The sequence below is a fragment of the Streptomyces shenzhenensis genome, from assembly GCF_003688995.1.
Taxonomy (GTDB): Bacteria; Actinomycetota; Actinomycetes; order Streptomycetales; family Streptomycetaceae; genus Streptomyces; species Streptomyces shenzhenensis_A.
The window spans coordinates 1-98,722 of sequence record NZ_PENI01000038.1 but is presented as its reverse complement, the minus strand read 5'-3'; the positions used below and the strand labels follow the sequence as shown (position 1 = coordinate 98,722).

Sequence of the window (98,722 nt, the reverse complement as noted above, 5' to 3'; positions counted from 1 at the left end):
CCTGGGAGGCCAACCGGCTCGTCGCCAAGGGAAAGATCCACCCGACACTCTCCAGGGTCTACGCCCTCCACGACACCGGGCAGGCCGCCCACGACGTGCACCGCAACACCCACCAGGGCAAGGTCGGCGTCCTCTGCCTGGCCCCCGAAGAAGGCCTCGGCATACACGACGAGGAACTACGCGCCCAGCACATCGACGCCATCAACCGTTATCGGCCGACACCCCGTCCCTGAACCCGCGCTCGCGGAGGTAAGCCTCCAGCTCAGCGGCCCCGGTCAGCATCGCCCGCCCCCGGGCGGACAGCCGGCCGTGCCAGTCGCCCAGTGCGGCCTCCAGCGGTTCCAGCCCGCCGGCCGTCCGTACCTGGGCGATCAGCGGGGCGATCTGCTCCAGCAGGTAGCCGCCACGCCTGAGCTGGTGGGCCAGTCGGGCGTCCCGTACGTCGGCCTCGTCGTAGACGCGGTACCCGGTCCGCGGGTCGCGGCGCGGGCGCACCAGCCCGGCGCGCTCCCATGTGCGCAGCGTCGCGGGCCGGATGCCGAGCTTCTTCGCCAGCGGCCCGATGAACGTGCCGTCGGGCCCGGCCGCGGTATCGGGGTGGGACGCCGCGGTGGGCCCCAGGCCCCGAAGGCCACGCTCCACGGCCTGGAGAGTCCGGCGGTCGTCGCTGAGCTGGGCGTGGCTCTCGTCGATGAGACGGAACGCCTCATCGACGGCGCCCTGGTTCACAGCCCGCATGATCGACGTCGCCACCGGGTGCCCGTGGCCGGGCACCAGAGCAAGAAACGCACGCAGGGCTGCGGCGTGCAGCGGCGTATAGGTGCGGTAGCCCCATGCCGTCGAGGCTGATGCCGTGATGAAGTTGCTGCCGGGCAGGCCGCAGCTGTTCGCTCTCGGCGAGCCCGCCCACGGTGAGGAAACGCTGCTCGAACTGCGTAACGAACTGTTCCGGCAACTTGTCGAGCAGGAGGGCTACCGGACGATCGCGATCGAGAGCGACTGCATGAGGGGCCTGGTCGTGGACGACCACGTCACCACGGGCCTGGGTACTCTCGACGAGGTCATGGAGCACGGACTCAGCCACGGCTGGGGCACCTCCGCGGCCAACCGCGAGCTCGTGCGCTGGATGCGCGCGTACAACGACGGCCGGCCCGCGTCCGACCAGCTCCGCTTCGCCGGTTTCGACGGCCCGCTGGAGATCACCGGTGCCGCGAGCCCCCGGCAGGCCCTCACCGCACTCCACGGCTACCTCGCGGCCCGGGTGGACGCGGCCCTGCTCCCCTGCACCGGGGAGACGCTCGACCGTCTGCTCGGCACCGACGGCGGGTGGACCGACCCCGCCGCGATGACGGACCCGGCCCAGTCCGTGGGGCAGTCGACCGAGGCCGGGGAGTTGCGGCTGCTCGCCGACGATCTGGTGGCGCTGCTCGACGCGCAGACGCCGCACCTGCTCGCGGCGACTTCGCGGGACGACTGGGACCGGGCGCGCCTGTACGGCCGCACCGCGACCGGCCTGCTGCGCTACCACCACTGGATGGCCGACACCTCACCGGCCCGTATGACGCGGCTGTGCGCGCTGCGGGATTTGATGATGGCCCACAACCTCCTTGCCGTCGCCGCTCGGGGCCCGGCACTCGTCCACGCCCACAACTCCCATCTCCAGCGGGAGAAGAGCACGATGCAGATGTGGGAGGGGCCGGTGGAGTGGTGGAGCGCCGGTGCGCTGGCGAGCGCCCAGCTCGGCGAGGGATACGCGTTCGTGGCCACGGCCCTCGGCACGATCCGGCACCACGGAGTGGGCACCCCGCCCCCGGACACCGTCGAAGGACTCCTGTACACATTCCCGGAGGACCGCTGCGTCATCGACGCCCGCAGGCTGGCCGCCACCCTCGGCGACACACGGCCCGCCCTCCGCGTATCGCCCTGGTTCGGCTACTCCTCGCTGGACCCGGCGCACCTGGCGGACACCGACGGGATCGTGTTCGTCAAGGACGTCCCTCAGATGTAGAGGGAGAACGCCGTCCACGCTAGGAAGCTCGTGCGTCGTGGCTCTCGCGATTGGCGAGGACTTGTTCCATGTGGGACTGGGCCCACTGTCTGAGCCCGCGTGTCAGGTGGTGGAGTGAGAGGCCGAGGTCAGTCAGCTCGTACGTGACGGTGACAGGGACTGTGGGCGTCACGGTGCGGATGAGCAAGCCGTCGCGTTCGAGAGCCCGTAGGGTCTGGGTCAACATCTTCTGGCTGACGCCAGCCAGTAGCCGGGCCAGCTCGGAGTAGCGCATCGCCTTCGGGGCGTGCGATGCGCCGGGCTGTTCGGGTGTGTCACCGCCCAGTGCGCACAGGATCAGGACGACCCACTTGTCTGAGATCCGGTCGAGGAGCTGACGGCTGGGGCACACCGCCAGAAACGCGTTGTACTCCGCCTTGGCCTGTGCTTTCTTGTCGGCCTTCGTCGTCGTCACTGATCTCGCCTCTCACCTTCTGGGTTGTTACGCACTTCAGAGTGCCTACTTCCCGGCAGGAAGTTCCTCTCCAACACTGGTGCAAGGGGGCTGGAGACACCACCCCTGGTACGAAGTGAAAGGCACCACGATGAACACGCCCTCCGCACCTCTTCCCGGCGGAACCTGGACGCTGGGTGACTCGTCCGTCACCCGGTTCGGCTACGGCGCGATGCAGCTCGCCGGCCCGTGGGTCATGGGGCCGCCCGCCGACCGCGACGGCGCCCTGGCCGTGCTGCGCGAGGCAGTCAGCCTCGGAATCACCCACATCGACACCAGCTACGCCTACGGACCGCGCATCACGAATGAGCTGATCCGTGAAGCGCTGCACCCCTACCCGGAGCCGCTGTTCATCGCCACCAAGGTGGGTGCGACCCGCGACGCGCAGGGCGGCTGGCCCACGGCCCGGCGCCCCGAAGACCTGCGCAAGCAGGTCCACGAGAACCTCGCATCCCTCGGCGTCGAGACCCTCGACCTGGTCAACATGCGCATGGGCGACGCTCAGGGTCCCCAGCCCGGCTCGATCACCGAAGCATTCGAGACGCTCGTCGACCTCCAGCAAGAGGGCCTGATCCGCCACCTCGGCGTCAGCAATGTCACCGGGGAGCAGGTCGCCGAGGCGCGCAGCATCGCCCCGATCGTGTGCGTGCAGAACATGTACAACCTCGCCCACCGCCACGACGACGACCTCGTAGACCACCTCGCCGCCGACGGCATCGCCTACGTGCCGTTCTTCCCCCTGGGAGGCTTCACGCCGCTACAGTCCGAGGCCCTCTCGCAGGTCGCGCACCGACTAGAGGCGACGCCCATGTCGGTCGCGCTGGCCTGGCTGATGCAGCGCTCGCCGAACATCCTGCTCATCCCGGGTACTTCGTCCACCGCCCACCTGCGCGAGAACATCGCAGGCGCCAGCCTCTCCCTCTCGGACGAGGATGTGGCCGAACTGGACAGCATCGCCCACTGAACAACACACAGGTCACAGACGGGCGCGTCACCGGCCTGGCCTGCGGTGAGAACGAACGTGAGGGGCCGGTTGGGCATCCGGTCCGGGAGCAAGGGCTCGATCCGCGCCCACTGCGTGTCAGACAACGGCGCACTCGGACCAACGACCGACTGATCCAAACGAAACTGCCTAGCGCTACTGGCTTCGGCTCGTCAGGAAGCTGCTTCTCGAAGTCCCTGATGAGGCTTGGGTGTTGGCCGGACTGAGGGAGGCGGTGCAGGGAAAGGTCACAGGCCGGGGGCCCGGAAGTCGTTGAGGTACCAGAAGGCGGCGGCGTACCAGAGCAGAGCGATCGCGGTGACGAGGGTGCCGCCGGCGAGCGGAAGCGCCCAGCTGGGCCAGCGGCGGTGGCGGACCACGACGACTTTGGCGACGAAGGCCCCGTAGAGGAAGCAGCCGGTGAGCGAGTGGAGTGCCACGCGGGTGTCGGTCAGCTGGACGCCGTAGGCGGAGATGCAGTGCCAGGCGATCGGGAGGGAGAGGAGGAAGGCGGTGAGACCGATGAGGCGGTGCGTGGTGTGGACCCGGTGCGAGGCGGCGCGCAGTGCGGGCAGGAGGCCGTACATCCAGAGGGCGAGAATCAGCTGAATCAGCGCCAGGCACAGGAGCGCTGAGCCGAGTTGGGCCTTGAGCCTTCTGGCGTCGTCGCCGCGCTGCCCGAAGAGGCTGCTCGTGTAGTCGGGGGTGTGTGTCCGGCCGAACCAGTAGAGGCCGGCCGTCACCGCCAACGGCAGGAGCAACCACAGGACGTCGTAGAGCCGTCGGTGGTTGGCAGGGTGAGCGAGGCGGTCCACGTGATCAGCTGCCCCCGCTCTCGACGTTGTCGGCGGATGGACGGGAGTCAAGGCGAGGAACGGTGCGAGCGGATGCGGCCACCGTCGGCATCGACCGGGGCGGTCGCGGGGCGAGGGTTTCCAACGGGCGCTCCAGTCGTTGCGGGCAGACATCGCCACTACGTCCGAAGAGTCCCTGCGGGGCCAGTCGACGCGCCAGCAGGTACACGAACGGGGAGCGCGGTTGGGCCTGGGTGGCTCATGGGTGCGTAAGCGGGATGCTGCAGACCGCTGATCTCGATCCTCACGCCCGGACTACCCGGCTCGGCGACCGACCACATCCGGTCCCCTTGGATCCGGTGTAGGGCACGGGTGTTAGCTTCTTCCCCGTGGCGGGACACCAGGACGAGACCAGGGCGGCCTACGACGGGGTCGTCGAGCTCTATGCGTCGATGTTCGCTGATCGATTGGAGACGCACCCGTTCTCGCGGAACATGATCGGCACCTTCGCCGAGCTGGTGCGCGGGACGGGGAACCTGCGGGCAGCCGATGTCGGGTGCGGGCCCGGGCATCTGACGGCCATGCTGCATGACCTGGGTCTGGACGCCTTCGGGCTCGACCTCTCCCCGGGCATGGTCGACCACGCCCGGCGGGCCCATCCGGCGCTGCAGTTCGACGAGGCACGGATGGAGGCCCTGCCGGTCGAGGACGGCGCGCTCGGCGGCGTACTGGCCCACTACTCGATGATCCACACCCCTCCCGGGGAATTGCTCCCGCTGCTCGCCGAGCAGGTACGTGTTCTGGCGCCAGGGGGCCTGCTCCTGGTCTCGTTCTTCGCGACCGACGGGCCCGAGCCGGTCCGCTTTGACCACAAGGTGACGCCCGCCTACAGCTGGCCGGCGGACCGGTTCGCCGAGTTGCTGGCCGGGGCCGGGCTCGTCACGTTCGCCCGGCTGCTCCACGACCCGGCCTCCGAGCGGGGCTTCCTCGACGCCCACTTGCTGGCCCGCCGCCCCTAAGAATTTCCCATCGACATCGCGCACGTGGACCGCAGGCTGTGCGTCCTGTCGGTACGCACGATGCCCTGGGCCGCTGACCGCGGTCGACGAGGTTACGACCCCTCCGAACCCTCCGTGAACGCGGTGGCGTGGTCGGCGGCCCACTGGCGAAACGTTCGCGGCGCCGTCCCGAGGATGTCGGCCACCGCAGTGGTGATGTACGCGGGCTGTCCGACCGCCGCGCTCCACGCGGCAAGCAGCATGTCGACGACCGAGCTGGGCGCCGTGCCCTCGCACAGGCTTCGGAACTCGTCCGGCGTCATCTCCTCGAATGCGATCCGGCGCCCCAGGGCGTCACCGATGACGTCCACCTGCGCGGCTTGGGTCAGTGATGCGGGGCCCGTGAGGACGTAGTCGCCTCCGACGTATCCGCCCTGATAGAGCGTCCGCGCCGCGACGGCTGCGACGTCGCGGTCGTCGACCGGTGCCGACTCGGCAGTGCCGTAGGGCCACCGGACGACCTCGCCGGCCCGGATCGCGGGCGCCCACCAGGCCAGCGAGTTCGACGCGAACATCCCCGGCCGGATGATCGTCGACTCGAGTCCGGTGGCCGCGATGAGCCGCTCGATGTCGGCGTGCAGCACCGCCATGGGATTGGGCTGCTGGAAGAGGGGGTGCGGCGTCTGATGCGGGGAGGAGAGGAAGACGACCCGCCGCACGTGGGCTGCCAGCCGCTCGACGACTGCCTCGGCGGTCCGAGGCGGGGCGGTCCAGACGAGGAAGACCGCATCGGCGCCAGTCAATGCCCGGTCGAGCGTTTCGGGCACGGTGAGGTCGCCGGTGAAGACCTCGGCCTTCGCCGGCAGCGTCGCCGCGGCCTCGGAGCGATGGGTGAGGGCGCGGACCGGCACGCCCGCGTCGAGGAGTTGGTCGATGACGACGCGGCCGACCCGGCCCGTCGCCCTGGTTACGAGCACGGGAGGAATGTCCATCTGATTCACGCCGCTCATGAAAACGTTACTCGGTTAAAAAAGCAACCCGGTAATGACTGTTACAGTGGTCAGGTGAGCGAGCCGACGGGGCTGCGGGCCCGCAAGAAGGAGCGGACGCGTGACGCCATCGGCGACGCGGCCGTCTCGCTGTTCCTGGAGCGAGGCTTCGACCGCGTCTCGGTCAACGACATCGCCGCGGCGGCCGAGATCTCCAAGCCGACCCTCTTCCGGTACTTCCCCACCAAGGAAGACCTGGTGCTGCACCGGTTTGCGGACCACCTAGGAGAGGCGGCACGCGTCGTACGTGACCGCAGGTCCGGCGTCAAGCCGGTGACGGCGCTGCACCGGCACTTCCGGGCCGGCCTCGATCGGTACGACCCCGTCACCGGCCTCAACGATCATCCCGAGGTGGTGGCGTTCCATCGGCTGGTGTTCACCACACCGAGCCTGGCGGCACGGCTCACGCAGTACCAGCTCGAGGACGAGGAAGCACTGGCGGACGCCCTCGGCGAAGGCATCCAGGCACGCCTGCGAGCCGCCCAGGTACTCGCGGTCCAACGGGTGCTCGCCAGAACCAACTGGCAGAAGATCGCCGACGGCCGAACCGCCCACGACGTCCACCCCGAGGCCGTAGCCGACGCCGACCAGGCGTTCAGCCAACTGCGCTGACAGGTGACACTCCCGGTCGAAGAAGGCTCCGCAGCCTGGTGCCCCGGAGACGACGACGGTCGTGGCGCGCGACCGCCCAGGCCGACAGCCTCCTGCTTCCGGGCGATCTGCACGTCGAGTTGGGCAATCTTCTGTGAGGCTCAGCCGGCCCTGCAGTACAACGCAGTGCCCGCTGGTCCGGAGACGCCTGGCACAGGTTCGCCGGAGGTAGGTGACGAGTTTGCTGGTCACACTTCGTGCGACGGCGGTTGTCGAGGCTGGTGAAGTAGAGCGAAGAGTCGGCCCGGCACAGTCCGTTCGCGCCCGAGCCGCACCCACACGTCCTTGACGCGATCGGTCTCCGGCGTCGTGTTCAGCTGCCGCGACACGGTCGGGGTTCCGCCTACTGCAGGGAAACCGAGGGTTTGGGGGCCTGGCGTGCTGCCAGGGCGAGGACGATCCTTCTGGGCAGCGTGCGCATCAGGGCGGCGGCCAGGGTGTTGAGGCGTCCCGACACGGCGGTGGGGCGATCGTTGTCCAGGGCGCGGAAGGCGGTGTCGACGACCTGTTCGGGGGTCTGGAAGCGGACACCTCGGGTGGAGGTGCCCGAGGTCTCGTAGAACTCGCTGCTGGTGGGCCCCGGTGACAGGCACAGGACGCGCAGCCGGCTGCCGCGGGCCTCGGCCCACAGGGCTTCGGTGAAGGAGAGCACGAAGGCTTTCGCCGCCGCGTAGACAGCCATACCGGGCATGGGTGCGTAGCCGGTCAGGCTGGCCACGTTGATCAGGAGACCCGTTTCGGCACCCAGGAGGTCGGGCCAGAAGGCCTTCGTCAGGTCGGTCAGAGCGGTGACGTCCAGGGCGATCTGCCGTGCGACGCTGTCCGCGTCGGCTTCCTCGAACCTCTCGGTACGGCCGTAGCCCGCACAGTTCACCAGCGCGCCGGCGACCAGGCCGTGTTCCGCAAGTCGGGCGCGCAGCGCCGCGCCGGGCCGGGGCCCGGTGAGGTCCAGGGCTATGGGCGTCACCGTCGCCGAGTACTGCCCGCGCAAGTCCGCAGCAAGGCTCTCGAGCCGGTCCAGACGCCGGGCGACCAGGACGAGGTCGTCGCCCTGCTGCGCGAAACGGCGGGCGAACTCGGCGCCGATGCCCGAACTTGCTCCGGTGATGACCGTGGTCCTCCGCATGACGCTCCCCAGAGGTTGACAGGTGTTAAGTGCGGTGAGTGACACGGTACATTGACACCTGTTAACCAGCAAGTTCGGGAGAGTACGGAGGGCGGCGGATGATCGTCGGCACAGCAGACAAAGGAAGCCGCGACCTACGCCAGGCTCTGATCGAGGCTGCCTCGGCACTGCTCCAGGAACCGCGCCCGGCCCCGGCCCCGTCACTGCGGGCCGTGGCCCGGGCGTGCGGTGTCTCAGCGACCGCGGTCTACCTGCACTTCGACTCAGGCGCGGCGCTCATCGACGCGGTGCTCGACATGCACTTCACCGACGCCCGGACCCGGGCCGAGGCGGCCGTGGCCGCCGCCGCAGGGCCGCGCGAACGCCTGGACGCGTTCGCCCTGACGTACGTCGACTGGGCGCTGGCCCACCCGGGCCCGTACCAACTGGTCTTCGAAAGCGTCGACTGGCTCAAGGAGACCGACACCGTCCGCACCTGGATGGAAAACCGCACCGCTGCCATGGCCGAGGACCTGAAGGCGACCGCCCCCGCCGTCGACGAGGCGGAGGCGCTGGACCGGGCTGAACAGTTGTGGACCGCTCTCCACGGCATCATCTCCGGCCGCTGTCGCCAGGGACGGCACGAATGGCGCCGCGATGTCACCGACGAGGTCACCAGCATGGTGGCCATCTTCGCCGATGCCCACCACCACAGGAGGTAGAGATCCTTTTGCGGGGCTGTTGATGCGCTGCCACCGGGATACCTCATCTGCTGGTACAGCGCGCGGCCCACGACAGCCCTCCCGAACCGGCCGTGCAGATCCGTAAGTTCATCGGGAGCGATGCCCGGTTCCCCCGGGGTCCTGGGTCGGGCTTCCTGCAGATAGGGCTTCACTCGCTGGTAATTTCCGGTGAATCCGTGCTCTCCGGCGGGGCGGGAAGTGTCCGGCCCAGGCGGGCGAGTGGGGACAGGGCCATCAGCGCCGGCGACAGCAGCATGCCTGCGGCTGTTACCAGGAGACTGGTGCGGGTTCCCCACGCTTCCGCGAGAAGGCCGCCGAGCAGCGAGCCGAGCGGGGTCAGTCCCATGCCGACGAAGTTGATCGTCGCGGCCGCGCGGCCTTGCATCCTGTCCGGAGTGACGGTCTGCCGGATAGTCATGACCGTGACATTCACCAGCTGGCTGAAGGTCCCGAAGGCGAAGTTGACCGTAAGGAGCGCGGGAATCGTCACCATAGGCGAGCCGTGCAGTGCAGGCACGAACAGAAACACGCCGTCGCCGAGTACTGCCGCGGACACGAGCACAGCGCCATATCCGAAGCGGCTCGGCAGGCGGGCGGCCAGCAGTGAGCCCAGCAGTGCGCCCGGCCCCGTCGCCGCGAGTGCCAGCCCGACGGCGGTGCCCGAGAGGTGCAGGTCCCGGGGCAGGAACAGCAGATAGACGGTCATCACAGCCGCGAAGAAGAACTGGAAGGTGGCTGATGCGAGGCACACGGTGCGCAGCGAGGTGTCGCCGGTGACAAAGCGGAGGCCTTCATGGATCCGCCGCCAGACCCGAGGAGGACGTTCCGAGTGTTCCGGGACGGATTCGCGGCGACCGATCCGTCGGATCGACACGGTCGACAGCGCGAAGAACACCGCGCTGGAGGCGGCGGCGATCGGCGCCGACAGCACAGACACCAACGCACCGCCGAGGGCGGGGCCGCCGATCTGCGCCGCGGACCGACTGCCCTCCAGCGCGCTGTTGGCCCGCACCAACTGATCGCGTTTCACCAGCCGTACCAAGGAGGCCTGGTATGCCACGTCGAAGAACACGGACAGAGCCCCGACGGCGAAGGCAACCACGAGCAGCGCGGGCAGACCGAGCCCACCGAGGAAGCCGGCCACGGCGGCGGCGCCCAGTGCCAGGGCCCGACCGGCGTCCGTCAGCGCCATCAGCGTACGGGTCCGCCATCTGTCCACCCACACGCCCGCGAAGAGCGACAGCAGCAGGATCGGTGCCTGTCCCACCGCGCGCAGGGCGCCCAACTGGCCGGCACCGGCGTTGAGCGTCAGGACGGCGACGAGCGGCAGAACCACCAGACTTGCATGTTCGCCCAGTTGCGAGGCCGTCTGGCCCACCCAGAGCCGACGGAAGTCGCCGTCCCGCCACAGGCTTGACGGAACGGGTCGACCGGAATCGGATGCAGCGGAGGAAGAAGACGGCACAGGGACCCCTCGGATGACCGAAGACGAGACCCGCCGACCGGGGCACGACAGGTGCACCGACCGTTTCAGGCAGCGGGAAAGAAAGGCTCGCTGTGCCGCGCATCAGGGGCAGCACGCGATGACAGGCCGCTCACGGCCTCAAACGTCAACGCGTGCCGGGACGACCGACCATGTCTTCGCTCCTCGTGAGTCACTCGCTGCGCGAACACTAACTCCCGCTCGGCAGGACATGAAAGGCGATTAAGGACCGGACAGCCGACGGGAGGAGCCCGGCAGGGAAGGGCGGCTGAAGTGGCCGCTCGGGCCCCGGAGACCGCATGTTGACAGCCGAGCCCTGGACCGACACCGCCTGGACCGCAGGACCGCTTCAACCTGACGTCGCATTGGTCTGCTCCGGCCTCGATGAGTGGGAGCTGCGAGGAGGCGTGGAGGACGATGGCTGACCTTGTCGTCTAACCTTGTTTCGGCTGGGGTGGGTATGGAGCAGGTGGTCATTGAATCCGTCAGGTACTCCGCTGTGTGCCAGGAATGCGACGCGGAGCTGGAGTGCTGGGGAGTACAGACGGAACACCTGGCCCGCGCGCTTCGGAAGTCCGGCATTCGTGCTGCAGCCACTCGTCCTTAGGCGTCTGATCTGGTCGTGAATGACGTGGTCGACCGTCGGACGGCAGGTTCTCGTGGGGAACCGGCCATGGAGCAGGACCGTCAGCCCGGCGACGCGGTCCCTGGTCGGCACGGCATTGGCCATCGGGCCGCGCCGGCAGCGTCCGCAGCTGGCGTTCGCCTGCGCATCGGCGGCAGAGCCCGAATGGATCAGTCGCTAGACCGTCCTGATACTTCATCCCGAAGACGCGCAGCCTGCCGCGGTGCGGCTCTCTGGAGGTCCGCCGGGCGCAGTCAGTTGAAGTTCAGTGCCCTTTACCGGCGGTACGGGCACACCGGTGTCGCCCGTTCGAAGCTACGGGCCCGGGCATGCCTCCGTTGTTTTTACGACTCGTACGGTGATCAGGGTGGTGGTGGCGTAGCGCGCGGGTCGGGGCTGCTGGGAGCAGACTTTCCAGTTGTCGCCCCACAGGGGGACACGGTGGCGGTCGAGTGCGTCCGCCCCGGCCAGGTGACCGAACCCCGCGTCCCGGGTCGCCAGTTGTGCTGCGCGCAGAGTCATTCCGTGCAGGTCCGGAAGCTCGGCCCGCTGCTGTCTGGCGTGCTCGGACAGGGCGAACAGGGCCACGACGACCGCGATGGTGAGGAGGGCAGGACCTTTGCGCATGGCTTCTCTCCCGGGGCGGGCGCGGGGCGGGGGCGGTTGGTCGGGGCGTGGCCCTCGTACGGCGCTGCGCCCGCACACGGCGTGCGGGCGCAGCAGGCCGGTCAGCGGGTGGAGGTGAAGTCCGCTTCCGCCGTTGCGGGTTCGTGGGCTCCGGGGGCCGTACCGGCGAGCTTCTCGCCTTCGATGTCCACGTGCGGCAGCCTGCGGTCGAGCCAGCCGGGGAGCGACCAGGCGCGGTGGCCGAGCAGGGCCAGGACGGCGGGGACGAGGGTCATGCGGACCACGAACGCGTCGAAGAGAACGGCGGCGGCGAGGCCCAGGCCGAGTGACTTGATCATGGTGTCTTCGCCGCCGACGAAGCCGCCGAAGACGCCCGTCATGATGAGCGCGGCTGCGGTGACGACCTTGCCGCTGTGCCGGAAACCCTCGGTGATCGCGTTGCTCGGGCTGGCGCCGTGGACGTGGGCCTCGCGGATCCGGGTGACGAGGAAGACCTGGTAGTCCATGGCGAGGCCGAAGACGATGCCGACGGTGAGGATCGGCACGAGGCTGTTGAGCGGGCCGGTGGTCTCCACACCGAACAGGTCCTTGAACCAGCCCCATTGGAAGATCGCCACCATGACCCCGAAAGCGGCCAGCACCGACAGCAGGAAGCCGAGCGCCGCCTTGAGCGGGACCAGGAGGGACCGGAAGACGAGGATCAGGACGAGGAAGGCCAGACCGACGACGAGCGCCAGATAGGGGACGATGGCGTCCGTGAACTTCGCGGCGATGTCGATGTTCATCGCGGTGGTGCCGGTCACCAGACCCTCGGCGCCGGTGCCGGCGCGGGTGTCCTCGGCCTGGTCGCGGATGGCGTGGACCAGGTCCTTGGTCGCCTCGCTCGCGGGTGCGCTCTTCGGGACGACAGCGAGCATCGCCGTGTCGCCCGCCGGGTTGTACACCGCCGGGGCGACGGCGGCGACGTCCTTCATGTCCTCGATGGCGCTGGTGAGTTCGCCGACGGCCTGCTTCGCCGTCGCCGGTTCGCTGTCGCTGACGACGACGGTGAGGGGACCGTTGAAGCCGGGGCCGAAGGACTCGGCGAGCATGTCGTAGGCCTTGCGCTCGGTGCTGGCGGGAGGCTTGGAGCCGTCGTCGGGCAGGCCCAGCGCGAGCTTGGCCGTGGGCAGGGCGACCACGATCAGGCTCACGGCCGAGACGAGCAGGACCTGCCACGGCCGGCGCAGGACGAAGGCAGCCCAGCGGTCTGCCAGGGCCGGCTTGGTGCGCGGTCGCCGGGTGCCGGTGGTCCGCCGGCGGCCGAGGGCGCGTTCGGGTGCGAAGGCGAGCAGGGCCGGGACCAGGGTGACGGCGACCAGGACGGCGACGATGACAGCGCCGGCGGCGGCCATGCCCATGGCCGTCAGCACGGGCAGGTTGACCACGGCCAGGCCGACGAGGGCGATGACGACGGTCAGGCCGGCGAAGACCACGGCGGAGCCGGCCGTGCCGTTCGCGCGTGCGGCCGCTTCCCGGGCGTCGTGACCCGCCTGCCGCTCGGAGCGGTAGCGGGACACGATGAACAGGGCGTAGTCGATGCCCACCGCGATACCGAGCATGGACGCCAGCGCCGAGGTGCTGCTGTTGAGGTCGAGGGTGGCGGCCAGCGCGGTCACGGAGCTGAGCGTGATCCCGACGCCGATCACGGCGGTCAGCAGGGGCATCCCGGCCGCGGCGAAGGAGCCGAAGGTGACCACCAGGATCAGCGCGGCCAGGAGGAACCCGATCGCCTCGGAGGAGGTGCTGGATTCGGCGGGCGCCAGTGCGTTGCCGGACGCCTCGACGGTCAGTCCCTTGTCACGTGCCGTGTCGAGGGCGTCGTCGAAGTGCCGGTGGTCGGCGTCGGTCAGGTCGGTCGGCTTGGCCTTGTAGGTGACCTGGGCGTAGCCGGTGGTGCCGTCGGCGCTGACGGTCCGGGCGGCGTAGGGGTCGACGACCGAGGCGACGCGCGGCGAGGAGTCCCTGAGGTCCTTCAACAGCGCGGTGACCTCGGCGCGGGGGCCGCTGCCGGTCAGTTTCTCCCCGTGGGATGCTCGTACGACGACGCGGGCGCTCGCCCCGTCGGCGTTGGCGGCGGGGAGTTTCTCGGCGAGCAGATCGTTCGCCTTCTGCGCTTCGATGCCGGGCAGGGTGATGTTCGTGTTACCGCTGCCGCTGCTGCCCGCCGCCGCGGCGCCTGCGACGCCCAGTACGACCGCCCAGAGCAGCAGAATCAGCCAGCGGTGCGCGAAGGCGCCCCGGCCGATGCGGTGCAGGAATGTAGCCATGAGAAAGACAGACTCCGTACGTCACAGGATGCGAAGAAGGCGCAGAGCGCGAGCCCGTCAAGGCAGGCGTCGGCCGACGGCCGGCTCGGGAGCCCGATGAGGGCGGCCCGGGTTCGCCGTTCTTCACGGTCGGACAGGGGGTGGGGCGGGGCCGCAGGCCGCTCACCTGTAGCCCCGCCGGCGTGCCGGGGACCGTCCCCACCGGCCTCGGCACGCCTGGACACCGCTGTCCCGGATCGCGTCAGGGTCCGGGCGCGGCGCCCGATCGTGCGGGGCCCGTCACCGTCGTCGGGCCCGAGGACACCGGCGCCGGGGGAGCGCCGGTGTCCCGCAGTCAGGCTGCCCCGATCTGCCCGTCCCCGGTGTCAGCCGTTCGGCCGGGCTGTGCCACGGCGTGTCGGCCGTTCGGCCGACAGCAGCGGACGGGCCGGTTTCCTAGGCTGATGCCCGTGGACTGGAAGCTTCCGTTTTCCCCGGGGGTGCGGCGTCTCATCTCCGCCGCCGTAGTGGTGAGCCTGACCCTGACGTGGGTGGGTGACATCACCGTGCTGACGGCACAGCGCAACTCGCCCACCAGCTGGGTCGCGGTGTTCGTCACCGGTCCGCTGGCCGTTCTGGCCCTGCCCGACACCCGCTGGCTGCCCTCGCTCACGGTGCGAGCGACGGGTGTGGCCATCATGTCCATGACGCTGAGCTGCCTGTGTCTGTTCGTGTCGCACTCCGCGGGGGACTGGGGTCTCCTGGAGACTCTCGCGCTGCTGTTCCTGACCGCCAGGGTGCTCGGCGTGACGCAGCACACCCGCACCGCGGCGTGGACCGTCACCCTCCTGGTTGTCAGTGTGATGATGCTGCCGCTGCGCATCGGGACGCTGGACGCCTTCGTGACGGGCGGCTATCTGCTGACGGTCGCGCTCGCGCTGTGCGTCATCATCGGCTACTCCACCCGCGCGCTCGAGGCCCGCAGGCAGCGCGCCGTCCAGGACGTGCGGCAGGCCGAGCGGCTGGCTCTGGCCCGGGACCTGCACGACCTCATCGCCCACCACATGACGGGCATCATCGTGCAGGCCAACGCGGCCCGGACCGTCTGCGCGACGGCGCCCGAGAAGGTCGAGCCGGTCCTGGAAGCGATCGCCCGGTCCGGCACCGAGACGCTGGAGTCGATGCGGCGCCTGGTGCGCGTCCTGCGCGAGGACAACCACACGGCTCTGCGCCCCGCGGACCTGATCTCCGAACTCGGGGACCTCGTCGCCGACTTCTCACGCCGACAGCCCGACGCCCCCGCGGCACGTCTCGAGGCCACCGCGGCAGTACGGACGAACAGATTCAGCCCCGAGGTGGAGACGTCCGTGTACCGGGTGGTTCAGGAGGCACTCACCAACGTGCACCGTCACGCCCCGGGCGAGGGTGTGGTCGTACGGCTGGACGCCGACCCGGGCTGGCTCCACGTCACGGTCAGCAACAGCTGGGCGCAGCGCCGTACCGGGGGTCCGGCGGGCGGGCGGAGCGGGCTCGGGCTGATAGGGCTGCGGGAACGCGTCGAGGCGCTCGACGGGACCTTCTCGGCGGGCCCCGAGCACCCCGGCCGCTGGGAGGTCCGTGCCGGCCTGCCCCGTTCCCCCGCCGATTCCCCTCTGAACCCGCCCCGACCGGCCAAGAAGTAGGGGAAAGCCGCTACGAGTTCCTACGCGCCTCGTCCGAACCGCGAGGTGATCACACCGTGTTCCCATGCCCAGGCCGCGACCTCTACACGGTTGCGGGCCTCGATCTTGGACTGGATCCGGGCCAGGTAGGTCTTCACCGACGACAGCGACAGAAACAGTTCGTCGCCGATCTCCTGATTGGTACGGCCCACCGCGACCAGCCGCGTGATCTCCGTCTCCCTGACGCTGAGCCCGACCGCCTCCCGGGGTGCTTCTCCGAGCGGGCCTTTCTGTAACTGCCGCAGCAGCCGGACGGTGACCGCAGGCGAAACGAGCGCGTCGCCGCGCGAGGCCGCCCGCACCGCCTCGACCAGCAGCGCGGGCGGCGCGTCCTTGAGCAGGAACCCGCACGCGCCGTACCGCAGCGCGTCCCTCACGTAGTCGTCCTGGTCGAACGTGGTGATGACGACGACGTTCGTCGCGGACGTGTCGGCCCGCTCTCCCACCAGGGTGCGGGTCACCTCCAGACCGTCCAGACGGGGCATGCGGATGTCGACCAACACCACCTGTGGTTTGAGCCGACGGGCAAGTTCGACACATGCGACGCCGTCTCCGGCCACACCCACGACACGAATGTCGGGCTGGGCATCGAGGATCATCTCGAAACCGGCACGCACCAGTTCCTGGTCGTCCGCGATCACCACATCGATCAGCTCGCCACTCACCTGCGGTTCCTTTCTGCGCCCGGTGCGGCAGGTGACCGGCCGAGCGTCATCGGCGTGCCGGAAGGGGGGCTCCGGTGCCGTGCAGCATCGTCATGATCCGGTCCGCGTGGTCGGCCGGCGGTGTCGCGTCGAGGCTGTCGCGGTCGTGGTCGTACGCCATCGCGATGATCATGAGGGTGAGGTGTGCGGCTGCGGCGTTCCACAGCTGGTCCCGGCCGCTGCGCTCGGCGATCGCGTCCTCCAGCAGCACTCGCTCCCGCTGGACGACGTCCCACAGCCGGGCCCTCGGACCCGGCGCGCGATCCAGCTGCGCGCGCAGCCTGCGGGTACGGGTCATGTGCTCCGGGCCGACGTCCAGCGCGGCGTGCACGGTGCGGCCGAGCGAGACCACCACGTCCTCGTCCTCGGGCCTGGCCCGGAACTGGGCCGCGAGCGCACCGACGCCGCGCTCGATCGGGTCGAGCAGGATCGCGTCCTTGTTCGCGAAGTACCGGTAGACCGTGGAGATCGCCACCTCGGCGCGCTCGGCCACCTGCTCCAGGGTGGCCGCTTCATAACCGTCGCGTTCGGCGAGCGTGAGCATCGCCTCGTAGATCGCCTCCCGGACCTTCCGCGCCTTCTTCTCCCTCAAACCCACCCAAGAACCCTATCAAAAAGAGAAGACTTCTCAATTGGCATATCTTGTTGCTCCAGCCAGGGGCCGACATCGACAGTCGCGGTGACCTGTTCGTCCGGAACGCTGTACGCCGCCTTGCGCGCACCGATCACGTCTCGCAGCGCCGGCACGGCCGAATGCGGGTGCGTGGCCAGGTACAGCGCCTGCGGCTGCCAGGGGGCCCCGGCATCCGGGTAGAGCTGCCCGAGCCCGGCCGCCTGGGCGGCGAGCACGGTCACCCGATGGGTGTGCACATGATCCGGGTGACCGGGCAGCCCGCCGTAGGCGTCATGGGTGACGACGATGTCCGGGCGGAATTCCCGGATGTGCGTCACCAGCCGTCGTACCGCCTCGTCGAGCGGCGCATCGCAGAACCGCGGGCAGCCCGGCGCCGACCGGGGTACCCGCGCGTCGGCGTACCCGAGCAACCGCGGCTTGCCGGCGCCCAGGATCCGTAGCGCCTCGGCCAGCTCCGCGGCGAAGTTTGTCCCGCTTCTACTTCTGAGCGGCGTAGCAGACGCCCAGTTGGTGATCACGCTCTTGGCCGCGGACGACGGTTTCGACATGGCCCCGCGACACTGCCTATGGACCACCGCGAACAGGTTCCTGCGCCGAGCCCCTGAACGAGCCGGCAGCCGGCCGCTGTTCACAGCGGCCGGCTGCACCTGACAGAAATGTCCCGGGAGTTCGACGCTAATTCCGTAGCACCGTTGTGGCCTTGTTTCCTGCGTAGTCCTCGAGCACGGCGATCACCTCGCTGTCGGGGCTGTCCATCGTCACCGTCATCGCCGCCCGGGTCGTGCGGCCGCGGACGATGTACGGTTTCGTGCCGGAACCGTAGGTCGTCGAGAACTGCTTCGGCTGTCCGTCCTCGAGAACGGTCAGTGTGTGCCAGTCGGCGAGGGTGGGGCGGGTGAAGGTGAAGGTGTTCCCGGAGATCTGCACCGCCGAGGCGGGGTAGGGGCTGATCTCGGCGTCGGCGAACGTGCCCCGCACGCTCGTCCTGGTGCCGTCCTCGGTCGCCACGGTGAGGAGGTACGTGCCTCCGTCGACGGGTACGCCGGTCAGCGTCGTGCCCGTGCTCTTGCCGGGAACGGTGACCTTCTTCGTGTAGGGCCGGGCCGTGTCGAGGCCGCGGACCTCGACCGTGAGGGGCTGGCCGGTCCGTCCCGGCGTCCAGGCCGCCTTGAGCGTACCGTCCCGCTCTGCCGTGGCGGTCACGCCGGTGGGGGCCTTCGCGAGGTCGAACTGCACGGTCGCGGGCTTGCTCCGGGAACCGTCAGGGCCGACCGCCACGAGCTTGAGGGTGCCCGAGGCGGCGGTGAAGTGCTTGACGTAGTAGACGTCGTCGTAGATGCCGCCGAGGTAGGTGTCGTCGAGATAGACGTCGTAGCGACGCACCTCGTCGTAGCTGCTTCGCTTCCAGGACAGGAACAGCTCATCGGTCTCGGGCAGCAGCTGGCTGATGCGCAGGCTACTGGGCTTGTCCGGGGTGCGGTCGACACCGTCGTGCAGCGCCAGGGCGCCCAGGTTGACCTGGTAGTCCTCGATCGGCTGCGCACCGGAGGCGACGACCAGGCCGAGAGAGGCGATCTTCTGACCGGCGTACGCCGACAGATCGGCCGTGGCGGTGGTCCAGCCCTGGGTGCGCCGGCCGGAACCGTGCAGCGGCAGCTGGACCACCTTGTCCGGGTCGGAGGCCAGCACCACGGCGAGCCGCAGCTCGGAGTCGTCGTCCGCCGAGGGCTTGTTGTAGGTCAGCGAGAGGGTCGAGCCCGACGTGACGCCCAGGGCGGTCTTGTACAGGCGGACGGTGTTGTCGTCGGCGAGCGTGCCGCTCAGCACCAGGGAACTACCGCCGTTGTAGGCCCCGATCCGCTGGTAGGAGAAGCGGCTCGCGGGCGTGTACCCGGGGCCGTAGTCGTAGTCGGCGACGAGCGGTGAGGTCTTGGCGTCGATCCACCACTGCCAGGTCACCGGGATGTCCTGGAGGTTGATGTTGCCCCACTCGGCGTCGTTGGAGAGCGTGCCGTCGCTCCAGGTCGACAGGCCGTGGCCGGTGTTGAAGGACGTCGAGAAGGTGCTGCCCTTGATGACGGACCGTTCGGCGATGTACTTCGCTATGCCCTTCCAGCTGCCGTCCGGTGTCGTTCCCCCCTGGGAGGAGCCGGTCCACCAGCGGCGTTCCCGGTCGAAGACGGTCGACTGGGCCTTGTCGTCGGTCTTGTCGGCGTAGTCCGAGGAGACGAAGTCGGCGCCGAGCGTGGCGATGGCGTTCATGGGGTTGCCGTCGGCGCCGAGGTTGTTCTCGAGGTCGTACGGCTGGTTGAACTGGTACTGCCCCGCCTCGACCCCGGCGAAGACGCTTTCGCGGGGCTTCAGTCCCAGCTGTTCGGCGTACGTCTTCGAGTTGGTGAGCTTGTTCCTGCTCCACCAGTAGTTGAGGAAGACGGAGTCGGACACGTCACCCACCGCGCTGTCGCGGACGAACGGGGCGTTGACCGAGTTGAACTCGTTCTGGTAGGAGACCCTTCCGCTGGAGTTGTCGATGGAGTCGTACCACTGCACATACATACCGCCGTCGCGCAGTTGCTTGAGGAACTGCTTGTAGACGGGGATGTCGGCCGGGGCGACCGAGTCCTCCTGGTTGACGAAGTAGCCGTCGAAACCGTAGTACTCGGCGATCTCCACGAGTTTCGCCGCGGCGGGGAAGTTTCCGTCCGCGTCACGGACGAGGAGTTCGGAGTAGGCCTGGTCACCGCGGTCGTTGGGGGAGAAGAAGACACAGCCGAGCGAGCGCACACCGTTCGCGTGCGCGGCGTTGGTGTAGCCGGGGTTGGGCAGGTTGAGCATGCCGAACTCGAACCACTTCTGCTTCCAGTCGAGGTTCGGGTCGTAGTAGCCCGTCGGGACGCTTTCGGTGGGCATACCGTGCCAGGACGCGTAGACGTCGGCGTACTGCCAGTAGTTGAAGAGATACTGGCTGAACTCGTTCGTGTAAGGGTGGCTCTCGAAGAACGCGTTGCCGTAGTCACCCGCGAGCGTGAGCAGTTGGGTCTCGGCGGACAGGGACGGATTGCGCTGGGTCGCGGCGTCGGGGGCGATCCGGGACTGGAGCGGGACCTTGGCGCGCAGCAGTTCGGCGTCGGTGTCGTCGGCGGGATTCCAGCGCAGCAGTTCGGTGGGGGAGTAGCCGTGCTGGTAGGGCTGATTGGCTCCGACGGCGCTCTCCCCCGGCCAGGGGAGGGTGTCGCCTGCCACGGCGCTGCCGGGGCCCAGTGCGACGGCCAGCAGTGCGGCCAGGGCGGCTGTGCACGTACGGACCGCGGTGTGGCTTCTGATGCCGCGTTGCCGTCTCATGGCATCTCCTCACTTTCCCTCAGTGATGCGGCCGGCCGGGAGGACCGGACCGCTCGGTCGGTGTCGTACGGTCGGATCGTGGTGTGCAGGTCCGCGACGTACAGGTCTGTCCGCGCCCGGCCGGTGGCGCCTTCGGCGAAGCAGCGGGCGGCGGGCAGATCCCAGGTGACGGTGGTGTGGGACCGTGGCGGGAGCGTGACCCGGCGGAAGGCCAGCAGCTCCCGTCGGCGGGGCAGCACGGTTCCGCCGGTGCGGTGGCCGAACAGGGGCACGATGGCCTCGGTCTCGGTGTCGGCGGGGTGGGAAAGGTCCACTCGGACGCGCACCGAGGACGCCATGACGTCGGCGGTGAGGCCGCGGAAGCCGACTGGCCCGTACCGCAGGCCGAATCCGAAGGGGAAGAGCACGGGATCCGGGGCGTCCCGGTAGACGTCGGCAGCCGGGTGCCGGTCGTTGTACCGCACCGGTACGGCGCCCGGGTGGCGGGGAGCCGTGAAGGGCAGCCGGCCGACCGGTTCACAGGCGCCGAGCAGCACGTCGGTGATGGCGCCCGCGCCGTGCGGGCCGGGGTAGCCGGCCCACAGCACGGCGTCCGTACGGTCCACCACGGTGGTCAGCACATGCGGCCTGCCCGCGATGACCACGGCGACGACGGGGCAGCGGGACCGCGCCCGTACGGCGGTGACCAGCTCGTCCTGGCCGCCGGGCAGCGACACGTCAGCGAGGTCGACCCCCTCTCCGGCCGTGGCCATGACCGTGGGACCGGCGACGGCGCCGTTGGCCGCGAACTGGTCGTCGTAGCTGCGGTGGCTCGTGCCGCCGAGAGCGAGGATCACGACATCGGCGTCACTCAGCTCGGCTGCCGAGGGCGTACCCGGCAGACACACGACCTCGGCGCCGGGCAGCGCCTGGCACAGGGCGGTGTGCAGGGAAGCGGCCGACCCCTCGGGCAGCGGCGGCACATAGTCGCCCAGCATCGAGGTGACGTCACGGGCGTTGGGGCCGGCGACCACGACCTTGCGCAGCGACGACGCGGCCAGCGGCAGGACGGGGCCCTCGTTGCGCAGCAGAACCAGGGACTCGCGGGCCAGCCGCCGGGAGATCCGGTCCGTCGTGCGGATGGCGGCGGTGAGCCGTTCCCGCCCGGCCGCCGGGCGCTCCTGGTCCCCGGCCGCGGCGGGCTCGGTCGCCGGAGGCGCGGCCCCGTCCGGCCGCGCCGGTGTGGCGGCGGTGGTGGACGGCAGCAGTCCCAGGCGGTACTTGAGCGAGAGGACCCGGCGGCAGGCGGCGTCGACCAGCTCGGCCACCCGCGGATCCTGTGCCGCGGCCGTCTCCAGCAGGCCGAAGGACTCGTCCCACAGCGAGAGATCCACGCCCGCCTCCAGGGCGGCCACGGCCGCGGTCAGCGGGCTTCCCGTCATCGCGGCCAGGCGATCCACGGCCAGGCCGTCCGCCATGACGATGCCGTCGAACCGGCACTCGGTACGCAGAAAGCCGGTGAGCAGCTCGCGGTTCGCGCAGCACGGCACACCGTCGATGTCGTTGTAGGCGGCCATGAAGCCCAGCGCCCCGGCCTCCACGGCCGCTCGGACACTCGGCAGGTGCAGTTCGCGCAGATCGCGCGAGCCGATGACGGCGGACTGGCCGTTGCGTCCGCCGACGGTCTCGCCCTGGGCCGCCAGGTGCTTGAGCACGACGGCCACCTTGTCCGTGCCGAGCGCGCCGCCCTGCTCGCCCTGCATGCCGGTCACCACGGCCCGGGTGAGTTCCGCGGCCAGCAGCGGGTCCTCGCCGAAGCACTCCTCGGACCGTCCCCACCGCGGGTCGCGCAGCAGATCGAGCGTCGAGACCAGTGCCAAGTGCACGCCGCTCGCGGCCAGTTCGGCGGCGACGGCGGCCGCAGCCGCGGCCAGGAGCGCCGGGTCCCAGCCCGCGGCGACGGCCAGGTTCGTGGGCAGCAGCGTGCCGCCGAGGGCCTGATGGCCGTGCGGCGCCTCCTCGGAGAGCAGCACCCCGATGCGATGGCGGCCGGCCCGGGTCACCTCGTCCTGGACGAGGGCCGCGACCTCGGCGCGCTCCTCGGGCCGGATGCCGTCCTGCCATGAGCGGCCCGACCAGGCGTCGGCGCGGAACAGCCCGTACAGGGCGCCGAGACCGCCCCACCGGTCGATCTCGGCGCGGGCCGGGTCGGTCAGCCGGAACCCGCCCCCGGGCGCGTGCTCGACGGCCTGCCAGCCGTAAAGACGCTGGTTGAGCTGGCCGACCTTTTCCGTCAAGGACAGTTCGGCGAGGACGCGTTCGACGGCGGCGGGCGCCGTGGGCGCGGTGTGGTCAGTGTTCGGCATGGTCACGTATCCGGTGGAGTGTCTCCGCGTCGCTGACCGAGCTGTAGAAGGTACGGCCGGTCGGTTCGGCGTGGAAAAGGCGAGCGATACCCCGGGCTGTCAGGGCACTCGGATCGGCGGCCGTCGCGGACGTGACGAGCGTGGGGCGGGTTCCGGCGCGCGCGTGGCGCATCCACGTCTCGAAGACGCCGCCGCCGGGCGACAGTTCGGCGCGGGAGACGGGCACGTCAGCGGCGTCGACCGGGACCACGACGGCTTCGCGCCGGGGCGAGGGGCGGGGCCGGGAGCGAAGCTCCGCGCACACTTCGCCGAACCGCCGGCCGAGGGGCTTGACCCTGCCGTCGGCGTCGATGAGGCCGAGGCTGTACTCCAGATCGGGGAAGTCACCGAGTCGGCGTTCCACGTCGTGCGAGCACCACCAGGTGACCCCCCACAGCGCCTCGCTGTCGGCCGCCGCCCGGACCGTCCGCTCGCAGAAGTCGGGGGCCTGCTCCTCGGTGAGGTGGTTGAGCGGGGCCCCTACCTCCTGCAACCACACCGGGCGGGCCGGGTCGACGGCGAAGGCGCGCGACAACTCGACCAGATAAGCGGCGTGATGGACGCTCTCGTGGGACATGGCGCCGTAGCCCTGCGCCGTGCCGTTGAAGATCCACGAGTGGACCACGCCCATCCGGCCGTACCGGCTGGAGTGCGTCGGTACGAAGGGGTGGTCGTCGGCGTACCACACCGCGTCGTACTCGGCATTGAGCCGGAAGTGGCGGGGATCGCGCGGCCCGGCACCATGCAGGGTGTCGAGCCAGGACGTCACCTGGGCCGTCGTGGCCGGCATCCGGTTCGGGTGCAGCGCCGACGTGAACTGGTTGACCTCGTTGCCCAGGGTCAGCCCGAGGAAGTTCGGCAGATCGTGCAGGTGCTCGTCGAAGGCCTCGACCAGGGCCGCCTGGGCGGCGACGGCATCGGGATCGACGAACATACTGCGCTGGTGCCAGTCGGTCAGCCAGCTCGGCACGAAATCGAAGCCCGACAGATGGCCTTGCAGAACGTCGACACTGGCGTCGAGCCCCGCCTCGCCGGCGATCTCGACGACCTGGCGTATGTCCTGGAGCGCGCGGCGGCGGATCAGGGTCCGGTTGGGCTGCACCACGGGCCACAGCGGCATGATGCGGACATGGTCGAGCCCCAGGTCGGCCAGTGCCTTCATATCGCGCCGGGTGACCGCCCAGTCCGGGCTCAGCCAGGAGTAGAACCAGTCCCGGGAAGGCGTGTAGTTGACTCCGAACCTCAGCATTTCAACCTTTCAGTCCGCCGGATTCCAACCCGCGGAAGAAGTAGCGCTGCAACAGCGCGAAGAAGATGACGATGGGGACCAGGGCGATGATCGTGCCGGCCGCGATGAGGCGCGGATCGTCGTAGAAGGTGCCCCGCAAGCGGTTCAGCCCGACCGTCAGGGTGTACTTGTCCTCGTCGGACAGGGTGATCAGCGGCCAGAGGAAGTCATTCCACGAGCCGACGAAGGCGAAGATCGCCACAACGGTGATCACGCCCTTGACCTGGGGGACGGAGACCCGGATGAACCGCTGCCAGGCGTTGGCCCCGTCGACGATGGCGGCTTCCTCGAACTCCTGGGGAAGGTTGCTGAACGCGTTGCGCATGAGCAGCACGTTCAACGCCGCCACCAGGGTCGGCACGACGACTCCGAACAACGTGTTCACCAGTCCGGCCGACCTGATCAGGAGGAACTGCGAGATCAGTACGGTCTCGGACGGGACCAGCAGCGCCGCGACGCAGATCATGGCCGCCGCTCCCCGGCCCCGAAAGCGCAGCTTGCCCAGCGCGTAGCCCGCGCAGGTCGCACCGACAACGTTGCCGACCACGGCCATCGCGGCCACCGTAAGGGAGTTGAGCAGGTAGTGTCCCACCGGGATGCGGTGCAGCACCTCGGAGAAGTGCTCCAGGGTGGGGTGTTCGGGGATCAGCTTGGGCGGCTGTGTGTACAGCGGCTCACCGGCGCCCTTGAGGGACAGCGAGAGCTGCCACACCAGGGGTCCCGCCAGCAGGACGGCCATGCCGGTGAGGATGATGTAGCGCAGCACGGAGCCCGGATGTGCCCCACGGCGGCGGACGGCTGGGGCCACGGTGCGCGGGTCGGGACGGGGATGTGCCATCAGGGGGTCCTCTGCTTGCGTTGCATCGCGAGCTGGGCGAGCAGGAGCCCGCCGAGGATCACGAACATGAAGAGACTGATCGCGCCCGCGTACCCGGTGCGCGCCTGGAGCCCGGTGCCCTCGCGCTGGATCAGCATGGTCATGGTGAGATCCCCGCCGCCGATCCCCCCGGTACCCCCGGTGAGGACGTAGACCTCGCCGAAGACCCGGAAGGCCGCCACGGAGGACAGCACGGAGATCAGCGCCATGGTCGAACGCACCCCGGGAACCGTGACGTTGAGGAAGGTCCGCACGACGCCGGCGCCGTCCACCGCCGCGGCGTCGTACAGGCTCCGGTCGATGTTCGCCAGGGCCGCCAGATAGATGACCATGTAGTAGCCCAGGCCCGTCCACACAGTGACGAACATCGCGCTGAACAGCAGCAGCCATCGGTCGCTGAGGAAGGGGACGGGCTCGGCGACCATGTGCAGGGTGCCGAACAGCTCGTTCACCAGGCCTCGTTTGTCGAGCATGTTCGTCCAGATCAGCCCGACCACGACGGAAGACATCACGACCGGCAGATACATGGTGGTGCGGAAGAAACCCGCCAGCCGTCCCGCCCCGCTCACCAGCGCGGCGAGGATCAGCGGAAGGATCATCATGCACGGCACGACGCACACCGTGTAGAGCGTGGAGTTCAGCAGAGCGGTGGTGAACCGCTCGTCGTCGAACATGCGCCGGAAGTTGTCCAGGCCGACGAATTCGCCTTCCCGCAGGAGGGTCGAGTCCGTGAACGCCAGTCCCAGGGTGTTCACGAACGGCACGATGACCATGAGCACGATCACGGTCAGTGCCGGCAGCAGGAACAGCCACGGGGTCACGAACCAGCGATGTGTGGCAAGGCCGGCCTCGCTGCGGCGAGGCGGCCGGGCGCCGCCTCGCCGCAGGGACACTCCCCGATCGGCGGAGAGTGTCATCCGTTCGCGTCCAGACGCTCGTTGGAGTACGTGACCGAGTCGTCCAGGGCCTGTTGCGCGGACTTCTTGCCCAGCAGCGCCTGCGCGATCTGCTCACGCAGCGTCTCGCTGTCGGCCGATCCGGAGAACGCGGGCGGCCACCACACGACCGCCTTCTTCACCTGGGCGGCGCCTTCCACCCGCACCACGGTTGCGGGGTCGCCGTCGTCCTCGGTGAAGTACGCGTCGTCCAGCGACCCGGCCGACGACGGGAAGACCGACGCCTTCTTGGCGAAGACGAGCTGGTTGGCGGAGCCGGTCACATACTTGGCGAAGGCGGTGGCCAGCGCCTGCCTCTTGCTGGTGGCGTTGACGACGAGGGACTCGATGTACATGTTCGGGGCGCTGTTGTTGATGCGCGGCCCGATGGCCAGGTTCTTGTAGACGTCGGGCGCCGTTTCCTTCAGGTCGTTCAGCGTGTAGGAGCTGCCGGGCAGGTAGGCCAGGCGTCCGGCCTTGAACTCCTCGACCTCCTTGGTCTGGAGGTTGTTGAGCTGTTCCTCGCTGAATCCCTTCTTCGCGTACAGCTCGCGGAACCGCTCGACGAACTCGACGCCCTTGGCGCCGTTGTAGGTGAACTTCTTGCCGCCGGCGTCCATGAGCGGCACGCCGTACTCGCCGAAGGTCTCGATGGCGGGCATCCGGGCGATCATCGTCGTGTCCGAACAGCTCTTGGCCATGGTCTCTGCCTGGTCGAACAGCTGGTCGTAGGTGGTGGGCAGCTTCTCGGGGTCGAGCCCGCACTTGGTCAGCAGGGCCTTGTTGAAGAACGACGGTCCCGTGTTCAGGTACCACGGGTAGCCGTACGTGCCGCCGCCGAGGCCGTCGAACGTCATGGCCTGCCACGCCTTGTCCAGGTACTGGCTCTCGGCCTTCGGGTCGGCCTTGCCGATGTCGAGCAGGACACCTGCCTGCGCCAGGGTGTAGGCGGCCTCGGGACCCATGTCGACGACGTCGGGGAGGGAGCCGGCCGCGGCGTCGGCCGACAGCTTGTCCTGATAGCCCTCGGCGGGCTGGTCCACCCACTTGATCTTCGTGCCCGGGTGGTCCTTCTCGAAGGCCGCGATGAGGTCCTTGAAGTACGGAGTGAACTTCTCGTTCTTGAGGTTCCAGGTCTGGAAGGTGATGCTGCCGGACAGCTTTCCGTCCGAAGAATCCGACGCCGCGTCGCCGCCGGTGCCGCACGCGGTCATCAGCACCGATCCGAGGGCGAGTCCCGCGACGAGCGTGGACGGTCTTCTCACTGACGTCATTTCTCTTCTCCTCATACGGGATGGGATGTGGTGTGTCCGTCTCAGCGGGCGATGCGCAGGGTCGCCACCTGGAAGGGGCCCAGCTCCAGGGGCGCCGCGTCGGCGGGGCGGCGCGTGCCGGCCGACGAACTGGGCAGCGCCGTGGGCAGGTCGTCCTGGGGCACGAGTTGGCGTTCCAGCAGATCGGTCTCGTACACGACGGCCGATTCGACTTCCGCACCTGGGCGGAGCAGGGCCTTCGCCCGGCCGCCCTGCGTCTCGTAGAGCCGCACGACCAGGTCTGACGAGCCGTCGTCGGCGAGTTTGACCCAGTCGATGACCGCGTGACCGGTCAACAGGTCGAGTTCCACCAGGGGTTCGAGGTGGGGAAGGGCTCCGATGTCGGGAGCGTTGAACAGGGCGGCGGCCTCCACCGTGGCCGGCAGACCGGCCCCCGGCAGGAGCGCCCAGCGGAAGAGGTGGCGGCCCTTGTCGGCGTCCGGGTCGGGGAAGCGGCTCCCGCGCAGCAGTGACAGCCGTACGACGGTGGAGTCACGGTCGGCGCGCGCGTCGGCCCCGTACATGGTGTCGTTGAGGATCGCCAGACCGTAGTCGCCGTCGGCCACCTGGATGTACCGGTGCATGGCGGCCTCGAACATCGCGTCCTCCGCCTCGGTGTTCACCAGAAGCGGCCGCTCGACGTATCCGTACTGCGTCTCGAACCGTGCGGTCCGCGCCATGAGACGGACCGGCAGGGCGACCTTGAGCAGGTGTTCGCGTTCCTGCCAGTCGACCGCGCACTCGGTCTCCAGCCGGCCGGTGCCCGCCCTCAGCCACATCGTCAGCGTGACCGTCGACGCGCCGAACCGCCGGACGACCTCGACACCGGCGTCGAGCCCGGCACGCACCACGTTCCGGCTGGTCACGTCGTCCACCACCTGGAAGTGCCGCAGGGTGTGGCGGTCCACGTCCCAGGCGTCCCAGCGCACCGGCTCGTCACGGAACAGCTGCAACTCGCCCGCGCGCCTGCCGGGCGGCACCACCTCCCGGCCGCTGCGCAGGTCGACGAGTGAGGAGACATGACCGTCGGCGTCGATGACGACGCGCAGCAGGCCGTCGTCCAGCACCGTGGCACCGGCCTGCCCGTCGGTGACCTGGACGGGGCCTGTTTCCTGCGCCGGTCGCAGGGCGCGCTCGGACCGGAACGGCGGTATCGCCCCGGCGGTGTCGCCGTCGCTCGGCTCGCCCAGTGCGCCGGCCGCCTGTGCGATGAGTTCGCGCAGGCGCTGCTCCGTCGCGTGATAGAAGGCGCGGGCCTCGCGGTGCACCCAGCTGATCGAGGTTCCCGGCAGGATGTCGTGGAACTGGTGCAGCAGCACGCCCTGCCAGATGTCGTCCAGAGTCTCGCGCGGATAGGGCGTGCCGTGCCGGAGGGTGGCCGCCGCGCTGAGGTACTCGGCGGCCCGAAGCAGGGATTCGCAGCGGCGGTTGTACTGCTTCATGGCGACCTGGGACGTGAGCGTGCCCCTGTGCAGTTCGAGGTACAGCTCGCCGCGGTGGACGGGCGCCAGATTCCGTGCCACCGCGTCGACCTCGCGCAGTTCGGCCTCCGCGTCCTGGAAGAACTCGGCCGGAGTCCGTGGGGTCACCCGTGGGGCGCCTTCCAGGTCGGCGAAGCGGCGCAGCCGCTCGGCCATCTCCCGGGTGGGGCCGCCGCCACCGTCGCCGTAGCCGTAGGGCAGCAAGGAGTGCGAGGCGATCGCCTTGTCCTTGAACGTGGCGACCGCGTGCCGGAGTTCACGGGCGGTGACCTCGGCGGCGTAGGTCTCCGCGGGCGGGAAGTGGGTGAAGATCCGGGTGCCGTCGATGCCCTCCCACCAGAAGGAATGGTGCGGGAAGGTGGTGGCGTCGTTCCAGGAGATCTTCTGCGTCAGGAACCAGCGGGCGCCGGCCCGGCGTGCCAGCTGCGGCAGCGCCCCCGAGTAGCCGAACGAGTCGGGGAGCCACACCTCCTGCGCCTCGATGCCGAAGCGGCTGTGGAAGTACCGCTTCCCGTAGGTCAGTTGGCGCACCAAGGACTCACCGGTGGGTATGACTCCGTCCGGTTCCACCCACATGCCGCCGACCGGTACGAACCGGCCCTGCTCGACATGGTGCCGCAGCCGGGCGAAGAGTTCGGGGTAGTGCTCTTCGAGCCAGGCGAAGTGCTGGGCCGCCGACATCGTGTAGACGAGATCCGGATCGGAGTCCAGCAGGGCGAGCACGTTGGAGACGGTCCGGGCCAGCTTGCGTACCGTCTCGCGCAGCGGCCACAGCCATGCCGAGTCCATGTGCGCATGCCCCACGGCAGTGATCCGGTGGGCAGTGGAGTGCGCGGGAGCGGCGAGGAGGGGCGCCAGGACCTCGCGTGCCCGCAGGGCGGTGGCCGCGGCGTCCCGCTCGTCGTAGATGTCGAGGGCGCGCTCGATGCCGTGCAGCAGCCGCCAGTGCCGCGGCTCGTCCTCGGTCAGCTCGGCGGCCAGGCCACCGAGCACGTCCAGGTCGCACAGCAGGGCGTGGACCTCCGGCGAGAAGGAGGCGACCTCGGCACGCCGCAGCCGGAACTGCTCGAACGGTTCCCGCGCGCCCTTCTCGCCGTGCTCGGTGACGACGAAGGGGGGCAGGCCGAGCAGGAGAGGGTTCGCGGCGGCCTCCACGTACAGCACGAACCGGCCGTCCGCGTCGAGCAGTTTCCGCTCGGCACCCTCGTCGCAGAGCCGGATCGCGGTCTGCCGCGGGTGCAGGCCCTTGACGATGGTGCCGTCCGGGCCGAAGACCAGCCCTTCGCAGTGGCCGCCGACGGAGTGGTCGAACCAGCCAAGGTCCAGGACGAGGTCGACCGGTCCGGTTGCCCCGGCGGCGACCTTGCCGCTGACCCGGAACCATGTGGTGGACCACGGCGGACCCCATGCGTCACCCAACGCGAAGGGGCGGTAGTCGGGGCAGGTGCGAAGCGGGTCCGGCGTCAGCCCGAGAGCGTGCCGGGGACTCACCGGCTCGCCGTCGTCCCCGACTGCCCAGGCGGCTGTCTCGACGTCCGACAGATGGGTGTGGACGCGGGGGAGGATCCGGTCCCGGCGCACGCGATCGAGCCGCTCGAGCGTCCTGCTGAAGTGGTTGTGCATGGTTGATTCCTCTCCCAAAGGAGAAGCGACAGGGTGACTAATACGTTTTAGTGCTATCGGCAAGTAGCGGCAGGCTAGTACGTTTTAGTGCGTCAGTCAGCGCCGCGTATTGCAACGTTTGGGTAACGCTCACGCGTCCTGAGAGCAGGAGGGCTCATGTCACCGGAGAAGCCGGCCCCGCCGGGACCTGGCTCGGGCGAACCGGGCCCTGCGCACGCCGGGGAACCACCGGCGCGCCTGCGGAGCACCGACATCGCGAGGCTGGCGGGCGTCTCGGTCTCGGCCGTCTCCATCGCGATCAACGGGCGCCCCGGTCTGAGCGACGCGACCCGCAAACGCATCCTCGACGTCGCGGAAGAACTCAACTGGCGCCCGCACCTGGCGGCACGGGCGCTCAAGGGTGCGACCAGCGACGTCGTCGGCATCGTCGTCGCCCGCCCCGCCCGTACGCTCGGCGTCGAGCCGTTCTTCGTGCACTTCCTCTCCGGCCTGCAGTCCTGCCTGTCCAACAAGGGGATCGCCACGCAACTGCTCATCGTCGAGGACACCGAGAGCCAGACAGCGGTCTATCGGCGCTGGGCGGCGGAGCGCCGGGTCGGCGGACTCGTCCTGCTCGACCTCACCGTCGACGACGTCCGGCCCCAGCTCGTCGCCGGCCTGCGCATCCCCGCGGTCGTCCTGGGCAGCCACGGCAATCCCATGCCGCTGACCAGTGTCTGGGTGGACGACCACACGGCGATGATCAGCGTCCTGCGCCACCTGGCCGGGCTCGGGCACCGGTGGATCGGCCACGTCAGCGGCATCACGGCCTACCAGCACACGCAGCGCCGGCTGCAAGCCGTCGCGGACGTACGTGACTCACTCGGTATCGAGGTGACGTCGATCGCCACGGACTACTCCGACGCCCAGGGCGCGTCGGCGACCCGCAACCTGCTGGAGGCGGCGGACCCCCGGCACACCGCGATCATCTACGACAGCGATGTCATGGCGGTCGCCGGACTCGGCGTGGCCACCGAGATGGGCATCCCGGTGCCCGGCAAGGTGTCCATGGTGTCGTTCGACGACTCCGTGCTCGCCACCATGGCGCATCCTCCGCTCACCGCGCTGACGCGGGACACCTTCGCCCTCGGCACGCTCACGGCCGGCGAACTGATCCGGGAGATGACCGAACGCGCCGCACCCCGCTTCGTGCAGGCCCCCACCCCGGAGCTGGTCGTCCGGCAGAGCACGGCCGCTCCGGAAGCGGGAGGGTAGGGCGGGATCACCGGCGCCACGTCGGAGGACCCGGCCGGACGTGCCGGTGAACAGCGGTACCGGCCCCCGTCCGTCGTGTTGGGGGCCGGTGCGGTCGCCGGTCCGGCCGTGGTCAGTGGCGGATGCCTGCCTCGATCATCAGCGGCAGGACCTGGTCCCTGAACACGGGCAGTTCCTCGTTCGGGTCGATGAGCCCCATGATCATGCCGCCCATGCCGGCCTCGTTGAGCTCCTTCATGCCCTGGACGACCTGCTCCGGGGTGCCGACGAGCGGGTAGCCGCCCCAGCCGGCGATGAAGCGCTCCGACAGCTCCCTGGCGTGGTCGAACGACTGGCTGGCCCCGGAGAGCGCGATCTTGATGACGTTGCCCGCCGCACCCCAGTCGCCCTCGTCGACGACCTGCTGGAAGGCGGCCCTGGCCTCCTTCTCGGTGTCCCGGACGACCACCAGGCCGTAGGTCATCACGTCGATGTCGCGGTGGTACTCGCTGCGGGCTCTGCCGCGGACCTTCTCGGTGTAGGCCTTGATGTTCTCCAGCGTGTCGAGGCTGGCGAAGTTGATGTCGACGTTGCGGGCCGAGTAGTCGATGCCCGCGGGTGAGTTGCCCGCGTTGAGCAGCACCGGGTGCGGACCCTGGTGGGGCTTCGGGTAGGCCTCCACGTCCCGGCCCTCGAAGTACGCGCCGGCGACGTCGAAGCTGCCCGGCTCGGTCCACAGACGCATCGCGTAGTCGATCCACTCCTGGCCGAACGCGTACCGCTCGTCGTGCTGACGCTGCTCGCCGCCGAACATCTCCATCTCCGGCGGCACCCAGCCCATGACCAGGTTCAGCGTGAACCGGCCGGCGGAGATCCGGTCGATCGTGGTCGCGGCCTTGGCCGCCACGATGGGGTGCACCGTCGGCAGGTGCGAGGTCGCCGCCACCGCGATGTTCTCGGTGGCCTCGGCGATGCCGGCCGCCCAGGTATAGGTCTCGAAGCAGTTGCCGTTGAAGTTCGTCGAACCGCCGAAGCCCTTCCAGCGAGCTACCGGAACCATGACCTCCAGGCCCATCCGGTCGGCCTGCTGCGCTATGGACTTCGTGTGCTCCCACGTGATCTCGTACGACGACGGCGCGTGGGACATGATGAGGCCGTACGAACAGTTCGTGCCGAACAGACCGAGCTTCATCGGCTGGTCGTTGAGCAGGGGGTTCGTCTCCCCGCGGTCCTGAGCCGGCGTGGTCTCGGCGTCGGGACGCGGGTCCGTGCCGGCGAGCCCGAGCCTTTCGTTCGCGGTGAGCGTGGTCATGTCTGTCTCCTTGGTTCTCTGGAACTCGCCTCGCACGGAAGAGCCGTGCTCGGCTCGCAGGGGGTGGCACGGCTGAACGGGACGGGCCGTGCCGGGGACACCACGGGCTCGGTCAGCCCATCGTGAACGGGTCGCGGGTTCCGCCGGTGAGTTCCACCAGGACGGACTTGTTCTCCAGGTACTCGTCGACGGCCCCGGTGCCGTTCTCACGGCCGATGCCGGACAACCCGAAGCCCCCGAAGGGCATGTTGGGGGTGACGACCCGGTAGGCGTTGATCCAGACCGTGCCGGCGCGCACGGCGGCGGCGACCCGGTGTGCCCGGTGCACGTCCTTGGTCCATACGGCACCGGCCAGGCCGTACGGCGTGTCGTTGGCCAGCGCGATGGCCTCGGCCTCGTCGGTGAACGGGTAGGCGGCGAGCACCGGACCGAACACCTCCTCGCGCACGATCGTCTTGTCGGGGCCGGCCAGCACCACGGTCGGACGGACGAACAAGCCGCCGAGTTCGGCGTTGGGTTCGCCACCGCAGGCGATGACCGCGCCCTCGGCCTTCGCCCCTTCGAGATAGCCGAGGACCTTCTCGAACTGGGGGCGGTTGGCGACCGGGCCCATCTCGGTGCCGGGCCGCGTGGGATCGCCCTGCTTGATGGCGTTGGCACGGTCGACGATCTTGGCCACCAACTCGTCCTGCACCGACTCGTGCACGATGAGCCGGGACCCGGCCATGCAGGTCTGCCCGGTGGCTGCGAAGACCCCGGCGACGAGTCCGTTCGCGGCGGCGTCCAGGTCGGCGTCGGGGAACACGATCTGCGGCGACTTTCCGCCGAGTTCGAGCGTCACCTTGTTGATGTTCGCGACCGCGGCCTGCGCGACCTTCGCCCCCGTCGCGGTCGAGCCGGTGAACGCGACCTTGTCGACCCCCCTGTGCGCGGCGAGCGCCTCACCGGTCGAGCGGTCCCAGCCGGTGACGACGTTCAGCACACCGGCAGGCAGGCCGGCCTCGGTGAGGATCTCGGCGAACGCCACGGTGGAGGCCGGTGAGTGTTCGGACGGCTTCACCACGCAGGTGCACCCTGCCGCCAGGAGCGGCGCGAGCTTGAAGGTGAGCAGCAGCAGGGGGCTGTTCCACGGTGTGATGGCGCCGACCACCCCGACGGGGTGCCGCACCGTGTAGCCGAAGTAGCTCTGGGGGCTGAGCGCCGGCACGGTCTTGCCTTCGAGTTTGTCGGCGAGCCCCGCGTAGTAGGTGTACCAGGTGCCCAGGCCGTTGAGCTGGCCGAGCATCTCGCGCATGAGCTTGCCGGAGTCGCGCACCTCCAGCAGTGCGAGCCGCTCGGCGTTGGCGGTGATGGCGGTGGCGAGGTCGCGCATGATGGCGGCGCGTTCGAAACCGCTCTTGGCGCCCCACTCGCCCTCGAAGGCGGTGCGTGCCGCCGCGACGGCGAGGTCGATGTCCTCAGGCCCGCCGTCGGCGATCGTCGCCCACGGCTGCCCGGTATAGGGATTGAGCGATTCGAAGGTCTTTCCGGAGATCGCGTCGATGGACGTGCCGTTGATGAACAGCCTGAACGTCTCAAGAGCGGAGGAGGGATGAGCCATGATGCCGTCTCCCGGGGTCGGGTCAGAGGGTCGTGGACGTCACGCGCCACGCTAGGAACGGGCGGTGGCTCGCTCCTATCCGCAGGCGGCCGGGTAAGGGCCGTTCAGTGCGGAGTTGGCCGGCCGTGGGCACACCTGGAGAGGCAGATGTGCGCGGGCACGGCGGAAGCGGGGTCAGCGCTGGAGCGTGGCCGAGGGAAGCTCGTTGAACCGGTCTCGGTACTGCTGGGCGAAGCGTGACTGGTGAATGAATCCCCACCGCATGGCGACGTCCGCGACCCGAGTCGTCTCGGGGTCACTGCGCAGCAGTTCGGCTCGGGCCTTGCTCAACCGGATGCGGCGTACGTACGCCATCGGAGACTCACCGAGCCGGTCCTGGAACGCGGTGTGCAGGGTACGGACGCTGACGCAGCCCACCCGCGCGAGAATCTCCGGTGTCAACTCGCGGTCCGCGTGCGCTTCTATGTAGGCGACCACCGAGGAGAGGCGGCCGAGACGGCGCGTTCCCTCGCTTCCGGCCAGTGCGTCGCTGAACTGATGGCGGCCGGCATGCAGCAGTGAGGTAAGGACATATGCCTCCAACTGCTCACGGGCGAGGGGCATGTCCGCCAGCCCGGCGGGCTTGTCCAGCTCGGACGCGAGGAACTGCACCGACCGCAGCAGGGCACGTCCGGCACCGGTGGTGAGGTCGAGACCGAAGTCGAAATCGATGACCTCGGTGACCGGCTGTCCGAGCAGGGCCGAGAGATGCGATTCGAAGCTGGTTCTCGGAATCTTCAGAATGAGCTGTTCGGCCTCGGGGGTCCACCGGACCCGGTTCATCAGCACGGGGGACAGCACCACCCCCCGCTCATGGGCCGCGGTGTATTCGCGGCCGCCGTCGCTGCGGGAGGCCCGTGTCTCACCGACGACGGTCAGATTGACGTGGTAGCAGTCCTCGGTCGCCGGCATGGTCAGCTCGGCCTCGGCCTGGTAGGTGAGATAGCCCAAGGTCATGTGCCGGTCCGAGACGGCGTTCAGGCGCATGTCCATCGCGTCCTGGGGGCCGACAAGATCGTGCGGCAGATAGATCTGGGTGACCGCTTCACGTGCCTCGTCCAGGCTCTGTGTCGCGATCACCGGGGCAGACACCAGAAATTCCATGGGGACCTCCCATCGCGCACATCGACCGCGTGGCGAGTGCTGGCCAGTGTAGGTGTGCGGCCGTGCCGTAAATAGCCGGAAACAGCGGGCGAATATCCCCGCAGAGCCGCTGACGCGGTGGGGCTCGGCGCGGCGTCGCGGCGGACTCCTCCCGCAACGTGTGGCGCTCCGGGTCCGGCGGTCGGTCACCGGCCGAGCAGTGTCAGCGCGGCATCGAGGATGCCGTCGGTACCGATGCCATGCAGCCGGTAGGCATCGGTGAGATCCGAGGACTGCCCGAAGTCGCTCACACCCAGGCACCGAATCCGGTCCCCACGGGCCCCCGCGAGGAAGGACAAGGTGTGGGGATGGCCGTCCAGGACGGTGACCAGGGGTGCCGCGGAGTGCGGCGGAAACAGCTCGTCGACGATGTCCGAGCCACCGCCGACCGTGCGTGCCCCACGCTGCTGGAACGACCGGAACACCAGATCGGGGCTGGTGAGACAGACGATCCCGGCCGTGACACCCATGCCGTCCAGCGCGTCGGCGGCGGCGATGACCTCCGGCATGATCGCACCGACGCCGACCAGGGTGACCTGCTCCTCTCCCGGGGGCACCGTCCTGAGCCGGTAGCCGCCGGCCACCGCTTGCCGGTGCCGTCGTTCCCGCAGCGCCGGGTCCTGCGGGACCCGGGCGAGCGCGGGGTCGATGGGCCGTGTCGAGAGCCGGAAGTAGGCGGACGTGCCGCCCGGGACACCGACCTCGCTCATCGCGTGCAGGAAGCACCATTCGAGGTCATGGGCGAATGCCGGTTCCCAGGCGACGCACGACGGCTGTTCCAGACCGATGGACGGTGTGGTGACGGACTGGTGGGCACCGCCCTCGGGAGCGAGCGTGACGCCGGACGGAGTGCCGACCAGGATGGACTGCCCGCCGGCGTAGATGCCGTAGCTCCACGGTTCCAGCGCACGTGACACGAACGGGTCGTACAGCGTCGCGACGGGGATGAGCCGCCGGCCCCACCGGGACCAGGTCGCGCCCAGCTCACCGGCGAGCGAGACGAGGTTCACCTCGGCGATGCCGAGTTCGATGTGCTGTCCGCTGCGGACCTCCGACCACCGCAGGACACGTTCGGCGTCGTCGGCGAACCAGTCGAACCGTTCCGAGGCCGACCACACGCCGGTCTTGTTGATCCAGCCGCCGAGGTTCGTCGAGGACGCGACATCTGGGCTGCACGTCACGACCCGGGCAGCCACCTCCGGGGCGTCCCGGACCAGGTCGGCCAGCAGCCGGCCGAGCGCGGCCTGGGTCGAGGACGCCTTGCGGTACGGGTGTCCCAGCGACGTCGGCACCGCGACGGGCGGGTCCGCGGCGCAGGGGGAGCGCCGCAGCAGTTGTCCCCGCCGGGCGCACAGCTCCGCCGCCGCCGTGCCGGTCCCGAACGTGCTCCAGGGGTCTTCGAGGCTGGTGCCGCACGACGCCGCCAGCGCCCGCATCTGGGCCTCGGTCAGCAGTGCGGAGTGATTGTTCGGGTGGCCCTCGGTCGGCAGCCCACGCCCCTTCACGGTGTACGCGAACACGACGGTGGGCCGATGCGCGTCCACGGTGTCGAACGTGTCGACCAGGAGCCCGAGATCGTGTCCGCCGAGGTCACGCACCGCGGCCGCCAGCTCGTCCGGGGTCAGGGAGGCCAGCAGCCCCTTGAGGTCCGCGGAGCCCGTCGCGCCGCAGATGCGGTCGGCGATCCCGCAGGAGTCGACCCGGAGCATCCGCTGGTACTCCTCGTTCGGCATCTCCTCGAGACGGCGCCTCAGCTCCTCCCCTCCGGGGCGCGCGAACAGCTCGCTGATGACGCGGCCCCACTTCAGTACGACGACCTGCCAGCCGGCAGCGGCGAACATACCCCGCAGCCGCTCGATCTGGATGTCGGGCACGATCCGGTCCAGCGACTGCCGGTTCAGGTCGACCACCCACAGCAACTCGCCCAGGCCCGACACCTGCGGGTCGGCGACGGCCTCCCAGACGGCGCCCTCGTCCAGCTCGGCGTCACCGAGCAGGCTCACGAACCGCCCCGCGGGCGGGGTGTCAGGGAACCGGGAGGCGAGGTAGCGGTGCGAGACGGCCGCCCACAGGGCCGCGGTCGCGCCGATGCCGACGGAACCGGTGGAGAAGTCGACCGTGTCGGGGTCCTTGATACGAGACGGATAGGACTGCAGGCCGCCCTTGGCGCGCAGCATCGTCAGATACTTCGGGTCGAGGTCACCGAGCAGATAGTTGATGGCATGCAGGACCGGCGAGGCATGTGGTTTCACCGACACCCGGTCCAGGTCGGTCAGGGTGTGGAACCACAGGGCGACCATGATGTCGACCATCGACGCGGACGACGCCTGGTGCCCGCCCACCTTGATGCCGGTCGTGTTCGGGCGGCCCCGGTTGGCGGAGTCCACGATGGCGGCCGAGAGCCACAGCACCCTCCGGGAGATGTCACGCAGTGCGGCGAGTTCCGTACTGTCCGCGAGGTGTGCGGGAGTGGTCGCGTCCGTGGTGGCGGCCGGTGAGGTGTCATTCATGACGGTGCGCTGTCTTTTCGTGGGTGTCGTATCAGGTCAGGGGCGCACTGCTCGGCCGTCGTGTCCGGGCAGGCCCGGCAGCCGCACGGCCGTTCCAGGAGTGTGGCGATCACTTCATGGGTGTGTGCACCGAGGTCCGGACCCGGGTGGGCGACCGGGACCGACCGCCGGCCGAGCACCGGCACGATGCCGGGGAACGCGACGTGGCGTGTCTCGCCGGCGACGTCGACCGGCAGGGTCTGCACCATGTCGCGGGCGGCGAACTGCGCGTCGTCGATGATGTCCTTCGCGGTGTGGATCGGACCGGCCGGCACATCGGCTGCCGTCAGGGCGGCAAGCACGTCGGCACGGGGATGCCGGCGCGTCCATGCCTCGATGGCCCGGTCGAGTTCGTCGCGTCGGGCCCAACGGCCGGCGTTGGTCGCCAGATCCGGGTCGGCACGCAGGTCGGGGCGGCCGATCGCCGCCATGAAGCGGTCGAAGATGGAATCGCCGTTCCCGGCGATGACGACCGCTTCACCGCCGGCGCACACGTAGGCGTTGGAGGGGGCGATGCCGTGCACCCGGCCCCCCGAGCGTTCCCTGAGGACGCCATGGGCGGAGTAGTCGGGGACGAGGGACTCCATCATCGAGAAGACCGCCTCGTGGAGCGCGACGTCGATGTGCCGGTCGACGGGCGTCCACGGCCGAAGGCCGCGGCTCGTGCGGACGGTGCGGTCCAGCAGCGACATGACGATCCCGAAGGCCGCATAGAGGCCGGCGACCGAGTCACCGATGGACACCCCGACGCGAGACGGCGGCCGGTCGCTCTCGCCGACGAGTTCCCGCATCCCACCGTACGCCTCCGCGACCGCGGCGAATCCGGGCCGCTGGGCCAGGGGACCGGTCTGACCGAAGGCGGACACACGTGCGACGACGAGCTCGGGGTTGGCGGCGGTCAGGGCCGCTGCGGTCAGACCCCACTTGTCGAGGGTGCCGGGGCGGAAGTTCTCGATGAGCACATCGGAGCGGGACACCAGCTCCAGGACTGTGGCGCGCCCGTCCTCGGTGCGCAGGTCGAGTTCGACCGACTTCTTGTTCCGGTTGATCGTGCGGTACAGCATCGAGGTGTCACCCGCGAACAGGCGCCAGTTGCGCAGTTCGTCACCGGTGCGGGGCCGTTCGATCTTGATGACCTCGGCGCCGAAGTCGGCCAGCAGGCGGCCGGCGGTCGGAGCGGCGATGTAGTTGCCGAGTTCGATCACACGTGTGCCTGCCAGCGGCAGCTCGCCCGCCGGGTCACGGGGACGGTCCGGGTCGTGCGCTGCGGAGTTCACTTCTCGGCGCCTTCCTCGTCGACCGCGCGGACACGCGGACCGAAGTCGCCGGCCCGAGCGAGCATTCCCTGCGGCACGCTCTTGAGCTGCTCGCCGAGCCAGGAACCGACCCGGGCGAGGCCGTCGATGTCGGGGAGCCCGGGGTCTGCCACGGGGACTTTCTCGCCACGAAGGACATAGGCGAGATCCTCGGTCGCGATGTTGCCGGTGGCCGAGGGCGCGAAGGGACAGCCGCCGAACCCGCCGACCGAGGCGTCCAGCGCGATCACTCCACCGGGTACGGCCCCGGCAGCCGGGTCCAGATGCGCGGCGGCGACGGCGTTCGCGTAGCCGGTGTTGCGTGTGTTGTGGAAGTGGAAACGGAGCTTTCGGACGCGGTCGTCCCCGGCCGCCAGGGCGGCCAGGGCACGAACCTGGCGGGGAACTCCGACACCTATGGTGTCGGCGAACGCGATCTCGTCCGGTTCGATCTCGACCGCGCGCTGCACCACCCGCGCGACCTCGTCCGTGGCGACGGGACCGGAGAACGGGCAGCCGAACGCGACCGCGAGGGTCACACTCACCCGCAGCCCGGCGCCGCGGGCGACCTGCGAGGCCGCCGCCGCGTGATCGAGCATCTCCGCGACGGACAGGTTCTGGTTCCTCCTGGAGAACTCATCGGTGACAGGCACGACGATGTTCACCTCGGTGCACGCGGTCCGCACGGCTCGTTCGGCGCCACGGCGGTTGAGGACGAGGCCGATGTAGGAGACGCCGGGCATCTGCGGCACGCCCGCCATGACCTCTTCCGCGCCGCCCATCTGCGGAACGCGGTCCGGCCGGACGAAGCTGACCGCCTCGATGCGGCGGGCTCCTTGGCCGATCAACCGCTTGATGAGCTGCACCCGGGTGTCGACATCGAGAGGCCTGCGTTCGTTCTGGAGGCCGTCACGAGGGCCGACCTCGACGATTTCGACGGTCGTGGACATCTACGCTTTCTCCGTGCTCGTTCGAGATCAGTGGGACGTGGACCGCACAGCCCGGGGGTACTGATGAGCCGCTCGCCGACCGCGCGGTCCGGTGACGCCGGCCTGGCCGTGGATCAGACGAGCGGCCTGAGCCGGGGGATGGTCGCGCTCGCCCGGCACGCGGCAGCGAGATCCGTGAGCGCACGCCCGTGCAGGGCTGCCAGTTCGAAGGTTTCCGGGGTCGGTGACCTGTCCGGACCGAATGCCGCGCGGGTCAGGAAGAGCGAGGGAGAGAGCACCTGGACGCCGTAGAACGAGGCGAGTGTGGCGCGCAGTTTCTCCGTCGCGAGGAAGTGTTCGGCGGCCGCACCGGTCATCACCACGGCCGCCGCCTTTCCTCGCAGCGGAGCCCGGGTCTCGTGCGGTCCGCCGCGCTCGACGTGTTCCAGGAACGCGGCGAGCAGCGAGGTGTGCGTGGCCCGGTAGGTCGGTGAACCGAACACGATCGCGTCCGCCGACTCGACCGCGTCCACCGCGGCGGCGAATCCCTCGGCCTGTCCGCCGCGAAGGTCGGTGACGGAGGTGAGAGCACCCGCGGCACGGCAACCGTGGAGAACCGCGTCGACGGCGGCCGCTGTCGTCCCGCTTCCGTGTGGGCCGGCGAGTACCGCGGCGACCTTGAGGGGATCTCCGGCGATGTCGGGGGCGCTCATCAGGAGGCCCGCCAGTCCGCGCGCGGGTAGGAGCCGCGGTAGTACAGCAGGGGGCTGCGTTCCGCGTCGTGGTCGAGGGCGGTGACCTCGCCGATCACGATCGTGTGGTCACCGCCGTCGTATTCGCGCCACAGGCTGCACTCGGCCCAGGCGATGACTCCGTCCAGGACGGGTGAGCCGTTCGGCGAGCGCTGCCAGCCGACGCCGGCGAACTTGTCCGTCCCGGACCGGGCGAACTGCCCCGAGAGTTCGGCGTGGTCGTCGGCGAGGACGTTGACGGCGAACCGGCCCACCTCGCGGATGCGGGGCCAGGTCGTGGAGGTTCGGGCCGGGCTGATGGACACCAGCGGCGGGGTGAGCGAGAGCGACATGAAGGACTGACAGGTGAAGCCGACGGGTTCGGCGCCCCGCCGGCCGCCCAGCGCGGTGACGACGACAACGCCTGAGCAGAAGGAGCCCATGGTGGCCCGCATGGCTTCGGGGGTGATCCCGGCGGGGGGCACGGCGGCCGGTTTGGCGGTGAGGCTGGTCATGCCCATCAGGGTCAGCCACGCCCCACCGGGGGCCTATCCGGCCGCGGCAGTCTCCCATCCGGTCCGTGCGACATCGCACGGCGGTCGGGACGGGGTGACTCCGTCGGCCGGGGGTACGGGCCGGACGCGCCGTGCGGAGCAGCCGACGCGGCTCGGGCCGGCCCTCCGCGACTGTTCCCCTTGCCCCTTGGGGCCGTCGGCCGCACGCAGGTTCATGCGGCCGCTGTTACCCGGGGCCGCCCCGGCAGAAACCGTGGGTGACCGATCACTCGGGGCCGTCGGCCTGCCCGTGACCTGTGGCCCGTGGACGTGGATCACGTTGCGTCCGAACACCACGTCCTTCTCTGAGGCCCGCGCGAGTCCGTGAGCGCCTCGGCGATCCCGACGACCGTCGCGTGGTCGGCCTCCAGGGTGCACACCGGTCGGCCGGAGTCGAACAGCAGCGCCGCAGACCGAATGCGTCCAGTGCGCGGTCGGCGCGGGGCCCGAGGCCCTCGGCCCGCCAGGCGCCGCAGGCCGACTGCCCAAGTATCGATCGCGCCGGCCGCGGACGGCGGGGGCGAAGGTGAGTGCGTGTCAGTCCGCCTCCGGAGGGGTGGGCACGTCGGCGGGGAGCAGCCCGCGCTCCTTGAGTTCCGTCCACAGCGCGGCCGGAACGCGATGGTGGAGCAGCGCGGCGGCGTCCTCGACCTCGGCGGCGCTGCGGGCGCCGACCAGGACGCTGGTGACGGCCGGGTGCCCGAAGGGGAAGCGCAGCGCCGCGGCACGCAGCGGCACGCCGTGCCGCTCGCAGACGCTCTTGAGGTCGAGGGCCCGTGCCACCAGGTCGCTGGGCGCGGTGGCGTAGTCGAAGGTGGCGCCGGGACGCGGGTCGGCGAGCAGACCGGAGTTGAACACGCCGCCGATGACGACTCCCACGCCCCGCTCGGCGGCCAGCGGCAGCAGTTCGCGCTGTCCGCGCTGGTCGAGCAGGCTGTAGCGGCCGGCCAGCAGGACGGCGTCGATGTCGGTGTCACGGATGAAACGGGTGAGCAGCCCGGTCTGGTTCATGCCGACGCCGATGGCACCGAGGACCCCTTCGGCGCGCAGCCGTTCCAGCTCCGGGTAGGCCTGGTCGAGCGCCTGTTCGGCGTGATCGTCGGGATCGTGGAGATAGGCGATGTCGATCCGGTCGAGGTCGAGTCGTTCGAGGCTGTCATCGAGGGAGCGGCGCACGCCCTCGGCGCTGAAGTCCCAGACCCGGCGGTGGTCCGCGGGCACGGCGAAGCCGTCGGCGAGGTCGTCACCGGGGCCCTGACCGCCGGCCGTGGCGGGCTCCAGCAGCCTTCCGACCTTGGTGGACAGGGTGTACTCGGCCCTCGGCAGGTCGCGCAGTGCCCTGCCGAGCCGCCGCTCGGACAGGCCAAGGCCGTAGTGCGGCGCGGTGTCGAAGTACCGGACACCGGACTCCCGGGCGGCGGCCACGGCCTGGGCGGCCTGGTCGTCGCTCACCGCGGTGAACAGGTTGCCGATCCCCGCCGCGCCGAAGGCGAGTTCACTTACGCGCACGGCGCTGCGCCCGAGCGTGCGCTCACGCGGGGTCATGCCTGCGGCTCCGGTCGTAGGCGCAGGCCCGCCATGCCGCCGTCGACGGCGAGCGCCGTACCGGTGGTGCTGCCGGCGGCCGGAGAGGCGAGGTAGGCGATGGCGGCGGCCACCTCCTGGGCGGTGACCAGGCGGCCGGTGGGCTGACGGCCGTTGAGTGCGGCGCGCTCGGCGACCGGGTCCGCGGCGGCGTCCAGCAGCCGCCCGACCCACGGTGTGTCCACGGTGCCGGGGTTGACGCAGTTGACGCGGATGCCCTCGCGGACGTGGTCGGCGGCCATGGCGAGGGTGAGGGAGAGGACCGCGCCCTTGCTGGCCGAGTACAGCGCGCGCTGCGGCAGGCCCGCGGTCGCCGCGATGGAGCAGGTGTTGACGACCGCGGCGTGTGCGGAGCGGCGCAGGTACGGGAGGGCGGCGCGGGTGACGCGGACGATGCCCAGTACGTTGACGTCCAGGACGCGGGCCCACTCCTCGTCCGGGTTGTCCGCCACGGTCCCGGCGGCCCCCGTGCCGGCGTTGTTGACCAGGATGTCGATCCCGCCGAGCTGCCGGGCCGTCTCCTCGACGGCCGAGCGTACGGAGTCGTCGTCGGTGACGTCGGCGGTGAAACCCCGCAAGGGGGCCCGTACGGCGGCGGGATCGAGATCCAGGACGGCGACGTCCGCTCCGTACTCACTGAGCAGTTCGGCCGTGGCGAGTCCGATGCCGGAGGCGCCACCGGTCACCAGGGCGGTGAGTCCTGCGAGGGTGCTGGTCATCCGTGGTCCTCCGCGTCGTTGCGGGGCTGGTCCCGGGCCGCGTCGGCGGCCCAGAACGTGCCGTGCGGGTAGCTGAAGGTGTCGATGGTGCTCTGGTGCATGGCGGCGGAGAAGCCGGGCGCGGTGGGTGCCCGGTAGGCGCCGTCGGCGATCACCACCGGGTCGAGGAAGTGCTGATGGAGGTGGTCGACGAACTCGATGACCCGGTCCTGTGTGGTGCCGGTGAGGGCCACGTAGTCGAACATCGACAGATGCTGGACGAGCTCGCAGAGGCCCACGCCGCCCGCGTGCGGGCAGACCGGGATGCCGAACTTGGCGGCCAGCAGCAGGATGGCGAGGTTCTCGTTGACCCCGGCCACCCGGGCCGAGTCGAGCTGGAGCACGTCGATGGCTCCGGCCTGGAGGAGCTGCTTGAAGACGATCCGGTTCTGCACGTGCTCACCGGTGGCGACCTTGACGGGGTGGACCCCGCGGCGGATGGCGGCGTGGCCGAGGATGTCGTCGGGGCTGGTGGGCTCCTCGATCCAGTAGGGGTCGAACTCCGCGAGCGCCTTCGTCCATTCGATCGCCTGGCCGACGTCCCAGCGCTGGTTGGCGTCGATCGCCATCCGGATGTCCGGTCCCACCGCCTCGCGGGCGGCGCGGCAGCGGCGGATGTCGTCCGCCAGGTCGGCGCCGACCTTGAGCTTGATCTGGGTGAAGCCGTCGGTGACGGCCTGCTGGGCGAGGCGGGTGAGCTTCTCGTCGGAGTAGCCGAGCCAGCCCGGGGAGGTGGTGTAGCCGGGGTAGCCGCGCCGCCGCAGTTCGGCAGCCCGGCCGGGGGCGCCCTGCTTGCCCTTGCGCAGGAGTTCCACGGCTTCGTCCGGGGTCAGGGCGTCGCTGAGGTAGCGGAAGTCCACCTGGCCGGCCAGCCATACGGGATCGGCGTCGGCGAGGAACTGCCAGACCGGCTTGCCCTCGTGTTTCGCGGCGAGGTCCCAGACGGCGTTGACCACGGCGCCTATGGCCATGTGCATCACGCCCTTCTCGGGGCCGAGCCAGCGCAGCTGGCTGTCGCCGATGAGGTCGCGGTACAAGGTGCCGGGGTCGGCGCACAGCTCGGCGACGGAACGCCCGACGATGTGCTCGCGCAGCGCGTCGATGGCGGCGACCTGGACGTCGTTGCCCCGGCCGATGGTGAAGGCGAAGCCGTGCCCCTCGTGGCCGCCCGCCGAGGTGCGCAGGACGACGTAGGCGGCGGAGTAGTCGGGGTCGGGGTTCATGGCGTCGGACCCGTCCAGCTCCCGCGAGGTGGGGAAGCGGATGTCATAGGTGTCGACGGCGGTGATCCGTGCGGGGGTCGGGGGCAACTCCGTGCCTTTCACGCGTTGACGAAGGTCTGGCGCTGGGTCCCGAGGCCGTCGATGGACAGCTCGACGGTGTCTCCTTCGCGCAGGTACGGGGTGCCGGGCAGGCCGAGGGCCACACCGGCGGGGGTGCCCGTGTTGATGACGTCGCCGGGGCCCATCGGGTTGAAGGTCTCGCAGGACTTGCCGAGGTCCCACTGGGGGGAGTGTTCGAGCTGGAACTCGCGCTCGGAGACGTCGTTGCTGATCGCACAGCCGGCGATGCACTCGGCTGCTGCGGCCGGATCGGCCAGGTAGCGGGCCTCGCGTCCGATGACGACGGCGAGTTCGACCTCCCAGTCGGTCTTCACCGAACCGCGCGGGATCAGTACCCGGTCGTCCGGGCCCACCACGGTGGACGGGTCCTTCATGAAGATCACCGGCCGCTTCGGTACGGGGGCACCGGTCTCCTCGGCGTGATCGCGGTAGTTGAGACCGACGCACACCACCTTGCCGGGGCGTGCGACGGGGGCGCCGGTCCGCTGACCGGTTTCCTCGACCGGTGGCAGGAGGCCCTCGGCCAGTGCCTGCCTGACCCGGTCGATGCCCCCGGAGGCGAGGAAGGCCCCGTCGATGTCTTCGGTCAGGCCGGTGAGGGCGAACATGCGGCCGTCCCCGTCGAGCACCGCCGGGGTCTCCGCTCCGGGTGCTCCGATGCGCAGTAGTTTCACGCCTGGTCTCCTGTCGTTGTTCGGGAGGTCGAGAGCTCCTTCGGCCCACACATCGGATGAATCCGGTGGTCTCAACCATAGGAGTGACAGCCTGTCCGCCGCAAGGAATCGCCTGAGGTCAGCGGTCAACCGCCGTGCTGACGGTGCGGTTCAGGGGTGGCGGGGACGGGGGCCGGTGTGCCCGCCCGCCTGTCGAATCCAGCATCAGCGGTCCGCAAGTCATCCGATGTGTTGCGGCCGAAGTCGTGGGGCCCGTGCGGCGCCCGCACGACCGGGATGCCCTGCCGCCCTGGGGAGGTCTCAGAACTCCTCCACGTACTCCTCCGGCGGCCCCAGCTCGGGGCGGTCCCGGAGCTCCAGGGTCTCGCCGAGACGTTCCAGTTCGAGGACGGTGACGGTGTTGCGGCCGGCGTGCAGCAGGGGAGCGGGGCAGTACAGGGTGACCTGGGGGCCGATCTCCCAGTGGCGTCCGAGCAGGAACCCGTTGACCCAGACGAGGCCGTGGGCCGATCCGGGCAGTGCGAGAAAGGTGTCCGCCGGTGTGCCGACCTCGATGTCGGCGGTGGCGAATCCGGCGGACGTGGTCGCGGGGCCCGCACCGAGCGCCTGCGACAGTTCGGCCGGTGACCACTCCTGGAGCGCGACCGGTGTGCTCTGCCATCCCTGCACCATGCGCCGGTCGACGAGGACCGGACCGAGCAGGCCCTTGTGCCGGCCGACGCGGGGACCGTAGTTGACCCGGCCGAGGTTCTCGACCACGACCTCCAGCCGTACGATCTCGCCCGTCCCGGACACGGTCAGCTCGGGGGAGCCGGGGTCCGTGACGCCGAGGAAGGCGCCGTCGACGAAGACCAGGGCCCGGTCGCGCACATCGGTGAAGATCAGCCGGTGCTCGCCCGCCGGTATGCGCGGGTGGGCGACATACCGGACCATGCCCGCGTCGAGGCCGAGCTGTTCGAACGTGGCAGGGCTCGGGGAGGCCGTGGACCGGGCGGGCACGGCCGCCAGCGCGGGGAGCAGGTCCGTGCGGTGGACGAGGGGAAGGCGTGCGGGAGGAAGGACCGGCAACCGCTCGGGAGAGCGCAGCGGTCGGTCCGTGCCGAGTGCCTCGCGCATGGCGAAGAACTTGGGGGTGAGACGGCCGTCCTCGGCGATGGGCGCGTCGGAGTCGTAGCTGGTGACGATGGGTTCCAGCCGGCCCTCGGTCTCATTGGCCCCCGCCCACAGGCCGAAGCTGGTGCCGCCGTGCGCCATGTAGATGCTGACACTGCCGTGGTCGGCGATGATGCCGCGCAGGGTGCGGACGGCGCTGTCGACTCCGCGGACATGGTGGTGGTCGCCCCAGTGGTCGAACCAGCCGTTCCAGAACTCGGCGACCAGAAAGGGTTCGTCGGGGCGGCGGCCGGCCAGGAGGCGCCGGGCGACCTCAGGCCTGGAGCCCAGGGTGGCGGCGGCCAGGGTGCCGGGCAGGGTGCCGCTGTCCAGCATGAGGTCCGTGGGCCCGTCGGCGGTGAACAGCAGCTCCCGGATGCCTCGTTCGGCCAAGGCCGCACGGCTCCAGCGCAGATAGGCGTGGTCGTCGCCGTAACTGCCGAACTCGTTCTCCACCTGGACCGCGACGACCGGTCCGCCCTCGCACGCCTGGAGTGCGGCCAGGCGCGGGATCAGCTCGTCGAACCAGTGGCCGACGGCCGAGGTGAACGCCGGGTCGGAGCTGCGGATCGTGAGGTCCTTCGCGGTGAGCCAGCTCGGCAGACCGCCGTTGGACCACTCGGCGCAGATGTAGGGGCCGGGCCGGACGACGACGTCGAGGCCCTCCTCGCCCGCCATGCGGACGAACCGTTCGAGATCCCGCCAGCCGTCGAAGGACGGGGGCTCGCCTTCGCGGGGCTGGTGGAAGTTCCAGGCCACGTAGGTGTCGACCGTGTTGAGCCCGAGGTCGGCTATCCGTCGGATGCGGTCTCGCCAGAGGCCGGGGTGCACCCGGAAGTAGTGCATCGCACCGGACAGGATGCGGTGGGGGACGGCGTTGCGGTACAGGCGGCCGTCGCGCCAGGAGAGTGTGGCCGTGGGGGTGGTGACCGGCGCATCGGCTGGGGGCCGTGGCTCGGTGATGTGCTCTGTCACGGATGGAGGGTATGTTATCGGTGACATGGGTGACAAGATTGGTAGGCTCCCTTGGATGGCGTCGGGGGAGGGAAGGCGATGAACGAGGACACTGTGCGGCAGAGGCAGCCGAGCATGGCCGACGTGGCTCGCATCGCGGGTGTGTCGGCCCAGACGGTCTCGCGCGCGCTGCGCGGCTCACCGAACGTCAACCCCGAGACCCGCAGGCGGGTGCTGGCCGCCGTGGAGCAGGCCGGCTACCGGTTCAACAGCGCGGCCAGAGCCCTGTCCTCGGGGCGCAGCCACACCATCGGGCTCGTCCTGCTGGCGTCCGGCGGCTACTACTCGCGCTCGGCGGTGACGGCGGGTGTCGAGTCGGCAGCGGGCGCGGCCGGGTACGCGGTGAGCATCGCTACCATCTCCGCGCTCGACGTCGGCCTGATGGAGGGCGCGCTGGCCAGGCTCGCCGACCAGGGTGTCGACGGACTGGTGATCGCGGTTCCGCTCATCTCCGTGACGAAGAAGATGGAAGACATCACCGGCGACATCCCGACGGTCACGCTCGACGGTTCGCGGACCGCGGGCGCCCGGGTCCTCGGCATCGACCAGATGGAGGCCGGGCGGATCGCCACCCAGCACCTGCTCGACCTGGGGCATCGTCAGGTCTGGCACGTCTCAGGGCCGGACGAGTGGATCGAGGCTCGGCAGCGGCGCCAGGGCTGGCGGGACTGCCTGGAGGCGGCGGGGATCGAGGCCCCGCCGCCGCTGGAGGGCGACTGGTCGCCCGGCTCCGGGTACCGGCAGGGCCAGATCATCGCGATGATCCCGGAGGTCACCGCGGTCTTCGTGGCGAGCGACGAGATGGCGTTCGGGGTGATCCGCGCCCTGCGCGAGCGCGGCCGCTCGGTGCCCGAGGACGTGTCGATCGTCAGTGTCGACGACATCGCGCTTGCCGCGTTCTGCGCGCCGCCGCTGACGGCCGTCAGGCAGGACTTCTTCGCCTACGGCGCGGCCGCGGTCACCCTGCTGCTGCAAGGTGACACCGAGGGCGAGGAGCCCGTCAGCACCCCCACGTTGTCCGTGCGTTCCTCGACGGCCCCGCCGCGCCCGCAGTGAGTAACGTTTCGGCCATCGGCTGAATCAGCCTGCGGCTGACCCTTGCGCACCCATGAGATCGATGCCATCGTTGCGCATCATGTTATCGGTGCCACCGTAACAGTCCCGGACCACGGCATGGCCGGACCGGGATGCGGTGGCGCGGTGTGCCGGCGCTTCGGCCTGCGACGCGTCCCTGCGCCGGCCCCGCACTACCGCTCGCAGTCAGGTGGGCAACTGCTGTCCACGGGAAGGACCCCAAATGAGGAGATCGCTCGCCCTTGCGGGCACCGCGGTGACGGCACTCTGTCTGCTCGTCGGTTGCTCGTCCGGCGGCGACGACGCGGGCTCGGGCAGGACGACCCTCAAGGTCGCCGCCCTCGAAGGCGGTTACGGCCGGGCCATGTACTCGGAGGTCATCAAGGCCTACGAGGCATCGCACCCCGACGTCGATGTCCAGTTGCAGATCTCGAAGAGCATCGAGGACGAGATCACCCCGAACATGAAGGCGGGCAAGTACCCGGACGTCGTGGTGCTCGGCCAGGGCCGCAAGGCCGCCCTCCCCGAGACCCTGATCAAGGACAAGGCCCTCGAAGACCTCACCCCGGTGTTGAAGACCCAGGTCCCGGGCGAGGACAGGACGGTGGGGGACAAGCTCACCGACGGCATCGTCGGCAACCTCAACACCAATCCGTACGGCACGGACCAGACGTATCTGATGCCGCTGTACTACGCGCCGACCGGACTGTTCTACAACCAGGGCCTGTTCATGGAGCAGGGCTGGCAGGTCCCGGCCACCTGGGACGAGATGTTCGAGCTGGGCGACAAGGCCAAGAAGCAGGGCATCGCGCTGTTCACCTACCCGACGAGCGGCTACCTCGACTCCTACTTCTACGCACTGCTCGCCGACATCGGCGGGGAGCAGTTCTACACCGACGTCATGACGTACAAGAAGGACGTCTGGAAGACGGCGAACGCCAAGAAGGCGCTCGACATCACCACCAGGCTGCTCAGCTACGCCGCCCCGACCACCGTCGGCTACGCCAACGAGCAGGACTTCACCAAGAACCAGCAGTCGATCCTCGACAACAAGGCGCTGTTCATGCCGAACGGCACCTGGATCACCGGCGAGATGGCGGACGCCCCGCGTGCGAAGGGCTTCGCATGGGGCCTGACCCCGCTGCCCGCCGCCACCGAGGGCGGCAAGCGGTACCTGACCACGTCGGTCGAGTCGGCGTGGGTCCCCGGCGCCGCCAGGAACAAGGACGCGGCGAAGGACTTCATCGCCTACCTGTACTCCGACAAGGCCGCCGAGATCTTCGCCAAGTCCAACGCGATCCAGCCCATCGAGGGCATCGCGAACAGCCTGACCGGTGAGAGTGCCGAGTTCTACAAGCTCTACGAGGACCCGTCGGTCTCCGCGCTGGTCGGCGGTTTCGCCTCCACCGCACCCGTCGAGGGCGTCGACATCAAGGCCACCCTCTTCGACACAGCCAACAGCATCATCAGCGGCGACACCACCGAGGCCAAGTGGCAGTCCGCGCTGAACGAGGCCAGCGAGAAGCTGCGCCAGGCGGGCGACTGACCGGCCCGGCGGCGGCCCGGATCAGCCGGGCCGCCGCCGGTGCTCCCAGAACCCGGGAGATCCTCTCGGCTCACCCAGGACTGTTTCGTACGACCGGAGGACCGGCACGGTGACGACCCTCTCCACCCCACCCCATGACTCGGCGGAGCGCACAGCGCGTTCCGCCCCGTCCCCCCGAGGCTCCCGGCGCGGTGCCCGTTCCCCGGTTCGGCGGCGCCGCGGCGACCTGCGCTTCGTGCTCGCCTGCCTGCTGCCCGCGCTGGTGCTCTTCGCGGTGTTCATGGTCTACCCGACCATGAACGTGTTCCGGATGTCGCTCTACACCTGGAGCGGGTTCTCCCCGGACATGAAGTTCGTGGGGCTGGACAACTTCCGTCATCTGATGGACGACGACCAGTTCGTGCGCGCCTTCCAGAACACGGTCGCGCTCCTGGTCGTGGTGACCGTGGTGACCATGGGCATGGGCCTGTTCCTCGCCGCGATCATGACACGGCAGAAGCTGCGCGGCCGCAACCTCCTCCGGTTCGTCCTGTACATTCCGAACATTCTCTCCGTGGTCGTGATCGCGGCGATCTTCTCCGCCGTCTACGACCAGAAGAACGGCCTGCTCAACGGGGCCCTGCGACTGCTGTCCCTGGACGGCTGGCAGCAGGTCTGGCTCGGCAACCAGAAGATCGTGCTCTACTCCGTCGCCATCGCGATGGTCTGGCAGTCGCTGGGCTACTACATGGTCCTCTACATGTCGAGCATGGCTGGCATCCCCGAGGAGCTGTACGAGGCCGCCTCGCTCGACGGCGCCTCCGTCACCCGGCAGTTCTTCTCCATCACCCTGCCGCTGATCTGGCAGAACCTGCGGACCTCGCTGACCTTCTTCATCATGAGCGCGGTCAACCTGAGTTTTGTGCTGGTCCGTGCGATGACCGGCGGCGGCCCCGACAGCTCCTCCGAAGTGCTGCTGAGCTACATGTACAAGCAGGCGTACACGAATTCGTCGTACGGCTACGGCATGGCCATCGGTGTCGTCATCTTCGCGTTCTCGTTCCTTGTGTCGCTCCTGGTGAGCCGGGCCACGCGGCGCGAGCCCCTCCAGTTCTGAGGACAGGCACCATGACTGTGATCAACTCCTCCCGTTCGCGCGCCGTCCGCTCGCGGACCGGACGTGTGCTCACCTATGCGCTCGTCCTCGCCCTCGCGCTCGCCATCGCGGTGCCGGTCGTCTGGGTGCTGCTCGCCTCGCTGAAGAAGAAGAGCGAGTTCTTCGGCAGCCCCTGGACGCTGCCCGAAGGCCTGCGCCTGCAGAACTACGCCGACGCGTTCGTCGACGCGCACCTGGGGCAGTACTTCCTGACCTCGGTGTTCGTGACCGTGCTCGGCCTCGTCCTGGTCCTCGCGGTGTCCGTGCCCGCCGCCTACGTCATCGCCCGGTACGACTTCCCGGGCCGCGGCATCGTGGAGATCGCCCTGCTCGGCGGGCTGTTCGTCAACGTCAACTACATCGTCGTACCGATCTTCCTGATGCTGGTCGGCTGGGACAAGGCGCTCGTGGACGTCTTCCCCGGGGGGTTCTTCATCGACAACCCGGCCATGCTGTCGCTCGTCTACGCCGCCACCTCGATCCCCTTCACCATCTATCTGCTCACCGCGTACTTCCGGTCCATCCCGGTCGAGTACGAGGAGGCGGCCTCGCTCGACGGCGCGTCCCGCTGGCGGATCATGACCCGGATCATGCTGCCGATGGCACGCCCCGCGGTCACCACCGTCATCCTCTTCAACTTCCTCGCCTACTGGAACGACTTCATCATCTCGCTCACCCTGCTGCCTGGCGACGGCAAGACCGTCCAGGTCGGCCTGCTCAACCTGTTCACCGCCCAGAAGGCCGCGGCCGACTACGGGCGGCTGTACGCCGGCATGGTCATCGTCATCGTGCCCGTCCTGATCGTCTACGCATTCATCCAGAAGCGGCTCATCGAAGGCATGGCATCCGGCGGAGTCAAGGGCTGACGGCCGCACAGCCCCAGCGGAAGGAAGGCCGAATATGGCCGGTATGGCCGAAATGAAGGACTCGATGCGAACGGCGCTGCTCGTCACCGTGCGCACGCTCGTCGCGGCGGCCTGTGTGGCGCTCGTGGTGATCGAGCGGTCGACCGTCGGATGGGGGCACCTCGGGGTGATGCTCCTCGCACTGGCCGGGTTGCTGCTGCTCCTCGCCTCGTACAACCGGAGGTTCCGATGAGTGCCGCGCAGTCCGGGCGGGCACTGGCCTCGGTCCGGCCGAGCGAGCGGCAACTCGGCTGGCAGGAGATGGAGTTCTACGGGTTCATCCACTTCGGGATGAACACCATGACGCACCGGGAATGGGGCGAGGGCCATGAGGCCCCGGCCCTCTTCGACCCGTCGGACCTGGACGCGGACCAGTGGGTCGCCGCGCTCAAGAGCGCGGGGATGACCGGGGTCATCCTGACCTGCAAGCACCACGACGGGTTCTGCCTGTGGCCCAGCGACGTCACCGGGCACTCGGTCGCCTCGTCGCCCTGGCGCGACGGCAAGGGCGACGTGGTCGCCGAGGTCGCCGACGCGGCCCGCCGGCACGGCCTGAAGTTCGGGATCTATCTCTCCCCGTGGGACCGCACCGAGGCGTCCTACGGCTCGGGAACCGGCTACGACGACTTCTACGTCGCCCAGCTCACCGAACTGCTCACCCGCTACGGTCCGGTGTTCACCGTGTGGCTGGACGGTGCCAACGGCGAGGGCCCGAACGGAAAATGCCAGCTCTACGACTGGGAGCGCTACTACGCGGTGGTCCGCGCACACCAGCCGGACGCGGTGATCAATGTGTGCGGTCCCGACGTCCGCTGGTGCGGCAACGAGGCCGGCGAGACCCGCCCCGACGAGTGGAGCGTGGTACCGCGCGCCCTCCAGGACGCCGAGCGGACCGCGTCCCGCTCCCAGCAGGCGGACGACGGCACCTTCGCCCGGCTGGTCCGCAGCGACGACCGCGACCTGGGCAGCCGCGCCGCCCTGGCCGGGCACGAGGACGACCTGGTCTGGTACCCGGCCGAGGTCAACACCTCGATCCGGCCCGGCTGGTTCCATCACTCTGCCGAGGACGACCAGGTCCGTTCCGTGGACGAACTGTTCACCGTCTACCTGCGGTCGGTCGGCGGCAACTCCTGCTTTCTGCTCAACGTCCCCCCGGCCGCCGACGGCCGCCTGCGGGACGCCGACGTGGACACGCTCAAGCGGCTCGGGCAGCGCATCGCGGACTTCCGCGCCCGCCGGATCGAGGCCGCCGCGACGGTCACCTCCGGCACCCCGGGCGATATCGCCACAGCCTGGCCTGGCCGGGCCCGTACCCCTTGGTGTCCGGACGACAGCGACACCCGGCCCGCCGTGACGCTCGCCTTCGCGGCTCCCCGCCGCATCGAGGCGGTCGTGCTGGGCGAGGAGATCACCCAGGGGCAGCGCATCGAGCATGTCGTCGTACGGGGCGGTCACCAGGGCGACCGGACGACACTCGCCGAGACCAACGCGGTCGGCTACCAGCGGATCCTCACCTTTCCGCCGGCGCTGGTGGACACGGTCGTCGTCGAGATCACCCAGAGCCGGGACACCCCCGTGGTCTCCCGGGTGGCGGCGATCGGGACGCCCTCGTGAAGGCGGTGGCCACCCGGGCGGGCTCCCGCAGCCCTGGCCGGGCGGGTGGCGCGGGCCGGCCGAGCGGTTCGAGGAGGCCCGGCGCCCGCAAAGCGGCCGGCGGGCGGACCGGGGCACCCCGTCCGCAGGACCCCGGCCGCGGGTGGCTGTCGCGGCGGACCCTCGCCGTGCTGGGCGCGGCCTGCGTCGCCGTCGTCGCGCTCACCGTGGCCGCGGTCACGGCCCTCGGCCACCAGCGCGGCGACGAGGTCGCCTCCCTGGACGGGCACCCCGTCACCCGCGACGAGCTGATCTTCCACATGAAACGGCTCGCCCCGACAGTCCAGAACGAGCTGCGCACCGCGTACCACCTCCAGGCCCCGTTCACCTGGAGCGCGATGACCGGGAAGAGGACCGCGCTGCAGCGCCTGGAGGACCGCGCGTTCGACGAGATCCGCGAGGACAGGACCACCCTGCTGCTCGCCGAGGAACAGGGGCTCATCGACTCGGCTGACTTCGCGGACCTCGAAGCCGAGCGGACGAAGGAGAACGCCTCCCGCGCCCAGGACATCGCCGCCGGCCGGACCGTCTACGGTGTCTCGCAGTTCTCCCCCGAGGAGTACTACGGTCACCGGCTCACCGAGCTGACGACCGGCCTCAAGATCCGGCTCGCCAAGACCCCCGGTGATCCGCTGCACGTCACCGATGCCGACGTGCGCAAGGCGTTCGACGCCGACCCGGACGCCTGGAGCGCCAACGCCACCACGTACCGGTACAGCCGGCTGGTGGTGCAGGTGCCGAAGAACGCCTCCGCGGCCCATGTCAGCGCTCTCCAGCGCCGGGTGCAGGCCGCGGGCCGCCTCTCGGCCGTCTCCGGGGAACCGGACGCCGAGCTGACGACCGGCACGTACGACGGCAGCGGCTCGACCGGTCTGAACACCCATGACCAGGACCTCATGTCCGTACTGGGCGAGCTCGAGCCAGGCGGGATATCGCCGCCCGTGACGGGCACCGGCCAGCTCACCTTCTACCAGCTGGACAGCAGGAAGACCGACGAGGACAAGGCATTCAAGGAGTACGCCCAGCGTATCCGCCAGTCTCTCGTGGACGAGAAGTTCACCGCATTCCTCCAGCGCCGGGCCGACGACGCCTCGTTGGACGTCGACGCCTCGGCGGTGGCCGCCATCAACACTAAGGATGTGCAGCAATGAGACCTGCCGGCAACGGACCACCCGTCGAAGAGAGGGCGGCGAGGCGCCGGAGGATCGCCGTGCGGACGCTTCGCGCGGGCCTGACCTCCCTGCTCGCCGCGCTGCTTGTGGGGTCGCTCGCCCCGGCCGCAGGCGCGGTGGCCCGGCCGAAGCCGTCCCCGGTGGCCGCGGCCACCGCACAGTCCTGGCCGGGCGACAAGCCGAACAGGACGGGCGGCACGGACTACTACCTGGACGCCACGAACGGCGACGACGCCGCGGCCGGCACCTCCCGGCAGACCGCCTGGCGCACCCTGGCCAAGGCGAACGCGACGACGTTCGAGCCCGGCGACCGCATCCTGCTCAAGGCCGGCGAGCAGTGGCAGGACGAGCAGCTGTGGCCGAAGGGCTCGGGTAGCGACGGCAAGCCGATCACGATTTCGGCGTACGGCGACCGGAACGCGCGCCGCCCCTACATCGCGGCGAACGGCAATGTGCCCAGCCCGTTCAACGCGAACGGCACGAAGAACCCCGAGACCGTCGGTCTGACCGGTGCGATTGTGCTGCGCAACCAGCAGTACTGGGACGTCAACAGCGTGGAGCTGTCGAACGACGACGACTTCGCCACCGACATCACCACCGGCTCGTACGTCCGTGACGGAATCATGGTCTCGATCAACGCCGACCTGCTGAAGGACGGCGACAACAACATCATGGACCATTTCCGCATCTCGAACATATACGTCCACAACATCGACGGCCCGAGCAGCTGGCAGAAGATCCACTACGGTGCGGTCAACTTCCAGGTGTTCGGCAGCAAGAACTACAAGGAGTACGGGACCGGCGGGTACTACTTCAAGGACGTCCGGATCGAGGACAACACCTTCGAGAACGTGGAACTGCACGCCGTGCAGTTCGCGTTCAACTGGTTCGCCGCCGACAGCGCCGCCTCGGGTCAGTACGACGAGAGCGGCAAGTGGCACGAGGGCTGGGAGCAGCTGTGGGTGCGCACCCGCGACCTGTACAGCCGTGACGTCTACATCGGCCACAACTACGCGGAGAACATCGGCCAGGGCGCCTTCCAGCTGGCCAACACCCAGCGACTGACCGTCGAGTACAACGAGGTCAACGGCTTCCTGAAGCGCTACAACGCGGTTTCCTGCGGGCTCTACCTGTGGGCGGGCGCCGACTCGACCATGCAGTACAACGAGGTGTACGGCGGCCCGGCCAACGAGTACGACGGCACCCCCTGGGACCTTGAGTACACGAACTTCAACGTCACGTACCAGTACAACTACTCGCACGACAACGCGGCGGGCTGGATGGCCTACATGGGCAACAGCTCGAACTCGGTGGCCCGTTACAACCTGAGCGTCAACGACAACGGCGTTCTGGTGAAGAACATGCTGTCGACGAACTACTCGCCGACCTACTTCCTGAACAACACCTTCGTCTACGACGGCGGCGACCTCGACTATGTCCACGACGAGACGTTCCTGAGCCGTGTCTACTTCCTGAACAACATCTTCTACAACACCTCGCAGACGGACTCGACGCCGTGGTACCGCCGTACCGGAGCGCTGCGGCAGGCCGTGTTCGCCAACAACGACTACTACGAGGCGAGCGGTACGCACTCCACCCAGGAGCCGGCCGACCCGGCCGGGCTGCGGGTCGACCCGAAGTTCACCGGTGACCCCGAGGACTACGTCACCGGGGCGGGCGTGAACAAGATCCGGAAGGCTGCCGCGCACTTCTCGCTGAGCAAGGGCTCGCCGCTGATCGACGCGGGCCGCTACAACGCGCACCTGGGCACCGAGGACTTCCTCGGCACGCACCTCTACTACGGTGACGCGCCGGACATCGGCATCGCCGAGAAGCGGGTCGGCAAGAAGGTCGCCCACCCGGTCGACGACAACCCGATCGAGGAGGAGACCGACAACCGGGTGAACCTCGCGCTGGGCAAGCCGGTCATCGCCAACTCCACCCACCCCGGGGCGAACGGCACGCTCACCGCGGACAAGCTGACCGACGGGAGTCTGACGACCCGTTGGGCGGCGGCCGACGACGCCGCCTACCCGATCACGCTCGACATCGACTTCGGCTCGGACACCACCTTCGACGAGGTGTACCTGGACGAGTACACCGACGCGAGCACCGCGCCGCGGGTGCAGTCGTTCGAGCTGCGGCGCTGGGACGCCGGTACCGGCCAGTGGGTGACCTTCGCCGGCCGCGACACCGGAATCGGGCACGATCTCACGGTGACCGGCTTCGACAGTGTCACGACCTCCCGGCTCCGGGTCGCGCTCACCGGGAAGATCGCCACGGAGACGTACACCCCGACCCTGACCGAGATCAGCGTGTACCGCACCGCCAAGTAGGTCGGAGCGGGTGACAACCCCGGGCGGGTGGACGTCGCGACGTCCACCCGCCTGGAACGTCAGCTATACGACATTGTCGTCGAGCGGAAATAAAACATACGTAGTCCGCTATCCCTTCCGATGTATTTTTGTGCCAACAGACATCGAAGGGATGTAGCGATGCGCCCAGATTCCTCCGAGGACGTCGTGATGTCGGCGATGAGACTCGACGACGCACTACGAAGCGGCGCGAAGGTCGTCGTTCTTGAGGTGGGCAGGGAAGGAGAGGACCACTCCGAGGCGCGGCACTCCTATCTGACGGGACACATACCCGGCGCCCACTACGTATCGTTCGAAGCGGACCTGGTCGGCTCGCGGACCGGGAGTTCCGGCAACGGTCCGCTTCCGCACGCGGGCGGCCTTCAGGAAAGGTTGCGCACGTGGGGAGTCGACGACGGCAGCACAGTCGTCGTCCACACCCGGCGTAACCCCGCCGTCGCCGCCCGCGCCTGGTGGGTGCTTCGCTGGGCCGGAGTGGCGAACGTGCGCTGGCTGAACGGCGGTCTGGCGGCCTGGCGGGCGATCGGCGGCGCGCTCGACGTCGACGTTCCGCCGCCGGGCGCGGGGACGGCCGTCGTACGGCCCGGTGCGCTTCCCGTCCTGGCCGCCGAGGACATCGGACGGCTCGCCACCTCGGGGCATCTCATCGACGCGCGCGCCCCGGAGGCTTATGCCGGTGACGCGCGACGGACGGGGACCGGGCACATCCCCGGCGCGCACAGCGTCCCCGGCGGGCAGAACTTCGCCGGGGACGAGCTGCTCGACGTCGAGGAGTTGAGCGCCTTGTACGCCGCGCACCTGGACGGGCGCGAGATCGGCGTGTACTGCGGCAGCGGGGTGTCGGCGACGGCGACCGTGCTGGCCCTCGCCGCCCTGGGCGTCGAGGCGGCTCTGTACCCCGGGTCGTGGTCCGCCTGGATCACCGATCCCACACGGCCGACCACGACCGGGTCAGACCCGGGCGCCCACCCGCTCCCGGCAGGCTGACCCCGGGGCGCCGGGGCTAGGCCCTGTCGTCACATTCCCTCCCCCAGCCTCCGGCCGGGAGGTGCCCCCAGCCCCGCGACGCCATGCACGCTCCCCCGGGCTCTTCGAGCAGGGGGCGCCCCCACTCGCCGCACGGGACACAGGCCCGAGTACGTCCAGTACGAGGGCCCGCGCCCGGCGCACCGAGGGCAGGCTCCCGCGAGCTCTCGGCTCCGCTCGACCAGGGGGACCCCACGACGCCGCAGGGCCCGCCCTCCGGGCGAACGACGGGAAGTTGACGACAGGACCTGGCGGCCCCGGCGGCTCAGCCCCGGTCGACCACTCCGGGGCCGCCCGAGAGGTCGCCGGTGAACAGGCCACGTAGTTCGGCCTCCTCCTCGGGTGTGGGGCTCCAGCGTGAGGCCAGGACGTTCTCGTCGAGTTGCTCGGGCACGGTCACTCCCGCGATCACGCTCGTGACCGTCGGCTGGGCGAGCAGCCAGCCGAGCGCCGCCGCGGCGGGGGTGATGTCGCGGTCGCGCGCGAACTGTTCGAACCTGGCCAGGGCCGCCCAGGGCGCCGAACGCAGCAGATAGCGCTTCAGGTTGGTGATCTTGGCGTCGGCGGGCGCCTGCTCCGCGGAGTACTTGCCGGTGAGCAGCCCGTTCTGCAGCGGGAAGTAGGGGATGAAGCCCAGGCCGAGGTGGCGCAGCGCCGGGATCAGTTCCTCTTGGGGCCTGCGCCAGAGGAGGCTGTACTCGTCGGTCGTGGACACGAACCGGGTCGACCCCTGTGCCCGGGCGAGGTGTTCTGCCTCGACGAGCTGCCACGCCTTGAAGTTGGACGCGCCGGCGTACCGCACCTTCCCCGACCTCACCAGTGTGTCGAGCGCCGACAGGGTCTCCTCGATCGGGGTGAAGGGGTCGGGGAAGTGGAGCTGGTAGAGGTCGATGTAGTCGGTGCGCAGCCGTCGGAGCGACTCCTCGACCGCGGCGACCACGTACTTGCGGGATCCCGGCCGCGCGTAGGCGGCGCCGCGTTCCCGGCTGAGGTTCAGTCCGAACTTGGTGCCGATGACGACCTGTTCGCGGCGGCCGCGGAGCGCGGTGGCGAACAGTTCCTCGCTCTGTCCGGGCCGGTCGCCGTACCCCTCGGCGAGGTCGAAGTAGGTGATGCCGAGGTCGATCGCGCGGTCGACGATCGCGGTGACCGCCTCCTGGCCGGTCGCGCGCATGCCCGAGCGGCCGAAGGTGCTGGCACCGATGCCGATCTCGGACAGGACGAGGCCCGACGTGCCGAGCTGGCGGTGTCCGTCGGGGAGTTGCAGAGCAGGGGGCACGGTTCTCCTCAGTAGACGTCGTCGGTGTCCAGCAGGCCCTGCAGCGTCGAGGCCTCGTACTCGGTCCGGAAGATGCCCCGGCGTCGCAGCTCCGGGACGACGAGGTCGACGAAGAGGTCGGCCGGTCCGCGGTGGTAGGGCGGGAACAGCTGGACGCCGTCGAGCACTTCCTCCTCCAGGTTCTCCTCCAGCCAGTCGGCGATGGTCTTCGCGTCGCCGACGACCGCGGGCTGCTGTGCGTGCCGGGACCGCTGGACGTAGTGGTACAGCTCGCGCAGGGTGGCGTCCTCGCCGATCTGGGTGCTGAGGATGTGCCGCAGCAGCTCCCGGTCGTCCGTGGCGTCGCTCGCACGGTCGCTGAGCAACGGCTTGAGCGCGTCGTCCGCGAGCTTCTCGATGTCGATGACGTCGAGCACGCGCTCGCTGTCGCGGACCCTCGACAGGTCGATGCCGAGGGCCTGGGAGAACGCGGCCGGCAGGGCCTGCGTGAGCTGGAAGGCGTTGATCTCGTTGAACTTCGCGCGGGCCTCCCGGACGGTGCCGGCGAGGTGGAAGGTGATCCCCGGGATGATCTTGAACTTCTCGGGATCGCGCCCGCTGGCCGCGACGCGCTCCTTGAGCCTGCGGTACTCCTCCTTGCCGCGGCTGATGCCGAAGTACGGCGAGAACCGCAGCTGCGCGAGGTCGGCGCCGTACTGCAGGGACTCCTCGGAGAGGCCCACCTGGACGATCGGAATGTGGCGCTGCACCGGCGGTGGGACGTTCAACGGGCCACGGACGTCGAAGTGTTCGCCGTGGAAGTCGAGCTGATGCCAGGACCCGGGCTTCACCAGGACGCCGGCCGCCTTGTCGTCGAGCAGGAAGTCGTCGTCCCAGCTGTCGTACAGCAGGCGGTTGACGACCGTGGTGAACTCCCGGGCCCGGGCGTACTTCGTCTCCTCGGTCGGTACCGGGTTCTTGCCGAAGTTGCCGAGCGGATCGCCGTCGCGGTCGATGCCGAAGACGACGTTCAGCGCGGTGCGTCCCCGGTTGAAGTTGTCCAGCGTCGCCAGTTGCCGGGCGACGGCGTACGGGTGCTCGAAGGAGGAGTTCACCGACATCACGAACCCGAGGTTGCTCGTGACCGCCGCGGCGTGGCCGGCGTAGACGAAGTTGTCCCAGCGGTAGATCCGGTTGAGGCGGTCCGGTTCGCTGCCGAGGGCACTGCCGGCGAAGACGTAGTCGAGCGTGCCGCGTTCGGCGACCCTGGCGATGTCCAGGATGACGCTGGGGTCGCGCAGGCCGGAGTTGGTCACCTCGGGCAGGCGCCAGGCGTCCAGGTCCCAGCCGGTGCCGTAGGCGGCCAGGCCGAGGCGGAGCTTGCGTCGGCTGCTCATGCGGATGGTTCCTTCGCGTTCGTCGCGGTGAAGCTGTTCGGGGGGATGTCCAGGCCGAAGTGGCCGCGGAAGGTGTCGGCCGTGTACTCGGTCCGGTACACGCCGCGCTCCTGGAGGATCGGCACCACCTCGGCCGTGAAGCGCTCCAGCGGTTCCCAGAGGAAGGGGGTGCTCACGTTGAAGCCCTCGGCGGCACCTCGGTCGAACCAGTCGATCAGGGTGTCGGCGACGTGTGCTGCCGTGCCGATCACCAGGGGGAAGTTCCCGGCGATGGACGCGCCCAGCACATCCCTGACCCGAACGCCGCCGTTGTCCACGGTGCGGTCGGTGCGCTCGGCCAGCGTCCGCAGCAGTCCGCGGCCGTAGGCGTTGAACTGTTCGGCGGAGTCGGGCTTGACGATGCCGTCGATGCCGAGCGGTCTCAGGTCGGCACCGACCCGCTCCGACAGGGAGCGGACGCTGCGCACACCCTTGGGCAGCGAGAACCGGGACCCGCTGATCCGGGCCCACTCCGGACCCGACCAGTACGACTCGTCCTGGTCGCCCTCCACGATGTCGTCGTCGAGCGGCAGCAGCGTGTTGAGTTCCTCGTACAGCTCGACGGCTTCCGCCCGGGTGTCGCCGATGAGCGGCGTGATCCCCGGCAGGAAGAAGATCGGGTCCACCCTGCCGCGCAGGCGCTCGGCCCGCTGCCGCACATCGGTGTTGAACGCGATCGAGTCCTCCGCCGTCGCGGGTCCGGTGAAGTTGATGTCGGCCCACTTGGCGGTCAGTTCACGGGAGAGTTCGGAGGCACCGGCGTACAGCAGCGGGACATGGCCCTGGGGCGGACGCGCCAGCGGCAGCGTACCGGCGACCTGGAAGTGCCTGCCCTGCCAGGCGAGCCGGTGCACCTTGGTCTCGTCGACGTAGCTCCCGGTCTTCTTGTCCTGGAGGTAGGCGCCGTCCTCGATGCTGTCCCACAGCCGCTGGACGACATGGATGAACTCGTCCGCACGCTCGTAGCGGGTGGCGCCGCCCAGATCCGGCAGGCTGAAGTTCCGGGCCGCCAGATCGGAGGCGCCCAGCACGACGTTCCACGCCAGCCGTCCCCCGCTGAGGTGGTCGAGGGACGCCGTCAGCCGCGCCAGGATGTACGGCTCGTAGAACGTCGGGTGCGCCGTCACGACGAGCCCGATCTTCGAGGACGTCAGGGCGAGTTGGGAGGCCAGGGTGAAGGGTTCCAGGCGTCCGGTGTTGTGGGTGGTGATCCACTGTTCCCTGGCGATGTCACCCGGGAGGGTGTCGCCGAGGAAGAAGAAATCGAACTTCGCGTCCTCGACGATCCGCAGCGCCCTGGCCGCGTACTCCAGTTCGAACGCCTGCGCCGTGGGCGCGTCCCGGTGCCGCCAGCCGCCCCAGTGCGTGCCGTTCAGCCAGTGCATATAGCCCAGGTGGAGCTGCCGCTCGGGCATGAGGTGTTCCTTCCTGTTGTGCGTCTACGAGGAGAGAGCCGAACGGGGCGCGACGGCACCGGGGATCGACGCCAGCAGCCGTTTGACGTAGTCGGTCCGCGGGTCGGTGAGGACGCCCAGGGCCCGGCCGCGCTCGACGATGTGCCCGTGGCGCAGGACGACGACCTCGTCGGACACCTCGGCGATCACACCCAGGTCGTGCGAGATGAAGACGTAGGTCAGCGTCAGTTCGCGTTGGAGCGTGGCGAGCAGGTCGAGGATCTGGCGCTGCACGGACACGTCGAGGGCGGAGACCGGCTCGTCCAGGATGACGACGTCCGGCCGCGGTGCCAGCGCGCGGGCGATGGCCACCCGCTGCCGCTGGCCGCCCGACAGCTCGGCGGTGTACCGGTCGGCGACCGAGGCGGGCAGGCCGGTCACCTCCAGCAGTTCCGTGATCCTGCGCGCACGCTCCGGCGCCGGCCCGTACCGGTGGCCCCGGAGCGGTTCGTCGAGGATCGAGCGGACCGTGGACCTCGGGTTGAGGGAGGCGAAGGGATCCTGGTAGACCATCTGCACCCGGCGATAGAGGCCGGACTGCCCGGCCGCCCGGCGGTGATGGACGACCGGTTCGCCGTCGATCTCGACCGAGCCTGCGTCCGCCGGGGTCAGGCCGGCGAGAACGCGCACCAAGGTGGTCTTGCCGGAGCCCGATTCGCCGACGATCCCCAGCGTGGTGCCCTTGCGCACCTGGAACGAGGCGTCGGCCACCGCGGTGACCGGGTCCGAGCCACGGCGGGAGGGGAAGGTCTTGCCGACCCCCTTGGCCTCGACCACCACCGGGGCGTCCGCGGGCACGGTACGGGAGTACTCCAGCCGGGCGGTCGCGGCCCGCCGGCCGGAGAATCCGAGGGAGGAGGACCGCAGGAGATTCTCCGTGTACGGGTCACCCGGCTCGGCGACGACCTCGTCGGTCCGTCCGCTGCGCACGATCCGCCCGTCCTTGACCACGGCGATGTCGTCGGTCCGTTCCGCGGCGATCCCCAGGTCGTGGGTGATCAGCAGGATGCCGAGGTCCTCGGTCTCCACCAGGCTCGACAGCAGGTCGAGGATGGTCTTCTGCACCGTGACGTCGAGCGCGGTCGTCGGCTCGTCGGCGATGAGCAGCCGGGGCCGGGTGCTCATCGCCGCGGCGATCAGCACCCGCTGGCACATTCCTCCGGACAGTTCGTGCGGGTAGCGCCCGTACAGCCGCTCGGGGTCGCGCAGTCCGACCTTCGCGAAGAGGTCGATGACCCGTTCCCGGCGTTCGGCGCGGGACGCCAGGCCGTGCGCCCGCAGCGGTTCCGCGGCCTGGACACCGACCGGCAGCAGGGGGTTCAGGCCGAGCCGCGCGTCCTGCGGTATGTAGCCGATCTCCTTGCCGCGGACGGCCCGGTACTGCCGTTCGGGCAGCCCGGTGAGCGCACGGCCGCCGAGGACGACCTCGCCCGCGGTGATGCGCCCGTTCTCGGCGAGGGTCCCGGTGACGACCCGGCCGAGGGTGGACTTGCCCGAGCCGGACTCGCCGACGACGGCCCGGATCGAACCCGCCGAGACATCCAGGCTCACCCGGTCGAGCACGGGGGTCGCGGCGCGGCCGGGCAGCGCGAACTCGACGCTCACGTCCCGCACGCGCAGCAGCGGCGTGTCCTCCTGCTCAGGCGACGACACGGGTCCTCCCTCGGTTGAACGACCTGCCGATGCGATAGACCGCGAGCACGGTCAGTACGATCACCAGGCCGGGCAGCAGGCTCAGCCACCACTGGACTCCGATGAACGTGCGCCCCTCGGCCACCAGGAGGCCCCATTCGGGCGTCGGCGGGGGCGCGCCGAGCCCCAGGAAACTCAGCGCGGCGACGGTCAGGACGGCCGTGCCGATGTCCATGGTCGCCGCGGCCAGCACCGAGCGGGACGCGTTCGGCACGACGTGCCTGAACAGCCGGCGGACATAGCCGTGACCGGCGAAGACCGAGGCCTCGACATACTGGGCGTTGCTCACCCTGAGCACCTCGGACCGCATCAGGCGGGCGAATCCGGCCGTGCTGTTGATGCCGATGGCGACGGCGATGTTGAGCGTCCCGCGCCCCAGGGCGGAGATGATCGCGAGTGAGACGATCAGGCTCGGCACCGCCAGCATGATGTCGACGACCCGCATCAGGACGCTGTCGACCCGGCCGCGGAGCGCGCCCGCGACGAGACCGATCGACGAGCCGCTCACCAGCCCGATGGCCACGGCGATCACCGCGGCCTGGAGCGACAGACGAGTGCCCCACACGGTGCGGGTGAACTGGTCGCGGCCGAAGTCGTCGGTGCCGAACAGATGGCCTGCGCCGGGTGAGAGCAGCATCTGCGAGGCGTCCTGCCGCAGCGGGTCGCCGGACACGAACAGGCCGGGATGGACCGCCGCCGCGAGGATCACGGCCACCCACAGATACGACGCGAGGAGTCCGGGCGAGCGGAGCAGCTCGGCCGTCCGGCGCCCGAGCGCCCGGGAGCGCCCGGACGGCGGCGCGGATGCCTGCACTTCGAGGGTCGTCACGTCATCCCTCCCATCGGATCCGCTTGTCGAGCAGCGGGTAGAGCGCGTCGACGACGAGGTTCACCACGACGAAGATCACCGCACTGATCGTGACCGCGACCAGGACGACGGGCATGTCACGGCCGTTCACCGCGTCCACCACGAGACGACCCACGCCGAGCCGGGAGAACACCGTCTCCGTCAGCACCGTCCCGCCGACCATGACGCCGACGGTGGTACCCAAGGAGGTGACGACCGGCAGCGCGGCATTCTTCAGGGCGTGCCGGACGACGATGTCGAACCGGCTGAGCCCCCAGTTGCGGGCGGTCTCGATGTACGGCGAGGTCAGCGCGGCGCGGAGGTTGGCCGTCAGCAGCTGGGAGATGCTGCCGCCGCCGGCCACCGCGAGCGCCACCGAGGCGACGAGCAGCCCGCCGAGCCCCCGGTCGCTGACCGCGTCGATCCAGTGCAGCTGGAAGGCGAACACCTGCAGCAGCACCAGCCCGACCAGGAAGGGCGGGAGCGACACCGCGATCGGCGGCAGCGAGATCAGCAGCTCGCGCGCCCACTTCCAGTGGGTCAGCTCGATGACCACCGACAGCGTCACCCCCAGCACGACGGCCAGGAGCAGCCCGAGCAGGGCCAGTTGGAGCGTCTCGGGAAAGGACTCGACATAGACGTCCACCGCTGGCCGGCGCTGGTAGATGCTCTGGCCGAAGTCCCCGTGGAGGGCTCCGGTCAGCGCGTCCCAGTACTGCACGTACACCGGGCGGTCCAGGCCGAGCAACTCGCGCTGTTCGGCCAGGAGGTGTTTGACGTCACCGCCGTCCGCGCCGGCCGTGAGGCCGCCCGCCGCGTCCCCGGGCACCACGTACAGCAGGAAGAACGCTCCGGTGAAGGCGCCCCACACCACGATCACGCCGTACAGGAGCCGAAGTCCGTATCGTGCCATCGGTCTACTTCTTCGCCAGCCAGGCGTTGATCAGGTACTGGTCGAGGCCGACGGGCTCGATGTCATGCAGCCGGGGCGAGTGGGCCCAGATGTCGACGTCGTTGGACACAGGGATCTCGTAGCCCTGCTCGATGAGGATGCGGGCGGCGGCATCGACCAGCTTCTGGCGCTTGTCCTTGTCGATCGTCTGGTTCTGCTCCTGGAGGAGCCGGTCGAGTTCCTCGCCCGTCTTGTCGTCGTCCGCGATGAAGCTGCGGTTCGAGCCGGTCGTCCTGCCGTAGTTGGCCCGCAGGACGTCCGGGTCGGGCGAGGACGCGTACCAGTAGGCGATGTCGTACTCGCCGCTGAGCAGCTTCTCGTTCGCCTCGGCGGCCAGCGGCGGGTCGAGAACGAGTTCGACGCCGAGCTTCTTCCACTGGTCCTGGAGCACCTGCCAGCCCGCGTCGTCCTCCGGTGCGCGCAGCGACAGCCGCTCGCCCTTGGCGTTGACCCGGATCCCGTCGGAGCCGGTCCTGGTCCAGCCGGCCTGTTCCAGCAGCGACTTGGCGCGCGCGGGGTCGTACTTCAGCAGCGCGCTCTGATCGGAGTAGTAGGGGTTGTCCTTGCTCAGCGGACCGGTCGCGGGCTGGTCGACGCCACCCGAGTCGATCTTCACGAACTCGTCCCGGTCGACCCCTGTTTGGAGCGCCTGCCGGACGCGGACGTCCTTGAGGAACTTGGACGAGGTGTTCACCGGCAGCTCGGTGCCGGTCGCGGGATTGAGCGTCTTCGAGATCGTCAGCCCGGCGTTCTGGAGCTGTGGGACGTACTTCGCGTTCACCCAGTAGATGAACTGGAGTTCATCGCCGCCGATGACCGCGCCGTTGCGGACCGAGTCCTCGGGGATGATCTTGTAGACGACCTTGTCGAGATAGGCCGCCCCGTCGTGCCGGAAGTACTTCGGCGCCCAGGTGTAGTCCTCGCGCTTCTTCAGCACGATGCGCTGGTTCGGGACGTACTCCTCCAGAGAGAACGGGCCGGAGCCGTCCAGCCACTTCTGCCGCTGCTCGACCGGGAGCCTGGCCGTCTTCTCCGAGATGATGCCGACGTACGCACGCGAAAGGGACGTCAGGAAGGCGGCGTTGGGCTCCGCGAACTCGACGGTGATCTCGTGCTCCGAGGGGGTCTTGATGGTGCTGATGCCCTGCACGATGGTCTTGGCGCTGGAGTGGATGCCCGGCCGGTTCAGGCTCTCCAGGTTGGCCTTGACGACCTTCGCGGTGAGTTTGGTGCCGTCGTGGAAGGTGACGTCGTCGCGCAGCGTGAAGGAGTAGACCCGCGCGTCGTCGCTCACCTTCCAGCGTGTGGCGAGCCAGGGCTCGACCTGCTTCGTTTCGGGGTTGTAGAAGACCAGCGAGTCGGCCAGGGCGCGGGCCACCGTGCGCCAGACCTGGTTGACGACGGCGGAGTCGACACCGCCGGGGTCGGCGCTGAGACCGATGTTGAGTGTGCCTCCGTAGCGGTCCTTCTTGGCCACCTCGGCTGCGGCTTCGCGCTGCGCGCCGTTGCCTGAGCAGGCGGCGGTGGCAAGAAGCGACAGCGCGGCCACCACGGCGGCACCCCAGCGCCACGGGCGTGAACTGGACACGACCTGTTGTCTCCTCTCGATCGGCTCGGGTGTGAGCGGTAGCGGCTGCACTGCCGTAGGCAACCGGGCAGCGCTACGTCGTCATGTGCTTGCCTCGGACGAGGAGGTGACAGCGATACATGAAACTTCGTGCACCTACGGCTACGTGACACATGACGGGATATCCGCTGGGTACGGGCATCTCGTAGCCGATATGTTGACACGGGTGCGCAGGAAGTATCGTGACAGCAGTGTTGCAGTCTCCTGAACGGGGAAAATGACGTGGTGTTCGACCGGAAGTACAGCGACGAGGTCCGCCGGCTCGCGGTGGAGCGGGTGGTGCAGCGGCGTCGCGAGGAGCCCGAGAACCGCTCGATCGTCCGGGAGGTCGCCGAGGAGTTCGAGGTCGGTCCGCAGTCCTTGCGCAAGTGGCTCACGCGCTACGACGACGGCAGCTACGACTACGACTCAGCCGACGGTCACGGTGACGGCTGGGAGCCCCGCACTCCACCGGCCGGCCGCCAGCAGCACCGGCCGAGCCAGCGCGAGTTGCTGGCCAGGATCGAAGAGCTCGAACGCCGGAACGCCGTCCTGGAGGAGGACAACCGTTCACTCACCCGCGTCGTGTCGCTGCTGGCCGACCAACTGCGGGTGGCGACCACGAGCGGTGTCCGGACTCCGGACCCGACGGTCACTCAGGTGCCACGCGCCTAGACTTTTACGGTGAGCGACAAAGTAACCGTGATCAGCAACCTCCACGGCCGGACCACCGACATCCGCGGCCGTTACACCATCGCAGGGCCCGGGTTCGAGATCGTGTCGGACGGCTCGCTGCGCAGCGGCGGCCCGGGTGAGGAGGCCAGCTCCCTCGACTTGCTCGTCGCGTCCCTCGTCTCCTGCGCGCTGAACGCGTTCCGGCACGACTTCGTCGAAAGCGGGCAGCCGGAGCGCCAGGTGGAGATCTTCGCCCGGATCGAGCGCAAGGCCGAGGGCGACTACCTGGGCACGCTCGTCATGGAGTGCTTCATCGACGGGGTCGACCACGTCACGGCTGACGAACTCGTCGCCGAGTACAAGAAGCGGTGCCGTATCTACAACGCTCTCAAGGAGAGCCTTCCTGTGGTGTTCGTCCCGCACACCTCGGGGTCGCTGGGATGACGGCGGCCGAGCCCTCCCATCTCCTCGACGCCCGGACGGCGTTGGCCCGAAGGGCCCGCCTGGTGTTCATCGAAGTCGCGCCCTGGCGGGTGATGGCACAGGGACCGGATCCGATCGCGGGAAGCATCCCCGACGCGCTGCGGACCTCGGTCAGGTCCGACTTCGCCGGCACCCCGACAGCCGACAGCGGCCACCTCCCGCTCCCGAAGCGCGCCGCCGTGCGCGCCAGTGCGCGGGCTCACGGCATCGGGCCCGCCGACGACCTGGTGCTCTACACCCGCCGGATCGAGGAGCTGTCGTCCGCCGCCCGCGCGTGGTTCGTTCTCACCTGGGCGGGCTTTCGGTCGGTACGCGTCCTGGACGGCGGCCTGCCGGCCTGGGTCCGTGCGGGCGGCCCGACGACCCGTCCGCGGCAGCCGCGGCCGGCCGGCCCGGTGCGCGACCACGTCGCACCGGCCTGGCCACCCGGCGACGGCGGCCGACGCGTTCTGGAGACCACGGACGTGCTGGAGATCGCCCGCTACGGCACCCTGCTCGACTCGCGCCCCGCGAGCTCCTACGGCGGCACGCCGGACGATCCGAGGACCGGCCACATCCCGCACGCGATCCACGCCCACTCGGCCGAACTGATCGCTCCCGACGGACTGTTGAGACCACCCACGGAACTGCGGAAATGGTTCCTGTCCCGTCGGGCGATCGGCGGCCAGGAGGTCGGCGCCTACTGCGGCGGCGGCGTTTCCAGCGCGCTGCTGGTGTTGGCCGGAGCCCTGCTCGGGCAACAGGTGGGCCTGTACGTCGATTCCTGGTCCGCCTGGGAACGCGATGGGTCCCTGCCCGTCGAGAAGGGCGCGGTCCTCACTCGTTCCGCGGCCGTCGACACCGACTGTGGATGAACATTCCTGCGGGTGCGGTTCATCGGATCGTCTGTGATCAAGGGCACCCCACGTGAGAGGAGGCATAGCGGCGCGTGTAGTGGGAAACGAGTACTCCGAAACGGTTGTCGTAACCATGAGGCGGCGACCGGCTGACGTGGGGAGGGTACTTCGTGAAGGACGCGCCCTTGTATCTGAGACCGCGGGTGGATCCGCCGCTGGCCTCGCTGCTGAGGGATGTGCCGTTCCTGCACTCGCTGGTGGACGCGCTCGGCTCGCCGCTCAACGTGCTGCTCCCGGAGGTCGTCGCCGAGAACGCCGAACGCTTCCGGTCCGTCTACCGCCGCCACCATCTCGCCGGCCGGGTGTACTTCGCGCACAAGGCGAATCGTTCCAGCGCCCTGGTGCGGAGGCTGGCCGCGTGCGACCCGGCCGCCGTCGGGATCGACGTGGCCTCTCTGGAGGAGTTGCGGCATGCGCTGAGCTGTGGGTTCACGGGGGACCGGGTGATGGCCACCGGTCCCAAGGACCGGGAGTTTTTGTGGCTGGCGGCCCGGGTGGGGGCGACGGTCAACCTGGACTCGACCGGTGAGCTGGAGCAACTGGCGCGGCTCGTCCGGGAGCACGGGCTGGGCAGGGTGAACGTGCTGGCGCGCTTGTCGGAGTTCGAGTCGGACGCCGGGCACGGCGGCGCCGGCACCCGGGTGTTGTCGCGCCGCAGCCGCTTCGGTACCCCGGTCGCCGCGGCCGAAGAGCTGTGGACGGCGCTGGAACGGCACCAGGACACCGTCGAACTGACCGGCCTGGCCTACCACTTGGACACCACAGGCCTGGAGGAGAAGGCCCGGGCGCTGGAGCGATGTGTGCTGATGATGGACGAGTGCCGGGCGCGGGGCCTGGCACCGCGCGCCGTCGACATCGGCGGAGGGTTCGGCGTCGGGTACGTCGCCGATGCCGGCGAGTGGGAGCGGTGGACCACCGCGCTGAGCGAGGCGGTGCTCGGCGTGCGGCCGGCCCTGACCTGGCGCGGTCACGGCTACGGGCTGCGCAACGAGGGCGGCACGGTACGCGGCGCGGCGGCCCTGTACCCGGCCCACCGGCCCGTCGCCGGGCCGGGCTATCTCGACCGACTGCTCTCGCGTCCCGGCCCGGTCCTTGGCCGCCCGCCCGCCACGCTGCTGCTGGAGCATCTGAACGACCTGTACGTCGAACCGGGGCGCGCCCTCGTCGACCAGTGCGGACTGTCGCTGGTCCGGGTGCTGGACGTGCGGCCCACGGGCGACGACCCCACCCGTCATCTGGTGCGCCTCGGCATGAACGCCGGGGACGTGAGTCTGGAGGAGCACGGTGTCCTCGTCGACCCCGTCCTGCTGCCCCGCGGCGGCCCCCGGGACGATCCGGCCGGCGACGGGCCGGTCGGGGTCCATCTCGTCGGCAATCTCTGTCTGGAGGCTGATCTGATCACCCGTCGGCTGGTGTATCTGCCCGGGCTGCCACGCGCCGGGGACGTGCTGGCCTTCGTCAACACCGCCGGATACGCCATGGACTTCCACGCCCACCATGCGCAACGGCAGCCGGTCGCACGGACGGTGGCGGTCTCGTCAGCGGGCGATGCCTGGCGTTGGTGCCCGGACGAGGACTATTGGCCGCTCACACACCCGCAGGGAGTGCCGGCATGAGGTATGACAGCATCACGGAGGCCATCGGCAACACGCCGCTGGTCCGCATCGACCCGTCCGTGCACGGACTGGGCAGCATCGACCTGTACGCCAAACTGGAGATGCTCAACCCGTTCGGGTCCGTGAAGGACCGGCCCGCCTGGTACATGGCCCGCCCGCACCTGGAGGAGGCGGCCGGCGGCGACGGCACGGTCGTGGAACTCTCCAGCGGCAACACGGCCAAGGCCCTCGCCCTGCTGGCCGGTCTGCACGGGCTGAGGTTCAAGAGCGTCACCAACCGGATGCGCGTCCCCGAGATCAAGGAGCTGCTGCTGCTCCTCGGCGCGGAGATCGAGGAGCTGCCCGGGCAGAGCGAGTGCCTGGACCCGACGGACACCGACGACCCGCTGACCCGCTTCCACCAGGCGCTCTCGGAGCCAGGCAGCACGTATCTGCACACCGACCAGTACTTCAATCCGCGCAACGTCGCGGCGCACGCGGAAGGTACCGGACCCGAGATCGTCAAAGACCTGGACGGACGGGTACCCGACTGGTTCATCGCCTGTGTGGGCACGGCCGGTTCCTCGACCGGTGTCGCCAGGGCGCTGCGCGAGCACGATCCGCGGGTCCGGGTGCTCGGGCTGGTCGCCGACAAGTCCGACTTCATCCCGGGGATCCGCACCATCGACGAGGTGCACCAGGTCGGCCTGTTCGATCCGGCCACATACGACTCCATCGCGCCGGTCACCTCCCAGGAGGCCATCGACGGAATGGTCACCCTCATCCGCCGCTGCGGGCTGCTGTCGGGGCCGACCGGCGGTGCCGCCTACCAGGGAGCCGTCCGGCACCTGGCGGCCGTCGACGCCGAGTTGGCGGGCACCGGCCGTCGGCGGACCGCCGTGTTCATCGTCTGCGACCGGGCCGAGAGCTATCTGAGCTATGTACGTCAGCGCCGCCCGGAGCTTCTGGGGCGAGCGCGGCGCGGTCACTCGGCGGCCACGCTCACCGACAGCGAGGTGCGTGCGCAGGCCCGGGTCGTCGACGTCGATGACGCCCGGCGCTGGCTGGCGGAGAGCGACACCCCGCCGTTGGTGGTCGACCTGCGCGGCCCGCACGCCTACGCCGCCCTGCACATCGAGGGATCGATGAACATCGTGGACGAGGTGTTCGAGGAACTGGTCCGCACCGGGCTGCCGTTCAGCAAACGGACACCGGTGCTGCTGGCCTGTCCGGTGGGGGAGAAGTCGCTGCGCTACGCCGCCCTGCTGACCCGAATGGGGCACCCGGACGTGCGCAGCCTGGCGGGCGGCATCGTCGCCTGGCGGGACGCGGGCGCACCGCTGGTGAGGGAGTGACCTGATGCGCGCCGATACGCATGACGCAGACGGATCCTGGCAGCAGCAGGTGAGGGCGCAGTTCCCGATCATCACCGCGCATCCGGAGCTGGCGTACCTGGACAGCGCGGCGACCTCGCAGAAACCACAGGCCGTCCTGGACGCCGTGCAGACCTACTTGACGACGACGAACGCCAACGCGGGCCGCGGCACCTATCCCTGGGCCAACCGGACCACGGAGTTGATCGAACGGGCCCGCGAGCGGGTCAAGGAGTTCCTCGGCGACCTGGCACCGGAGCGTTCGACCGTCCACTTCACCAGCGGAACCACCGAGGGCCTGCGCACCGTCGCCCGCGACTGGCTCGTGGAGCACCTCACCGACGGCGACGAGATCCTGGTCCCGTTCGCCGACCACCGGGCCAACCTCGAACCCTGGCTCGAAGCCCGGCGGCTGCTCGCCGAGCGCGGCACGGAGGTGCGCATACGCGCGCTGCCGTACCAGGAGGTCTCCGGCGACTACGACCACCGAGCCCTCGCCGAGGCCGTCGGCCCCCGCACCCGCTTCGTCGCCGCCACGCACGTCCACCACGTCTACGGCGGGGACATGAACGTCCACCGCATCCGCGCCGCCGTCGGCCCGGATGTGCCGATCTGCCTGGACGCCGCCCAGAGCGTCGGCCATCTCCCCGTCCGGGTCGGCGATCCGGCGCTCGACGTCGACTTCGTCGTCTTCTCCGGGCACAAGGCACTCGCGCTGCCCGGCACCGGAGCGGTGTGGGCGCGCAACACCCGCGGACCCGCGCTGAAGCCCGCGGGCTGGCAGGGCACCCCCAACACCGTGGGCGTCGTATCGCTGCTGGCCGCACTCGACTGGCTGGACGCGGTCGGCGTCAACCTCGTCGCAGCCCACGTCACCCGTTTGGCGACCCGCCTGACCGACCGGCTGCGCCGCCTGGACGCCTACGAGATCCTCGGCTGCCCCGCCAGCCTGACCGCGGACACCGCGCTGCCGACGGCCCAGCGACGGCACGGCATCGTCACCTTCCGGCACCGTGAAGTCCCGTCCGACGACCTCGGGTTCATCCTCTTCAGCCATGGCTTCATGGTCCGGGCCGACAGTCTCTGCCAGGCGGGCGCGGACGAGAAGGACGGATCCGTACGGGTGAGCCTGCACGTCTACAACACCGCCGAGGAGATCGACCGCTTGCTGACCGTTCTCGCGTCATTGGAGTGAATGGCTATTGATAACCGTTTCCACCTGTAGATTGCGCAGTAGTCGCAGCAGGTGGAAGACGGAAGAGGTGGCGCGACCAGATGGGTGTGAGCATGGACACGGCCAGGACGTGGGTGGAGCGCTGGGAGCGGCAGCAGCAGCGCTACGCGGTGGACCGCGAGGAACGCTTCACGGTGATCTGCGACATCGTGGAGCACGTCTGCGCCACTCGTGCCCGGCCGCTCCTGCTGGACTTGGGCTGCGGCCCCGGCTCCCTGTCCGCCAGGCTGACCTGCCGCCTGCCGGACGCGGAGATCGTCGCGGTCGACATGGATCCCGTGCTGCTGGAGCTGGGGCGCACCCACCACGCGGACGCCGCCCGCTATGTGGACGCGGTGATCGGAGAGGACGGCTGGACCGACGCCCTGGAGCTGCGCCGCAGCGTGGACGTCGCCGTCTCGACGACTGCGCTGCACTATCTCCCGGCCCCCGTCCTGCTGGAGACCTACCGCAGCCTCGCAGCCCTGCTCCGCCCCGGCGGGGCGCTGGTCAACGGGGACCACTTCCCGCCGGACACACGGTCCTGCTCGGACCTGACCGCCCACGTGGGGCGCCGGCGGGCCGAGCGAGCGGGCGACCACGGGCACGAGGACTGGGAGTCCTGGTGGACGGCGGCGGCCGCGGACCCCGAGCTGGCCGACCTGTTCGAGCAGCGGGAGCGAAGCCGTACGCCGTCCGGCGGCGGAGACGGCAACCGGCATCTCCCCGTGTGCCGCCACACCGAACTGCTGCACCAGGCCGGATTCAGCCATGTCACGCCGGTGTGGCAGGTGGGAGACAGCTGCGTCCTCGTGGCGTTGAAGGACTGACGGGCTCCCGGATCCGTTCCGGGCTCCGCCCCCGGCGCTCCGGGGGAAGGAGACCGCCGTCGTCGGGTGTGTCGACGCGTCTTCGGCGGCCACGGCCGGCTGCGCGGCGGCGGCGACATGGTGCCGGCCGAGGCGTTCGTCACCGCCCCCGCCACCGGCGACCGGAGCCGCATCAGGTCAGGGACCGCCGAGTCGCGGTGTCACAGCGCGAGGCTCATCAGGATCTCGTCGCGGTCGTCCCCGGGCGCGAGGCGCAGCGCGCCGGGCCACCGGCCGATCTCCGCCCATCCGGCCCTGCGGTAGAAGTGCTCAAGTCCCAGGCCCGCTCGCGCCGACAGCTTCAGCCGCTCCAGGCCCATCTCGTCCCGTGCGATGCGGTGGACGCGGTGCATCAGTGCGGTCCCGATGCCCAGGCCCCTGAAGTGCACTTGCGTCTGCACGTGGTTCACCACGCCGCAGTGCGCTTCCAGCGGGTGCGTTTCCCGGCGGACGAGCAGCCAGCCGGCGAGTTCACCGTCGAGGGTGGCCGCGAGCAGTCTGCACTCGGGCGCCAGACTCTCCGCGATACGGTCCACGGCCGCTTCGACGTCCGCCGGCGTCAGGGGCGGCAGCGGACAGTCCGCGGGAATGACCGCCCCGCCGGCGTTGACCACCGCGGCCCAACAGGCGGCAAGATCCCGCCTGCGGGCGCCGGAGAGCTCGGACGGCCGGGTGAACTGGGCGAACGTGGGTGCGGCGACTTCGGATGCTGTCACCTGGAGAAGGGTGCCATGGCAGCCGCGACCGAGCAGGGCGTTTGCCAGGCCTCGGACATGACCGGGCCCGCGGCCCGCGACGCTGCGCCACCGTGCGCCAGCAGACCCGAGCGGGTCAACACCACGGCGCGCGCGGGCATCGGCCGGAGGACACTGGTACCGACCGTCCGACCGGCCGTGGTGAGGTTCCGATGGCGTACGGGCTGGCACGTCGTGAGCTGAAGCCGAAGGTTCCGTTGCGTCCGGGCGAAGGGGAGAAGGATCACCTCACCAGCCTGGAGGGACTGGCCGCGCTGTCGCTGGACGCGCTCAGCTCAGTGGCGTACGGCCCCGAGGCGATCGTGCTGGCGCTGGTCGTGGCGGGAACCGGCGCCCTGACCGCGACACTGCCCGTGACACTGGCGATCACCTGCCTGCTCGCGGCACTCGTGGTGTCGTACGCCCAGGTCATCGCAGTGCACCCGGACGGCGGGGGCGCCTACGCCGTGGCCAAGAAGGACCTGGGCGGCACCACCGCGAGCCTGCTGGCTGCGGCCAGCCTGGTCGTCGACTACGTGCTGACCGTGGCTGTCAGCCTGGCTGCCGGCGCGGACGCGCTCGCGTCCGCCTTCCCGGCCCTCGCCCACGACAAGCTGCTGGTGTGCCTGGCGGGCCTGGCTCTGCTGACGGCGGTGAACCTGAGGGGCGTCACCGAGAGCGCGCGAGTGCTGATGCTGCCGACCGTCCTGTTCATCGTGGCGATCGTCGGTGTCATCGTCGTCGGCCTGTTCCGCGCGCACCCGGCGGCCGTCGTCGGCACGGCACAGCCCGCCCCCGCGCATGAGGCGCTGGGCCTGCTGCTGATCCTCAAAGCGTTCTCGTCCGGCTGCTCGGCCCTGACCGGCGTCGAGGCCATCGCCAACGCCGTGCCGACCTTCCGTACCCCTCGGGTCAGGCGTGCCCAGCGCACCGAGTTCATGCTCGGCGCGCTGCTGGGGCTGATGCTCGTCGGCCTTGCCGTGCTGATCCGCCGCGACCAGGTGGCCCCGCGTGCGAACGTGACGATCCTGGCCCAACTCACCGCGGGTGCCTATGGCGACGGCTGGGCCTACTACGCCACCAACCTGATGGTCACCCTCGTCCTCCTGCTGGCCGCCAACACCAGCTTCGGCGGACTGCCGGTCCTGATGAGCCTGCTCGCCCGCGACCACCGTCTGCCCCACCTGTTCGCGCTGCGCGCCGAGCGGCCCGTCTACCGCTACGGCGTGGTGGCCCTCGCCCTGCTGGCCGCCGCCCTGCTCATCGCGACCGACGCCAACACTCACCGGCTGATCCCGCTCTTCGCCATCGGCGTGTTCATCGGCTTCACCATCAGTCAGCTCGGCCTGGTGCGTCACTGGGCCACCCAGAAGCCGGACGGCTGGAAACATCGTGCGGTGATCAACGGGACGGGCGCGGTGCTCACCACCCTGGCCGGGCTCGTCCTGCTGCTGACGAAGTTCCTGGCGGGCGCCTGGGTCGTGGTGATCGCCGTACCGCTGATGATGCTGCTGTTCGCCCGCATCCAGCGCTACTACACGGAGGTCGGCAAGGAACTGGAGCTGGGCCGCGTACCGGCCCCGCCCGACCGGTGCACGACGAGCCTGGTGATCGTCCCGCTCGGCGAGGTCAGCAAGCTCGCCCGGCATGCGATCGGTGCGGCGCTCGCCCTCGGGGACGAGGTGGTCGCGGTCGCCGTCCAGGCCGACCCGGACAAGAGCCGGACCTTGAGGGAAGCCTGGGACCGCTGGGACCCGGGGGTCCGGCTCGACATCATCGACAGCCCACACCGCTCCCTGGTCCAGCCGATCGTCAACTACGTCCAGCGGGCCGCCCAGGACGGACGTCGGATCGCCGTCCTCATCCCGGAGGTCGAGCCCAAGCACCGCCGTTACGAGATCCTCCAGAACCAGCGCGGACTGCTGCTGGCCACCGTCCTGCGGGCGCGCACGGATGTGGTGGTGTGCATGCTGCCGTACCGGCTTCGGCTGTGAGCACCGAGCGAGCCACCTGGGACACCAGGGCTTCACATCAGCAGCCTGTCGGACGGGCCCAGCGGTATCAGTAAGTCGTCAAATAAGTGCCCGTTGGCGTTATGGCCCCGCCAATGAGGCTTGCCGGGTGGATGACGCAGAACTGCACTGAATGAGCCGTTTTCTCCTGACGCGGCACCTGTGGTCGTGTCCGCTTGGTCACGCCGCAGCCGAGCGTTCCCTTCCCGTCGTCGGTACGGGGGTGTCGCACATGCCGGATCTTGGATTCATCGTTCTCGTCATCGCCGTGTTCGTCCTGATCGGTCTGATCGCCAAGGGAGTGAACCGACTGTGAGCGTGGACAACGTCGTCGGCCTGGTCGTCGCCGTCTGTCTGGTGGTCTACCTGGTCCTGTGCCTGATCTTCCCCGAGAGGTTCTAGCTCGTCCCGCACGGCCCGCAGCCGGAGAGGTTCTCGATGAACGCCACTCTCGCGGGCTGGCTGCAGATCATCGCCCTGGTCGGTGCGCTGGCCCTGACCTTCCGTCCGTTCGGCGACTACATGGCCCATGTCCTGGCCTCGCCCCGGCACTGGCGTGCGGAGCGCCTGGTCTACCGGGTCGGCGGGGTGCACGCGGACGCCGAGCAGACATGGCCCGGCTACCTGCGCAGTGTGCTCGCGTTCTCCGTGGTCTCGGTGCTGTTCCTCTACGGCTTCCTGCGGCTGCAGAACCATCTGCTGCTCTCCCTCGGCATGAAGGCGGCCGCGCCCGCCCTGTCCTTCAACACCGCCGCTTCCTTCGTCACCAACACCAACTGGCAGTCCTACTCCGGCGAGTCGACCATGGGCCATCTGGTGCAGATGGCGGGCCTGGCCGTGCAGAACTTCGTCTCGGCGGCGGTCGGAATCGCCGTGGTCGCGGCCCTGATCCGTGGGTTCACCCGCAAGAACACCGACCGGGTCGGCAACTTCTGGCAGGACCTCACCAGGGTCGTGCTGCGGATACTGCTGCCGATCTCGCTGGTCATGGCCGTCGTGCTGGTCGCCGCGGGCACGATCGAGAACTTCCACGGCTTCCAGTCGATCACCACTATCGCCGGGCAGCACCAGTCCATCCCCGGCGGCCCGGTCGCCTCCCAGGAGGTCATCAAGGAACTGGGCACCAACGGCGGCGGGTTCTACAACGCCAACTCCGCCCACCCCTTCGAGAACCCCGATCCGTTCACCGACTGGCTGGAGATCTACCTGCTGCTGGTGATCGGTTTCACGCTGCCCCGTACCTTCGGCACGATGGTCGGTGACAAGCGCCAGGGCTACGCCATCGTCGCCGTGATGGCGCTGATCTGGGCCGCCTCGCTGGCCATCGTCACCGCCAACGAGCTGCACAGCGTGAGCAGTTCGGCCGGACACGCGGCCGGCGGGATGATGGAGGGCAAGGAACAGCGCTTCGGGATCTGGGGCTCGGCCCTGTTCGCCGTGTCCACGACCCTGACGTCCTGCGGCGCGGTCAACTCCTTCCACGACTCGTACACGCCGGGCGGCGGCGGCCTGACGATCTTCAACATGATGCTCGGCGAGATCGCGCCCGGCGGCACCGGATCCGGCCTCTACGGGATCCTGATCCTGGCCGTCGTGGCGGTCTTCATCGCCGGCCTCATGGTCGGCCGCACGCCCGAGTACCTGGGCAAGAAGCTGCGCGGCCGGGAGATGAAGTACGCCTCGCTGTACATCCTCACCACCCCGGCGATCGTGCTGGTCGGCACCGGCGTCGCGATGGCCCTGCCAGGTGAGCGTGCGGCGATGCTCAACCACGGTCCGCACGGCTTCTCCGAAGTGCTCTACGCCTTCACCTCGGCCGCCAACAACAACGGCTCCGCGTTCGCCGGGCTGAGCACCAACACCGTCTGGTACAACACCGCGCTCGGGCTGGCGATGCTCCTGGGCCGCTTCCTGCCGATGGTGTTCGTGCTGGCGCTGGCCGGATCGCTCGCCCAGCAGCAGCCGGTGCCGATCACGGTGGGCACGCTGCCCACCCACCGGCCCCAGTTCGTCGGCCTGCTGTCCGCCGTGATCCTCATCGTCGTCGGCCTCACCTACCTGCCCGCGCTCGCGCTGGGGCCGCTCGCGGAAGGGTTGCACTGATGCCCGCCACCACCGTGGAAGCCAAGGCGCCGAAGGGCCCGCCGGTGGCCGCATCCCGCCGGATCTCCGCGGGAATGCTGGAGCCCAGGCTGCTCCTCGCCTCCGTCCCCGACGCGCTGCGCAAGCTCGACCCGCGCCTGATGGTCAAGAACCCCGTGATGTTCGTGGTCGAGGTCGGCGCGGTGCTGACCACCCTGTCGGCGATCAGGGCCCCGAGCGTCTTCGCCTGGGTGATCACCGTCTGGCTCTGGCTGACCGTGGTCTTCGCCGACCTGTCGGAGGCGGTGGCGGAAGGACGCGGCAAGGCGCAGGCGGAGACACTGCGCCGGACGAAGAAGGACACGACGGCCCGCCGTGTCATCCAGGACCGGAGGTCCGGCCCACCAGAGGTCACCGAGGAGGTGTCGGGCACCGAACTGCGGCTCGGCGATCTGGTCGTGGTCGAGGCCGGTGAGATCATCCCCGGTGACGGCGATGTGGTCGAGGGCATCGCGAGCGTGGACGAGTCCGCGATCACGGGTGAGTCGGCGCCGGTGATCCGCGAGTCCGGCGGTGACCGCTCGGCCGTGACGGGCGGGACGAAGGTGCTGTCCGACCGCATCGTGGTCCGGATCACCTCGAAACCCGGGGAAACCTTCATCGACCGCATGATCGCGCTGGTGGAGGGCGCGGCCCGGCAGAAGACACCGAACGAGATCGCGCTGAACATCGTGCTCGCCTCGCTGACCATCGTCTTCCTGGTCGCCGTGGTGACCCTGCAGCCCTTCGCCATCTTCGCCGGCGCCGAGCAGTCCATCGTCATCCTGGTGGCGCTGGTCGTCGCCCTGATCCCGACCACGATCGGCGCGCTGCTCTCCGCGATCGGCATCGCGGGGATGGACCGGCTCGTGCAGCGCAACGTATTGGCCATGTCAGGACGCGCCGTGGAGGCCGCGGGTGATGTCAACACTCTGCTGTTGGACAAGACCGGCACCATCACCCTGGGCAACCGGCAGGCCGCCGAGTTCCTGCCGGTCAGGGGCGTGGACCTGGAAACGCTGGCGGACGCCGCCCAGTTGTCCTCGATCGCCGACGAGACACCCGAAGGGCGCTCGATCGTGGTCCTCGCCAAAGAACGTCACGCGCTGCGCGCCCGGACCGAAGGCGAGCTGGAGCACGCCGAGTTCGTCCCGTTCACCGCGCAGACCCGGATGTCGGGGGTGGACCTCGACGGCGAGCTGGACAACCGCTCCCTGCGCAAGGGCGCGGCCACGGCGGTCATGCGCTGGGTGCGCGAGCACGGTGGTCATCCCACCGCCGAGGTCGGCCCACTGGTCGACGGTATCTCCGCCACCGGCGGCACGCCGCTGGTCGTCGGCGAGGTGGTGCGGAGGGCAGGGGCCGAGAGCGCCCGGATCCTCGGCGTCATCCACCTCAAGGATGTCGTCAAGCACGGTATGCGCGACCGCTTCGACGAGCTGCGCCGCATGGGCATCCGCACGGTGATGATCACCGGTGACAACCCGCTGACCGCGAGGGCGATCGCCCAGGAGGCGGGGGTGGACGACTTCCTCGCGGAGGCCACCCCCGAGGACAAGCTCGCCCTGATCAGGCGGGAGCAGGCGGGCGGCAAGCTGGTCGCGATGACCGGTGACGGCACCAACGACGCACCGGCCCTGGCGCAGGCGGATGTCGGGGTGGCGATGAACACCGGTACGTCGGCCGCCAAGGAGGCCGGCAACATGGTCGACCTCGACTCCAACCCGACCAAGCTGATCCAGATCGTCGAGATCGGCAAGCAACTCCTGATCACCCGGGGCTCGTTGACCACCTTCTCCATCGCCAACGACGTCGCCAAGTACTTCGCGATCATCCCCGCGATGTTCGCGAGCGTCTACCCGGGGCTGCGCCATCTCAACATCATGGGCCTGCACAGCCCGACCTCGGCGATCGCCTCGGCGATCATCTTCAACGCACTGATCATCATCGTGCTGATCCCGCTGGCGCTGCGCGGCGTGCGCTACCGGCCGTCCTCGGCGGCGGCGCTGCTGAGCCGCAACATCTGGCTGTACGGCCTCGGCGGCCTGGTGCTGCCGTTCCTCGGCATCAAGGTCATCGACCTGATCGTTCAGTTCGTCCCCGGACTCCACTGACCGACAAGGAGGGAGAACCCCGTGCTCGGCACTCTCGCTCACGTGGTCCGCCACCACCTGGCGGCGCTGCGCATGCTGCTGGTGTTCACCGTGATCACCGGCATCGCCTACCCGCTGGCCGTCACCGGCATCGCTCAGGGACTCTTTCCGTACCAGGCCAACGGTGCCATGATCAAGGACAACGGGCGTCCGGTCGCCTCCGCCCGCATCGGCCAGAACTTCAGCCTCCCGCTGCGCAAGGGCCAGACCACGCCGGCACCCGACCCCAAGTGGTTCCAGCCCCGCCCGTCCGCGGCGGGACGGACCGGCTACGACCCCACCAGCTCCGGCGCCTCCAACCTGGGCCCCAACAACGCCATCCTGATCAAGACAATCGCCCAGCGCCGCGCCGCCGTGGCCGCGTTCGACGGGGTCAGGCCGGGGAATGTCCCCGCCGACGCGGTCACCGCCTCCGGCTCCGGTCTCGATCCGGACATCTCACCCGCGTACGCCTACGAGCAGGTGAACCGGGTGGCGAAGTCCCGTGGGCTGGACCCGGCCACGGTCCGCAAGCTCGTCGCCGAGCACATCAGCGGCCGTCCGCTGGGTTTCCTGGGGCAGGAAAGCGTCAACGTCGTCCGGCTCGACCACGATCTGGCCGCGTTGAAGCAACGATGAACACGCCCCCCGCACCATGCGTCACACAAGGAGTGGTGCCGAGATGACGCGTCACCTGCTGGTCGTCGACCACGAGCCGCAGCTGTTGCGCGCCCTGGACGTCAGTCTCACCGCGCAGGGCTACGCCGTCGCCACCGCGCCCGACGCAAGGAGTGCCCTGCGCCTGGCCTCCAGCAAGCCGCCGGACGGCGCGATCGTCGACGTCGACCTGCCGGACGCCGACGGTATCGACCTGATCACCGGTCTGCGGTCCTGGTCGTCCATGCCGCTCATCGCGCTGTCGGAGCATGCCGCACCCGCCGATGTCGCCGAGGTCCTGGACGCGGGCTCCGACGACTACGTGACCAAGCCGTTCGCCATGGAGGAGCTGCTGGCCCGGTTGCGTGCCGTGCTGCGTCGTACGGACCGCGGCGGCGGACCCCGGACCGTCACTGTCGGCGACTACGCCGTCGACCTGACCGCCTGCACCGTGGTGGGCGAGGCGGGACGCGGCGAGACCGTCCACCTCACGCCCAAGGAATGGCAGCTGCTCGCCACGCTGTTGCGCAATCCCGGACGATTGCTCACCGGCCGTCAACTGCTGCGCAATATCTGGGGACCGGGCCACGACCAGCACTCCAACTATCTGCGTATCAATATCTCGGGCCTGCGCCACAAGCTCGAGCCCGACCCGGCGCATCCGCGCTATCTGATCACCGAGCCCCGCATGGGCTACCGCTTCGAACCCAGCGGAGACACGGCACGGTGAGCGTGGGATGCGGTCAGCCTCCCAGCGCTGTAGTCCGTGAGCCCGCGCGTGGCGGATCTGCCGGGCTTTCCCGACACGGCGGCACGCCATGGCGGCCTTCTGTCCCGATTGGTGAAGGTATGTCTACCGTGAAGGTGTGACACGCGTACACCTTGCGCAGCTATTGCGCCGGCCGCTGGTCGGGGGCGACGGCGAGGTGGTGGGGAGGCTCTCCGACGTCATCGTGCGGCTGCGGGGGCGGGACTATCCGCTGGTCACCGGGCTGGTCGCCAAGGTGGGCGGGCGCGAGGTCTTCGTGCCCGCCGAGCAGGTCGCCGATCTGGACGAGGGGAAGATCACTCTGAGCAGCCCGCGGGTGGACCTGCGTCACTTCGAGCGGCGCGCGAGAGAGGTGCTGCTGCGGGCGGACGTGCTGGGCCACCGGGTCATCGATGTGGCCGATGTCGAGCTGGTCCGGGCGTACGACATCGAGCTGGAGCGGCGGCCGGACGGGTGGGCGCTGACCTGCCTGGACACGCGGCGGCCGCCCCGCCTTCGGGGCTTCCCCGGCGGCCGTGCCGCACACCCCGACTGGCGTGACTGGAAGTCCTTCGAGCCGCTGATCGGTCACGCCCGCTCCGCCGGGGTGCGCGGGCCGTTCGCCCGTCTCGGCCGGCTCAAGCCGGCCGACCTCGCGGATCTGCTGGAGGACGCCAACCGTACGGAGTCGCATGAGATCCTGCAGACGGTCCACGCCGATCCGGAGCTCGAAGCGGATGTGTTCGAGGAGCTGGAGCCGGACTCGCAGACGCGTCTGCTGCGCGAGCGCAGCGACGCCGAGATCGCCCAGGTGATCGCCCGGATGCGTGCCGACGACGCCGCGGACGCCATCAACGATCTCCCGCAGAGTCGGCGCCAGCCCGTACTGGACGCGCTCCCCGCCGGGCAGCGCACCAAGGTACTGACGCTGATGGGGTTCAACCCCTCCAGCGCGGGTGGATTGATGGCGCTCGACGTTCTCACCATGACGGGCAGCAGCACCGTGGCGGCGGCGCTGCGGGCGGCGGGCGAGGCCCGTGCCCTCCAGCCCGAGGCGCTGACCAGCGTGTACCTGGTCGGAGAGGCACAGCGGCTGCGCGGCGTGGTCACCCTGGTGGAACTGCTGCAGGCCGACCCGGTGGCACGGCTGGACGACGTGGCGGACCGCGACCCGGTCCGGGCCGGTCCGGACACCGACGTCGAGGACGTCGCCCTGCTGATGACCGACTACAACCTGCTCACCGTGCCGGTGGTCGACGACGAGCACCGCATCGTGGGCGTCATCACGGTCGACGACGTGCTCGACGTGGTCATCCCGGAGGACTGGCGCCGACGCGAGCCCGCACCGCACCCGGCCCACCATGTGGAAGAGCCCGGACCTGGCGGCTCACCGCACGACAGGCCGCCCGGATCATGACCGAAGACGACCGGCCGACCCGAGGAGCGGGCCGCCCCGAGCCCCCGCAGCCGCCCCGCCGGGAACCCCCGGCCCGTCAGGAGCCCGGGCATCCCCAGCCCGCGGGCCACGCGGAGAGCCCCACCGGACCGGCAGAGCCCCGCCCGGCGGAGCAGCAGCGGCCTCCCGGACCGGCCGCGCAGAAGCGAACCTCGGAGCCACCGGGGCGGCAGCGTCCGGAGCGTACGCCGGGGCCACCGCAGCGTCCCGCTGAACCGCCCGCGAAGAGGGGCACCCCCCACCCCGCCCCGCGACCCCGCCCCGCACGGCCCGGTCCCGTGCTCGCCGAGGCCCGCCTCAGCGAGATCCAGGGGGCCTTCGGCCACGTCCCCCACGCCCGCATCGAGGAACGCCCCGGCTTCAGGGCCCGCCTGCTGACCCTGCTGGCCATCGTCGGCCCGGGCATCATCGTGATGGTCGGCGACAACGACGCGGGCGGCATCGCCACCTATGCACAAGCGGGCCAGAACCACGGCTACTCACTGTTGTGGGTGCTGCTCCTGCTCATCCCCGTCCTGATCGTCAACCAGGAGATGGTCGTACGGCTGGGCGCCGTCACCGGTGTCGGCCATGCGCGCCTGATCACCGAGCGGTTCGGCCGCTTCTGGGGCTGGTTCAGCGTCGGTGACCTCTTCCTCCTCAACTTCCTCACCATCGTGACCGAGTTCATCGGCGTCTCCCTGGCCTCCGAATACCTCGGCGTCTCGCGGTACGTCGTGGTCCCGGTAGCCGCCGTCATCCTGATCGCCGTGGCCGCCAGCGGTTCCTTCCGCCGCTGGGAGCGCGCCATGTTCGCCTTCATCGGCGCCAGCCTGCTGCTGATCCCGCTGACCCTCATGTCCCAGCCGCAGTGGGGCCGGGCGGCGCACGACTTCGTGGTACCCGGCATCCAGGGCGGCGTCACCAGCGAAGCGGTACTGCTGATCATCGCGATCGTCGGCACCACCGTCGCCCCATGGCAGCTGTTCTTCCAGCAGTCCAACGTGATCGACAAACGCATCACCCCCCGCTTCATCGGCTATGAGCGCGCCGACACGGTGATCGGCTCCCTCGTGGTCGTCGCGGGCGCCGCCGCATTGGTCATGGTCGCCGACTTCGCGACCCGGGGCAGCATCGCCCACGGACGGTTCACCGATGCCGGCGGAGTCGCCGATGCCCTCGGCCGTCATGACCCGCTGCTCGGCGTGCTGTTCGCCATCGTCCTGCTGGACGCCAGCATCATCGGAGCGGCCGCCGTCACCCTGGCCACCAGCTACGCCTTCGGTGATGTCTTCAACCTGCGTCACTCCCTGCACCGCAGCTTCGGCGAGGCCAAGCAGTTCTACGCCTCCTACAGCCTGCTGGTCCTGGTCGCGGCGGGCATCGTCCTCATTCCGGGCGCGCCGCTCGGTCTGATCACCCTGGCCGTGCAGGCCCTGGCCGGGTTGCTGCTGCCCTCCGCCAGTGCGTTCCTGCTCCTGCTGTGCAACGACACCGAAGTGCTCGGCCCCTGGGTCAACCCGCGCTGGCTGAACGTGGTCGCCACTGTCATCATCGCCGTCCTGCTGACGCTCTCCGGCACGCTGATGGTGACCACGCTCTTCCCGGCGGTCAACGTCACCCGGCTCACGATCTGGACGGCGGGTGCACTGGTCACCGGCCTGATCGCGGCCGCTGTCACCCTCCGGGCCGGCCGACGGCGCATGCCCGCGCGGCCGGTCCCGGTGATGTCGCAGGCCGAGAAGCTGGCCTGGCGCATGCCGCCCCTGGCACTCCTGCACCCGGTGCGCTGGTCCGCCGGCACCCGGCTGGGCATGATGGCGCTGCGCGGCTATCTGATCTTCAGCGCCCTGCTGCTGCTCATCAAGGCGATCCGGCTCGGCGGTTCCTGAGCACGGGACAAGGGCGCCTTCACGTGGACCGCCTTCTGCGAGACGCGTAGTGCTTACGCGGCGGAGAAAAGGCGTGCCTCGTCCGGTGCCGCCGGTTCCCCGGCCGGCACCCCGTGCAGGACCTGGGCCAGCAGCTCCGCCCCACGCACCACCCGGGGACCGGGGCGGTTGAAGTAGGCCGGGCCGTCCAGCACCCAGACGCGTCCGGCCCGCACGGCCGGCAGGTCCTGCCAGCCCGGCAGCCCGGTGAGCAGCTCCGACTCGCGCAGTGTCCGTTCGGGTGGGAAGCCGCATGGCATGACCAGGATGGCGTCCGGTCGTGCGGCGCGTACCGCCTCCCACGCCATCGGTTTCGTGTGTTCGCCGGGCGAGGCCAGGAGCGGTGTACCTCCGGCGGCGGTGACCTGCTCGGGTACCCAGTGTCCGGCCGGCCACAGCGGATCGAGCCACTCGATGGACAGCACTCGGGGGCGGTCGCGTCCGGTGACCGAGGCCCGAACCCGTTCGAGACGGGCCTGCAACTCGGCCCGGCGCCGCCGCGCCCGCTCCCGCACACCCAGCAGTTCGCCCACCGTGACCAGGCAGTCGAGTACGTCGTCGAGCGTGCGTGGCTCCAGGCTCAGGACACGGGTGTCCGCGTCGAGCAGTCGTACGGTCCGGCTGACCTTGTCGGAGGAGACGGCGCACACCTCGCACAGGTCCTGGGTGAGGACCACGTCGGGGTGCAGGGCCGCGAGTGCCTCTGTGTCGAGGACGTAGAGCGAGGACCCGGAGTGAGCCGCGCCGCCCACCGCGTCCGAGATCTCCCGGCTGGTCAGCCGGTTCTGATCGAGGTCGGCGCCGGTCACCACCGGTACCGATGCGATCTCGCGCGGCGGCCAGTCGCACTCGTGGGTGCGGCCGACGAGCCGCGCGGACAGGCCGAGCTCGGCGACGATGTCGGTTGCGGCGGGCAGCAGAGAGACGATGCGCATGCCGCGACCCTACGACCGTTGATGCGCCCGCTCGGCGCTCACTTTCGCGACACCTCGAACGGACCCGGCCGACCACCGCTGACCAGGCACGACGGCATCTGGCGCAATCGGGAGCTGGATTTGCTAGGACGTCCAACCATATAGTCGTGAGCAAGGCCCGCGGTGCAGGGAAGCCGGTGTGATTCCGGCACGGTCCCGCCACTGTGACCGGGGAGTGTGCCGTCGAGCAGGACGCCACTGACGAGCTGGATGTCGGGAAGGCGGACGGCGCGCGTTGATCCGGGAGTCAGGATACCGGCCGCGGGATGTTCCGTGTTGTCCACGAGGATGGAGCTGACACGCATGGCACCGGTGCGCATCCACGCTTCCGGCAGACCCGTCCCAGGGCGCGTTCGATACCGGACAGATCACCGACCTCCGGCCGTCACCGCCTGACGGCTGCCACGCCAGCCGCGTTCTCGCGCCGCTCAGGCACGCGTACGTACGCCACCGCGTCTCCGTGTGCCGGTCCGGCGCGCCATCCGGATCACCTGACGAGAGCAGGCACCCATGGTCCGTACCCAAGACCGCGCCCCCGTGCGCGAACTGACTCACTTCATCGGCGGAAGGCACACCCCGGGAACATCGGGGGCCTACGGCGATGTGTACGACCCCGACACCGGCGAGGTCCAGGACTCGTTGCGCGCACCCCTCGGTGTGGTCGCCGGCATCACCCAGTTCATCGCCCGGGAGGCCGTTGACACCCTGTACGGCTCGGCAGGGGAGCGCTGCATGGCGATCTCCGTCGCCGTCCCGCTTGTCGCCCGCCTCAAGGAGCGCATCGGGACCCTGTGTCGTGGAGGGCGCCGAACTCGTCCTGGACGGACGGGACTTCACGCTCCTCGGCCACGAGAACGGGTTCTTCGCCGGCGCCTCGCTCTTCGACCGGGTCACCCCGGGGATGCGCATCTACCAGGAGGAGATCTTCGGCCCGGCCCTGTCGGTCGTCCGCGCCGCCGACTACGCGGAGGCCCTGCGTCTGCCCGGCGAGCATGCCTACGGCAACGGTGTCGCGACCGACCTCAACCAGCACGGTCCCGACTCGATCCGCTTCTACACCCGTACGAAGACGGTCACTTCGCGCTGGCCCGCCGGCCTGCGGGAGGGCGCGAGCTTCACGATCCCGACGATGGGGTGAGCGGACGATGACCTTCACTCTGCTCAGCGAGGACCAGCAGGCCCTCGTGGAGACCACTCTCGACTTCGCCCAGGACCACCTTGCTCCGCACGCCCTGGACTGGGACCGGGACAAGCACTTCCCGGTGGACGTCCTGCGCAAGGCCGCCGGGCTCGGCCTCGGCGGCAGCTATGTCCGTGAGGCGTCCGGCGGCTCCGGCCTCACCCGCGCCGACGGCGTTCTCGTCTTCGAGGCCCTCGCCTCCGGCTGCCCCTCCATCGCCGGATATCTCTCCATCCACAACATGGTCGCCTGGATGGTGGACCGGTACGGCGACGACGCCCAGCGCGAGCGGTGGCTGCCCCGCCTGTGCGCCATGGAGGACCTGGCCAGCTACTGCCTGACCGAACCGGGCGCAGGTTCGGATGCGGCGGCCCTCACCACCCGCGCCGTCCGCGAGGGCGACCACTGGGTGCTCACCGGCGTCAAACAGTTCATCTCCGGCGCGGGCGCCTCTCACCTGTATGTGGTGATGGCCCGCACCGGCGGCGCCGGTTCCGACGGGATCTCCGCGTTCGTCGTCGACAAGGACGACCGCGGCGTCACCTTCGGCCCGAACGAACGCAAGATGGGCTGGAACGCCCAGCCCACCCGGCAGGTCGTGCTGGACGCCGTCCGGCTGCCCGCTGACCGGCTCCTCGGCCGCGAGGGACAGGGCTTCCGTATCGCCATGAACGGTCTCAACGGTGGCCGGCTCGGCATTGCCGCCTGCTCCCTGGGTGGCGCCCGCAGCGCGCTCGACCGCAGCCTCGCCCACCTCGCCGACCGGGAGGCGTTCGGACAACGCCTCCTCGACGCCCAGGCTCTGCGCTTCCGCCTCGCCGACATGGCGACCGAACTCGCCGCCGCCCGGGCCCTGGTCCAGCAGGCCGCCCAGGCCCTCGACCGGGGTGACCCGCAGGCGCCGTACCTGTGCGCGATGGCGAAGAGGTACGCCACCGACACCGGCTACTCGGTGGCCGACCGGGCGCTGCAACTGCACGGCGGCTACGGCTACCTCAGCGAGTACGGCATCGAGAAGATCGTCCGGGACCTGCGGGTCCACCAGATCCTGGAAGGAAGCAACGAGATCATGCGCGTCATCGTGGCCCGAGGCCTGACGGAGGCGTTCGGATGACCGGCGCCGAAGCGTCCGTCCTGCTGCACCGCACCGGACGGGCCGCGCACATCACTCTCAACCGGCCGAAAGCACTGAACGCGCTGTCGCACGAGATGGTGCTGCGCATCGCCGAAGCCCTGACCGAGTGGGAGGACGACCCGGCTGTCGACACCGTCGTCATCACCGGTGCGGGGGCCCGCGGCCTGTGCGCGGGCGGGGACATCCGGACCATCCACCATGATGCCCGCACCGGCGACGGCACGGCCTCGACCGCCTTCTGGCGCGACGAATACCGCCTCAACGCCCACATCGCCCGCTACCCCAAGCCCTGCGTCGCCGTCATGGACGGCATCGTCATGGGCGGCGGTGTCGGTGTCTCGGCGCACGGCAGCGTCCGTATCGTCACCGAGCGGTCGAGGATCGCCATGCCGGAGACCGGCATCGGCTTCGTCCCCGATGTCGGCGGTACCTACCTGCTCGCCCTCGTGCCCGGTGAACTGGGCACCCACCTGGCACTGACGGGCTCTCAAATCGGTGCCGACGACGCGCTGTTGTGCGGGCTCGCCGACCATTGTGTCCCGGCTGACCAGCTCCGACGGCTGGTGGCCGACCTCGCCGACCTGCCCGTGCACGAGGCGCTCACCCGGCACGTAGGCCCGGCGCCGGAGGGGAATCTTGCCGGCCACCGGGAGTGGATCGACGCCTGCTATGCCGCCGACACGGTCGAGGAGATCGTCCAGCGGCTGCTCGCCCACGGCGACCCGGCCGCGAAGGAGACGGCCGAGACCCTGCTCACCAAGTCACCCACTGCCCTGAAGGTCGCCCTGAAGGCTCTGCGTCGCGCCCGGCACCTCGGCGCTCTGGAGCGGGTCCTGGACCAGGAGTACCGGGTCTCCTGCGCCGCCCTCGCCACCCACGACCTCCTGGAGGGCATCCGCGCCCAGGTGATCGACAAGGACCGCGACCCGCACTGGGACCCGGCTACCCTCGCCGAGGTCACCGACGCCGACGTGGCGCGCTTCTTCACCTCCCTCGGCGAGCGCGAACTCGGGCTCGCCGGACCCGACACCGCCCAGGAGGTGGCCTGGTGAGCCGATCCGTCGCATTCATCGGACTCGGACACATGGGTGCCCCCATGGCCGCCAACCTCGTCAAGGCCGGCCACCGGGTGCGCGGTTACGACCTCGTGGTCACCCCCGGGGCCGGCCTGGAGCCCGCAGCCTCCGCCCGGGACGCTGTCGCGGACGTGGACGTCGTGATCAGCATGCTGCCCGCCGGCCGTCACGTCCTGGGCCTGTACGACGACATTCTCGGTGCCGCCCGCCCCGGAACCCTGTTCGTCGACTGTTCCACCATCGACGTCGCCGACGCCCGCACGGCTCACGACCGTGCCGTCACCGCCGGGATGCGGGCCCTGGACGCCCCGGTCTCCGGCGGCGTCGTCGGCGCCGAGGCCGCCACCCTCACCTTCATGGCCGGCGGGGGCGGAGCCGAGTTCGCCGAGGCCCGGCCGCTGCTGGAAGCCATGGGCAAGAAGGCCGTGCACTGCGGCGGGCCGGGCGCCGGACAGGCCGCCAAGATCTGCAACAACATGATCCTCGGCGTCTCCATGATCGTCGTCAGTGAGGCGTTCGTCCTCGGCGAGAGCCTCGGCCTGTCCCACCAAGCCCTGTACGACGTGGCCTCGACCGCCTCCGGCCAATGCTGGGCGCTCAGCGTCAACTGCCCGGTCCCTGGCCCCGTTCCGGCCAGCCCGGCCAACCGCGACTACCGTCCGGGCTTCGCCGCCTCCCTCATGGCCAAGGACCTCGGACTGGCGGCGAACGCGGCCCGCGCCGGTGGCGTGAACGCCGAACTGGGCATGCGAGCCGCTGAGTTGTACGCCGCCTACGCCGAACGCGCCGGAGCCGCGGAGGACTTCTCCGGCATCGTACGAGCCATCCGGGACCGGAGCGGGGAGCAGACCTGACCATGCCCACGGCCGGCCGCCTGATCGCTTCACGATGTGCCGGTCTCCACCGGGTAGGGCACGTACGTACGCCGGTCGGGGTCGACGGCGAGTCGGCCACCGGCCGGGGGCCGGGCGCGCTGGGCGCAGTCGCGGCGCTCACAGATGCGGCAGCCGAGGCCGATCGGGGTGGCGGCGCGGGGGTCGTCAAGAGCGATGCCCTCGGCGTAGACGAGCCGGTGTGCGTGCCGCAGTTCGCAGCCGAGCGCGATGGCGAACTCGGCACGCGGGGCGTGATGGGCGAAGCCACCGCGGGTGATGGTCCGTGCGATCCAGAAGTACCGCTTGCCGTCGGGCATCTCGGCGACCTGGGTGAGTATCCGGCCGGGAGCGGAGAACGCCTCGTACACCGTCCACAGCGGGCAGGTGCCGCCGAGCCGGGAGAAGTGGAAGTCGGTTGCGGACTGGCGTTTGGAGATGTTCCCGGCGCGGTCGACCCGCAGGAACGAGAACGGCACGCCCCGCCGTCCGGTGCGCTGGAGAGTGCTCAGCCGGTGGCAGACGGTCTCGAAGCCGACGCCGAACCGGGCCGACAGCAGCTCGATGTCGTAACGCACCTCCTCGGCCGCGGTGTGGAAGGCGGTGTACGGCATGAGCAGCGCGCCCGCGAAGTAGTTTGCCAGCCCGATACGGGCCAGCGCCGGCGACTCGGGTGCGGTCAGTTCCGGTGCGCTGTCGGCGAGCTGGGCGAGCAGTGGGTCGTGCTCCAGCAGGGCCAGCTGGGTGGCCAGTTGGAAGGCGCGCTGGCCGTCACTGAGCCAGGGGGAGAGGAACAGCAGCCCGGTGTCCGGGTCGAAGCGCCGGGCATCGGCGGACCGGCCGGCGGTGGTCCGCACCACCTTGACGCCGTGCCGCTCGGCGAGACGCGCGGCGAGCGGATCGGCCGTGCGGCCCGGCCGCAGTTCCAGGGCCTCGGCGATCCGCTCCGCCTCGGCGTCCAGCGGCTCGAAGTGGTTGTGGTGGGCGTAGAAGAAGTCCCGGACCTCGTCGTGCGGCTCGCTCGGTGGCAGCAGGGCGTCGGCCGAGCCCGGGGAACCGAGCGCGGCGGCCTGTTCGGCGGCGTCGCGGTAGCGGCGGTGCAGGGCGACCAGGGCGCGGGCCATCTCGGGATGGTCGCGGGCGGCCTCGGCGATCTCCTCGGCGGCGGGCAGTTCGACCCCGCACGCCTCGTCGGCGAGCGCGGCCCGCAGATCGGTGGCGAGCCGGTCCTCCTTCGCCTCGGAGAAGAACTCCGCGTCCACCCCGAAGACCTCAGCGATCCGCAGCAGCACGGGCGCGGTCAACGGGCGCTGGCTCTGTTCGAGCTGGTTGGCGTAGCTGGCGGAGATACCGAGGGCGTGCGCCATCTCGACCTGGTTCATACCCTGCTCCCGGCGCAGCCGACGGAGCTTGGCGTGAGCGTAGATCTTCCGCTCGGTCGGTTGCCTGGCCATGGACACCCACCTCCCCGGTCGCACCGATCACGGGCTTCCTGCTTGCGAAGATAGCATTCGCAGAATTCGCAGGATTCGCAGATTCACACCTCCACGGTGTACGGATTCCGCAATGTGGCCCAGTGGCCCCGTGGTCTGTCGGCGGGCAGGCTCAGAGACAGCCGCACCAGGCACTGCCGTCCGACGACGTCCGGGCGCTGCCGCCCGAGACCGCGAGGAGTCCCGTGATCGAGCACCACGTCCGTGTCCACCCCAGCGCCGACCGGCTACACCGGGAGGACCAGCTCGCCTGGCGGCTCGCCGCCGTGGCCACCGCCACCGAGGAACTGGACGCCGACAGTGTGACCATGGCCGTCAACCGGGTGATCGACAACGCCTCGGTGGCCGTGGCCGCCCTGCTGCGCCGCCCGGTCGCGGTCGCCCGCGCCCAGGCCACCGCCCACCGTGCAAGCACCCCCGGCGCCTCGGTCTTCGGCACCCCGGCCCGGGTCTCCCCGGAGTGGGCGGCCTGGGCCAACGGAACCGCCGTACGCGAACTCGACTTCCACGACACCTACCTGGCCGCCGACTACTCCCACCCGGGCGACAACATCCCGCCCCTGCTCGCGGTCGCTCAGCACACCGGCCGCACCGGCGCCGACCTGCTGCGCGCTGTCGTCGCCGCGTGCGAGGTCCAGGTCGCCCTGGTCAAGGGCATGTGCCTGCACGCGCACCGCATCGACCATGTGGCCCACCTGAGCGCGGCCACCACCTGCGGTCTGGGCGCGCTGCTGCGACTGCCGACCGAGACGGTGTACCAGGCGGTCCAGCAGGCCGTGCACACCACGACCGCGACGCGGCAGTCCCGCAAGGGCGAGATCTCCAGCTGGAAGGCGTATGCGCCCGCCTTCGCCGGCAAAGCGGCCATCGAGGCGGTGGACCGGGCGATGCGTGGGGAGACCTCGCCCTCGCCGATCTACGAGGGCGAGGACGGGTTCCTGGCGTGGCTGCTGGACGGCCCCGAGTCCGACTACACGGTGCTGCTCCCGGAACCCGGTGAGCCGCGCCGCGCCATCCTCGACACGTACACCAAGGAGCACTCCGCCGAGTACCAGGCGCAGGCGATCATCGACCTGGCGCGGCGGCTGCGCGAGAAGACCGGCCCGCTGGAGCAGGTGCGCTCGGTGGTGCTGCACACCAGCCACCACACCCACCACGTCATCGGCTCCGGGGCGAACGACCCGCAGAAGTACGACCCGGCGGCCAGCCGCGAGACCCTCGACCACTCGGTGCCGTACATTTTCGCCGTCGCCCTGGAGGACGGCACCTGGCACCATGAGCGCTCCTACGCCCCCGAGCGGGCCCGCCGACCGGAGACCGTCGAACTCTGGCGGAAGATCACCACGGTCGAGGATCCGGAGTGGACCCGCCGCTACCACGACCCCGATCCGGAGCGCCGGGCGTTCGGCGGACGCGCGGTGATCACCCTGGACGACGGGACGCTGATCGAGGACGAACTCGCCGTCGCCGACGCCCACCCGGCCGGCGCCCATCCCTTCGACCGGGCCGCCTACGCCGGCAAGTTCCGCACCCTGACCGAGGGCGTGGTCACCTCTGCCGATCAGGACCGCTTCCTGGCCGCCGCCGAGCACCTGGCCGAGCTGGGCGCCTCCGACCTGGACGGCCTGTTCCCCGCCGTCGACATCGAGGCCGTGGCCGCCTGCGACGCGAGCCTGCCGAAGGGGCTGTTCTGATGTTGCACACCCGCACCACCCCTGCCGAGCGCCGCCACACCCTGCGCGAACGGCTCGCCGGGGACCGCCTGTTGGTGATGCCCGGAGCCCTCAACCCGATCTCCGCCCGGCTCATCCAGGACACCGGATTCGAGGCCGCCTATCTCTCCGGCGCCGTCCTCGCCGCCGACCTGGGCCTGCCGGACATCGGCCTGACCACGTCCACCGAGATCGCCGCCCGCGCCCAGCAGACGACCCGGGTCACCGACCTGCCCGTCCTGATCGACGCCGACACCGGTTTCGGGGAGCCGATGAACGCGGCCCGCACGGTCCAGCTGATGGAGGACGCGGGCCTGGCGGGGCTCCACCTGGAGGACCAGGTCAACCCCAAGCGCTGCGGCCACCTCGACGGCAAGTCCGTCGTCCCCCGCGAGGAGATGATCCGTCGTGTCCGCGCCGCCGTGGACGCCCGCCGCGACCCCGACTTCCTCCTCATGGCCCGCACCGACGCGCGCGCCGTCGAGGGCCTCGCGGCGGCGATCGGCCGCGCGAAGGCGTACGTCGACGCCGGCGCCGACGCGATCTTCCCCGAAGCCCTCGCCGACGAGCGGGAGTTCGAGGCGTTCCGCAAGGCGGTCCCGGTCCCGCTGCTCGCGAACATGACCGAGTTCGGCAAGAGCCGCCGGCTGGACACGCGCACCCTCCAGGACCTCGGCTACGACATCGCCCTCTACCCCGTCACCCTGCTGCGCCTCGCCATGGGCGCCGTCGAGGACGGTCTGCGCACGCTCGCGGCCGAGGGCACCCAGGAGTCCCTGCTGCCCCGCATACAGACCCGCTCCCGCCTGTACGAACTCCTCGGCTACGCCGACTACGCGGCCTTCGACTCGGCCGTCTTCGACTTCACCCTCCCGCCCGGCACCTGACCACCGAAGGCAGGCACCCATGACCGCCACCGCACCCGAGATCCACCGCGGCCTCGCCGGTGTCGTCGTCGACACCACCGAGATCTCCACCGTCATCCAGGAGACCAACTCCCTCACCTACCGCGGCTATCCGGTCCAGGACCTGGCCGCCCGCCGCCGCTTCGAGGAGGTCGCGTACCTGCTCTGGTACGGCGAACTCCCCGACGAGCGGCAACTGGCCGGCTTCAAGGCCCGGGAACGCGCCCTGCGCCCACTGGACCGCACCACCTCCGAACTCCTCGCCAGGCTGCCCGAGACCTGCCATCCGATGGACGTGCTGCGGACCGCCGTCAGCTACTTCGGTGCCGAGGACCCCACCGAGGACGACGACAGCCCGGCCGCCAACCGTGCCAAGTCCCTGACCCTGCTGGCGAAACTGCCGACCGTGGTCGCCGCCGACCAGCGCCGCCGGCGGGGCCTCGCCCCGATCCCGCCGGACCCGGGCCTCGGCTACGCCGAGAACTTCTTCCACATGTGCTTCGGCAGCGTGCCCGACCCCGACGTGGTCCGCTGCTTCGATATCTCCCTGACGCTGTACGCCGAACACAGCTTCAACGCCTCGACGTTCACCGCCCGCGTGGTCACTTCCACCCTCTCCGACCTCTACAGCGCGGTCACCGCCGCGATCGGGGCCCTCAAGGGCCCCCTGCACGGTGGTGCCAACGAGGCCGTGATGCACATGCTCACGGAGATCGGCGACCCGCAACGCGCCGAGCAGTGGCTGGACGAGGCCCTCGCCGCCAAGCGGAAGATCATGGGCTTCGGTCACCGGGTCTACAAGTACGGCGACTCCCGCGTCCCGATCATGCAGGACGCTCTCGACCGGCTGGTCGCCCGGGCCGCCGACCCAGACGTCACCCGCAAGGCCGCCCTCCACGCGGCCCTTCGGCACGCCATGCTCTCCCGCAAGGGCATCCACCCCAACCTGGACTACCCGGCCGGCCTCGCCTATCACCTGATGGGCTTCGACACCCCCGCTTTCACTCCGATCTTCGTGATGAGCCGCATCACCGGCTGGACCGCCCACATCACCGAACAGCTCGGCCACAACGCCCTGATCCGCCCGCTTGCCGCCTACGACGGGCCGGGGCAACGGCCGGTGCCCTCCGATGCCTGATCCGACCAACTCCGTGGCGTGGCGGATGCCCGACTGGGAGGATCGGCCGGATGAGAGCCGATACCGCGTACCACGGGGAGATGGGCGAACTGTTCGCGGCACAGGCCACGGACAGCGCCTACAACGCATACACCGACAGGCCGGCCATGCTGGGACTCGCGGGTGACGTGAGTGGGCTGCGGGTGCTCGATCTCGGGTGTGGTGCGGGCCACTACGCCGCGGAGCTGCTGGAGCGCGGTGCCGCGACCGTCATGGGACTCGACGGAAGCGAAAGCCTGCTGAAAACAGCGCGGGAACGGACGGGAGACAGGGCTGTTCTACGCCGGCACGACCTGGAGGAGCCGCGGGCCTCCGAGGAGGCCCGCGGCGTCGACCCGCGTCGCTACGGGAAGACCCGTCGGCAACCGCTCTTCCTCGCCGTCAGGTTGTCCCGGCCGTGACGAGGCATCGGACTCGCGAACCTCTCAGAAGTCCCAGTCGTCGTCGGCGGTGTCCTCCGCTTTGCCCATGACGTAGGAGGAGCCGGAGCCGGAGAAGAAGTCGTGGTTCTCGTCCGCGCCCGGTGACAGCGCCGCCAGGATCTCCGGGTTGACCTCGGTCCGGTCCGCGCCGAACCTGGCGGGATAACCCAGGTTCATCAGCGCCTTGTCGGCGTTGTAGCGGACGAAGACGGCCACGTCGTCCATCAGCCCGAAGGGCTCGTACAGTTCGCCCGAGTACTGGAGCTCCAGTTGGTACAGCTCCTCCAGCAGGGCGTGCGTGAACTCCCGCATCTCCGCCTGTCCGGCGGCCGAGAGCTTCTCCAGGCCGCGCTGGTATTTGTAGCCGGAGTAGTAGCCGTGCACGGCCTTGTCGCGCAGGATCAGCCGGATCATGTCGGCGGTGTTGGTGAGCAGAGCGTGGGTGGAGAAGTGCAGCGGGAGGTAGAAGCCTGCGTACAGCAGCAGGGAGGACAGGAGAGTGGAGGCGACCTTCCGCTTGAGCGGGTCGTCGCCGTAGTAGTGCGCCAGGACGGTCTTGCAGCGCTGCTGGAGGACGTCGTTGTGTACCGCCCAGCGATAGGCGTCGTCGATCTCCGGGGTGTTGGAGAGCGTGGAGAAGACAGACGAGTAGCTGCGGGCGTGCACGGCTTGCATGAAGGCGATGTTGGTGTAGACGGCCTCCTCGTGCTCGG

General features: G+C 69.9%; 81 protein-coding genes, 2 pseudogenes and 1 riboswitch. Of the genes and pseudogenes, 41 read left to right on the top strand and 42 right to left on the bottom strand.

Features of this window, described 5'->3' with window-relative positions; translation table 11 throughout:
- Positions 1-233: pseudogene (locus CTZ28_RS38885) on the top strand (crotonyl-CoA carboxylase/reductase); the annotation flags it as partial.
- Here the strand turns inward: CTZ28_RS38885 and CTZ28_RS38880 are convergent.
- Entirely contained in the window at positions 202-876 is a 675-nt protein-coding gene (locus tag CTZ28_RS38880) for a TioE family transcriptional regulator (protein ID WP_121894481.1), read from the bottom strand. The pseudogene CTZ28_RS38885 and the gene CTZ28_RS38880 sit on opposite strands and share 32 nt — an antisense overlap.
- Here CTZ28_RS38880 and CTZ28_RS38875 point away from each other — a divergent pair.
- Positions 857-2,008 (top strand): erythromycin esterase family protein, encoded by a 1,152-nt coding sequence (locus CTZ28_RS38875; protein WP_121894480.1) that lies wholly within the window; start codon positions 857-859, stop codon positions 2,006-2,008. The genes CTZ28_RS38880 and CTZ28_RS38875 overlap by 20 nt on opposite strands.
- 19 nt (positions 2,009-2,027) lie before the next feature.
- On the opposite strand, the gene CTZ28_RS38870 is transcribed toward CTZ28_RS38875, so the two are convergent.
- The gene (locus CTZ28_RS38870; protein ID WP_121894479.1) at positions 2,028-2,462 is read right to left on the bottom strand and encodes a winged helix-turn-helix transcriptional regulator; all 435 of its coding nucleotides are present in this window, start codon (positions 2,460-2,462) and stop codon (positions 2,028-2,030) included.
- 130 nt (positions 2,463-2,592) lie between these two features.
- Here CTZ28_RS38870 and CTZ28_RS38865 point away from each other — a divergent pair, with 130 nt between their 5' ends.
- The gene (locus CTZ28_RS38865; RefSeq protein ID WP_121894478.1) at positions 2,593-3,465 is read left to right on the top strand and encodes an aldo/keto reductase family oxidoreductase; all 873 of its coding nucleotides are present in this window, start codon (positions 2,593-2,595) and stop codon (positions 3,463-3,465) included.
- Positions 3,466-3,731: 266 nt separating this feature from the next.
- On the opposite strand, the gene CTZ28_RS38860 is transcribed toward CTZ28_RS38865, so the two are convergent.
- Positions 3,732-4,298, bottom strand: coding sequence for a DUF6529 family protein (locus tag CTZ28_RS38860; protein ID WP_121894477.1), 567 nt, complete (start codon positions 4,296-4,298; stop codon positions 3,732-3,734).
- 368 nt (positions 4,299-4,666) lie between these two features.
- On the opposite strand from CTZ28_RS38860, the gene CTZ28_RS38855 reads away from it, so the two are divergent.
- Positions 4,667-5,296: a class I SAM-dependent methyltransferase gene (locus tag CTZ28_RS38855; RefSeq protein WP_121894476.1), complete on the top strand. Its 630-nt coding sequence runs from the start codon at positions 4,667-4,669 to the stop codon at positions 5,294-5,296.
- A gap of 92 nt (positions 5,297-5,388) precedes the next feature.
- On the opposite strand, the gene CTZ28_RS38850 is transcribed toward CTZ28_RS38855, so the two are convergent.
- Positions 5,389-6,252: an NAD(P)H-binding protein gene (locus tag CTZ28_RS38850; RefSeq protein WP_121894486.1), complete on the bottom strand. Its 864-nt coding sequence runs from the start codon at positions 6,250-6,252 to the stop codon at positions 5,389-5,391.
- An 87-nt stretch (positions 6,253-6,339) separates the two neighbouring features.
- Here CTZ28_RS38850 and CTZ28_RS38845 point away from each other — a divergent pair, with 87 nt between their 5' ends.
- The gene (locus CTZ28_RS38845; RefSeq protein ID WP_121894475.1) at positions 6,340-6,936 is read left to right on the top strand and encodes a TetR/AcrR family transcriptional regulator; all 597 of its coding nucleotides are present in this window, start codon (positions 6,340-6,342) and stop codon (positions 6,934-6,936) included.
- Positions 6,937-7,318: 382 nt separating this feature from the next.
- Here the strand turns inward: CTZ28_RS38845 and CTZ28_RS38840 are convergent, their stop codons facing one another.
- Positions 7,319-8,101 (bottom strand): SDR family NAD(P)-dependent oxidoreductase, encoded by a 783-nt coding sequence (locus CTZ28_RS38840; RefSeq protein WP_121894474.1) that lies wholly within the window; start codon positions 8,099-8,101, stop codon positions 7,319-7,321.
- Between the two features lie 98 nt (positions 8,102-8,199).
- On the opposite strand from CTZ28_RS38840, the gene CTZ28_RS38835 reads away from it, so the two are divergent.
- Positions 8,200-8,802, top strand: coding sequence for a TetR/AcrR family transcriptional regulator (locus CTZ28_RS38835; RefSeq protein ID WP_121894473.1), 603 nt, complete (start codon positions 8,200-8,202; stop codon positions 8,800-8,802).
- Between the two features lie 169 nt (positions 8,803-8,971).
- Here the strand turns inward: CTZ28_RS38835 and CTZ28_RS38830 are convergent, their stop codons facing one another.
- The 3 genes from CTZ28_RS38830 to CTZ28_RS38820 all read right to left on the bottom strand — a co-directional run bounded on the left by CTZ28_RS38830 (position 8,972) and on the right by CTZ28_RS38820 (position 13,867).
- A complete protein-coding gene (locus CTZ28_RS38830) occupies positions 8,972-10,288 on the bottom strand; it encodes an MFS transporter (protein ID WP_121894472.1) in 1,317 nt (438 codons plus the stop codon).
- Positions 10,289-11,246: 958 nt separating this feature from the next.
- Entirely contained in the window at positions 11,247-11,558 is a 312-nt protein-coding gene (locus tag CTZ28_RS38825) for a hypothetical protein (RefSeq protein WP_121894471.1), read from the bottom strand.
- A gap of 101 nt (positions 11,559-11,659) precedes the next feature.
- Positions 11,660-13,867 carry an MMPL family transporter gene (locus CTZ28_RS38820; RefSeq protein ID WP_121894470.1) on the bottom strand — a complete coding sequence of 736 codons (2,208 nt, stop codon included), beginning with the start codon at positions 13,865-13,867 and terminating at the stop codon, positions 11,660-11,662.
- Between the two features lie 449 nt (positions 13,868-14,316).
- On the opposite strand from CTZ28_RS38820, the gene CTZ28_RS38815 reads away from it, so the two are divergent.
- Positions 14,317-15,528, top strand: a complete 1,212-nt coding sequence (locus tag CTZ28_RS38815; RefSeq protein ID WP_183154805.1) for a sensor histidine kinase — start codon at positions 14,317-14,319, stop codon at positions 15,526-15,528.
- Positions 15,529-15,548: 20 nt separating this feature from the next.
- Here the strand turns inward: CTZ28_RS38815 and CTZ28_RS38810 are convergent, their stop codons facing one another.
- The 10 genes from CTZ28_RS38810 to CTZ28_RS38765 form a co-directional block, all read right to left on the bottom strand.
- Complete coding sequence (locus CTZ28_RS38810) at positions 15,549-16,232, bottom strand: response regulator (RefSeq protein WP_121894468.1); 684 nt, start codon at positions 16,230-16,232, stop codon at positions 15,549-15,551.
- Positions 16,233-16,278: 46 nt separating this feature from the next.
- The gene (locus CTZ28_RS38805; RefSeq protein WP_121894467.1) at positions 16,279-16,869 is read right to left on the bottom strand and encodes a TetR/AcrR family transcriptional regulator; all 591 of its coding nucleotides are present in this window, start codon (positions 16,867-16,869) and stop codon (positions 16,279-16,281) included.
- Positions 16,860-17,453 (bottom strand): PIG-L family deacetylase, encoded by a 594-nt coding sequence (locus CTZ28_RS38800; protein WP_121894485.1) that lies wholly within the window; start codon positions 17,451-17,453, stop codon positions 16,860-16,862. Before CTZ28_RS38800 ends, CTZ28_RS38805 begins: the two co-directional genes overlap by 10 nt.
- A 127-nt stretch (positions 17,454-17,580) precedes the next feature.
- A complete protein-coding gene (locus tag CTZ28_RS38795; RefSeq protein WP_121894466.1) occupies positions 17,581-20,247 on the bottom strand; it encodes an endo-beta-N-acetylglucosaminidase in 2,667 nt (888 codons plus the stop codon).
- Complete coding sequence (locus CTZ28_RS38790) at positions 20,244-22,592, bottom strand: glycoside hydrolase family 3 protein (protein ID WP_121894465.1); 2,349 nt, start codon at positions 22,590-22,592, stop codon at positions 20,244-20,246. Before CTZ28_RS38790 ends, CTZ28_RS38795 begins: the two co-directional genes overlap by 4 nt.
- Entirely contained in the window at positions 22,579-23,880 is a 1,302-nt protein-coding gene (locus CTZ28_RS38785; protein ID WP_121894464.1) for a glycoside hydrolase 5 family protein, read from the bottom strand. The genes CTZ28_RS38790 and CTZ28_RS38785 overlap by 14 nt, the downstream gene beginning before the upstream one ends.
- A 1-nt stretch (position 23,881) precedes the next feature.
- Positions 23,882-24,757 (bottom strand): carbohydrate ABC transporter permease, encoded by an 876-nt coding sequence (locus tag CTZ28_RS38780; protein WP_121894463.1) that lies wholly within the window; start codon positions 24,755-24,757, stop codon positions 23,882-23,884.
- Entirely contained in the window at positions 24,757-25,713 is a 957-nt protein-coding gene (locus tag CTZ28_RS38775; RefSeq protein WP_121894462.1) for a carbohydrate ABC transporter permease, read from the bottom strand. Before CTZ28_RS38775 ends, CTZ28_RS38780 begins: the two co-directional genes overlap by 1 nt.
- The gene (locus CTZ28_RS38770; protein ID WP_121894461.1) at positions 25,710-27,005 is read right to left on the bottom strand and encodes an extracellular solute-binding protein; all 1,296 of its coding nucleotides are present in this window, start codon (positions 27,003-27,005) and stop codon (positions 25,710-25,712) included. Before CTZ28_RS38770 ends, CTZ28_RS38775 begins: the two co-directional genes overlap by 4 nt.
- Positions 27,006-27,046: 41 nt before the next feature.
- The gene (locus tag CTZ28_RS38765) at positions 27,047-30,148 is read right to left on the bottom strand and encodes an alpha-mannosidase (protein WP_121894460.1); all 3,102 of its coding nucleotides are present in this window, start codon (positions 30,146-30,148) and stop codon (positions 27,047-27,049) included.
- Between the two features lie 156 nt (positions 30,149-30,304).
- Here CTZ28_RS38765 and CTZ28_RS38760 point away from each other — a divergent pair, with 156 nt between their 5' ends.
- Complete coding sequence (locus CTZ28_RS38760; RefSeq protein WP_121894459.1) at positions 30,305-31,402, top strand: LacI family DNA-binding transcriptional regulator; 1,098 nt, start codon at positions 30,305-30,307, stop codon at positions 31,400-31,402.
- A 112-nt stretch (positions 31,403-31,514) separates the two neighbouring features.
- Here the strand turns inward: CTZ28_RS38760 and CTZ28_RS38755 are convergent, their stop codons facing one another.
- The 13 genes from CTZ28_RS38755 to CTZ28_RS38695 all read right to left on the bottom strand — a co-directional run bounded on the left by CTZ28_RS38755 (position 31,515) and on the right by CTZ28_RS38695 (position 48,046).
- Positions 31,515-32,693 (bottom strand): LLM class flavin-dependent oxidoreductase, encoded by a 1,179-nt coding sequence (locus CTZ28_RS38755; RefSeq protein ID WP_121894458.1) that lies wholly within the window; start codon positions 32,691-32,693, stop codon positions 31,515-31,517.
- Between the two features lie 112 nt (positions 32,694-32,805).
- A complete protein-coding gene (locus CTZ28_RS38750) occupies positions 32,806-34,293 on the bottom strand; it encodes an aldehyde dehydrogenase (RefSeq protein ID WP_121894457.1) in 1,488 nt (495 codons plus the stop codon).
- A 174-nt stretch (positions 34,294-34,467) separates the two neighbouring features.
- Positions 34,468-35,436: an AraC family transcriptional regulator gene (locus CTZ28_RS38745; protein WP_121894456.1), complete on the bottom strand. Its 969-nt coding sequence runs from the start codon at positions 35,434-35,436 to the stop codon at positions 34,468-34,470.
- 185 nt (positions 35,437-35,621) lie between these two features.
- The gene (locus CTZ28_RS38740; protein ID WP_121894455.1) at positions 35,622-37,985 is read right to left on the bottom strand and encodes a transketolase-like TK C-terminal-containing protein; all 2,364 of its coding nucleotides are present in this window, start codon (positions 37,983-37,985) and stop codon (positions 35,622-35,624) included.
- Positions 37,982-39,301: a CaiB/BaiF CoA transferase family protein gene (locus tag CTZ28_RS38735; protein ID WP_121894454.1), complete on the bottom strand. Its 1,320-nt coding sequence runs from the start codon at positions 39,299-39,301 to the stop codon at positions 37,982-37,984. Before CTZ28_RS38735 ends, CTZ28_RS38740 begins: the two co-directional genes overlap by 4 nt.
- On the bottom strand, positions 39,298-40,269 hold the full coding sequence (locus CTZ28_RS38730; protein ID WP_121894453.1) for a hydroxymethylglutaryl-CoA lyase: 972 nt from the start codon (positions 40,267-40,269) through the stop codon (positions 39,298-39,300). Before CTZ28_RS38730 ends, CTZ28_RS38735 begins: the two co-directional genes overlap by 4 nt.
- Positions 40,270-40,382: 113 nt before the next feature.
- Positions 40,383-40,961 carry a flavodoxin family protein gene (locus CTZ28_RS38725; RefSeq protein ID WP_121894452.1) on the bottom strand — a complete coding sequence of 193 codons (579 nt, stop codon included), beginning with the start codon at positions 40,959-40,961 and terminating at the stop codon, positions 40,383-40,385.
- On the bottom strand, positions 40,961-41,494 hold the full coding sequence (locus CTZ28_RS38720) for a flavin reductase family protein (RefSeq protein WP_259472008.1): 534 nt from the start codon (positions 41,492-41,494) through the stop codon (positions 40,961-40,963). The genes CTZ28_RS38725 and CTZ28_RS38720 overlap by 1 nt, the downstream gene beginning before the upstream one ends.
- A 576-nt stretch (positions 41,495-42,070) precedes the next feature.
- Complete coding sequence (locus tag CTZ28_RS38715; protein WP_121894451.1) at positions 42,071-43,078, bottom strand: aldo/keto reductase; 1,008 nt, start codon at positions 43,076-43,078, stop codon at positions 42,071-42,073.
- On the bottom strand, positions 43,075-43,836 hold the full coding sequence (locus CTZ28_RS38710) for an SDR family NAD(P)-dependent oxidoreductase (protein WP_121894450.1): 762 nt from the start codon (positions 43,834-43,836) through the stop codon (positions 43,075-43,077). Before CTZ28_RS38710 ends, CTZ28_RS38715 begins: the two co-directional genes overlap by 4 nt.
- Positions 43,833-45,185 (bottom strand): L-fuconate dehydratase, encoded by a 1,353-nt coding sequence (locus CTZ28_RS38705; RefSeq protein WP_121894449.1) that lies wholly within the window; start codon positions 45,183-45,185, stop codon positions 43,833-43,835. Before CTZ28_RS38705 ends, CTZ28_RS38710 begins: the two co-directional genes overlap by 4 nt.
- A gap of 11 nt (positions 45,186-45,196) precedes the next feature.
- A complete protein-coding gene (locus CTZ28_RS38700) occupies positions 45,197-45,892 on the bottom strand; it encodes a fumarylacetoacetate hydrolase family protein (protein WP_121894448.1) in 696 nt (231 codons plus the stop codon).
- Between the two features lie 300 nt (positions 45,893-46,192).
- Positions 46,193-48,046 (bottom strand): glycoside hydrolase family 35 protein, encoded by a 1,854-nt coding sequence (locus CTZ28_RS38695; RefSeq protein ID WP_121894447.1) that lies wholly within the window; start codon positions 48,044-48,046, stop codon positions 46,193-46,195.
- A 51-nt stretch (positions 48,047-48,097) separates the two neighbouring features.
- Between CTZ28_RS38695 and CTZ28_RS38690 the strand changes: the two genes are divergently transcribed.
- The 9 genes from CTZ28_RS38690 to CTZ28_RS38650 all read left to right on the top strand — a co-directional run bounded on the left by CTZ28_RS38690 (position 48,098) and on the right by CTZ28_RS38650 (position 58,905).
- Positions 48,098-49,114: a LacI family DNA-binding transcriptional regulator gene (locus CTZ28_RS38690; RefSeq protein ID WP_121894446.1), complete on the top strand. Its 1,017-nt coding sequence runs from the start codon at positions 48,098-48,100 to the stop codon at positions 49,112-49,114.
- A 241-nt stretch (positions 49,115-49,355) separates the two neighbouring features.
- The gene (locus CTZ28_RS38685; protein ID WP_121894445.1) at positions 49,356-50,678 is read left to right on the top strand and encodes a carbohydrate ABC transporter substrate-binding protein; all 1,323 of its coding nucleotides are present in this window, start codon (positions 49,356-49,358) and stop codon (positions 50,676-50,678) included.
- Positions 50,679-50,787: 109 nt separating this feature from the next.
- On the top strand, positions 50,788-51,774 hold the full coding sequence (locus CTZ28_RS38680; protein ID WP_220795527.1) for a carbohydrate ABC transporter permease: 987 nt from the start codon (positions 50,788-50,790) through the stop codon (positions 51,772-51,774).
- Positions 51,775-51,785: 11 nt separating this feature from the next.
- Entirely contained in the window at positions 51,786-52,679 is an 894-nt protein-coding gene (locus CTZ28_RS38675) for a carbohydrate ABC transporter permease (RefSeq protein WP_121894444.1), read from the top strand.
- A gap of 43 nt (positions 52,680-52,722) precedes the next feature.
- Entirely contained in the window at positions 52,723-52,911 is a 189-nt protein-coding gene (locus tag CTZ28_RS38670) for a DUF6903 family protein (RefSeq protein ID WP_147481262.1), read from the top strand.
- Entirely contained in the window at positions 52,908-54,332 is a 1,425-nt protein-coding gene (locus CTZ28_RS38665) for an alpha-L-fucosidase (protein ID WP_121894442.1), read from the top strand. Before CTZ28_RS38670 ends, CTZ28_RS38665 begins: the two co-directional genes overlap by 4 nt.
- 167 nt (positions 54,333-54,499) lie before the next feature.
- Positions 54,500-55,522: a peptidylprolyl isomerase gene (locus tag CTZ28_RS38660; protein WP_121894441.1), complete on the top strand. Its 1,023-nt coding sequence runs from the start codon at positions 54,500-54,502 to the stop codon at positions 55,520-55,522.
- Between the two features lie 59 nt (positions 55,523-55,581).
- Complete coding sequence (locus CTZ28_RS38655; RefSeq protein ID WP_121894440.1) at positions 55,582-57,879, top strand: galactose-binding domain-containing protein; 2,298 nt, start codon at positions 55,582-55,584, stop codon at positions 57,877-57,879.
- 159 nt (positions 57,880-58,038) lie between these two features.
- Positions 58,039-58,905 (top strand): sulfurtransferase, encoded by an 867-nt coding sequence (locus tag CTZ28_RS38650; protein WP_183154804.1) that lies wholly within the window; start codon positions 58,039-58,041, stop codon positions 58,903-58,905.
- Positions 58,906-59,209: 304 nt separating this feature from the next.
- Here the strand turns inward: CTZ28_RS38650 and CTZ28_RS38645 are convergent, their stop codons facing one another.
- The 7 genes from CTZ28_RS38645 to CTZ28_RS38615 are packed head-to-tail and all read right to left on the bottom strand — an operon-like array spanning position 59,210 to position 68,171.
- Positions 59,210-60,223, bottom strand: coding sequence for an aldo/keto reductase (locus CTZ28_RS38645; RefSeq protein WP_220795526.1), 1,014 nt, complete (start codon positions 60,221-60,223; stop codon positions 59,210-59,212).
- Between the two features lie 8 nt (positions 60,224-60,231).
- Positions 60,232-61,599: an NtaA/DmoA family FMN-dependent monooxygenase gene (locus CTZ28_RS38640; RefSeq protein WP_121894437.1), complete on the bottom strand. Its 1,368-nt coding sequence runs from the start codon at positions 61,597-61,599 to the stop codon at positions 60,232-60,234.
- Entirely contained in the window at positions 61,596-63,053 is a 1,458-nt protein-coding gene (locus CTZ28_RS38635) for an NtaA/DmoA family FMN-dependent monooxygenase (protein WP_121894436.1), read from the bottom strand. The genes CTZ28_RS38640 and CTZ28_RS38635 overlap by 4 nt, the downstream gene beginning before the upstream one ends.
- A gap of 24 nt (positions 63,054-63,077) precedes the next feature.
- A complete protein-coding gene (locus CTZ28_RS38630; RefSeq protein WP_183154803.1) occupies positions 63,078-64,745 on the bottom strand; it encodes a dipeptide ABC transporter ATP-binding protein in 1,668 nt (555 codons plus the stop codon).
- Entirely contained in the window at positions 64,732-65,613 is an 882-nt protein-coding gene (locus tag CTZ28_RS38625; protein ID WP_121894435.1) for an ABC transporter permease, read from the bottom strand. The genes CTZ28_RS38630 and CTZ28_RS38625 overlap by 14 nt, the downstream gene beginning before the upstream one ends.
- A gap of 1 nt (position 65,614) precedes the next feature.
- Complete coding sequence (locus CTZ28_RS38620; RefSeq protein WP_121894434.1) at positions 65,615-66,544, bottom strand: ABC transporter permease; 930 nt, start codon at positions 66,542-66,544, stop codon at positions 65,615-65,617.
- A gap of 4 nt (positions 66,545-66,548) precedes the next feature.
- Entirely contained in the window at positions 66,549-68,171 is a 1,623-nt protein-coding gene (locus CTZ28_RS38615; RefSeq protein ID WP_183154802.1) for an ABC transporter substrate-binding protein, read from the bottom strand.
- Between the two features lie 264 nt (positions 68,172-68,435).
- On the opposite strand from CTZ28_RS38615, the gene CTZ28_RS38610 reads away from it, so the two are divergent.
- The 7 genes from CTZ28_RS38610 (at position 68,436) to CTZ28_RS38580 (ending at position 75,254) form a co-directional block, all read left to right on the top strand.
- Positions 68,436-68,864 (top strand): hypothetical protein, encoded by a 429-nt coding sequence (locus CTZ28_RS38610; RefSeq protein WP_147481261.1) that lies wholly within the window; start codon positions 68,436-68,438, stop codon positions 68,862-68,864.
- Positions 68,865-68,873: 9 nt separating this feature from the next.
- Positions 68,874-69,308, top strand: a complete 435-nt coding sequence (locus CTZ28_RS38605; RefSeq protein ID WP_121894431.1) for an OsmC family protein — start codon at positions 68,874-68,876, stop codon at positions 69,306-69,308.
- Positions 69,305-70,201, top strand: coding sequence for a sulfurtransferase (locus CTZ28_RS38600; protein ID WP_121894430.1), 897 nt, complete (start codon positions 69,305-69,307; stop codon positions 70,199-70,201). The genes CTZ28_RS38605 and CTZ28_RS38600 overlap by 4 nt, the downstream gene beginning before the upstream one ends.
- Before the next feature lie 185 nt (positions 70,202-70,386).
- On the top strand, positions 70,387-71,859 hold the full coding sequence (locus tag CTZ28_RS38595) for a Y4yA family PLP-dependent enzyme (protein ID WP_121894429.1): 1,473 nt from the start codon (positions 70,387-70,389) through the stop codon (positions 71,857-71,859).
- Entirely contained in the window at positions 71,856-73,193 is a 1,338-nt protein-coding gene (locus CTZ28_RS38590; protein WP_121894428.1) for a pyridoxal-phosphate dependent enzyme, read from the top strand. Before CTZ28_RS38595 ends, CTZ28_RS38590 begins: the two co-directional genes overlap by 4 nt.
- Positions 73,194-73,197: 4 nt before the next feature.
- A complete protein-coding gene (locus CTZ28_RS38585; protein WP_121894427.1) occupies positions 73,198-74,406 on the top strand; it encodes an aminotransferase class V-fold PLP-dependent enzyme in 1,209 nt (402 codons plus the stop codon).
- A gap of 80 nt (positions 74,407-74,486) precedes the next feature.
- Positions 74,487-75,254: a class I SAM-dependent methyltransferase gene (locus CTZ28_RS38580; RefSeq protein WP_121894426.1), complete on the top strand. Its 768-nt coding sequence runs from the start codon at positions 74,487-74,489 to the stop codon at positions 75,252-75,254.
- Positions 75,255-75,454: 200 nt separating this feature from the next.
- Here CTZ28_RS38580 and CTZ28_RS38575 read toward each other — a convergent pair whose 3' ends face one another.
- On the bottom strand, positions 75,455-76,009 hold the full coding sequence (locus tag CTZ28_RS38575; protein WP_121894425.1) for a GNAT family N-acetyltransferase: 555 nt from the start codon (positions 76,007-76,009) through the stop codon (positions 75,455-75,457).
- A gap of 191 nt (positions 76,010-76,200) precedes the next feature.
- On the opposite strand from CTZ28_RS38575, the gene CTZ28_RS38570 reads away from it, so the two are divergent.
- The 9 genes from CTZ28_RS38570 (at position 76,201) to CTZ28_RS38535 (ending at position 87,024) form a co-directional block, all read left to right on the top strand.
- Complete coding sequence (locus CTZ28_RS38570) at positions 76,201-78,021, top strand: APC family permease (protein WP_121894424.1); 1,821 nt, start codon at positions 76,201-76,203, stop codon at positions 78,019-78,021.
- Between the two features lie 151 nt (positions 78,022-78,172).
- Positions 78,173-78,355, top strand: coding sequence for a hypothetical protein (locus CTZ28_RS46705; protein ID WP_147481260.1), 183 nt, complete (start codon positions 78,173-78,175; stop codon positions 78,353-78,355).
- On the top strand, positions 78,352-78,441 hold the full coding sequence (kdpF, locus tag CTZ28_RS38565; RefSeq protein WP_121894423.1) for a K(+)-transporting ATPase subunit F: 90 nt from the start codon (positions 78,352-78,354) through the stop codon (positions 78,439-78,441). Before CTZ28_RS46705 ends, kdpF begins: the two co-directional genes overlap by 4 nt.
- Positions 78,442-78,477: 36 nt before the next feature.
- Positions 78,478-80,142 carry a potassium-transporting ATPase subunit KdpA gene (kdpA, locus tag CTZ28_RS38560; protein WP_121894422.1) on the top strand — a complete coding sequence of 555 codons (1,665 nt, stop codon included), beginning with the start codon at positions 78,478-78,480 and terminating at the stop codon, positions 80,140-80,142.
- A complete protein-coding gene (kdpB, locus tag CTZ28_RS38555) occupies positions 80,142-82,274 on the top strand; it encodes a potassium-transporting ATPase subunit KdpB (protein WP_121894421.1) in 2,133 nt (710 codons plus the stop codon). Before kdpA ends, kdpB begins: the two co-directional genes overlap by 1 nt.
- A 21-nt stretch (positions 82,275-82,295) precedes the next feature.
- Positions 82,296-82,931 carry a potassium-transporting ATPase subunit KdpC gene (gene kdpC, locus CTZ28_RS38550; RefSeq protein ID WP_121894420.1) on the top strand — a complete coding sequence of 212 codons (636 nt, stop codon included), beginning with the start codon at positions 82,296-82,298 and terminating at the stop codon, positions 82,929-82,931.
- Positions 82,932-82,974: 43 nt separating this feature from the next.
- A complete protein-coding gene (locus CTZ28_RS38545) occupies positions 82,975-83,679 on the top strand; it encodes a response regulator (protein WP_121894419.1) in 705 nt (234 codons plus the stop codon).
- A gap of 136 nt (positions 83,680-83,815) precedes the next feature.
- Complete coding sequence (locus tag CTZ28_RS38540) at positions 83,816-85,114, top strand: magnesium transporter MgtE N-terminal domain-containing protein (protein ID WP_121894418.1); 1,299 nt, start codon at positions 83,816-83,818, stop codon at positions 85,112-85,114.
- Between the two features lie 317 nt (positions 85,115-85,431).
- On the top strand, positions 85,432-87,024 hold the full coding sequence (locus CTZ28_RS38535; RefSeq protein ID WP_121894417.1) for an NRAMP family divalent metal transporter: 1,593 nt from the start codon (positions 85,432-85,434) through the stop codon (positions 87,022-87,024).
- A 53-nt stretch (positions 87,025-87,077) separates the two neighbouring features.
- Here CTZ28_RS38535 and CTZ28_RS38530 read toward each other — a convergent pair whose 3' ends face one another.
- Positions 87,078-87,998 (bottom strand): cobalamin-binding protein, encoded by a 921-nt coding sequence (locus CTZ28_RS38530; protein ID WP_121894416.1) that lies wholly within the window; start codon positions 87,996-87,998, stop codon positions 87,078-87,080.
- 143 nt (positions 87,999-88,141) lie between these two features.
- Positions 88,142-88,315: riboswitch (cobalamin riboswitch) on the top strand.
- Positions 88,316-88,745: 430 nt separating this feature from the next.
- Here CTZ28_RS38530 and CTZ28_RS38525 point away from each other — a divergent pair.
- The 4 genes and pseudogenes from CTZ28_RS38525 to mmsB form a co-directional block, all read left to right on the top strand.
- Positions 88,746-89,175, top strand: a pseudogene (locus CTZ28_RS38525) (aldehyde dehydrogenase family protein); the annotation flags it as partial.
- A gap of 7 nt (positions 89,176-89,182) precedes the next feature.
- Positions 89,183-90,331: an acyl-CoA dehydrogenase family protein gene (locus CTZ28_RS38520; protein WP_121894415.1), complete on the top strand. Its 1,149-nt coding sequence runs from the start codon at positions 89,183-89,185 to the stop codon at positions 90,329-90,331.
- The gene (locus CTZ28_RS38515; RefSeq protein ID WP_121894414.1) at positions 90,328-91,404 is read left to right on the top strand and encodes an enoyl-CoA hydratase/isomerase family protein; all 1,077 of its coding nucleotides are present in this window, start codon (positions 90,328-90,330) and stop codon (positions 91,402-91,404) included. The genes CTZ28_RS38520 and CTZ28_RS38515 overlap by 4 nt, the downstream gene beginning before the upstream one ends.
- Positions 91,401-92,282, top strand: a complete 882-nt coding sequence (gene mmsB, locus CTZ28_RS38510) for a 3-hydroxyisobutyrate dehydrogenase (protein WP_121894413.1) — start codon at positions 91,401-91,403, stop codon at positions 92,280-92,282. The genes CTZ28_RS38515 and mmsB overlap by 4 nt, the downstream gene beginning before the upstream one ends.
- Positions 92,283-92,311: 29 nt before the next feature.
- Here the strand turns inward: mmsB and CTZ28_RS38505 are convergent, their stop codons facing one another.
- A complete protein-coding gene (locus tag CTZ28_RS38505; protein WP_121894412.1) occupies positions 92,312-93,754 on the bottom strand; it encodes a short-chain fatty acyl-CoA regulator family protein in 1,443 nt (480 codons plus the stop codon).
- A 224-nt stretch (positions 93,755-93,978) separates the two neighbouring features.
- Between CTZ28_RS38505 and CTZ28_RS38500 the strand changes: the two genes are divergently transcribed.
- The 4 genes from CTZ28_RS38500 to CTZ28_RS38485 are packed head-to-tail and all read left to right on the top strand — an operon-like array spanning position 93,979 to position 97,988.
- On the top strand, positions 93,979-95,487 hold the full coding sequence (locus CTZ28_RS38500) for an MmgE/PrpD family protein (RefSeq protein ID WP_121894411.1): 1,509 nt from the start codon (positions 93,979-93,981) through the stop codon (positions 95,485-95,487).
- Positions 95,487-96,392, top strand: a complete 906-nt coding sequence (gene prpB, locus CTZ28_RS38495) for a methylisocitrate lyase (protein ID WP_121894410.1) — start codon at positions 95,487-95,489, stop codon at positions 96,390-96,392. The genes CTZ28_RS38500 and prpB overlap by 1 nt, the downstream gene beginning before the upstream one ends.
- A gap of 19 nt (positions 96,393-96,411) precedes the next feature.
- Positions 96,412-97,548: a bifunctional 2-methylcitrate synthase/citrate synthase gene (locus CTZ28_RS38490; protein ID WP_121894409.1), complete on the top strand. Its 1,137-nt coding sequence runs from the start codon at positions 96,412-96,414 to the stop codon at positions 97,546-97,548.
- Between the two features lie 50 nt (positions 97,549-97,598).
- On the top strand, positions 97,599-97,988 hold the full coding sequence (locus CTZ28_RS38485; RefSeq protein ID WP_121894408.1) for a class I SAM-dependent methyltransferase: 390 nt from the start codon (positions 97,599-97,601) through the stop codon (positions 97,986-97,988).
- A 24-nt stretch (positions 97,989-98,012) separates the two neighbouring features.
- Here the strand turns inward: CTZ28_RS38485 and CTZ28_RS38480 are convergent.
- The coding region (locus tag CTZ28_RS38480) for a ribonucleotide-diphosphate reductase subunit beta (RefSeq protein ID WP_121894407.1) at positions 98,013-98,722 on the bottom strand (710 nt) is incomplete at its 5' end.

Bases quoted from the DNA above. Each gene is read 5' to 3' on its own strand.
- CTZ28_RS38770 (WP_121894461.1), bottom strand. From the start codon at position 27,005: ATGACGTCAGTGAGAAGACCGTCCACGCTCGTCGCGGGACTCGCCCTC.
- kdpA (WP_121894422.1), top strand. From the start codon at position 78,478: ATGAACGCCACTCTCGCGGGCTGGCTGCAGATCATCGCCCTGGTCGGT.
- CTZ28_RS38620 (WP_121894434.1), bottom strand. From the start codon at position 66,544: ATGGCACGATACGGACTTCGGCTCCTGTACGGCGTGATCGTGGTGTGG.
- CTZ28_RS38865 (WP_121894478.1), top strand. From the start codon at position 2,593: ATGAACACGCCCTCCGCACCTCTTCCCGGCGGAACCTGGACGCTGGGT.
- CTZ28_RS38650 (WP_183154804.1), top strand. From the start codon at position 58,039: ATGCGCCCAGATTCCTCCGAGGACGTCGTGATGTCGGCGATGAGACTC.
- CTZ28_RS46705 (WP_147481260.1), top strand. From the start codon at position 78,173: ATGAGCCGTTTTCTCCTGACGCGGCACCTGTGGTCGTGTCCGCTTGGT.
- CTZ28_RS38635 (WP_121894436.1), bottom strand. From the start codon at position 63,053: ATGCCCGAGCGGCAGCTCCACCTGGGCTATATGCACTGGCTGAACGGC.
- CTZ28_RS38505 (WP_121894412.1), bottom strand. From the start codon at position 93,754: ATGGCCAGGCAACCGACCGAGCGGAAGATCTACGCTCACGCCAAGCTC.
- CTZ28_RS38515 (WP_121894414.1), top strand. From the start codon at position 90,328: ATGACCGGCGCCGAAGCGTCCGTCCTGCTGCACCGCACCGGACGGGCC.
- CTZ28_RS38520 (WP_121894415.1), top strand. From the start codon at position 89,183: ATGACCTTCACTCTGCTCAGCGAGGACCAGCAGGCCCTCGTGGAGACC.
- CTZ28_RS38490 (WP_121894409.1), top strand. From the start codon at position 96,412: ATGACCGCCACCGCACCCGAGATCCACCGCGGCCTCGCCGGTGTCGTC.
- CTZ28_RS38730 (WP_121894453.1), bottom strand. From the start codon at position 40,269: ATGTCCACGACCGTCGAAATCGTCGAGGTCGGCCCTCGTGACGGCCTC.
- CTZ28_RS38695 (WP_121894447.1), bottom strand. From the start codon at position 48,046: ATGTCACCGATAACATACCCTCCATCCGTGACAGAGCACATCACCGAG.
- CTZ28_RS38750 (WP_121894457.1), bottom strand. From the start codon at position 34,293: ATGGCTCATCCCTCCTCCGCTCTTGAGACGTTCAGGCTGTTCATCAAC.
- CTZ28_RS38790 (WP_121894465.1), bottom strand. From the start codon at position 22,592: ATGCCGAACACTGACCACACCGCGCCCACGGCGCCCGCCGCCGTCGAA.
- CTZ28_RS38580 (WP_121894426.1), top strand. From the start codon at position 74,487: ATGGGTGTGAGCATGGACACGGCCAGGACGTGGGTGGAGCGCTGGGAG.
- prpB (WP_121894410.1), top strand. From the start codon at position 95,487: ATGTTGCACACCCGCACCACCCCTGCCGAGCGCCGCCACACCCTGCGC.
- CTZ28_RS38835 (WP_121894473.1), top strand. From the start codon at position 8,200: ATGATCGTCGGCACAGCAGACAAAGGAAGCCGCGACCTACGCCAGGCT.
- CTZ28_RS38485 (WP_121894408.1), top strand. From the start codon at position 97,599: ATGAGAGCCGATACCGCGTACCACGGGGAGATGGGCGAACTGTTCGCG.
- CTZ28_RS38570 (WP_121894424.1), top strand. From the start codon at position 76,201: ATGGCGTACGGGCTGGCACGTCGTGAGCTGAAGCCGAAGGTTCCGTTG.
- CTZ28_RS38775 (WP_121894462.1), bottom strand. From the start codon at position 25,713: ATGACACTCTCCGCCGATCGGGGAGTGTCCCTGCGGCGAGGCGGCGCC.
- CTZ28_RS38665 (WP_121894442.1), top strand. From the start codon at position 52,908: ATGAGTGCCGCGCAGTCCGGGCGGGCACTGGCCTCGGTCCGGCCGAGC.
- CTZ28_RS38585 (WP_121894427.1), top strand. From the start codon at position 73,198: ATGCGCGCCGATACGCATGACGCAGACGGATCCTGGCAGCAGCAGGTG.
- CTZ28_RS38710 (WP_121894450.1), bottom strand. From the start codon at position 43,836: ATGACCAGCACCCTCGCAGGACTCACCGCCCTGGTGACCGGTGGCGCC.
- CTZ28_RS38715 (WP_121894451.1), bottom strand. From the start codon at position 43,078: ATGACCCCGCGTGAGCGCACGCTCGGGCGCAGCGCCGTGCGCGTAAGT.
- CTZ28_RS38840 (WP_121894474.1), bottom strand. From the start codon at position 8,101: ATGCGGAGGACCACGGTCATCACCGGAGCAAGTTCGGGCATCGGCGCC.
- CTZ28_RS38760 (WP_121894459.1), top strand. From the start codon at position 30,305: ATGTCACCGGAGAAGCCGGCCCCGCCGGGACCTGGCTCGGGCGAACCG.
- CTZ28_RS38740 (WP_121894455.1), bottom strand. From the start codon at position 37,985: ATGAATGACACCTCACCGGCCGCCACCACGGACGCGACCACTCCCGCA.
- CTZ28_RS38545 (WP_121894419.1), top strand. From the start codon at position 82,975: ATGACGCGTCACCTGCTGGTCGTCGACCACGAGCCGCAGCTGTTGCGC.
- CTZ28_RS38720 (WP_259472008.1), bottom strand. From the start codon at position 41,494: ATGACCAGCCTCACCGCCAAACCGGCCGCCGTGCCCCCCGCCGGGATC.
- CTZ28_RS38800 (WP_121894485.1), bottom strand. From the start codon at position 17,453: ATGTCGAAACCGTCGTCCGCGGCCAAGAGCGTGATCACCAACTGGGCG.
- CTZ28_RS38820 (WP_121894470.1), bottom strand. From the start codon at position 13,867: ATGGCTACATTCCTGCACCGCATCGGCCGGGGCGCCTTCGCGCACCGC.
- CTZ28_RS38675 (WP_121894444.1), top strand. From the start codon at position 51,786: ATGACTGTGATCAACTCCTCCCGTTCGCGCGCCGTCCGCTCGCGGACC.
- CTZ28_RS38765 (WP_121894460.1), bottom strand. From the start codon at position 30,148: ATGCACAACCACTTCAGCAGGACGCTCGAGCGGCTCGATCGCGTGCGC.
- CTZ28_RS38530 (WP_121894416.1), bottom strand. From the start codon at position 87,998: ATGCGCATCGTCTCTCTGCTGCCCGCCGCAACCGACATCGTCGCCGAG.
- CTZ28_RS38690 (WP_121894446.1), top strand. From the start codon at position 48,098: ATGAACGAGGACACTGTGCGGCAGAGGCAGCCGAGCATGGCCGACGTG.
- CTZ28_RS38640 (WP_121894437.1), bottom strand. From the start codon at position 61,599: ATGAGCAGCCGACGCAAGCTCCGCCTCGGCCTGGCCGCCTACGGCACC.
- CTZ28_RS38785 (WP_121894464.1), bottom strand. From the start codon at position 23,880: ATGCTGAGGTTCGGAGTCAACTACACGCCTTCCCGGGACTGGTTCTAC.
- CTZ28_RS38725 (WP_121894452.1), bottom strand. From the start codon at position 40,961: ATGAGCGCCCCCGACATCGCCGGAGATCCCCTCAAGGTCGCCGCGGTA.
- CTZ28_RS38755 (WP_121894458.1), bottom strand. From the start codon at position 32,693: ATGACCACGCTCACCGCGAACGAAAGGCTCGGGCTCGCCGGCACGGAC.
- CTZ28_RS38780 (WP_121894463.1), bottom strand. From the start codon at position 24,757: ATGGCACATCCCCGTCCCGACCCGCGCACCGTGGCCCCAGCCGTCCGC.
- CTZ28_RS38875 (WP_121894480.1), top strand. From the start codon at position 857: ATGAAGTTGCTGCCGGGCAGGCCGCAGCTGTTCGCTCTCGGCGAGCCC.
- CTZ28_RS38590 (WP_121894428.1), top strand. From the start codon at position 71,856: ATGAGGTATGACAGCATCACGGAGGCCATCGGCAACACGCCGCTGGTC.
- CTZ28_RS38685 (WP_121894445.1), top strand. From the start codon at position 49,356: ATGAGGAGATCGCTCGCCCTTGCGGGCACCGCGGTGACGGCACTCTGT.
- CTZ28_RS38670 (WP_147481262.1), top strand. From the start codon at position 52,723: ATGGCCGAAATGAAGGACTCGATGCGAACGGCGCTGCTCGTCACCGTG.
- CTZ28_RS38825 (WP_121894471.1), bottom strand. From the start codon at position 11,558: ATGCGCAAAGGTCCTGCCCTCCTCACCATCGCGGTCGTCGTGGCCCTG.
- CTZ28_RS38795 (WP_121894466.1), bottom strand. From the start codon at position 20,247: ATGAGACGGCAACGCGGCATCAGAAGCCACACCGCGGTCCGTACGTGC.
- CTZ28_RS38745 (WP_121894456.1), bottom strand. From the start codon at position 35,436: ATGGAATTTCTGGTGTCTGCCCCGGTGATCGCGACACAGAGCCTGGAC.
- CTZ28_RS38600 (WP_121894430.1), top strand. From the start codon at position 69,305: ATGACGGCGGCCGAGCCCTCCCATCTCCTCGACGCCCGGACGGCGTTG.
- kdpB (WP_121894421.1), top strand. From the start codon at position 80,142: ATGCCCGCCACCACCGTGGAAGCCAAGGCGCCGAAGGGCCCGCCGGTG.